Here is a 113,225-nt window from a genome sequence, read left to right on the forward strand (position 1 = left end):
CTATGTCGATCCGGAGGCGGCCGAGGTCGTGTTCAGGTCGGGCATTCCGATCGTGATGATGCCGCTCGACGTGACGCATAAGGTGATGACGCTGAAGAGCCGGGTCGCGAAGATCCGTGCCATCGGCACGGCGCCGGCGATCGCTCTGGTGGAGATGCTGGAGTTCTTCGAACGCTTCGACGTCGAGAAGTACGGCTCCGACGGCGGGCCGCTGCATGATCCGACCGTGATCGCCTATCTGCTACGACCCGAGCTGTTCGGCGGTCGGGACTGCAACGTCATGATCGAGACAAGCTCGCCGCTGACCGCCGGCATGACGGTTGTGGACTGGTGGCAGGTTACCGGGCGCGCGCACAATGCGCGGGTGATGCGCGAGGTGGATGCGGACGGCTTCTTCGAGCTTCTGACCGAGCGCGTGGCGCGGCTGTAAGGCGGTGCGCTATCGGTAACCCTTACGCCCGCAAGACGGAGCGGCACAGGGTGCTCCCTGTAAACAAAAACGGCGCCGCATGGGCGCCGTTTGCATGTTTACGGGTTGCGACCTGGCTCAGAACTCTTCCCAGTCGTCAAGGGCGAGCGCGGTGTTGCCGGCGACCTGTGGGATCGCCCGGGTCGGGGCAGGGCGTCGGACCGCCGCGGTAGGTTGCGCCTGGGCCTGGACCGCTCGCTGCGGCTGACGGGCCGCAGCCTGCTGGGCCTGCGCGGTGCGGAAGCGGGCGACGAGCGACTGCAGCGTCTTGGCTTCTTCGTTGAGCGAAACGCTGGCCGCGGTCGCTTCCTCGACCATCGCCGCGTTCTGCTGGGTCACCTGGTCCATCTGGTTGACGGCCGAGTTGATCTCCTTCAGCCCGACGGCCTGTTCGGATGCCGAGGAGGAGATCTGGCTGATCAGGCTGTTAATCTGCATGACCTGCTCGGCGATCTTCTCCAGCGCGCTGCCGGTCTTGCCGACCAGGTCGACGCCCTCGCGCACCTGCGCCTCCGAGGCGTTGATGAGATTCTTGATCTCCTTGGCGGCATTGGCGGAACGCTGCGCAAGCTCGCGCACCTCCTGGGCGACGACGGCGAAGCCCTTGCCGGCTTCGCCGGCGCGGGCGGCTTCGACGCCGGCGTTGAGCGCCAGAAGGTTGGTCTGGAAGGCGATCTCGTCGATGACGCCGATGATATTCGAGATTTCGCTCGACGACTTCTCGATGCCCTTCATGGCGGCGATCGCCTTCTGCACCACCTCGCCAGACTTGACGGCATCGTCGCTGGCGGTGCCAACGGACTGTGCGGCGATGCGGGCGTTGTCCGCGCTCGAGTTGACCTGGGAGGTCAGCTGATCGAGCGCCGCCGCCGTCTCCTCGAGGCTTGCAGCCTGCTTTTCGGTGCGCTGCGACAGGTCGGTGGCCCCGGAGGATATCTCGTTCGTGCCGTTGCCGATGTTGGCGACCGACGCGTTGACGGTCTGGATCGTCTCCTCGAGGCTTGCCATGGCGGAGTTGAAGTCGGTCTTGATCTTGGCGTACTCGCCGGGGAACTCGCCGGACAGCCGGTAGGAAAGCTCGCCGGACGACAACCGGGCAAGCCCCTCGGCCAGCCGTGCGACGATGTCGCGCTGCAGCGCACCCGAGGCCTGGCGCTCGGCCTCGGAGCGGGTGCGCTCCGTCTCCGTCATCTGGCGCTGGCTTTCAGCCTCGGCTTCCAGGCGCTTGGTATCGGCGAGCTGGTGGCGGAAGCCCTCCAGCGCCTTGGCGACGGCGCCCGTCTCGTCGGTGCGCTCCTGTCCGGAGACCGGATCGGCATAGTCGCCGGCGCTCAGTCTCTCCACATCGCCGACGAGGCCCGAGAGCGGCTTCTGCACGAAGCGGCGGACGGCGAGCCAAAGGCCGGTGAGCACGGCAGCAAGCACGATCAGCCCGCCGACCACCATCATGAAGGTCTGCTCCTTGATCGGTGCGTTGATGACGCTGTGCGGGATATCCACCAGCACCACCCATGTCGTGTTCACGTCGGGGAGCGCGACCGGATAGACGACGCGGTCGAACGACTCGCCGTCAGCCATCGTGAGATCCGGGATGATGCCGGCCGTCTGCGAAGACAGTGCGGCTTCGATGACCTCGGCGCCGGTTCCGTCGTAAGCCTTCATCGCCAGGTCAGGACGCGGCGCAACCAGCCATTTTCCGGACTGCGTCAGGATCAGGACGCGGCCCGAACCGAAGGGCTTGAGCTGGGAGACGCGTTCGGCGAGCGTGGTCAGCCTGACGTCGACGCCCCCGACGCCGATCAACTTGCCGTTCGACATGACGGGATAGGCGATCGACGCGATGGAAATGGCCTTCCCGGTTCCCGTTTCCAGGTACGGTGCGGTCATCGCGCCTTTGCCGCTCTTTGATGCGAGCGTGTAGAACTCGGCATCGTATTCGGACTCGAATGTCGAAAACGAGATGCCGTCCGCGCCCTTGGTCCAGTAGGGATTGAAGGTGCCATCCTTGGCGCCGCCGAATTCGGTGTTCGCGACGTAGTCTGCCGCCTTGCCGTCGTAGGTGTCCTTCTCGGCGGCAAACCAGCTGCCGAAGGCGAAGTCGTTCTTCTCGACGTTCACCTTCAGGAGATCGATGACGCTCTTGCGCTCGGCGAACCCGCCCTCGTGAGCCTTGCCGATGATGCCGGCGGTGGAGCGCGCAGCGCTCGCCAACTCGCCGACGGCGCCGGCGACCTCGTTGGCAATCGCCCGCGCTTCGCTGTTTGCTTCGTTGCGAATCAGCGATTGGACGCGATCTTCAGACTGCGAGATCAGGACGAAATTCGACGCCAGCAGAACGAGGGCGATGGTGCCGCCCGTCACTGCGATCAGCTTCGTCGCGAGCGACTTTGGCTGGATGTTGAACATGGAATCCTCATGGGTTGTGCCACGCGCCGGAGACCGGCTGCGACATACGCTATCGAGACTGATGGATGGACTCCGTCATGGAGATGTCGAATGCCGGACCAGCATCCGGGGCTGGCCCCTGGCCCTGCGGGGTCGCCGTCTGATACAACCGGATATCGGCAAGACATTAAAAAAATCGCTATTAAGCAGCGATTCTCGGCCCCCGAGAGATGCGGGGCACCGGCGGCTATGCACTCAGGAAGGCGATGGTCCCCTAACGGGCGCAAAAAAACGGCCCGCAGAGCGGGCCGTCGCTGTTCTGTGGCAAGGCGGGCTTAGCGCACCCAGACCACCTTGCGGCTGCTGCGCTCGACCAGGATCGGCCGCTCGTCAACGTAGATGTAGCCGTAGTTCGGGCTGTCCGGGACGGCGACGAGATCGACGCTGTCGGGAATGACCGCACCCGTCTCGACCGGCCCTTCGAGCACGACCGGACCGACCGGGTGACGCTCGATATAGGTGATCGCCGTGTCTGGAACCGTCGCGGTAACGCTGCCGGTCGTCTCGACGTCGCCCTCGACATAGAGGACCTGACGGTCACTGGCGCGCACGATCACCGGCCGGTTCTCGACATAGACGTAGGCGAGGTCGGGATGGTTGGGGATCGCCGTCAGCGGAACGCTTTCAGCGATGCGGTGCTTCGGGGTGACCGGACCTTCCAGCACGACCGGCTCGACCGGGTTTGCCACGACATAGGTGCGGGCGTCCTGCGGTACCGACGCCGCGGCGCCAAGCGTTGCTCCTGCGACACCGCCGATGGCGGCACCGATCGGACCGCCGATCAGGCCGCCGGTGATGGCACCGGTGGCACCACCCGTTGCTGCGCCAAGGGCAGGGTTGGGCTTTTTCTCCTCCGCATGGACGGCGGTGGCTGCGATTGCGATTGCGGCGCCCGCCATGAGAATCCTCAACATCGTTCTCTCCTTCGAAAGTGTTTATCGAACCCCTTCCCGATGGCAAACGTGCGTTTTGCCGGAACGGTTCCGACGTTTGAAGAAGCGTACGGTAACGAACTGTTACGCGATCACGCAGTCGCGCCGGGCGATTTCGTAGTCTTCGGTATGCACCTGCAGACCCTCCGGCGTCAGAACGACGATGCCGTAGGCGCCTGGTTCGTCGACGGATAGTGACGGGTTCGGCGTGTCGAACGGCATCGGCTGCTGATGGACCGGGCTCTTGAAAATCGAGAACGGGATACCCCGATGTGATCCGCCAATCGTCCGGTGGACATGGCCGGCGAAGATGTGGCGAACGTTGCCGTGGCGCAGCACCGTTTCGTAGAAGGCGGCCTCGTTGACGAGCCGGATCGAGTCCATGCCTGTGAAGCCGGTCGGGTGCGGCGGATGATGCATGAACAGCAGCACCGGCCGCTCTGCCTCGGCAAGCCTGCGGTCTAGCCAGGTCAGCCGCCGTTCGCAGAGCAGCCCGGCATGGCTTGCCGGATAGTCGTAGGGCGGGGCGAAGAGCGTGTCGAGGAGGAGCACCCGGCAGTCGGGAAAGTCGATCGCCTGCTGCACGAAACCGTGCTCGTCGGGCGCGACAGCGTCGAACACTTCGAGGAAGCGTCCGCGGTTGTCGTGGTTGCCGATGGTGATCGCGGCGGGTGGCAGCAGCGTCGAGAGAAGGCGCTTGAGGCGCAGGTAGGAGGCGTGGTCGGCCCGATGCGTGAGGTCGCCGGTGATGATCACCCGGTCGGCATCGGCATGATGGAGATTGACGTGCTCGATGCCCTTGCGCAGCCGCTCGAACGGATCCAGACCGATAATGGTGGTGCCCTCGGCGGTCATGTGCAGGTCGGTGAAGACGATCAGCTTGGTCATGGTGCAATCCGGAAACGAGTCAGTGGCGTCGGAGAATTCCGCGCTTGCGCGCCATCGGTCAAGCGCCGTTGCCAGCGGGCATCGCCGGGCAATTGCCCAACCAGGCGCGCCTAGCTCCAACGCACCTCGAACAGTTGGTCGCCGTAGCCGATCTCCGCACCGTCCGCATGAAGGAGCCGGACCAGGGTCGCGTCGCGTTCGGCAACGATCGGCCGCAGCAGCGGACCGATCGCGGCGTAAGCGACGATCTCGCCCTGCCGAACCTTGCGGGGCAGGGACGGCGCGGGGGCGGCGCCTGCCGGGTGCGAAAGACGGAGGGTGCCGAAGGCGGTGGCGCGCAGGACGGCGGCCGCTGCGGCGGGGACGGGGTCGGCTGGCGGCCCCTCGGCGGGCGGCGCGCGGTGGCGCAGGTGCAGCCGGAAATCGCCTTCCTCGAGGTCGAGTTCGCCGATGCCGTAGCACACCATCAGCATCTCCAGTCGAGCGGCGATGTCATCCGTCATCGCTGCTCTCCATGCGACCGGCGCTCGCCCAGCAGCCGCTCCAGATGGTGGATGTCGAAGTCGCCACTCCCGAAGCCCGGCTCGTCTAGAAGCTCGCGGTGCAGGGGCAGGTTGGTGCGAATGCCGTCGATCGTCGTCTCGTCGAGCGCCCGCCGCATCCGGGCCATCGCCTCCTGGCGCGTGGCGCCGTGGGCGATCAGCTTGGCGACGAGCGAATCGTAGTGGGGTGGCACCTCGTAGCCGCAATAGAGATGGCTGTCGACGCGGATGCCGAAGCCCCCCGGGGCGACGAACCGCTCGACGCGGCCCGGCGATGGCGTGAAGCGGAACGGGTCCTCCGCGTTGATGCGGCACTCGATCGCGTGCCCGGAAAGGCGGATGTCTTCCTGGGCGAAGCCGAGCGGCTCGCCTTGGGCGATGCGCAACTGTTCCCGTACGATGTCGATGCCGGTCACCATCTCGGTGACCGGATGCTCCACCTGCACGCGGGTATTCATCTCGATGAAGAAGAATTCGCCATCCTGGTAGAGGAACTCGAAGGTGCCGGCGCCGCGGTAGCCGATCGCCCGGCAGGCGTCCGCGCAGCGCCGCCCGATCGCATCGATCAGCGCGCGATCGATGCCCGGGGCGGGGGCCTCCTCGATCACCTTCTGGTGCCTGCGCTGGCTCGAGCAGTCGCGCTCGCCGAGGTAGACGGCGTTGCCGTGCGCATCGGCAAGCACCTGGATCTCGACGTGGCGCGGGCGTTCCAGGAAGCGTTCGACATAGATGGCCGGATTGCCGAAGGCCCGGCCAGCCTCCTCGCGGGTGACGGCGACGGCGTTCAGGAGGTCCTCCGGCCGGCGCACGACGCGCATGCCGCGCCCGCCGCCGCCGCCCGCGGCCTTGACGATGAGCGGATAGCCGGTCGCGCCGGCGATCGCCACAATCTCGGCCGGGTCGTCGGGCAGGGCACCCTCGGACCCCGGCACGCAAGGCACGCCCGCCGCGCGCATTGCCGCCTTGGCCGAAACCTTGTCGCCCATCAGCGCGATCGCCTGCGCCGGCGGGCCGATGAAGACAAGGCCGGCCTCCTCGACCATACCCGCAAAGGCAGCGTTTTCGGACAGGAAGCCGTAGCCGGGATGGATCGCGTCGGCGCCGGTGTGCCGCGCCGCCAGCAGCAGCGCCTGCGCATCGAGATAGCTCGCCGTCGACGGGGCTGGGCCGATGCAGATCGCCCGGTCCGCGAGCCCGACATGGCGGAGCGTCCGGTCGGCCTCGGAGTGAACGGCGACGGTCTTCAGGCCCAGTTCGCGGCACGCCCGGAGGATCCTAAGCGCAATCTCGCCGCGGTTGGCGATCAGCACGGTGCCGAACGGACGGGTCATCGGCGGCTCCCGCCTCGTCCGGATCGGCCAGCGGTGCGCCACCCCCACCTCATGCGCTCGTCTTTCGCACGCGGAAGAGCGGGGTGCCGGCCTGTACCGGTGCTGCGTCGCCGACCAGCACTTCGAGAACGGTGCCGTCGCAGTCCGCCTCGACCGGGTTCATCATCTTCATCGCCTCTACGATGGCGAGCTGCTGGCCGTCCCGGACGGCCGCGCCCTCGCTGACGAACGGCTCGGCGCCGGGCGCCGGCGCGCGGAAGAAGGTGCCCGGCAGGCCGGAGACGATGATGTGCAGATCGCTGTTGGCGGCAGGGCCCGGCTCGGGTTCATCATCGCCTCGCGGCAGCCGTAACGAGTTCGCATCGTTGGCGGCCGCGGTGCCGGCGGCCACTTGGGCTCCGGCAACCTTGCTCCGGACCGCGGCTCCCTTGGCAAGCCGGATGCGCAGGTTGCCCTCGGTCACCTCCAACTCCTCGACCTCCGACTCCGCCAGCATCCGCATCAGCCGCTCGATCACGTCGAGATCCATCGTCATCCCCTCACTTCAGGAAATTCCGCACCGCGATGCCGTCGGCCTCGAGCGCGTCGCGGACGGTGCGGGCGATCGTGACGGCGGCGGGCGTGTCGCTGTGCACGCAGATCGAATCGATCGGCGTCTCGATCGCTTTTCCGGTGACGGTTTCGATCGCGCCGGCCCGCACCATGCGCACCACCCGCGCCGCCGCCTCGCCGGCATCGTGGATGACCGCGCCCGGCTGGCTGCGGTGCACGAGATGGCCCTCATCCGTATAGGCGCGGTCGGCGAAGATCTCCGAGGCCGTGGTCAGCCCCATCTCGGCTGCCTGGCGCTGCTGATGGCCGAGCGCGATGACGAGGCAGACAAGGCTCGGATCGACGGCCTTGATGGCGCGGTTGACGGCCATGGCGACCTCGGCGTTCTGCTGGGTGAGATTGCCGAGCGCCCCATGCGCCTTCACATGGGTGATCGGATGGCCGGCATAGGCGGAGAGCGCCTGGGCGGCGCCGATCTGGTAGGCGACCAGCCGTTCGATCTCGCCGGCCGAGAAGGGGATGTTGCGGCGGCCGAAGCCCCAGAGGTCGGGAAAGCCGGGATGCGCGCCGACCGCAACGCCGCGCTCGCGGGCCAGCGCGAAGGTCGATGCCATGATTTCCGGGTCGCCCCCATGGAATCCGCAGGCGATGTTGGCGGAGGTGACAATGCGCAGGATCGCCTCGTCGTCGCCCATGCGATAGGCGCCGAAGCCTTCCGCCATGTCCGAATTGAGGTCGACGCTCAGGGTGCTGTCGCTCATGTTCTCCTCCACAATGCCTCGTCACCGTTCTAGGGCTATTTGCGCTCGGTGTCTCCTGCCCACAACCGACCACGCAGTGTAACACGTTGAAAGCCGGTGGATTGCCGGCATGCCTGATGCTATCCATCGTCGATCCCGTCAGGCAACTCAGGATTGGACTACGCGTGGCGCCCAGAAGCGAATATCCGGTGATCAGCATGGAGGGCGCCGGCGCCGTGCTGCTCGATGCGGCGGACGCGGTGTTTTCGCCGCAGACGCAGGAGCGGGTCTGGGCGGTGGCAAAGGCCCTGCGCCAGGTGCCGGGCGTCATGGAAACGGTGCCGGGAATGAACAACCTGATGATCGTCTTCGATCCCGTCGCGATCGCGCCGGAGAAGCTGGAGCGCAAGCTCGACGCTGCCTGGCACAACATCGTACCGGACGCGGTGGCCGGGCGCGAAGTCGAGGTGCCGGTCCGCTATGGCGGGGCCGAAGGCGAAGATCTCGCCGCGCTTGCCGAGCATTTCGGCATGGCGCCGGAAGAGGTCGTGCGGCGCCATTCGGAGGCCCACTACTCGGTGGCGGCGGTCGGCGCCATGCCGGGCTTCGTCTACCTGTCGGGGCTCGATCCCAGCCTTGCCGTGCCACGCCGGGCGGTGCCCCGGATGAAGGTGGAAGTCGGCTCTGTCATCATCGGCGGCTCCCAGGCCGGGATCATGCCGGTGACCGCACCTTCCGGCTGGCACATCATCGGCCGCACCGACATTACGCTGTTCGATGCCTCGCGCGAGCCGCCCGCTGCCTTCCTGCCGGGCGACCGGATCCGCTTCCGTGTCGAAAGGATCCTGCCGTGATCGAGATTCTTTCGACCGGCGCGGTGAACAGCGTTCAGGACCTCGGTCGTCCCGGCTACCTCGACGTCGGCGTGGGCTGGTCGGGCGCCATGGATGCGCCGGCCCTGTCGGCGGCAAACCTGATGATCGGCAACGCGCCCGGCGCGGCCGGCATCGAGGTGTCGCTGTTTCCTTTCCGCGTGCGGTTCCTGCGCGATGCGCCCTTTGCCGTCGCCTGCGCCGATTGCCCGGTGACGCTCGGCGAGCGGTCGCTGCCCTCCTGGTGGGCGGAGACCGCGCGCGCGGGCGAAACGCTGACGCTCGGCCTGCCGCGCAGAGGCGCACGCGCCTATCTGGCGCTGGCGGGTGGTGTTGACGTGCCGCCGGTGCTCGGCTCGCGGGCGACCGACCTGAAGAGCGGGTTCGGTGGACTGGAGGGGCGGGGGCTCAACCGGGGAGATCGCATCGCGTTCGCCGAGGGTGGATCGAAGCTTCCGGCCGGTGGCATCGGGGTCGATCCGGCGGCACTGCGCGACGGTGCCGCAGCCGGAGAGAGCCCGATCATATTGCGTGTCCTGCCTTCGGCTGAGCACGCAGCCTTCACCGAAGCGGCGCTGGAAACCTTCTACGCTACCGCGTGGACCGTCGGCAACGAGGCCAATCGCATGGGCTATCGGCTGAACGGGCCGGAGCTTGCGCTGTCGCAGAGGCTCGAACTCTTTTCCCATGGCATCATGCCCGGCACCGTGCAGGTGCCGCCGTCGGGCCAGCCGATCATTCAGCTTGCCGAGGCAAACACCTGCGGCGGCTACCCGAAGATCGCCAATGTGATCGAGGCCGATCTCTGGCGGCTGGCGCAGGCGCCGGTCGGGGCGCGCCTGACGTTTGCTCGGGTCGACCGCCATGAGGCCGTCGCGGCGATCGTTCGCCAGCGCAAGGCGCTCGCCGACATCGCAGCGCTGACCGCGTTGGCGCGCAAGGACGGAGTTGCTCCGAGCGTCGCAGCCAGTCCGTCGAAGGCACAGGAACCGGCCCACGTCGGCGCTGAGCAAGAGTGAGATCGAAAGCCGGTCGGACGGCTGTCCCCGCGGCTTGCGGTCGAGGATCGCCCTCGCCGTAGATCAAGCCGGATCGCGCAGCGATCGTTCCTTGCGCGGCGGGGTGGCGGCGAAATCTTGGTGCGGCCGGACGCGCCGCGGGGACAGGGACTTCGTTTCAAGGTGCCCTATTGTTCATTTATGTTGAACGAATTGTCCATATTTTGCGGGCTTATGTGGACGATGCGTTCTGGTACAGTCGCCTCGATCAAATCCGCTCAACCGCCAGGAGCCCAGTCATGTCACAGAACGTCGTAGTACTCGTCGGACGCATCCTGCTTTCCGCCATGTTCATCCTCGCCGGCTATCCGAAGCTGCTCGATCCGTCCAGCACCGCCGGCATGATCACCGGCGCCGGCCTGCCGGCAGCCACCGCGCTCGCCTATCTCGCCGGTGTGTTCGAACTGGTCGCCGGCCTCTTCATCCTGGTCGGTTTCCAGACCCGGATTGCCGCTTATCTTCTCGCCGCCTTCAGCGTATTCACCGCGCTGGTCTTCCATGGCAGCCCGATCAACATTCCGGACTTCCCGGAAGGCGCCAACACGATGCTCAGCGTGTTCAACGGCCTGATGATGATGAAGAACCTGACGATCGCCGGCGGCTTCCTCGTGCTGGCAGCCTTCGGGCCGGGCGCCCTCTCCATCGACGCCCGCCGTGGTGCCGTCCCGGCCGCCGCGTAAGCAACGCGCGTCCATCCGGTTTGCGATACGCCTCCCCGGTTCGCCGGGGAGGTTTTTTGTTTTCAGGCCCGCTGCAATCGCCGGATCGTCTGGCAAATGCTACGTCTTGCTGGTATGCGCTCGCAAACACCAGCAGGAGAGTTGCCATGTTTTCCAATTCGTTTCCGGATCGCGACACGATGGCGGAACTGCTCGCCCGCATGCTGTGGGAGATCAAGGCGGTGCACTTCCGTCCGGAGGAGCCCTACAAGCTGGCCTCCGGCATGGCGAGCCCGGTCTATATCGACTGCCGCAAGCTGATCTCCTATCCGCGCATCCGCTCGGCCGTCATGGATTTCGCCGCAGCAACCGTCCTGCGCGGCGCCGGATTCGAGCAGTTCGACGTGGTCGCCGGCGGCGAGACCGCCGGCATACCCTTCGCCGCCCTCCTTGCCGACCGCCTCGGCCTGCCGATGATCTACGTGCGCAAGAAGCCGAAGGGCCATGGCCGCAATGCCCAGATCGAGGGCAACATGCCCGAGGGTGCGCGCGTGCTGGTGATCGAGGACCTGACGACGGCCGGCGGCTCGATGTTCACCTTCATCGACGCGATCCGCGCCGCCGGCGGCGTCGTCGATCACGGCATGGCGCTGTTCTACTACGGCATATTCCCGGAGGCCGAGGCGCGCTTCGCCAATGGCGGGGTTCGGCTGCATCACATCGCCACCTGGCGCCACGTACTGGCCGTGGCTCGCTCCGAGCGGCTCTTTGACGAGGCCACGCTTGCCTCCGTTGAAGCCTTTCTGAACGCGCCGCTGCTGTGGTCGGCGGATCATGGCGGCGTCAACGCGCTGCCGACCGGCTGAGCGATACGGTCTGGCGTTTTTCGCGGCGGTCGATTAAATCGATTGAAGGAACCTGGAGGAGAGTGCCGATGATCCTGTGCTGCGGCGAGGCGCTGATCGACATGCTGCCGCGCAAGTCGACGCTGGGCGAGGATGCCTATGCGCCCTATGCGGGCGGGGCGATCTTCAACACGGCGATCGCGCTTGGCCGCCTCGGAGTGCCGACCGCCTTCTTCACGGGGCTCTCCGACGACATGCTGGGCGACGTGCTGCGCCAGACGCTTTCGGCCAGCCACGTCGACTACAGCCCCTGCGCGACCCTATCCCGGCCGACGACCGTCGCCTTCGTCAGGCTCGTCGACGGCCAGGCGACCTATGCCTTCTACGACGAGAACACCGCCGGCCGCATGATCACGACCGAGAACCTGCCGGTGCTCGGCGACGACTGCGAGGCGCTGCATTTCGGCGCGATCAGCCTGATCCCCGAACCGTGCGGATCCACCTACGAGGCGCTGCTGGCGCGTGAGCACCAGAGGCGCGTGATCTCGCTCGACCCGAACATCCGGCCCGGGTTCATCCGCGACAGGCAGGCCCACCGGGCGCGGATCGAGCGCATGGCCTCGCAGTCCGACATCATCAAGTTCTCCGACGAGGACCTCGACTGGTTCGGCATGCACGGCAGCCATGACGAGCTTGCGGCGGAATGGCTGAAGCGTGGGCCGAAAGTCGTGGTCATCACCAAGGGTGCCGATGGAGCCGACGGCTACACCAAGGACCACAAGGTCTCGGTCCCGGGCGAGAAGGTCGCGGTCGTCGACACCATCGGCGCCGGCGACACCTTCGACGCCGGCATCCTGGCCTCCTTGAAGCGTGGCGACCTGCTGACGAAGGCGAAGGTGGCATCGCTCAGCGAGTCGGCGCTGCGCGACGCGCTCTCGCTGGCTGCAAGGGCGGCGGCGATCACGGTGTCGCGCGCCGGCGCCAATCCGCCGTGGGCGCACGAGATCGGCCTGTAATTCGCCTTTCTGTGCGGTCAAGCGCGCAAGCGAGCCGCTACCTCCTCTTCTCCCCGTGGGGGAGAAGGTGGCGCGTAGCGCCGGATGAGGGGAGCCGCAAACTCGGCATTCGCGGCGATGCTCCTCATCGCCTCACTGCGCCCGGCACTTCTCCCCCGAAAGGAGAAGAGGGAGATCGGCACCGCCTTCCACAGTTCCGCAGGCAGCACCCTCCAGTTGGCAGATGCGCGCCTACCGCGCCGCTTTCAGCAGCGCCGCCACCAGTCCGGCCGTGGACGAATCGTGCCCCGCTGCACTCTCCTTGCCCTCGATCACCGGTAGCAGGCCGGTGGCCAGTTCCTTGCCGAGCTCCACGCCCCACTGGTCGAACGAGTTGATGTCGAAGAGAACGCCCTCGACGAAGACGCGGTGTTCGTAGAGCGCGATCAGGCGGCCGAGCGCGAACGGGGTCAGTTCGTCATAGACCATGGTGATCGACGGGCGGTTGCCGGCGAAGACCCGGTGCGGGGCGATCCGGTCGGCCTTCGCGGCGTCCATTCCCTTGGCCGTCAGCTGCGCCCTGGCCTCCTCGAGCGTGCGGCCCTTCATCAGCGCCTCCGACTGCGCCAAGCAGTTCGCCATCAGCAACTGGTGCTGGTGGCGCAGGTCCTTCTCGTGACCGTTCGCGGCGATCATGAACTCGGCCGGGATAATGTCGGTGCCCTGATGGATCAGCTGGTAGAAGGCGTGCTGGCCGTTGGTACCGGGCTCGCCCCAGACGACCGGCCCGGTCTTGCCTTCGACCGGCTTGCCTTCCAGCGTCACGGACTTGCCGTTCGATTCCATGTCAAGCTGCTGCAGGTAGGCGGGAAAGCGCGACAGCCGCTGGTCGTAGGGCAGGATCGCGCGGGACGGATAGCCGAGCACGTTGCGGTGGTAGAAGCCGATGAGTCCAAGCAGCATCGGGATGTTCTGCCGGATCGGAGCGGTGCGGAAATGCGTGTCGATCGCGTAGCCGCCGGCGAGGAAATCGGCAAAGTCCTCCTTGCCGATCGCGATCATCAGCGGCAGGCCGATCGCCGACCAGATCGAGTAGCGGCCGCCGACCCAGTCCCAGAAGCCGAACACCCGTTCCGCCGCGATGCCGAAGGCGGCAACCTTGTCGAGCGCCGTCGAGACCGCGCAGAAATGATGACCGACCGCTGCCTCGCCGAGCTTCTCGACAACGAACCGCCGCGCGGTTTCGGCGTTGGTCATCGTCTCGATCGTCGTGAAGGTCTTCGAAGCGATGATGAACAGCGTCGTCTCGGCGTTAAGGTCCTTCAGCGTGTCGGCGATATGGGCGCCGTCGATGTTCGAGACGAAATGCAGCCGCGGGCCGTCATTGTAGGGCGCCAGCGCCAGCGTCGTCATGGCCGGGCCGAGATCCGACCCGCCAATGCCGATGTTGACGACATCGGTTATCTTCCGGCCGGTTGCGCCGGTGAGTGCGCCGGAGCGCACGCCATCGGAGAAGGCACCCATGGCGTCGAGGACGGCGTTGATCTCCGGCATCACGTCCTTGCCGTCGACCAGCACCGGCGTGTTGGCGCGGTTGCGAAGCGCGGTGTGCAGCACCGCGCGATCCTCGGTGATGTTGATGATCTCGCCCGAAAACATCGCATCGCGCTTCTTCTCGACGCCAGCCTGTTTCGCCAGCGCCTCAAGGCCGACGAGCACGCGATCGTTCACGGCGCACTTGGAATAGTCGAACAGGAGGTCGTCGAGCGTTGCGCTGAAGCGGGAAAAGCGGTGCGGATCGGCGGCGAAGGCGGCGCGGATATCGGTGGCGGCGGTGTCCTTCACGGTGGATTTCAGCGTTTCGACAAGCGCGTTCATGGCGGGCTCCTTGCATCGCAATAGGGCTGGTGGGCGCTAGCTAGGCGCTTTGTCCGCCGTAGATCAAGGGCGGTCGGCGGGCCTTCGCCTGAAGCCGGACGATTTCTCCGAGCTTTCAAATCGACCGGTATGTTCGGGGCATCAGCTTCGCAACTCCTTGCGCAGGATCTTGCCGACGTTCGATTTGGGCAATTCGTCGCGGAACTCGACATGGCGGGGGCGCTTGTAGTTCGTCAGGTTGGCCCTGCAATGCGCCCTGACGTCCGCTTCCGTCAGGTTAGGGTCATTCCTGACCACGAACAGCTTGACCGCCTCGCCGGAATGCTCGTCCGGCACGCCGACCGCGGCGCATTCGCGAACGCCCGGCATGGTCATTGCCACTTCTTCAATCTCGTTCGGAAAGACGTTGAAGCCGGAGACGAGGATCATGTCCTTCTTGCGGTCCACGATCTTGATCAGCCCTTCCTCGTTCATGAAGCCGATATCGCCGGTGCGGAAGTAGCCGTCCGCCGTCATCACCTTCGTGGTTTCGTCTGGCCGCTGCCAGTAGCCGGCCATCACCTGCGGGCCGCGGATGCAGATCTCGCCGACCTCGCCTAGCGGCAGGGAGTTGCCGATATCGTCGCGGATATCGACGTCGGTCGAGGGGAGCGGCATGCCGATGGTGCCGGTGAATTGGGTGCTGTCCAGGCGATTGGCCGTGGCCACCGGCGAGGTCTCGGAGAGGCCGTAGCCTTCGGCGATCAGGCAGCCGGTCATCTTCCGCCAGCGCTCGGCAACCGGCCGCTGCACGGCCATGCCGCCGCCGAAGGTGAGCGCCAGCGCAGAAAAATCCAGCTTCTGGAAGTCATGATTGTTCATCAGCGCGTTGAACAACGTGTTCAGACCCGGGAAGACGTTGATCTTGTAGGTGGCCATCTCCTTGACCAGGGCGGGAATGTCGCGCGGATTGACGATAAGGATGTTGTGGGCGCCGACCAGCAGCCCGGCCAGTGAATTTACCGTCAGCGCGAAGATGTGATAGAGCGGCAGCGCACAAAGGAACACCAGCCGCTCCGGGCGCGGCCGGCCGAGGAATGCGGTCTCCAGCCACATCACCATCTGCTCCATGTTCGACAGGAGGTTGGTGTGGGTGAGCATCGCGCCCTTGGCAGTCCCCGTCGTACCACCGGTATATTGCAGGAAGGCGATATCGCTTCCCTTGACGTTGGGGTCCGTCAGCCTCCCCGCACCCGCCGCCAGCACCGCTTTGAAGGCGTGATGGCCGGGCAGCGACCAGGCCGGCACCAGCTTCTTCACCTTGCGGACGACGAGATTGACGAGGACGCCCTTCGCGCCCAGCATGTCGCCCAGCCGGCAGACCACGATCTCCTTGACCGATGTCCGAGCGACGACCTGCTGCACCACATGGGCGAAGTTTTCGAGCACGAACAGCATCCTGGCGCCGGAATCGTTCAACTGATACTCGAGCTCGCGCGGTGTGTAGAGCGGATTGATGTTCACCACCGTGAAGCCGGCGCGCAGGATGCCGTGGACGACGACGGGGTTCTGCAGGATGTTCGGCAGCATCACCGCGACGCGATCGCCCTTCTCCAAGCCGCGCGATTGCAGCCAGGCCCCGATCTTCGCCGATTGGATCTCCAGTTCCCGGAAGGTCAGCGCCCGGCCCATGCTGGTGAAGGCGGGCCGGTCGGCGTATTTCGCGCAATGATGCACGAGTGCCGCGCCGATCGATTCATGCGCCAGCGGCGGAATCTCAGCCGGCATGCCGGGCGGGTAGGAGGCGAGCCACACCCGATCCGGGACTGTGGCGGGCTGGTCCTTGTTGGTTGCCGACATGAACGCAGGTCCTCCTCGGCCCGGCGTCTGCTCGTCCGGGCTACAGCGGCCGCCGCTGCTGCAGCAGCCAGCATGATGGCTTTGATCCACGGCTTCAAGCACAATCGCTATTGTTCATGGATGCCGTGACGAGCTTCCGCGCTCGAACGGCCGGACCGCCGGTGCGCCGGCAGCGGGCTGGAAATGGCTCGTCAGTCGTGAAAGAATGCAAGGCTGGGGCAGAGGAACAGAGATGAGAAAACCGACCGCCCTGCTTGTTGGAGCCGTATTCGCCGCGATCCTTGCCGCACCGGCGCCGGCGGCCGCCATCGACGGCTTGCGCCCGCGCAACGGACCGGTCGCGGTCGGCGACCCTCCGCCCGATGTGCTGACCGGCCAGGATCCGGTGGACGCGCTGCGCGGGCCGCCTGTTTATCGCGGCCAGCGCGGCTACCGCAATTATCGGGAAGGTTATTACCAGTACAAGGGCTACTGGTATCCGCGCTGGATCTTCGGGAACGGCGAGATGCTCGGCGATACCACGGTCGGGCCCTATGCCCCCGTCTACGGCATGACACGGGAAAACTGGTGCGCCACCCGCTATCGATCCTACCGCCTTTCCGACAACACCTACCTCCCGCGGACCGGCGGGCCGCGCATCCAATGCGTGCCGCAATAGCGCTCGGCGTCGGCCGACCGCCGATGGTGGATCAGGAAATGTCCGCGGTGATGATCCGGTCCATCGGGATGTCGTGCGGCTGCGGATGGATCGTCTCGATTGCCTGCGAGCCATAGCCGACGCCGATTACCAGCGGCTTGTCCTGTAGGGCAGCGAGCGTGCGATCGAAGAAGCCGCCGCCGTAGCCGAGCCGGTATTGCTCCGGGTCGAATCCGACGAGCGGCGCGATAACGACGTCAGGGTCGGCGGCCGTCCCGTCCGCCGGGATCGGAATGTTCCAGATGCCGCGGTCGAGGCGCTCACCATGGCGCCAACTGCGGAAGACCAGCGGCTGGCCCTTCTGGACGACAATCGGCAGCAGCGCCATGCCGCCGCCCAGCCAGATTTCCTCCATCCATGGGCGCAGGTCGGGCTCGCCGCGGAACGGCCAGTAGAGACTGATGCGCTTGCCGTGAACGTCGCCCACTGCCGCCCGCAGGCGCTCGGTGATCAAGCGCCCCGCTTGCGCCCGCGCGTCTGCCGGCTGCTGCAGCCGCGCCGCGATCAGCCGCTCCCGTTCACGCTTGCGCCAGCCATAGACGTTGTCCGGCACTTCCGGCCTTGGGATTTCGCCGCCGCTACCTTCCCCGTCCTGCATTAATCCCTCCCGGTCGCCGAGGTGACAATGTGCCCGTGTCTGCGCTTCCTGTCCTGCCGAATTGAGCCGAGGTTCCGGCGAAATTCCCTTATCTCATGCAAAGCACAAAAAAATCGTCACATACGCAAGGTTTTCTTTGCCGGGCCATGCGACACTGTTATCACGGTATCGAGGCGACGGAGCCTGAACGGTCAGGGCGCGGCGTCGACAGGGAGAATTGCGGTGCACGAGCCCCAATTTAGCAAAATACGGTCGGAACCCCGGCTCCTCGGAGCCGCGCGGCCGTCAGGGGTGGCGCTGATCTCCTCGATCTCGGCCGCCCGCTGGCTTCTCCTTCTCGTCATCGTGGCCGGTATCTACTTCTTCTACGGCTTCGTCGTGCCGGTGCTGGCGGCGCTGGTGATCGCCTCGGCGAGCTGGCCGCTGTTCTGCCGGCTGCGGCAGGCGATCGGCGGCAACCGCACACTGGCCGCGTCGATCGCGATCCTTTTCATCCTCGGCTTCATCGTCGTTCCGCTGATGTTCGCCATCACCTACGCCTTCCAGGAAGTGCGCGACTGGATCGGCTGGGCGGTGCAGACCAACAAGACCGGCGCTCCGGTGCCGGAGTGGATCCGTGCCCTTCCCGTCATCGGCGAGTGGACGGCAAAGCAATGGACGGACCTGCTGTCGCATCCCGGCGCCATCGGCGAAGTGACCCAAATCGTAAGCGGCGCGAACATCGCCAACATCTATCGGGTGGCGCTGGCAGCAGGCGGCGCAGCCTTTCACTTGCTGCTGACCATGCTGTTCATGCTGATCGCGCTGTTTTTCCTCTATCGTGACGGCGAGCCGTTCATGGCGCAGGTCGACAGCATCGGCGAGCGAATCCTGCCGATGCGCTGGGGCCGCATCTCGCGTATCGTCCCGGCGACGATCAGTTCCACCGTCACCGGCATGACGCTGATCGCCATCGGCGAGGGCATCGTGCTCGGCATCGCCTACTGGATCGCCGGGGTCCCCTCCGCCGTCACCCTCGGCGTGCTGACCGGCCTGATGGCGCTCTTTCCCGGCGGAGCGCCCCTGTCGTTCACGCTGGTGTCGATCTATCTCGTCTCCAGCGGATCGCCGTTTGCCGGCCTCGCCCTGTTCATCTGGGGATCCGTCGAGCTGTTCATCGTCGACAAGACGCTGCGTCCGCGGCTGGTGGGCGGTCCGATCAAGCTTCCCTTCCTGCCGACCTTCTTCGGCCTGATCGGGGGCGTGAAGACGATGGGCTTCCTCGGGCTGTTCATCGGCCCGGTTCTGATGGCGCTTCTGGTCGCCATCTGGCGCGAATGGGTGCGCGAGGTGGAACTGACCGAGGAGACCAGTGTCATCGTCGACAAGCGGGCGGCCGAGTAGCGGGCAATGCCTTTGCCTGTCAGCGAAGCGTGACCCGCCGCTCGAGCCCGATCGCCTCGTAGGGGAAGGCCTCTAGCAGTGCGTGGCGGTCGAACACCGGCCGCGGCAGATCCGCAGCGCGCAGCGCATCGTCGATCGACAGATGGAAGGCATAGTTAAACCTGCCGACGCCCTGAAAATAATCCAGGTATTTGAAGATCGGCTCGAAGGCGCTCAGATGCGCCCGGCACGGAATGCCGTAGGCGTCGGCCAGCACCATGCCGTGCAGCGAACTTGAAATCACCAGGCTCGACTGCGCGATGATCGCCGCCATCTCCACCGGGCTGATGCGCGGGGATAGCACCGTGACGTGGCGGGACGGCGAGCCCAGCCGCTCCGGCAGAAAGCGTTCGTCGTTCAGGTTGGGAATATAGACGATGTCAGGGACGCCATATCGTTGCCGCACGGCGGGCATTGCCTGCGCGATTTCGAGATGGAAGAGGCCCGGAAAGAGCAGGCCCGGATCGCCGAAGACGTCGGGCGCCTCGAGCCCGAAGCGGCGCAGCACGCCGCGGGTCAGCGGCCCGCGCACGGCGGCGACCCGAAGGCTGCGCACCTTGGCAAGCCGCTTCGGCCAGGACTTGCCGTTTACGCCCGCACCCCAGACCACGTCGCCATCCCGCGCCTGCTGCAGGATCGAGCCGACCGCGAGCAGGCGCGGGCGGTCGGGCGCCGCAGGTTCGACCGCAACCGATCCGAAGCCGGAATTGTCCAGGATGCGCCGCACGAGCATCGGCGACAGCTCGTCTCCGAAATTGCCGCAGCCGTCGCCCTCCGGCGGCGTCCAGTGGTAGAGGTTTACGGTTTTTCCGTCGAACCGCGCCTGCTCGGCTTCGGATGGGTTCGCCACTTGTGCGGTTTCTCCTCTTTTTGCCGTCGCTCACCCGTGCGCCAGCTGAGCAGCCATGCCGTCAGGCGCTTGAGCAGCGGAAGTCTGCGCGTGCTGCGGATGTTCTTCAGGTATAATTTGCGGTGCTGCGCGGCGATGCGCGGCCAAGCCAGCACCCGCGCGCTGTAGTCGAGAATGCGTCTGCGCAACCGCGCGCGCCGTTGCGGCGAGATCGACAGCGCCTTGCGGATCGCAGCAGCCGCACTCACGCGGTCGCCTGGCGTGTAGACCATTCCGCCGAACCTCCCGCTCATTTCGCCGATCACGCCCTCGTCCGGTGCGACGACGGGCAGCCCGAAGGTGAAGGCCAGCGGCACCACACCCGAGTTCAACCGGCCGGCTCGCGGGATGAAGACGGCCCGGCAGCTCTCGAACAGCGGAGCCACGGACCGGTCCTGTATCCGCTTGTGCAGCCGTACGACGGTGTCGGCCTTCTCCAGGCCTGCGCGGACCGAGGCCGGAAAGCCGCTGCGCGACAGCGGCCCGGCAAATACGAGTTGTGACCGCGGAACGTCGGCAAGGACGAACGCTTCCCGGGCGAGCGCCTCCTCCTCCACGGTGCGAAGCTCGCCGAAGACGAGCAGCCGCTTTCGCTTCGAAGAGACAGGGATGCCTTTTTCCGGCTCCTTGAAGTCCTTGTAAAAGTCGTAGTTGCCATGCGGTATGACGACGTGCCGTGCGCGCGTGGCCCAGGGAGCCTTCGCATGCTCGCGGCAGAACCATTCCCGCGACCGCTTGCCAAGGTGAAGGAAGACGTCGGTGTGGCGGAAGACCGACGCAAACAGCCGGATTCCGACTTCCCCCAGATCTTGCTTGGCGTCGTTGTTGTGGACGGTATGGACAATCAGGGCACGGCGGGCAAGCCGGTCGAGGGCGGCATCGATCTCTTCGACGCCCACCCGTCGCTCGTCCTTCCATCCGAGCAGGGCTTCCGGCCACTGGATGTGGACGACGTCCCAGTCGCAGGTTCCATGCAGGAGGTGGATCGGGCCATGGGCGACCAGTCCCACCCCGGGATCATCGAGAAGCGCCTGCATGAGCTGGCTGAGATAGGGATTGCGGGGATAGGTCGTCGACATGTCCACGGGGAACAGGATTCTGAGCTTCACCCTTTCTCCTCCCCGGTCACCGCGGACCTTCCGCACGGCTGCCGGAACTGTACCACAGGCGCATCTGCGGGAAAGCTCACCGAAAGGCGATGGGCCGCTCGCATAAGCGCGCCCGGCCTGACGGGCGCGCTAGCGATGCGGGTTGGGGAAGGCCTCCCGCAATGCCTTGGCATCGAAGCGCATGCTCAGTTCGGGAACCTCGTCGCGCATCGAGGCCGCGATGGTTCCGTAGGGCGACAGGTCGAGGGCGTGCTGCTTCTGCATGTCGACGGACAGGAAATAATCGTGGAACTTCGTTCCGTCGCCGGCGATGGCCGCTCCATCGCTATAGGTACACCAGCGCGCCGGGATGCCGTAGGCGTGCGAAACGATCAGCCCGTGCAACGATGTCGACAGGATCGCTTCGCATTCGTGCAATTCGTCGATGAAGTGCTCGATCTCCTTGTAGCCGCAACGCAGGATCGAGATCTCCTTGACGTCTGGTCCGAAGTCCTGCGCGCGGCGGTGGACGACGTGCCTGATGATCCCGAGGCGATACTTCTTTTCGTGTCTGCGCGGTGTGTAGAGCTGCGGCAGCAGCAGGGCAGGGTCGCCGAAGATTTCCGGACACTCGCCGCCTGATTTCCGCACGAGTTCCCAGGTCAGCGGCCCCCGTACCGCAAGGTAACGGGCATCGGGGGCGAGGGTGTCGGACATGCGCGGGGTGCCGCTGCCCCAGACGGGGGTATCTCGCCTGGCGAACTTGACGACGCTGCCGATGCACAACATGCCCTTGCCATGCGGTGCGTAGCGGGGTGGCACGCCGGTCAGGCGTTCGACCACATAAGGATTGAGGACGTCGCCGAAATTGCCCGGGTAGGGGGTTTTCATCCACCAGAGCTGCATGCGCCGCGACCGCCGGACGTGCCGTTCGCGGGCCCGCCGCTCGAGATCGAAATCGAATTGCAGCGATCTGCCATGATCGCGCCATGCCTCGTCAGTGGAGCCCACCAGTTCATCGATCGCCGCCTCGGCGCGGGTGTACCGACGCGCCTTGATGGCAATGTTGATGTACATCCGCCGCACGTCGATCGAGTCCGGGTTCTGTTCGACGGCACGGTCGAGAAGGTCCAGCGCCTCGTCGGTTCGGCCCAATGATCGCAATGTTCTTGCACAGTTCGCGACGATGCGCTCGTTGGCAGGGTCCAGCGCGTGGGCTTCCTTGTAGAGCCACAGGGCGCGCTCCTGATCGCCGCTCTTGCGGATGCCGCTCGCGACCTCGCTCAGCACGATCGCCTGATGACCGGGTCGCCGGCGCTTCGGGTCGTGCTGCACGACCTGGTCGCGCCATTCCGCGACGTTGCCGCTCGACCCGATCAGGATCGAGGCCCCGGCTGTCGCTTCGTCCGGGCCCCGCGCCACGGTTTGCGGGCGCAGGATGCCGATGCTCAACTGCTCCTCGAACCGCAGCCACGCCTCGTGCAGCACGTAGTCGTCGGTGACGTTCCCGGGCCCTTCCGCCTCGATGCTGCGCATCAGATCGACAAAGCGGAGTACCCGGTCGTTGTAGTTGAGGTACAGGATGCACGGCGTCCAGAAGCGCGAATTCGCCAGCGGATCGAAATCGCGAATATAACGGAAGGAACGGACATAGCCGGCGACGTCGAAAGCGCAGAATTTTAGTTCGTCCGGCAAACCATTGACGCGGGAGTCGACGTCGACCCAGAGGATCGGGCGCTGGTGCTTGCGCAGCATCTCCTCGAAGAACGCTATCTTGCGTTTGCAGATCTGGGCCCAGTTGAAGTCCGGCGGCAACTCCAACTCGGTAATGTCGTGCTCGATGCCCGCGCTCGCGCAGTCGGCCCGCAGCCGTGCTGCGGCCTCGTGATAATAGTTGTCCCCGCAATAGAAGCTGACAAGCATCGGTGCACCGGACCGATGCCCTGCCACGCCCGGTCCGGCGCGATCCAACATCTGGCTGCCCTCCCTCTCCGGCGGGGCGATCAGGCCCCGGTCGGTGGAGGCGCATCGTATTCCGCCAAACCCGTCCGGTCGAGAAAGCCTTTCGAGGTGGGCTTGGTGTCGACCATTCGACTGGCATGACCGCCCTGGAGGTAACGGCCCGCCGCCTGATCGCCGCGGGACCAATATCGTGGAGATCCGGTGACGGTGGTAGGCGGCAGAAGGGTAGTACGATGCCATTGCTCGCAATGACGCCTGCCTCCACGACAATGAAACCGTAGAAAATCCGCCGGAACTTTCCAGGCGCGATCGTGTTTTGCAGGTTTCCAGGACGTAAGCCGAGCCAGATGCCCCAATATTATTTCGCCATCACCGATAATGAGGGATCGCAGTCGCCGGACGATGCTTTCGATCTCTCGGATGATAACGCCGCCATTCAGCAGGCGCGCAAGACCCTGGCGGAAATGGCCGTGGATGGTTTGCCCAAAGATGCTGCCCATCCGCTCGCTGTGCGGGTGTATGGCCCCGATCGTGACCTGATCGCCGAGCTGCGCCTCGATTACAGTTCTGAAATCTACTGGTCCCGTTGCAAGAACCCACCGCGAAATCCGACGCCCGGGCGTTCGCGATAAAGCGAGCGAGCTATAAGGTGCGACCTTCTCCTGCGGTCGTCTTGGGATCACGGCTAAGAAGCGGTCATCGCACGCCCGGACCCGCACACGGCCGTTGTCATAAATGGTAATTGACTCGCCGAACTGGCCCCCGCAAAGATATCCTGTCACACGGAGGGCCCATGCTCGATTACGCTGCTGCTGCGCCTGTTAGATCAGGAGAAATGGCCGCGTTAATCCGCGGTTATGACTGGGCTGGCACCAGTCTCGGACCGATGTCGGCTTGGCCTGTCCATTTGCGGTGCGCCGTTGACATTATCCTTCCCGCGCGCGCTCAGATCGTCATGTTCTGTGGGCCCGAATTCGTCGCGGTTTACAACGATGCCTACGTGCCGACCATCGGTACCAAGCACCCGGCCGCGCTTGGCAGGCCGGCGCGAGAGAATTGGGGCGAACTCTGGGACGACCTGGAGCCTCTGCTCAGGCGAGTGTTGGAGACCGGTGAAACGATCGTCGCCAAGAACCGGCCGTTCTATATCGAAAGGGGCCGGGGGCCGGAGACGGTTTACTTCGATATCTCGTACTCCCCCGTTCCCGACGAGGCCGGACATGTCATCGCCGTGCTTTGCGTGGTCGACGAAACGACCGACCGGGTCGGATACGAAGCTGATCTTCAACGCCTGGCGTCGATCATCTCCTCGTCGGAAGATGCAATCCTCGGTATCGACCTCGACATGGTTGTCACCGACTGGAACGACGGTGCCGAGCACCTCTATGGATATGCCGCCGAAGAGATCATGGGTAAGTCGGTGACGGTTCTCATTCCAGGCGACCGCCTCGATGAAGAGAAGTGCATCATCGACCGCATCAAGGCCGGCCATCGGGTGGAACCACATGAGACCGTCCGGCGGCACAAGAGCGGACGCCTCGTCGAGGTGTCGCTGTCGGTATCTCCCATCGTCGCGCCCGATGGCCGCATCGTCGGCGCATCGAAGATCGCCCGCGATATAACGGCGCGCAAGGACGCCGAGCGGGTTCAGGGGGTCCTTGTCGCCGAATTGAACCACCGGGTAAAAAACGTGCTGGCAACCGTTCTGGCGATCGCACGCCAGACGTTTGGCTCCGCGACGGACATCGAACCGGCAAAGGCAACCTTCGATGCGCGGCTGCAGAATTTCGCCAAGGCCCATGACCTTCTCACCCATGGCAACTGGGAGAGCGCCAGCCTGGCCAAGGTTGTCGAAGAGGCCCTGTCTCCGTATTCGGGCAGTCATTTCGACATCGATGGCCCCGATCTGAACTTGCCCCCGAAGGGGGTCGTGGCGATCGCGCTCATTCTGCATGAGCTTGCGACCAATGCGGCAAAGTATGGCGCCCTGTCCGTCCAATCCGGGCGCGTAAGCCTCAACTGGATGACCGATCCCACTGACAGCACGCGGTTCCGCCTCTGCTGGAGAGAATCGGGAGGCCCGGAAGTCGCTTCTCCGCTTCGAAGGGGCTTCGGATCGCGCCTGATCGAGGGCCTTGCATCCGGCCAACTCCAGGGAAGCGTCGAGATTCGATACGACCCCGCCGGAGTTCGCTGCGACATCCATGCGCCGTTGGCATCGAATTGGCTGGACGATGATCATCACCTCTAGCGGCGGCTCATCACCCTGACACCGCAGCACGTGTCGGCGGTACTTTGGAACGCCTTGAAATGGCGCTCGGCTTCGCGACGGGATCACCGAGTCTGCAGGATGCGGAATTTGTCGGCGCGCCATGGATGAACACTTCTTCGAACGCGATTCGGTGATCGTGGCTGTTGAACTCCTCGGAGCCCGCCTTCTGGTCGCAGGTGTTGGCGGGTTCATCGTGGAAACCGAAGCCTATCGGCAGGACGACGAAGCATCTCATAGCTATCGCGGAAAAACGCTTGCGAATGCGGCCATGTTTGGCGCGCCGGCGGGGATTTACGTATATCGGATCTATGGTCTGCATTGGTGTCTGAATGTCGTCTGCGAGACGGGCAGTGCGGTGTTGATCCGTGGGCTGGAACCGACGTGCGGCATCGAGACGATGGTGGAGCGGCGCAGAACAATGGAGCGCCAAAGGCTGTGTGCTGGCCCGGGAAATGTATGCCAGGCACTCGCAGTCGACGGACGCATGAACGGCCTTTCAATCCTGATGCCGCCGTTCTCCGTGGAACTGCCAGCCGAACCTCCCCCGGTGGCGAAGAGCACGCGGGTCGGAATCAGCAAGGCCACCGAGCGCCTTTGGCGCTTCTCCGTGCAGGGCTCGAGCTATTTGAGCAAGAAGCGCTGAAAAGGCCTCGGGGAGGTCGGGCTTTTCCAGACGAAATTAACGAGAGAAAAATGGTGCCGCTTACGTGACTCGAACACGTGACCCCATCATTACGAATGATGTGCTCTACCGACTGAGCTAAAGCGGCCCGCTTCGGCCCTGCGAAAGGATCGCCGGGCGGAATGTGTGGGGCTGATAGCCGCATTGAGCGGAGATTTCAAGTCGTCAGTGCGACCTTTGTCGTTTTTCCGGGCGGCTTTCGAAATGGCGCCCGCCTTCAAGGGGCGGCGATGCGGGCGCGGGCCGCCCGGTACTCCTCCGCCAGGCGATCGACGAGCGTCTCTGTGGCCGTGATCTCGCGGATGGCGCCGATGCCCTGGCCCGCCCCCCAGATGTCGCGCCAGGCGCGGGCGCCGGTTGCGGTGCTCTCGAAATCCATCTTGGTCGGTTCCGCCGGCGGGAGATTGTCGGGGTCCAGCCCGGCGGCGCGGATCGACGATCTCAGGTAATTGCCGTGGATGCCGGTGAAATAGCTCGAATAGATGATGTCCGAGGCGCTGCCGTCGACAAGGGCCTGCTTGTAGGCATCGCCGGCGCGGGCTTCGACCGTGGCGATGAAGGGCGAGCCGATATAGGCCATGTCGGCGCCCATCGCCTGCGCTGCCAGAATCGCTCCCCCGGTCGCGATCGCTCCCGACAGCAGCAGCGGACCGTCGAACCATTGCCGGATCTCCTGCACGAGCGCAAAGGGCGAGAGCGTACCGGCATGTCCGCCGGCGCCGGCGGCAACCGCGATCAGCCCGTCCGCCCCCTTGCGGATCGCCGAGCTGGCATGGCGGTTGTTGATGACATCATGCAGCACGATGCCGCCATAGGAGTGGATCGCCTCGTTTACCTCGGGTACCGCGCCCAGCGATGAAATCACGATCGGCACCCTGTATTTGACGCACAGCGCCAGGTCGTGCTCGAGCCGCCGGTTTGACTTGTGAACGATCTGGTTGACGGCAAACGGGGCGGCCGGGCGGTCCGGATGCTTGCGGTCGTGGGCTTGAAGGGCCTCGGTGATCTCCGCCAGCCATTCGTCGAGCTGCGACTCCGGCCGCGCATTGAGCGCCGGGAAGGAGCCGATCACACCCGCCTTGCATTGCGCCAGCGTCAGGGCCGGATGCGAGATGATGAAAAGCGGCGCGGCGACGACCGGGAGCCGCAGGTTGTCGCGCAGGATGGCGGGCAGGGGCATGGTTCGATCCGATTTGCTTTGACGCTTACGCAAACATCAAAGCCGCTAGCAACATTGCACCGTCCTGGAAAGAGGGGCGGCCGGGCGCAATACTGTCATGCCGGTCGGACTGCCCGCAAGGTCGCCTGCACCGAAGGCCGGGCAACCGGCGTACCCGGCCGGCAGACTATCTGGCCCCTGCACCGGGCCGAGCCGCCGAAAGACCATGCGGCAACCGCAAAGGCCGCGGATCGCCTCCGAAAAGGCGAGCGCTGCTGCATGGCCGAGACTTGCAGAACGCGACGCCAACGTTTACCGAATTCTTAACGAATGACAACTGGACGCCCTGTGCGCGTCCGGGGCTGCGCGGTGCGATCTGCGCGATGCCGCCCGAGGAGGCAATGTGAGCGGACTGGAACAGGCTATCAGGAACGCTTTGGCGCGTGCCGAAAGCGACAACCCGGAGACGCGCGCGCGGATCTACCAATCGGCGCGCAACGCGCTCGAGGCGGGGCTGCGCAAGCAGGAGGTCAACGATCCCGAGGCGATCGCCGCCCAGCGCCACCGCCTGGAGATGCTGATCCGCCGCATCGAGGGTGAACAGCGAACCGCCCTGCAAGCATCAACGGCGCCGGCCGGGCAGGGCGACGAGCTGCCACAGGTATCGCCGGACGCGCAGGCTCGGCAGGTGCGTGGCGAACAGAGAACCGGGCAGGAGCCAGCGAACGGGGTCGAGGCCGGGTCGCTGCTGGGCGAAATCCGCCCCGAGCGCGCCGATGGGTTCGTAGCAAACGGAAAGGCATCCAACAACGAGGCCCGGCCACGCCGCGGCGAGAACGACGCGACCGTGGAGGCATCGCCGCGCATCGCCAAGCCGCCGCGGCGGCGCGGCCGGCTGTTTTCCTTCCTGCTCGTCGTTGCGACGCTTGTGGCAGCGATTGGCACGATCGGCTGGTGGGTGCAGAGCAGCGGCCTGCTGCTGCCGCCGGCCGCACGCGACGGCAGCGTCGCCAACCCGCCGGCCAAGGTGAATGCCGAGGATTTCTCCGGAACCGACCCGGTCAAGGAAGCGCTGGATACGCAGAACAGCTTTTCGGCAGAATGGCATGAGGTTTTCAGGCCGGACAGGACCGACGCGCTGACGGCTGGGGCAAATGGCCGATTTGAGACCGTCAGCACGGACGAGGGGCCGGCTGTGCGCCTGGTCTCGCAAGGCACCGGCCGTGACGGCGCGATTGCCGTAGCAGTCGAGCCGGAGGTGCTTCGGGCCATGGCGGGCAAGACGTCGATGATCGCCATCACCGTCGAGCCGGACGATGGAAAGCCGGTACAGGTGGCGGTCGAATGCGACTTCGCCGCACTCGGCAACTGCGATCGCCACCGCTTCGCGGTCTCCCATCGCACCGACCTGTTGTTCCATCTGACGTTCGACCGCACCCTGGCGCCCAACGAGACGGGGCGGCTGTTCATTACCAGCGATGTCTCCGGCGGTGGGGCAGGGGTCAACCTGTTCGCGGTCCGTGTCCTGCCCGGCGAGTGAGATCGCGGCCGCGTCGCAATCCGGCCGTTTCGGGGTTACAGGAATTTCGGCCCGGAGCCGATGATCTTTCCGTCGATCTCCCCGATGGCCTTCTTGGCCTTGCCGTCATAGTCGAGCCGATCGAGGATGTGGCGGATCGCATTCAGCCGCGCCCGGCGCTTGTCGTTGGCGCGCACCACCGTCCACGGCGCCCATGCCCTGTGCGTCTCTTCCAGCATGCGGTCGCGCTTTTCGGTGTAGTCGTCCCATTTGCTGAGGGCGGCGATGTCCATGGGGGAGAGTTTCCATGTCTTCAGCGGATCGTGGCGACGGTCGTGAAAGCGCTTGATCTGCATTTCGCGCCCGATGTCGAGCCAGAACTTGAAGAAGATGATGCGGTCCGAGATGACCATCTTCTCGAAGCTCGGCGTCTCCTCCAGAAACTTTTCGTACTGCTCCGGCGTGCAAAATCCCATCACCGGTTCGACACAGGCGCGATTGTACCAGGACCGATCGAAGAGCACGAATTCGCCGGCCGTCGGAAACTGCGCGACATATCGCTGGTAATACCACTGCCCCTGCTCGGTCTCCGAGGGCTTTGCCAGCGCCACGACGCGGGCAGAACGCGGATTGAGATAGGCGCGGGTGACGAAGATCGTGCCCCCCTTGCCCGCCGCATCGCGCCCCTCATAGAGCGCGATCACGCGTTTTCCGGTCGCCTGCAGCCAATACTGCACCTTGACGAGTTCGATCTGCAGCGCCTTCAGCGCGTCCTCGTACTCGTCCTTGTCGAGCTTGTCGTCGTAGGGATACCCGCCCGAGGACAGCGCCGCGTCGCTGATCCACGCCGGCAGCGTCTTGTCGTCGATGTCGACGTGGCGCGTCTTGCCGCCGACCTCGATTTCGACGGGCTTAATGTCGGGAAAGATCGCCATGCCGGGGGCCCTCCGCTCGCGCTCCTCCGAGCAGGACATATCCGGATTGCGAATTCAAGCGCGGCGTGAAAAACATGTCATGGAATCGCGCTATCACTGCCTGTTGCAGCAGCAATGGCAGGGGCGATGAAGATGAGGAAGGGGACGTTCGTGGAGGAGCGCGGGTCGGTTTTGCGGTGGCTCTTGGCGCAACTGTGGGACGACCGCGTGTTGCTGGCCGCGGTCACCTTCACCGCCTTCCTGATGTGGCTCGGGGGGCTTCCGGCCGGCTGGGTCGCCTTCGCGGCGGCGCTGCTGGTTCTTGCCGGCTTTGCCCGCGCCGAGCGGCTGGAAGGTCGGCCGTCGGCCTTGCCGGCTGCGACGCAGCGCGCCGATACCGAGCCGTCCGTCGCGCTGGCATCGATCGCGGCGCTGATCGATGCGCTCGACATGCCGGTCCTGATCGTCACCTCCGACGAAACCGTGAGGCTGCAAAATCGCGCTGCTGCCGATCTGTTCGGGCCGATCCCGCGCAACGCCGATCTTTCCGCCAGGATCCGTGCGCCGGGTATCCTCGACATGGCGCGCGAGGTGATTGCCACGGGCAGGCCGAAGGAAATCGAGCATTTCGGGCCGATGCCATCGGAAACCGTCTATATCGTGCGAGCGGCGCCCATGCCGGCGCTCGGCCAGCGCCTCGGCGGACGAGCCTTCCTGATTTCGTTCCGCGATGTGTCGCAGGCCCACAAGATCGAGCAGATCCGCTCCGACTTCGTCGCCAATGCCAGCCACGAATTGCGAACGCCGCTGGCCTCCCTGCGCGGCTTCATCGAGACCCTCCAGGGGCCGGCCAGGCAAGATCCGGACGCGCAGGAACGCTTTCTCGGCATCATGCATGAACAGGCCACGCGGATGAGCCGGCTCGTCGATGATCTGCTTTCCCTGTCGAGGCTGGAGTTGAAGTCGCACGTGCCTCCCGAACAGAGGCTGGAACTCGGGCCGCTGATCGGCCATGTGCGCGATAGTCTGCAGCCGTTTGCAAGCGAACTCGGTGTAGAGATCGTCCTTGATATCCCCACGCAGCCGATCGAAGTCGCCGGCGAACGCGACGAGTTGGTCGAAGTCTTCGAAAACCTGGTCGAGAACGCCTGCAAATATGGTCAGGAAGGCGGGCGCGTCGACGTGCGGTTGACGGCTGGTGACGACGGGCATGCCGAAGTCTCCGTGACCGATTACGGCCCGGGCATACCGCCCGAGCATGTTCCACGCCTGACCGAGCGCTTCTATCGGGTCAACGTGGAGGCGAGCCGCTCCAAGAAGGGCACCGGGCTCGGGCTCGCCATCGTTAAGCACATTCTCACCCGCCACCGCGCCCGCCTCGTCATCAAGTCCGAATTGGGCAAGGGCACGGTGTTCACCGTCAAATTCTGACACAAATCAGCGGGAAGTAGCGCTTTCACTTGAGAATAGCTTTCAGAATCAACCTCTTGGGCTGTCATAAATGTTTCGTGAAAGTGACATAAAAGCGATTGCGACGGGGCGCTAGATAGGGCCGCTGATCGGCGGCAGGCGAAGGCCGAGCGCCGGCATACCCACACAAGCCCTATCATGGGAGACAAGCAGATGAATTCTCTTAAGCTTACCGTAGCCGCTTTGGCCGCTTCGGTCGTATTTGCCGGCGCCGCCGTCGCTCGCGACCAGATCCAGGTCGCTGGCTCCTCGACCGTCCTGCCCTACGCCAAGATCGTCGCCGAGACCTTCGGCGAGACCTTCAGCAACTTCAAGACGCCGGTCGTCGAATCCGGCGGCAGCGGCGCCGGCCTGAAGGAATTCTGCAAGGGCGTTGGCGAGGCCACGATCGACATCGCCAATTCCTCGCGCAAGATCAAGGATTCGGAGCTGGACGCCTGCAAGGCGGCCGGCGTCACCGACGTCCAGGAAGTCAAGATCGGCTATGACGGCATCGTCTTTGCCACCGACGCCAGCAATCCGGACATCGCCTTCGCGCCGGTCGACCTCTACAAGGCGCTCGCCGCCGAAGTTGTTGTCGATGGCAAGCTCGTCGCCAACCCCTACAAGAAGTGGTCGGAAGTGAACCCGGCTCTGCCGGACGCCGAGATCGCCGCCTACATCCCGGGCGAAAAGCACGGCACGCGTGAAGTCTTCGAAGAGAAGGTTCTCGCCGTCGGTTGCAAGGACGCCGGTGCTGTCGACGTCATCAAGGCTGCGGTCGCCGATGAGAAGGAAGCCGCCAAGAAGTGCATCGCCGTCCGCAAGGATGGTCTTGCAGTCGACATCGACGGCGACTACTCCGAAACGCTCGCCCGCATCGCTGCCAACAAGACCGGCGTCGGCGTCTTCGGCCTGTCCTTCTACGAGAACAACGCCGACAAGCTGAAGGTCGCTACGGTCAGCGGCGTGAAGCCGTCGGTCGAGACGATCGCCTCGGGCGAATATCCGGTCTCCCGTCCGCTGTTCTTCTACGTCAAGAAGGCCCATGTCGGCGTCGTCCCGGGCCTGAAGGAATATGTCGAGTTCTTCGTATCCGACCAGATGATCGGCCCCGATGGCCCGCTGGCCGAGTATGGCCTGGTGGCCGCACCGGACGCCGAGCGCGAGGAAATCCGCACCGCCGTCGAAGCCGGCAAGACCATGTAATACGACGGGAACCGGCGCTATTCTGCGCCGGTTCCTTCCCTTTCTGAAACGCCCGCATGAGGCGGCTGGACAATCCGCATGAGCACGAAGCTACTACTTGCCATCCTTTTGGCCATCACAGCAGTCGCCTTCGCTCTCGGCCGCATGCGGGCGCTCTCGCTGTCGGGCGGAAAGCTCTCCACGCTCCATTCCCGGCCGAACTACTATGGCGCCTACGTGGCGCTTGTAAGCTTTCTGCCGCCATTGCTGCTGGTTGCCGTGTGGCTAACGGTGAGCCCGTTCAACGTCAATTCCGCCGTTCGCGATTCCTTCCCCGATAGCGTAAAGGCCCAGTCGTCGGCACAGCAGAGCCTCGCCTTCGGCATGGTGTCGACCCTCGCCCAGGGACTTCCGATGCTGTCCGAGGACGAGCTTGCTTCGATCAAGCAGGATCCCGCCAGGCTGCAGCCGGTCTTCGCCGGCAAGGGGTTGGCGATCGCCGCGGAGGCGCAGCCCTACATGCTTGATTCGGCTGCGACGCTCAACGCGATGCGGCAGCGGAGCCAACTGGCGCTTGTCACGGTCGCAATCGCGCTTGCAATCGCCGGCGCCTTCGTCGGGCTTCGGACCGTTGCTCCCCAGTTGCGTGCCCGCAACAAGGTCGAGCGCGTCATCCTCGGTTCCCTGGTCGTCGCCTCGTCGATCGCCATCCTGACGACGGTCGGCATCGTCGCCTCTATGCTCAGCGAGTCGCTTCGCTTCTTCAGCGTGGTGCCGGCCTCCGAGTTTTTCTTCGGCACGGTCTGGGATCCGCGCTTTGCCGGCGCCGGCGCCAGCTCCGCCGGCCAGTTCGGCCTGATCCCGCTTCTTGCCGGCACGCTGTATATCGGCCTGGTCGCCATGCTAGTGGCGGTGCCTGTCGGCCTGTTCGCCGCGATCCACATGGCCGAGTATGCTACGCCGCGCATGCGCGCCATCGCCAAGCCGCTGCTTGAAGTGCTGGCAGGCATTCCGACCATCGTCTACGGCTTCTTCGCGCTTGTCACCGTCGGACCGTTCCTGCGCGACATATCGGCGAGCCTCAACGGACTTGCGACCGGCAACTATACGAGCTTCATCCAGGCGCAGAGCGTGCTGACCGCCGGCATCGTCATGGGCATCATGCTGATCCCCTACGTGTCCTCGCTGTCCGACGACATCATCACGGCGGTCCCCCGTGCGCTGCGCGACGGCTCGCTCGGCCTCGGCGCCACCCGGTCCGAGACGATCAAGCGGGTGATCCTGCCGGCCGCGCTGCCCGGCATTGTCGGCGCGCTTCTCATGACCGCCTCGCGCGCCATCGGCGAAACGATGATCGTTGTGCTGGCGGCAGGCGTCGCCGCCCGCATGCAGCTCAACCCCTTCGAGCCGATGACAACGGTGACCGTCAAGATCGTCAACCAGCTGACCGGCGACCTGGAGTTCACCTCGCCGCAGACGCTGGTCGCCTTCGCGCTTGGCATCACGCTCTTCTGCATTACGCTGGCACTGAACATCTACGCGCTCTACATCGTGCGCAAATATCGGGAGCAGTACGAATGAACGAGATGATCAAACCGGCTTCCGGCGGTCTCGTTCCGACCGCCCCGACACGCCGCGACATCGGTATTCGGCGCCGTTACGCCGCCGAGCGACGCTTCCGCTTCTATGGGCTTGCAGCAATCGCCTTCGGCCTGGCGTTCCTGTTCATCCTGCTCTGGTCGGTCGTCAGCAAGGGCTACACCGCCTTCCAGCAGACCGAGATCACGCTGCCGATCGAGTTCTCCGAGAAGGTGATCGATCCCGGCAACAAGCGGGCGACCGATCCGAACGTGCTGGTCACCGCGAACTATCCGCTGCTCATGCGCAATGCGCTTGCCGAGAAGCTCGGCGTGTCTGCAACGGACCGTCCGGCCCTGAAGCAGATCTCCGCAATGGTCTCGGACAGCGCACGCGTGACGTTGCGCGACATGGTCGCGGCCGACCCTTCGATCATCGGCAAGACCGTTCCGGTGACGGTGCTCGCCAGCGCCAACGTCGACTCCGCCTTCAAGGGGCAGATCGACCTTTCCGTCGCCGAAACCAACCGCAAGGTCTCCGATCAACAGATCGGCTGGATGAACCAGCTCGCCGAACAGGGCGTGCTCGCCAAGGGCTTCAACACCGGACTGTTCGTCAATGGCAATTCCAGCCGCCCGGAGGCCGCCGGCCTCGGCGTCGCGCTGGTCGGTTCGCTCTACCTGATGGGGATCGTGCTGGTGCTGTCGCTGCCGATCGGCGTGGCGGCCTCGATCTACCTTGAGGAGTTCGCGCCGAAGAACCGGCTGACCGACCTGATCGAGGTGAACATCAACAATCTCGCCGCAGTGCCGTCGATCGTCTACGGATTGCTGGGACTTGCGGTCTTCATCAACTTCGCCGCGCTGCCGCGCTCCGCGCCGCTGGTCGGCGGTCTGGTGCTGACGCTGATGACGCTGCCGACCATCATCATTGCGACGCGCGCCGCCCTTCGCGCCGTGCCGCCGTCGATCCGCGCCGCCGCACTGGGCCTCGGCGCCTCGCAGATGCAGACGATCTTCCATCACGTGCTGCCGCTCGCCATGCCCGGCATCCTGACCGGCACCATCATCGGGCTTGCCCACGCGCTCGGCGAGACGGCACCACTGCTGCTCATCGGCATGGTGGCCTTCGTCGCCAACGTTCCGGCCACCCCGCTCGAACCGTCGACGGCGCTGCCGGTGCAGATCTACATGTGGGCGAACGAGGCCGAGCGCGCGTTCTCCGAGCGGACCTCGGGCGCGATCATGGTGCTGCTCGCGTTCCTGATCATCATGAACCTCGGCGCCATCATGCTGCGGCGCCGTTTCGAACGCCGCTGGTAGTGGACACAAGAGAGATGAACATCATGACCGAAGCCGCGGCTGAAGCAGCGCTGGAAAAGAAGATGAACACCGTACCCCTGAAAATGGTCGGCAAGGACGTGTCCGTCTATTACGGCGAGAAGCGCGCCCTGTTCGACGTCAACCTCGACGTACGCGAGAACACCGTCACGGCGCTGATCGGCCCGTCCGGCTGCGGCAAGTCGACATTCCTGCGCACGCTCAACCGCATGAACGACACGATCGGCGGCTGCCGCATCACCGGCACCATCACGCTGGACGGCGAAGACATCTACGATCCCTCGATCGACGTGGTGGAGCTTCGCGCCCGGGTCGGCATGGTGTTCCAGAAGCCGAACCCGTTTCCGAAGTCGATCTATGAGAACGTCGCCTATGGGCCGCGCATCCACGGCCTGGCCAGGAACAAGGCGGATCTCGACGTGCTCGTCGAGCAGAGCCTGCAGAGGGCCGGGCTCTGGAACGAAGTGAAGGACCGCCTGCATGAATCGGGCACGGGCCTTTCCGGCGGCCAGCAGCAGCGCCTCTGCATCGCCCGCGCCGTGGCGGTCAGCCCCGAAGTGATCCTGATGGACGAGCCCTGCTCGGCGCTCGACCCGATCGCCACGGCCAAGGTCGAGGAGCTGATCTACGAGCTGCGGTCGAACTTCACGATCGTCATCGTCACCCACTCGATGCAGCAGGCCGCCCGCGTTTCGCAGCGCACCGCCATGTTCCACCTCGGCAATCTCGTCGAGGAGAACGATACGGACAAGATGTTCACCAATCCGGACGACCAGCGCACCCAGGACTACATCATGGGGCGCTTCGGCTGAGGCGCCTGCGCTTCTGCGACTGCCCCCCCGGCGCCAGCGGCGCCATGTGAGGAAAGAACATGACACCGACCCATATCGTTTCGATCTACGACGAAGAGCTGAAGTATCTCACCCGCCGCATTTCCGAAATGGGCGGCACCGCCGAGCAGATGGTGGGCGACAGCGTGCGTGCGCTGGTCAATACCGACACCGCCCTTGCCCAGAAGGTGATCTCCGAGGACGTCATCCTCGACAACGCCGAGCGGCAGATCAACGAGAAGGCGATCATCACCATCGCCAAGCGTCAGCCGATGGCAGCCGACCTGCGCGAGATCATGGGTGCGATCCGCATCGCGGCCGAACTGGAGCGGGTGGGCGACCTCGGCAAGAACAATGCCAAGCGCGTCATCGCCATCCAGAGCCTGGGCATGCCGCGCGCCCTGGCGCGCGGCCTGGAGCATCTCGCCGAACTGGCGCTGACGCAGCTTAAGGAAGTGCTCGACGTCTACGCGACGCGCGACACCGACAAGGCCAAGGAAATCCGCGAGCGCGACGACGAGATCGACGCGATCTTTACGTCGCTGTTCCGTGAACTGCTCACCTACATGATGGAAGATCCGCGCAACATCACGCCCTGCACGCACCTTCTGTTCTGCGCCAAGAACATCGAACGCATCGGCGACCACGCTACGAACATCGCCGAGACGATCTACTACATGGCGACCGGTACGCCGCCCGAAGGCGAGCGCCCCAAGGACGATCACACCACCTCGGTCGGTGCGGAATGATCCGCCGAAAGGTGCATGGATCGTAAGACGCCAGGAGTTCGAAAAAGCATGGTTCCCAAGATTACCGTGGTCGAAGACGAGGAGGCGCTCAGCGTTCTCCTTCGCTACAACCTCGAGGCGGAAGGCTACGAGGTCGATACCATCCTGCGCGGCGACGAGGCGGAGATCCGCCTGCAGGAGCGCCAGCCCGACCTTCTCATCCTCGACTGGATGCTTCCCGGCGTGTCCGGCATCGAGCTTTGCCGCCGCCTGCGCCAGCGCTCCGAAACGGAGCGCCTGCCGATCATCATGCTGACGGCGCGCGGCGAGGAGAGCGAAAGGGTTCGCGGGCTCGCCACAGGCGCCGATGATTACGTCGTTAAGCCGTTCTCCACGCCGGAGCTGATGGCGCGGGTCAAGGCGATGTTGCGCCGGGCCCGGCCCGAGGTGGTCTCGACGCTGCTGAAATGCGGCGATATCGAACTCGACCGCGAGACCCACCGCGTCCATCGCCGGGCCCGCGAGGTTCGTCTCGGTCCCACCGAGTTCCGGCTGCTGGAGTTTCTGATGACCTCGCCGGGGCGCGTCTTCTCGCGCTCGCAACTGCTCGACGGGGTTTGGGGACACGACATTTACGTCGATGAGCGGACCGTCGACGTCCATGTCGGCCGCCTGCGCAAGGCTTTGAACTTTTCCAACATGCACGACGTTATCCGTACCGTGCGCGGCGCGGGCTATTCCCTCGAAGCCTGATCGCCGTCAGAACCGCATGCCACAGAAACGAAAAACGGGCCTGAAAGGGCCCGTTTTCATGTGTATCCGGCAGGTCGCCGATCACCGCATCCGGCGGCGCTCGGCCGACGGCTGGTAGGCCAGCCGCTGATGGTAGGTGCAGTAGGGCGAGTTGTCCGGCGACTCGTTGCCGCAGAAGTGGAAGTCGTCCGTCAGCGGGTCGCCATTCGGCCACTTGCAGGTGCGTTCGGTGAGTTCCGTCAGCTCCAGTCGGCGCGACATTGGCAGCACGACATTGGTGGCGATCAGGGAGACCGGCTCGTCATCATACTCGAAGGCGGTCTCTTCCTTGATGGCCGTTGCACCGGCGGGCCGGGCGATCGTGCGGGTGGCAACCCGAGGCGCGAAGTTTGCCGGGCGGGCGGGCGCTGCCGGCCGTTTCGGGCGGCTCGCCGCCGGCGTGCCGCCGGCTTTCGCGCGGCCGGGGAGGGCGAGACGGTGAACCTTGCCGATAACCGCGTTGCGGCTGACGCCGCCAAGCTGTGCTGCGATCTGGCTGGCGCTCAGTCCCTCGGCCCAAAGCTTCTTGAGCTTCTCGACCCTCTCGTCCGTCCAGTTCATCTCATCGCCTCCGTTCCGGCGTTCCTGGCGAGAATCCGTCGCCAATGCCCCGGATGGCTCCGGAGCGCGGAATGCCTTGATACTGTTGGTGACTAGTTCCGCCGCATGCAGTCTAGTAATTGGCCCTCAACCTACTGACAGGGGGACTCAGTGACAAGAGTCGCGGGAATCCGGCCGAATCGATTTCTCAGTTTTCCCCAACTTGATCGTAGCGTGTGACTCGGCTGCGACACTTCCAGTGAGTGTAATGAATCCTCACGTAGCGGTCGTTCAAGCCAATTTGACGCGGGCCCGGTTTTATTGACATCGGCCAGTGAAATGCTGATAGTGCCGGCGCCGCCGCCAGGCGGCATTTCATTTTTCCGCGACCGGAAAAGTCAAGGATGGCCCCGGGCTTCCGAATACGCTGTGAAGGAGATACGCGCCATGGCTGATGCCACGCCGCTCTACGAGACCTATCTGCGTGCGCCGCTGCGCTTCGAGCGCGGCGAGGGCGTATGGCTGATCGCAGAGGACGGGTCGCGCTATCTCGATTTCGCGGCCGGCGTCGCCGTCAATTCGCTTGGCCACGCCCACCCGCATCTGGTCGAGAGCCTGAAGGCCCAGGCCGACCGGGTCTGGCACCTGTCGAACCTGTACGAGGTTCCCGGCCAGGAAGCGCTTGGCAGGCGGCTGACCGAAGCGACCTTCGCCGACAAGGTGTTCTTCACCAACTCCGGCGCCGAGGCGCTGGAATGCGCGATCAAGACCGCGCGCCGCTACCATTTCGCCAAGGGTCATCCCGGCAAGTTCCATGTCATCACCTTCGAAGGCGCCTTCCACGGCCGCACGCTGGCGACGATCGCCGCCGGCGGCCAGGAGAAATACCTGGAAGGCTTCGGGCCGAAGGCCCCGGGCTTTTATCAGGTTCCCTTCGGCGACATCGCCGCTGTAAGGAACGCGATCACCGAGGAAACGGCAGCGATCCTGATCGAGCCGGTTCAGGGCGAGGGCGGCATCCGGGTAGTGTCGAACGAATTCCTGCGGGAACTGCGCGCGCTCTGCGACGAGTACGGGCTTCTGCTGATCCTCGACGAGGTCCAGAGCGGCGTTGGCCGCACCGGCAAGCTCTTCGCCCATGAATGGGCCGGGATCACGCCTGACATCATGGCGGTCGCCAAGGGCATTGGCGGCGGTTTCCCGCTCGGCGCCTGCCTGGCGACGGCCGACGCCGCCTCGGGCATGGTTGCGGGCACGCACGGCTCCACATACGGCGGCAATCCGCTCGCGATGGCCGTCGGCAATGCGGTGCTGGACGTCGTGCTGCAAGAGGGCTTCCTCGAGCACGTTCGCGACGTGGCGCTCGTGCTGCGCCAGGGGCTGGCCTCGTTGAAGGACCGCTTCCCCGAGATCATCGAGGAAATCCGCGGCGAGGGCCTCATGCTCGGCATCAAGGCGAAGGTGCCGTCGGTCGACCTGCTGAAGGCGGTCCGCGCCGAGCACCTGCTGCTCGTGCCGGCCGGCGAGAACGTGCTGCGGCTGCTGCCGCCGCTGATCACCACGGCCGAGGAGGCGCGCGAGGGCCTGGCACGGATCGAGCGTGCCGCCGAAAAGCTGCGTGCCGAAAAGAAGCAGGACTAAGGCATTTCACCGGGGGCCGGGAACGGCTTCGGGACCAGGACAGGTTAAAACAAAGCCCCTTCAGGCGCGAAAGCTATTTAGGCAAGAGCCCAGGCGAAACAGCAGGACTGAAAGCATGGCCGATACGAGACACTTCCTCGATCTTTCCGCGATGACGGCCGAGGACCTTCGCACGATCATTGACGATGCGAAGGTGCGGAAGGTAGCGACCAAGGCAGGTACGGCCGAGAAGCCGCTTTCCGGCAAGATGCTGGCGATGATCTTCGAGAAGCCGTCGACCCGCACGCGCGTCTCCTTCGACGTCGGCATGCGCCAGCTCGGCGGCGAGACGCTGTTTTTGTCCGGCACCGAGATGCAGCTCGGCCGCGCTGAGACGATCGGCGATACGGCAAAGGTGCTGTCGCGTTATGTCGACGCGATCATGATCCGCACCACCGATCATTCCCGCCTGATGGAGATGGCCGAGCACGCCACAGTGCCGGTGATCAACGCCCTGACGGACCTGACGCATCCCTGCCAGATCATGGCCGACATCATGACCTACGAGGAGCACCGTGGCCCCATCAAGGGCCGGACGATCGCCTGGACGGGCGACGGCAACAACGTGCTGCATTCGTTCGTAGAGGGTGCGGCCCGTTTCGGCTACCGCATGAACATGGCTGTGCCGCTCGGCTCCGAGCCCGAGGACAAGATCCTCAACTGGGCGCGCAACAACGGCGGCGACATCATGCTCTGCCATGACGCCGACCGGGCGGTCGCCGGCGCCGATGCGGTCGTGACCGATTGTTGGGTGTCGATGAACCAGGAGCACCGCGCCCGCGGCCACAATATCTTCCAGCCCTTCCAGGTGAACGGCGCACTGATGAAGCAGGCCGACAAGGATGCGCTGTTCATGCACTGCCTGCCCGCCCATCGCGGCGAGGAAGTGACGGACGAGGTCATCGACGGTCCGCAGTCCGTCGTCTTCGACGAGGCCGAGAACCGCCTGCATGCGCAGAAGTCGATCATCGCCTGGTGCATGGGCCTGATCTGAGGCAAGCCGGCGACTATTGAAAACGGGCGTTCGTGCCACGATCTAAGGCGGAACCGTAGCGTCGCCGCGGCGCCTTTTTGGGGCGCCGACCCGTCTGGAGCATCCGGGCGCGACGGCTCAGAATCACGAAAAAGCCGTTGTCGCGGGCCGATGGACCAGCAATCTGCCCGATGGTGCATGGCGTTGAAGGAGTGAATGATGGCCCAGCCAGCCCCGAAACTCGGCCAACTCGATTTTGCCGGCGATGATCATGTCGTGCCGTTCCATGTGGAAGGTCTCGACGTGCGCGGCCGTGCCGTGCAGCTCGGGCCGATGCTGGACGCGATCCTCGAACGGCACGATTACCCGCAACCGGTGGCGCGCCTGCTGGCCGAGGCGATCGTTCTGACGGTCCTGCTCGGCACGTCGCTGAAGTTCGAGGGCAAGCTGATCCTGCAGACCAAGAGCGACGGCCCCGTCGATCTGCTCGTTGCCGACTTTTCCACCCCTGAGAACGTGCGCGCCTATGCCCGCTTCGATGCCGAAGCGCTGGAGGCCGCGGTCGAGGCAGGCAAGGCAGCTCCGCATGAGTTGCTCGGCAAGGGCGTCCTGGCGTTCACCATCGACCAGGGTGTTCATATGCAACGCTATCAGGGTATCGTTGCGCTCGACGGCCACACGCTCGAGGAGATCGCCGGCGTCTATTTCCGGCAGTCCGAGCAGATCCCGACCAAGGTGCGCCTGGGCGCTGCCGAACTTTACGACCGGGACGAGGCCGGCAAGCCTCGTCACCGGTGGCGTGCCGGCGGCGTGGTCGCGCAGTTCCTGCCCGAGGCGCCCGAGCGGATGCGCCAGCCGGACCTGCCGGGCGGCGACGGCGAGCAGATCGGCCACAGCCTCGAGGAGGACGACAAGTGGGCCGAGGCCCGCAGCCTCGTCGAGACGATCGACGCCGACGAACTGACGGATCCGAACGTCGGTACCGAACGTCTGCTCTTCCGGCTCTTCCATGAGCGCGGCGTTCGGGTCTACCCGCCGCAGCAGGTGGCGGACCGCTGCTCCTGCTCGCGGACCAAGCTGAAGGCCGTGCTCTCCGGTCTGTCGGCGGAGGAGATCGAGCACGCAGCCACCGACGGCCACATCGTCACGACGTGCGAGTTCTGCTCGACGACATACCGTTTCGAGGTTGGTGAAGTCGCCGCCGCCTGAACGCACTCAGCCCGAATTTTCGGAAAACGGACGCCGGCCCCCGGCGTCCGTTTTTGTGTTAGAGTTGCGCCTGCTGGACAGTGCAATCGCGGTGGTTCTTGCGGCCGCTGCGCTCGTCGAGGAGGAGGTGGCCATGATGCACGCTTTTGCCTTTCTCGTGCCGCTGACAATTGGCGTCGTGATGGCGGCGGATATGCCGGTCGCGAATTCGGATGATGGCAAGCAGCAGATCATGAACAATGACGAGGCCTGGTTGAACGCCGTGGCGGCGAACGATCCGAAGGCGATCGCCGCCTTCTATGCCGAAGACGGGGCGATCCTTGCGCCTGGCATGCCGATCGCCAAGGGGCGAGACGCCGTCGAGGCGGCCTGGAAGGGCTTCGTCGGGATGAAGGATTTCTCACTCACCTTCTCCCCCTCGCTCGTCGACGTCGCCCAGTCGGGCGATCTCGCCTATGAGATCGGAACCTACGAGCTGGGATATTCGACCGACAAGCCCGTTCACGACAGAGGCAAATACGTCGTCGTCTGGAAGAAGAGCGACGAGGACTGGAAGGTGATGGCTGACATATTCAACAGTGATGGCGCGATGTAGGCGCCGCCGCCTTTCAGTTCAGAGTGCGGCTCTGGCCCGGTGCATCGAGCGAGAAGGCGGGAATGATCACGTTGAACTGGTCGCCCGCCATCGTCTGCATCTGGTAATGGCCGAACATCACGCCCGAGGGCGTATCGAGTGGGCAGCCCGATGAATATTCATAGGTGTCCCCCGGGTTGAGCACTGGTTGCTCGCCGACCACGCCCGGGCCGCTGACCTCGTCCACCAAGCCGTTCTGGTCGGTGATGTGCCAGTACCGCGCCATCAGCTTAACGGTCATATCCGAACGGTTGGCGATGACGATGCGGTATCCCCACACATAGCGGCTGTCGTCCGGATCGGATTGCTCCTCCAGAAAATATGGCTCGACGGTCACTTCGATGTCGCGGGTCAGCGCTCTGTACATTCTCGGTCTTGGCTCGCTTCAGCATCACGGTCGTTGTCTGCGGCCGTTCGGCTCGCGCAGACGCGCGAAGGCCGCGCCGGCTCGAAGCAATGCGCGGCCTTCCGCTTTTCGTCAAGCTCATAGCGGCCGCGCCGATCAAGGCAGTCGCAGCCCGATGTCAGGCCTGAACTTTCTCGAGCGCCCGAACGAAGTCGTCGACGAGGTCCTGGCCGTCCTCGATGCCGGCAGAGAAGCGCACGGTGCCTGGCGAAATGCCGAGCTCGGCGCGCGCCTCGTCGGTCAGGTTCTTGTGGGTCGTCGTGCCGGGATGGGTGATCAGGCTCTTGGCGTCGCCGAGATTGTTGGAGATCTCGACGACCTCCAGCGCGTTCTGCAGGGCAAAGGCGGCGTCCTTGCCGCCCTTCATCTCGATGCAAACGAGGGTCGAACCACCTGTCATCTGTTTGGAGATGATGTCCGCCTGCGGGTGGTCCTTGCGTCCGGGATAGATGACGCGCGCGACCTTCGGATGGTCGGCGAGGAGATCGGCGATGCGCGCGGCGTTCTCCGTCTGCTGCTTGACGCGCAGCGGCAACGTCTCGATGCCCTTCAGCAGTGTCCAGGCGTTGAATGGCGACATGGCCGGGCCGGTGTGGCGGAAATAGTCCTGCAGGCTCTCTTCGATCCACTGTTTGTCGGACAGCACGATGCCGCCGAGGCAGCGGCCCTGGCCGTCGATATGCTTGGTCGCCGAGTAGACGACCACATGGGCACCGAGCTCGAGCGGCTTCTGGAACAGCGGCGTGGCAAACACGTTGTCGACCACGACCTTGGCGCCGATCTGGTTTGCGAGCTTCGCCACGCCGGCGATGTCGACCACTTCGAGCGTCGGGTTCGTCGGGCTTTCGAGGAAAAAGACCTTGGTGTTCTTCCGGACCGCCTTTTCCCAGTTGGCAAGATCCCGTCCGTCCACGAGCGTGCATTCGATGCCGTAGCGCGGCGCGAGCGTCTCGACCACCCAGCGGCAGGAGCCGAACAGCGCGCGGGCGGCGACGATGTGGTCGCCGGCCCGGACCTGGCAGAGAATGGCAGCCGCCACGGCCGCCATGCCGGATGCCATCGCGCGTCCCTCTTCGGCGCCTTCGAGCAGGCACATGCGCCGCTCGAACATGTCGTTCGTCGGGCTGCCGTAACGGGCGTAGATGAAGCCCTCCGTCTCGCCCTTGAAGCGGGCCTCGGCGGCTTCCGCCGTGTCATAGACGAAGCCCTGCGTCAGAAAGATTGCTTCGGAGGTTTCGGCGTGCTGCGAACGGCTGGTGCCGCCGTGTACGAGTTGGGTTGCCGGGCGCCAGGACTTGCTCATTGCTCATCGCCTTCCAGAACAAAAAAACCGGCCGCAAATGCAGGCCGGTTCGACACCCGGCCTTTTTAGCTACTTGTTTAACGTGGCTGCAAGCCGACCGGCCAAATCACCACGGGATAGGCGGTCCATACTGCCTGCCGGCGCTTGCGTCAACCGGCCGTATTTGGTTTTGTCGGCCAGCTTCGAGGATGGATCATGGTACGAAAAACGGGAATTCTGGCCGATCGCGCTATTCGCGCGCTGTTCGATGCCGGCGGGCTGGCGAGCGAGGCTCCGCTGGATCCAGACCAGGTCCAGCCGGCGAGCCTGGACCTGCGGCTCGGCGCCAAGGCTTTCCGCGTCCGCGCGAGCTTTCTTCCCGGCCCTTCGCACCTGGTCTTCGACAAGCTCGACCGGCTAAAGCTGCACGAGATCGACCTCTCGGAAGGTGCTGTGCTCGAGACCGGCTGCGTCTATATCGTGCCGCTGATGGAACGGCTCGACCTGCCGGTGGATCTCGCTGCCTCCACCAATCCGAAGAGCTCCACCGGTCGCCTCGACATCTTCACCCGCGTCATCACCGACCGCGCCCAGGAGTTCGACAAGATTCCGGCCGGCTACACCGGGCCGCTCTACCTGGAAATCTCGCCGCGCACCTTTCCGATCGTCGTGCGCCGCGGCTCGCGCCTGTCGCAGATCCGCTTCCGAAACGGCAACGCCATCCTTTCTGATGCCGAACTGCTGGCGTTGCACGCCTCCGACACGCTGGTGGCGAGCGACACGCCGAACGTCTCCGGCGGCGGCATCGCGCTGTCCATCGATCTGAAGGGCACCGGCCCCGACGGGCTGATCGGTTATCGCGGCAAGCGCCACACGGCCGTCGTCGATGTGGACAAGAAGAACCAGCACGACGTCTTCGATTTCTGGGAGCCGCTGTTCAGCCGCGGCCGCAACGAGCTCATCCTCGATCCGGACGAGTTCTACATCCTCGTCTCCCGCGAGGCGGTGCACGTTCCGCCGCGCTACGCCGCCGAGATGACGCCCTTCGATCCGCTCGTCGGCGAGTTCCGCGTCCATTACGCCGGCTTCTTCGATCCGGGCTTCGGCCATGCCGCCGCCGGCGGCTCCGGCAGCCGCGCCGTGCTCGAGGTCCGCAGCCACGAGGTGCCGTTCATCCTCGAGCATGGCCAGATCGTCGGCCGCCTCGTCTACGAGCACATGCTGGAGCTGCCTCAAGGCCTGTACGGCGCGGGGCTCGGATCGAACTACCAGGCCCAGGGGCTGAAGCTGTCCAAGCATTTCCGGTCAGGCTGACGGCGCTTGACGCTCGGCCGCCGTCCGCCCGAGCGTCCAATGAACTTCAACATCGATGAAGCTTTGCCACCCAGCATGGCCACAAAGCCGCTGGCACGCTGCGACCGAGTTGCGGCACTTGGGTCTTGCCAACGCGTCTATCGGATTGTGCCTGCATGCATCGCTGCCTGCGCGGCGAGAGGCGGGTCGGTCTTTACCCTTTTGTATCGATTGTCGATTAACAGACCAGCATTCGAGCGATGCGGCGGTCGGCGTCTTGACGGGCTTCGCTGGATGGCCTGATGGATTCTCATCCCACCAGCTACGAACTCCATTGTGCCTTGGTTTGAAGTCCAGTTTCAGGCGGCCGCCCAGCCGATACCAGGCAGGACGGTTTAGAGCAAAGGCCATCCATGAGCAAAGCAGCTGCCGCAGCCCGCGATGCGGAACGATTTTTCGATTGCAATCGCCTTGGCCTCCCGGTCGTCGCTTTTCGCCATGACGGGGGCGTCCAATATGCCAACGAACCGGCAATGCAGCTGGCAGGAGCCGATCCGGCCGCGCAACGGTTGTTCTTCGACCGGCTCTATCGTGCACGACGGCTTCCAGAGGAGGCATCGGGCATACGACGCACAGGCACCATCGAGTTGGGCGATGGAAGCACCCAGGCAATATGGGAAACACCTGGCGACGAGCATGTCGTTGTAACCCTGACCCCATGGGACGAGCCGGGTCCGGAGCAGGGTTTGTTCCCCGTGGACGAACTCACGGGGCTGTGTGGTCGCTCCGAACTTTTGTTCACGCTCGAGGGCGCGGCAGCGGAGCAACGCGACGACATTGCCGTGTATGCCCTGGATCTCGACCGCTTCAAGTTTGTCAACGACACGCTGGGGCATCCCATCGGCGATGCCCTTCTCAAGGCCGTTGCCAAGCGCTTGCGCGGCGCTTGCCGGCAGGACGACCTCATTGCGCGGGTGGGCGGCGATGAATTCATCATCGTCCAGACGAATGTCAGCGACGTTAACGAAGCGATCAGACTAGCCGAAAGGCTGGTCGATCTTATCGGTCGCACGTATTTGCTCAGCGGTCATTCGGTGAATGTCGGCGTGAGCGTCGGCATCGCCTTTTCGGGAAACGACGCGCGAGATCCCGAGAGGCTGCTTCAGAACGCGGACCTCGCGCTTTATCGTGCAAAGAACGACGGGCGCGGCCGTTACGCCTTGTTCGACCCGGAACTGCACGAGAAGATGCAGCGGCGGCGGGCTCTGGAAATTGATCTGCGCAGGGCGCTTGCCTTCAGGCAGTTCGTGCTTGTTTATCAGCCTCAGGTCGATCTCGTCAGGAACCGTGTAACCGGATTTGAGGCGCTCATCCGGTGGCACCATCCCGAGCGGGGCGTGGTGTCGCCGTTGGAATTCATTCCGCTGGCCGAAGAGATCGGGTTGATCACGCAGATCGGCGAATGGGTTCTGCGAACCGCATGTAAGGACGCGGCCGGATGGCCGGACGACCTGTCGGTCTCGGTGAATGTGTCCCCTGTGCAATTCAGAGGCGGCAACCTGGGCGACATCGTCGTGTCCGCCTTGGGAGGTGCTGGCTTGCCGGCGCATCGTCTTGAGCTGGAAATCACCGAAAGCGCACTTCTGAATTACACCGACGAAGTTCTTGCCACCCTGAAGTCCGTCAAGGCGCTCGGGGTCCAGGTGTCTATGGATGACTTCGGGACCGGCTATTCCTCGCTCAGCTACCTGCAGAAATTTCCCTTCGACAAGATCAAGATCGACCAGTCGTTTATTCGCGGCGCGGACAGCCGGCTGGAATGTCAGGCTGTACTCCGAGCCGTTGCCGGTCTCGGCATGAGCCTCGGCATGAAGACGATCGCCGAGGGCGTGGAGACAGAAGAACAGTTGGAACGGGTGCGAGCCGAAGGATGCACTTCCGTGCAGGGCTATTTTACCGGCAGGCCCATCGCCGAGATCGACATCGACGCATTCTTGAGCTCGTGGAACCGCCAAAAGGAGGCTGGCAATGAGTAGGCAACTCTATCGGCTCGTCTATTACAGCCGAAACCGGATTTCCAAGGATGGCGACGATTTCAGGCAGGCGATCGAGGAGATCCTCGCGACCAGTCGCGACAACAATTCACGCTGCGATGTGACCGGTGCATTGATCTTCAATGCGGGTTGTTTCGGCCAGGTGCTCGAAGGGCATATTGAGGACGTCGAAGCAACCTTTGAACGGATCCAGCAGGACGAGCGTCACGGCGACGTGTCGCTTCTGGCCATCGAGCCGATCGAGCACCGCCATTTTGCCCAATGGTCGATGGCATTGGTTACCGCTCTCCCCAGCTTTGACAGCGTCTTGACCTCGATAGGACTGCAAAGCGGGTTCGACCCCAGCAAGCTGAACGGTGACGAACTCCATTCCGTATTGCACCGGCTGCTCTTGGAAGAGGAAGCCTTCCTGGCACAATAGCTGGAGTTGTCGTACGGCGCGCGGTTGGGATCGAACTGCCCGGCCCAGGAGCTGAAGCTGTCCCAGCATATTCGCCCCGCGTGATGGCGCGTTGCCCTCGGCCGCTGTCCGTCCGGGCCTGCGATGATTGAAAAATCGAGAAGCTGCGCCGTCCAGCATGGCAAAAAAGCCGCTGTCTGGCGCGCTGGGACCGGGCTGAGGCAGGCAGGCAGCGCCGTCTCCGTGCACCGGCACCTTGACACGTCTGCCAAACTCGTTGATGACTCCAGCGGCTCCATCAGCGGGTATGATGTAATGGTAGCCTGTCAGCTTCCCAAGCTGAACGCGCGGGTTCGATTCCCGCTACCCGCTCCAATTCTTACTCCTATAACCGTTTTCGATCGAGCGAGGCTCTGCAACGCGGCGTCAGTGGCCGTGAGATCGACGATCGGCTCCGGCGAAGATAAATCCCCAAATAAGCTTCGAGCACCTGGTCGAAGAACTTCAGCACTGCCGAACGAGGTGCCGGCTCTTTGTTGCTGACCGCCAGGCATGCCGTCCCGCCGGTTTGACCGGCTTCCCATTGAACCGATCGCCAGCCTCCAACGTAACAGGAGGATGGCAAGGACGTTGCGGGGAACGAACATGCACGAAAACAGGAACATGGATAAGCGCGCGCGGGCCGGTGCTGCACCCGAAGGGGTCGCGTGGGTCACCGGCGCCGGTTCTGGCATCGGCCGCGCCCTGGCGATCCGGCTCGCCCGCGAGGGTTGGAATGTCGCGGCGAGCGCGCGCACTGCCGGTGACCTCGTCACGCTTGCCGCCGAATCCCCCGGCCGCATCCGTGCCTTCCCGCTCGACGTGACGGATGCGGAGGCGGTGCGAAAGACCGTCTCCGGTATTGAGCAGGATCTCGGGCCGCTCGATCTTGCCGTCTTGAATGCGGGCACTTACGCGCGCGACTCCGCAGCTGATTTCGACGCGGCCGCCTTCCGCGCCACCATCGAGGTCAACCTGATGGGGGCCGTCCACTGCCTGGCCGCGCTGATGCCGGGCATGATGGCGCGCGGTTCGGGACACATTGCCGTCGTCTCCTCGGTTGCCGGTTATGTCGGCCTGCCCGGCGCCGCCGCCTATGGTGCGTCCAAGGCGGCGCTCATCAACATGTGCGAGGCGCTTCATCCCGAACTCACCGCCCGCGACGTCCGCCTCAGCCTCATCAATCCGGGCTTCGTCGATACGCCGCTGACGCGGAAGAACGACTTTCCGATGCCGTTTCTGATTTCAGCCGAGGCTGCCGTCGATTACATTATGGCCGGCCTGAAGAGGCAGCGCTTCGAGATCGCCTTTCCCTGGAAGATGGTCCTGTCGATGAAGTTCCTGGCGGCACTGCCTGCAAGGCTGCGCCTTGCCGCGACGCGCCGCCTTGTTCGCGGCCGACCGCAGCCCTAGCCCTCAGGCGCCAGCTGAAACTGGCAGACATCGATCGTTCCATGGCGAAAGCCTGTCGCGCAGTAGTGCAGGTAATAGCGCCACATCCGCTTGAAGCGTGCGTCGAAGCCAAGTGCCTCGATGCGATGCCAGGCGGCGACGAAGGCCCGGTCCCAGGCAAGCAGCGTCCTTTCGTAATCGGCCCCGAAGAATTTCCGCTCCAGCACCTTCAGCCCGCGCTCGGTCGCCGCGGCGGCGAAGGCTGTCGGCGAGGGCAGCATGCCACCGGGGAAGATGTAGGTCTGGATGAAGTCGGCGTTGCGACGGTAGTTGTCGAAACGCTCTTCGGCGATGGTGATGGACTGGACCATGGCGCGGCCGCCCGGCTTCAGCAGGGCCCGAAGTGCATCGAAATAGGTCGGCCAGTTTTCCTCGCCGACAGCCTCGAACATCTCGATCGAGACGATCTTGTCGAACCGGCCCACGCAGTCGCGGTAGTCCTGCAGCCTGATTTCCACCCTATCCGAAAGACCGGCGGCGGCGAGGCGCTCCCGCGCGAACCCGGCCTGCTCACGCGACAGGGTCAGGGCGGTTATCCGGCACCCCGCCTCGGTCGCCGCGTATTCGGCAAAGCCGCCCCAGCCGCAGCCGATTTCCAGCACGTGATCCTTCGGGCCGAGCTCCAGCGCCTCGACGATCCGCGCATATTTGGCCCGCTGCGCCTCGGCCAGGGTCAGGTCGTCGCGGTGGAACATCGCGGACGAATAGGTCATCGTCTCGTCGAGCCAGAGCCGATAGAAATCGTTGCCGAGATCGTAGTGGAAGGCGATGTTGCGACGGCTGCCGGCGCGCGTGTTGGCACGGAGCCGATGCTTCAGGAACGCGACAAGCCTGGCGAGGCCCGGGGCGTTAAGGACGGCGGCAAGCGCCGCCTCGTTAGCAAGGCCCAGTTGCAGCACCGCACCGAGATCGGGGCTGTCCCAGTCGCCATCGATATAGGCGCGGGCAAAGCCCAGGCTGCCGCCGGTTGCCAACTTCCATACCAGCCTGCCCGACCGCACGTGGATGATTGCGGACGGACCGGGCAGCGCTCCCTGCGCATGATGCGCGCTGCCGTCCGGGAAACGGATGGCGAGTTGGCCCGCGACGATCCGGTCGGCCCAGGCGCAAAGCGAACGCGCCCACAGTGGTCGGCGGAGCCTCCTCGTGGCGACCGACTTTCCTTCAACGTTGCTCATAGATGGTATGGTCCTGAAATTTCCCCGCCACGATGGTCGTGGCGACCCTGCTGGCTGCGGCGCGATGGCGGTGGACGGGAATGCCCTTGCGCCAGATCCGCAGCGCCTCCCAGTGAATGCCCGCCGTCACCTTGAGCGTCATCAGCGGGTATCGGATCAGCGCCCGCAGAAGCGCGCGGTCCGACAACGCTTCCCGCCGGCCGGAGAAAGAGGCGACGAGAACCCGACCGTCCGCGTCCGATTCATCGATGCGCAGCAGCACCCTGTCGTCCGGCGGCTCGATGTGAAAACGGTAGAAGCATGCCATCGGCATGAAGGGCGAGACGTAGAGTTCCTTGGCGCAGCCCTGTCGCACCGGCCCCTTCGCGCCGTGCTCGACCGGGATGACATAGGTGTGGCGCTCGCCGAAAGTATTGCAGACCTCGTAGAGCATCGCCCGCAGCTCGCCGTCCGGGGCGTAGCAAAAGTAGACCGTCAGCGGATTGAAGACGTAGCCAAGGATGCGTGGATAGCAGAGCACGCGGATGCTCATGCCCGGCTCCAGCCTGCCGGCTTGCCGCAGGCGCGCCTCGACCCAGGCCCGCAACCCGCCTGGGCTGCCGTCGCCGTGGTCGGCGTCCCAGAAGCTCAGCATGGCCCGGCGGTTATACCCGAACAGCCGCGAGGTCGCGCTCAGCACGTCCAATTCGTCAAGATCGAGCAGCATCGAAAAGACGCGGTAGCGGAGCCTGTGACGGCGCGGCCGAACGCGCATGTGCATGACCTCGCCGAGAAACAGCGCCGACTGTCCGGTCATTCCGCCGCCTCCAATCGGGGCGGGAGCGCGATCCGGCCGGATTCGTCGCGCAACCGCCATGGCCGCCGCACGTCGGCGACGCTCTCGGCGGCGGCAAGCCCGGATTGCAAGCCGTCCTCATGGAAGCCGAACCCGAAGTAAGCGCCACAGAACCATGTGTTGCGCCGGCCCTGCAACCGCCATAGCTGCTGCTGCGCATCGAGTGCTCGCTGGTCGAATAGCGGATGGGTGTAGCGATAGCTTCCGACGACCTTTTTATCCGCGATCGCGCGGGTGGGATTAAGCGTGACGAACAGCGGATGGCGCCTGTCGAGGTTCTGCAAACGGTTCATCCAGTAGGTCACGCACAGGGGCTGGACGCCTTCGTCGCCGCTTTCGCCGATATAGTTCCAGCTCGACCAGACACGCCGACGCCTCGGCATCAGGTTCTCGTCGGAATGCAGCACGGCCAGGTTGTCCGTGTAGCGGAAGGCGCCGAGCAGGTCGCGCTCCTCATGATCGGCATCGGTCAGCAGGCCGAGCGCCTGGTCGGCGTGCGTGGCAATGACGACATCGGTAAACGTATCGTCATTTCCTCTCATGTCCGTCACGACGACGCGGCCGTTCTTCCGCGAGATGCTGCGGACCCCGACACCGGCACGGACACCTTCGATGAAGCTCGCGCTCAGGCGGTGGACATATTCCTGGCTGCCGCCAAGAACGGTTCGCCATTTCGGTCGGCCGGCGAGGCTGAGCAGGCCGTGGCTGGCAAAGAACCGGACAAAGGCAAGCAGCGGATAGGCGCGCATCTCGCGCGCCGTGGTCGACCAGATCGCCGCCCCCATCGGCATGAGGTGATCCTCGATGAAGGCCGGCGCATAATCGTTGCGGTCGAGATATTCGCCCAAGGTGACCCCGTGGAGGTCCGGGCGAGCCAGCAGGGAGGGCGCCTCGCGGTAGAAGCGCAAAATGTCCCGCATCATCCGCCAGAAGCGGGGCCGGATGACATTGCCCCGCTGGCCGATCAGACCGTTCAGTCCCGAGCCGGAATATTCGAGCTTGCCGCCCTCGAGCGAGGCGGCGAAGGACATGTCGGAAGCGGCCGTCGGCACCCCTGTTTCCTTGAACAGGGCTACCAGGTTTGGATAGTTGCGCTCGTTATAGACGATAAAGCCGGTATCGACGGGGATCACTCCGTCGTCCGTCGGCACCATGACGGTATTCGAGTGGCCACCGAGGCGCCCGTCAATTTCGTAAAGCGTGACACTGAGCTTGCGGCTTAGCAGCCAGGCCGCCGAAAGACCCGAGATCCCCGATCCGACCACCGCCACACGGCGCGCATGGTCAGGCAACTCCCTGCTGGAATGAATTTGCACTATGCCTCTCCGATCCTGTAACGGCGTTGATCGTTGATACGCAGCCCAGGGTGTAGCGGATCGGTGGAGGTCGAAATTTGGTGTACCGGTGATCCGGTATCTGACTCGTGGCGTATCTCCGGCATGAACACAATCGTTCCCCTGAGCGCGCCGGCGTGGAAGAATCGTCATATAGTGGGGCATTGGCGCTGCGCGCCGTTGCGTAGCGAAGTGGGAACAATGGGTATGGGCCGCGAGACTGATGCCGGCACAGGTGCTGACATGCGCGAACTTCTCTGCGCGGTGGGCTCACGGCGCGACATCGACGCCTACGAGGTTCTCTTCCGCCACTTTGCACCCCGCGTGAAGGCGTACATGGCGCGGATGGGCGGCGACAGTCAGCTGGCCGAAGAACTGATGCAGGAGACAATGATCGCCGTCTGGAACAAGGCAGACCGGTTCGATCCGTCGAAAGGCGCGGCCTCGACCTGGATCTTCACCATTGCCCGAAACCTCCGCATTGATGCGTTTCGACGTGAAAAGCGCCCCGAATTCGATCCCAGCGATCCTGCCTTCGTGCCCGACGACATGGCCCCGGCCGATGCCGAGCTCGATGCCCGCGAGGCCTCCGAGCAACTGCACGAAGCCATCGCTGCCCTGCCGGAGGAGCAGGCGGCGCTGCTGAAATTGTCCTTTTTCGAAGACCAGTCGCACAGTGCGATCGCGGCGCGCCTCAACCTTCCGCTCGGGACGGTCAAGTCGCGCATGCGGCTCGCCTTCGACAAGTTGCGGGCCGCGCTCGCCCGTTCGGGAGACCTATTGTGACCATCCGTCACCATGTCAGCGACGACCTGCTCTTGAGCTATGCGGCCGGCAGCCTTGCCGAAGGCTGGAGCATAGCGGTTGCCACGCACCTTGCCCTCTGCCCCGCCTGCCGCCGCCGCCTGGCCCTGGCCGAAAGCATCGGCGGCGAGCTGCTCGAGACCGAAACCCTTGCCGACCATGGTTCCGTCGATGACGCCTGGGCCAGCGTGCGGAGACGCCTTCAGCAGCCCATGAAGCCCTCGGCACCCGCGCGCGAAACGCCGCCCGCACGCCAACCCGGCGGCTTGCCGGAGCCGCTCCGCTCCTACGTCGGCGGCGACATCGAGACGCTCGCATGGCGGTCGCTCGGCCGCGGCGCCTACCACATACCGATCAGGACCGCGGATCGCGAGACCAAGGTGCGCTTGCTGCGGATCCCGGCGGGCAAGCCGGTGCCGGAGCACAGCCATGGCGGCCGCGAGCTGACCCTGGTGCTCAGCGGCAGCTTTGTGGACGGTGACGAAATCTTCGCGCGCGGCGACCTTGAGGACGCGGACGCAAGCCTGACGCACCAGCCTGTCGCCACGCCCGAGACCGACTGCATCTGTCTTGCGGTGACGGACGCGCCGCTGAGATTCCGCAGTTGGGCTGTGCGGGCGATCCAGCCATTCCTGGGGATTTGAGCGGGCGCCCTCGCCCTTTAGAGCGCCGAGAGCATCGATGATCGCAAGCTACGTCACCGCCTATGCCGCAACAGCCGTTGTCTTCTTCGGTATCGACTTCGTGTGGCTGTCGACGATATCCACCAGCTTCTACCGCAGCCGGATCGGCAGCCTGCTCCTGGAACAGCCCAATTTCAGCGTCGCCGGTCTCTTCTATCTCGTCTATGTCGCCGGGGTCGTGCACTTCGCGGTGATGCCGGCAGTCAATGGCGCGAGCTGGACGACGGCGCTGGTCAATGGCGCACTGCTGGGGCTTGTTGCCTATGGCACCTACGACATGACCAACCTGGCGATACTCAAGAACTGGTCTGCCACGGTCAGCGTTGTCGACACGATCTGGGGTGTGGCGCTGACGGCTACTGCGGCAACCGTCGGATACCTCGTTACGACCTGGATGGCAGGCAAGCCTGTGTGACCTGTTTTGCCGCCCAGGCAGCAGCTAGACCTGGCAGTGACGCAAAATCTTTCACAACGCCTTTAGGCGCCCGTCAGTTCATAACCACCACGCCGGCTGTAAGAGCCGTGGCGAACGCAGTCCATGCCGCATAAGGCAGAAACAGAATGGCTGCGACCCGATCCCTTTTCCAGGCAGTCGCGATAAAGGCCAGCACGGCCGCCAATGCAGCAATCACCACGACCAGCGCCAGGCCCGGCTGGTGTGCCCCGAAGAAGACGGGCGACCATAGAAAATTCAGGGCCATCTGAACGAACCACAGCTTCATCGCTATGCTGTTTCGGTCGCGAACCCAGCAACGCCAGCCGGCAATTGCGATGACGATGTAGAGCACGGTCCAGACCGGCGCAAAGACCCAGTTTGGCGGCGTGAACGACGGCTTGTTCAGGCTGGCATACCATTCGCCCGGCAGGGTGACGTAGCCGATGAGCATGCCTGTCAGGACCACCGCCAGCACGAAGACCAACAGGGAGAAAGCTTTAGGCATCAGGTTTCCTTTCAATCTGAGCTTGACGACGACGACGAGCGACGGCCGCGGGCGGAGCGGATTCCTTATCAACGGCCTTGCCGCGTCCGGCGGTGGCGTCGATCTGCGCTCGTAGCGATCGTTGCGCGTCTTCGCCGAGCGGAAAATTCCACATGACCGCTATGGCAGCTGCCTTGGGCAGAATGGGAAGCCAGGCATAAAGCGCTGAGAGCGTGACGAGGGCCATCTCCGGCATCCGCTGACCGCCTGAAGTGTCGAAACCCGACCAGGCAAGGACGGGAAACACCAGCCCGACGCTGAGCGCGAGCGACAGCTTGGTCGCAAGGCCCCATGCAGCGAAATAGAGGCCTGAGCGCTGTTCCCCGGAATTTGCCGTGTCGTAGTCGATGACATCGGCCTGGATCGCCGGCGGCAAGGCGAGGTCGAAACCCAGCAGCAGGCCGGTTGCCGCGCAGATGATGGTGAAGGCGACGATGTCGCCCGCGCCGAGGAAACCTGCAAAGACGAAAACCGCGCAGGCGATGAGCATCGCCCAGCACCATGTGCGGTGCTTGCCCGCCTTCGACGAAAGCCAGACGGCCAGCGGCACGCCGAGGATCCCGAAAAGGAAATACAGGAACAGCAGAGGACCTCGCAGTTCGGCAGCATCGAGCCGTTCGGAGACGAAGTAGAGAAACAGCGTCGCCGGTATCGCATTGCCAAAGCCATTGAGCAGAAAGGCGACGACGAGCCGGGCGAATGGCCGGTTGCGCGCGACAAAGCGCAGGCTGTCCGCCAGGCTCAGCCGTGTCGTCGAGCGATTGGCCGGCTCCGGCACGGTCTTCACGGCGAGCACGCCGGCAGCAGGCAACAGCACTGCCGTCAGGACAGCGACGGCGGCGAGGCCATGGAAGCCGTCAATCCGGTCGAGCCCGACCGCGAAGGGCAGCACCACCGCAATCAATGTTCCGATCAGGGTCGCCCCTTCACGAAAGGCGGAAACGACCGAGCGTCCGCGATAGTCCGTCGAAAGTTCCGCGCCCCAGGCGGTGTAGGGCAGGAGCGTTGCAGTATAGCCGACCGAAAGCAATGCGCCCCAGAAGCCGAGATAGCCGACACCAGCGCCTGAAGAGGGCCAGAACACCATGAACGCGGCCAGTGCCGTCAGGGGCAGGGAAAGCAGGAAAAATGTCCGCCGCCGCCCGGACCCGATGAACAGGCGATCGCAGAGCCAGCCGATAATAGGGTCGCTCGCCGCGTCGAGGAGCCGGATCAGCAACAGGGCTGTTCCGACGGCAGCGATGGGGAGGCCGACATTCTGAGCGTAGAAGGTGGGCACGACGACGTAGAGCGGCAGTGCCACCGCTGCCAGCGGTATCGCCGGCAACGCATAGCACGAAAGCATCACCACCTGCGCCCACCGGCGCTTGTCGGGCTTGCCCATCTAGTCGCCGACGAGCGCTGTGCCGCTTGCGCCATCATCACGCAGCCATGAGATCTTTCGCTCGCCCAGCCGCCGGATCTTGAAGCAGAACCGGCGGCCGTTGTACCAACTCGGCCATTTCTGGCAAAGCGAGTTATCCTCGACCCACCAGCGGCCCTCTTCCTTCGGTGCAAACATGCTGGCCGCCGAAATGCCCGAGATATCGCCAACGACAACGCCGTCCGTGCGATACCGCAACGGCAGGGCAATACCGAAAGGCGTGTTCAGCCGAACCGTCTCTCCGGCAATCAGCTTCCTGATCTTCGGGCCGTCCAGTTCCTCGCTAGAAGCTGCCCCGGCGGTCAGGCACAGCGTGGACAGCGCGAGCAGCGACAGTCTTGTTGGCGCAGGATTTGACATGATCAAGGCCTTCCTCATGTTGCAGGTTCCGGCTTTGCTGGTCTGGTCGGTCTTTGCTGGTCTGGCCGGTCCGGCCCGGCTTCAGCGGCGTTGGAATTCCACACGGGTCAGGGCCACCGGGAACCCGAACTTGGTCACGAGCGCCGTGTTGAGCACCGTGCCGTCGTCTCGCAGCTTCATCGCGTCGTAAAAGCGCACGCGGTTGCCCTTTCCTTGCGGGTCGAGGTCGACAAGGTAGTTGAAGCGGGCCGTGTCGCCGCTGATCGTGACCAGGGTTTCCCCGATGACGTCCTCGCGTCTGCCGCGATACCGGTCGTTGCCGATCTTTTCGAAGCGCCAGGTTTTCCGATCGCGCTCGCCATCGTCATAGATGAAATCCTCGACCAGGGTCAGCGTCTTGCCGTTCCACTTGCCACGAAGATCGGCGGTGAACTTGCGCTTGACGCCATTGATGGCACTGAAGCTGCCGGCAGCAAATGTTCTGCCGGCAAAGTAACCTTCCAGCGAAAAGCCGCCTGCCGCCGCGGGTGCCAAGCCAAGCGACAGTGTCATCGCCAGGCCCGCCAGGCCGATTTTACCGCTGCGCATCGCATGCCTCCGCCCCTGAATGATCTGAGTTCAGCGGATGTTACGGTGCGAGAAGCCGGCTGGATCACCTGCGGTAGCGGACCAGCCTTGAGAATCGTTCGGCTTCGCCTGGTACCCGGCGAGCCGGTTTCCGTGCTCGGACCGTCCCAACCCGGCCCTACGCGGCGAGCTGCAGATACATCAGCCGGAGGTTACTGCGAGGGACGTGGGTATGACCCGCTGAGCACACGGGCGCTATGCCTCCATGCCTTACCGGGGCCTTCTGGCCTGCAACGACCGTCAGGTCTTCGGTTGTGCCTTGCCGGTTTGCGGACTTGTCAGTTGGTTCGACCCGTAGACGCGCGCCCCCCAGCTGCGCGGATCGGCGCCGGCCAAAGTCTCGACAGCCACCGGGAAGCCAACCTGCCGGCGCCTTGCGGCCGGGTTTCGCCCGGAGCAGGCGCCGTCGGTCGGTGAGCGGTCTTGTTCCAGAAGAACGGCTTTCGGCAAAGTTCGGCCACAGCCAGCCAGGCCGCAACCGACATCATCAGCCAGTACGCCCCGACCAGCAGCCAGCGCCAGCCGACGGACGCGCGCTCCTGCCGGCTCATCGGCATCAGGCCAAGAGCGATGAAGACGGCATAGCTGCCGAAGATATTGACGAAGTCCACGGCGAACAGGCCGATCGCCAGGCCGCTGGCGACGAAAGGCCCGTCGCCGGCCATCAGCCAGCCGAGATAGCCGACATAAAGCATGAGCAGCGGGTGGGCGAGCGACGACAGAAGCAATCCGCCGATCAAAACCTGCAACACGGCGAACGGCAGCAGGCCCATGTCGCCGGCCAGCTGACCCGGCCGGCGCATCAGCACGAGCCAGGTCTGTAGCCAGCCCTTGAACCAGCGGGTGCGCTGACCGGTCCAGGTGCGCAGGTCCTCCGGCGCATCCTCGAGCGTCGGCAGACGCAGGGTGGCAGAGCGATAGCCCATCCGATGAAGGCGCATGCCGAGGTCGGCATCCTCGGTAACGTTGAACGGGTCCCAGCCGCCGCTGCGTTTCAGCGCCGCCGTCCGGAAATGGTTCGATGTTCCGCCGAGCGGCATCGGCAGTCGCCCTGCGGCCAGGAACGGCAGCAGGCGGCGGAACAGTCCCGCGTATTCGAGCGAGAACAGCGCGCTCACCCAGGATGCGCTTCCGTTCGAGATGACGAGGGGCGCCTGCAGGCAGGCCAGTTGATCCGGCGCTGACCGGAAGGTCGCCCAGGCCTCGTTGAGCTGCCCCGGATGCGGGCGGTCCTCGGCGTCGTAGATAACGAGAAACTCGCCGCGGGCCGCCGGCAGCGCATAGGAAAGCGCTTTTGGCTTGGTGCGCGGCAGGCCGGGAGGCACCTCCACGATCTCGTAATGCGGCCCGAGCGGCAGCGAACGCAGCGCTTCGAGGGTTTCGAGGTCGTCCGCCTCGCAGATCAGCTTGATGTCGAGGCTGGCGCGTGGCCAGTCGAGCCTGTCCAGAACCGCCACCAGTTGGCGGGCGACCGCGGCCTCGCGGTAGAGGGCGACGAAGACCGAGTAGACGGGACGCGGTGATGTGGGGACCGGCGCCGTCGGCGTGGCCCCATTGCGTAAGGGGCGGACAAGCGCCCAAAACCGGATGCCCAAGGTGGCCAAGAAAAAAGGGGTCAGGACCAGGTGCAGGGCGAGGATGGTATTGGCGGGCGCCAGCGCGGCGGTGAACAGCAGTGCGGTGAGGCCGGCGCCGACATGGAAGCCCTGACGCCCCCAAAAGGTGAGACGGGCGCTGTGTTGCGGGGCCTCGTCGAACAGCCGGTTGACCGTTTCGCGTGAGCGTCGCGGCGCCCCGGCGCGCCAGACGGCGCTGCGGACCGCCTGCGGCGTCGCGACGACCAGGTGAGCGCGCAGCTTCGGCTCCCTTGCGAGCGCCGCCCGGAACTGTCCGATCCGCGCGGTGCTTGGCACGACTGCGGTGACCGGCGGCCGCGAGCGAAAGGTCATGCGAAGCATCTCCGGGCGGACCAACTGGCCGTCTATTTCATTGATGTCGAGAACCTCCCGCTCGTCGATGCTGCGCAGAAAGGGCAGGCCAAGAAGCTCGGCAAGCGCTTCGTAGTAGGTATCGCTCTGGACCATGCCGGAGGCGAGCAGTTCCGCCTCGAGGCTGGTCCCGTTCCGCGTCGCCCGCACGGTATGCTCCAGGATCAGCGGCTTGCCGAAGCCGAGCCCGCGCAACAGCCGCGCCTCTTCGAGAAGATCCGGACGGAGCGAGGCCGTCGCCGTCGCACCGGTTGCGGATGCGCCGTCGGGCGGTCGTTCCACGGCCGCCGGGATTGCGGTGGAAATGGACGACTGATCGGGATAGTCTGCCAATCGCATGCGGCTAGCACCGCATCCTCATGACGCGGCGTCCCCTCTAAACCCCAAGTTGATAATAATGCGGCAAACGCAATTTTCTTCAACAAAAATTTACGCTGTCATCGCGCTCTGCGTGTTGCAGGGGGTATGGACCGGCACGATCGCGGCAGCCGCGGAGCGGGGCTTGCCTGATTTCCCCACGAGTTTTGACAGCCGCGAGCGGCTTGCCAAGCCCGATCTCTCCACGCTGCAGCGACTGCGGTTTCTGACGACCGTCGACTTCCCGCCGTTCAACTTCATCGATCAGACGGGAAAGCTGGCCGGCTTTCATATCGATCTGGTGCGCGCCATTTGCCACGACCTCGAAATCGAGTCCAAATGCCAGATCCAGGCGCTGCCGTTTGCCGAATTGCGCGACGACCTTGAAAAGGACGCCGGAGAAGCGGTGATCGCCGGGATGGCGGTCACGTCTGGCCTGCGGCGCGACTTCACCTTCTCGCGGCCGTATCTGCGGCTGCCGGCGCGCTTTGTCGTACGCACCGCCGCTGCGCCTGCCGGCGACGGTGCGCGGGCACTTTCGGGCCGCCCGGTCGGCGTCGTGCGGTCAAGCGTGCACGAGGCGATGCTGAAGGCGTATTTTCCGGCGCTCCGACCCGTCCCCTTCGACCGGCAGGGCGACCTATTCTCGGCTTTGAAAAGCGGGGGCATCGATGCGGCATTCGGGGACGGCCTGCAGATGGCCTTCTGGATCGCCGGCTCGCAGGCCGAACAATGCTGCCGGCTGTTCGACGGCCCGTACTTCTCAGAGCCGTTCCTCGGCGAAGGGCTGACGGTCATGACCCGCAAGGACCAGCCCGCGGTCAGCGCTGCGATCGATCACGCCCTGCTGTCACTCACCCGCAGCGGACGACTGGGCGAGATCTATCTGCGATACTTCCCCGTCAGCATCTACTGACACGGGTTTTCCGGAAGGGTGGGAAGCGGTTGAAGGGCCGGGAGGTGCCGTGTCAGACGGGGACCTCTTCTACCCGAGCCGGCGAAAGCGGGCGATCGCGGCGCGCTCGATCGCCGCGCAGGTGAGCTTGTCGAGCCCTAGTCGGTCGCGCAGCATCTGCAGCAGGCGGATTTCCTCGTTGCGGATGCGGTGGTCGGCGGCGGCGATCTCCACGGCGAGCGCATAGGCGGTGTCGGCGAGCCGCGGCGGAATGCGCTCGCGGATCACTTCGAGCGTGACGTCGAGGCCCTCGGGAGCGGACAGCAGTGACGCGCATTCGCGTGCAATGTGAATGATGCTTTCGTCATCGAACCCGTCGAAAACCGGCAGCACGCGAGCGAGCCGGCCGATCCGGGCGAGTTCGGTGTCGGTCATGGCGTTGTCCACCGCCGACATCATCACCATCACCTTGATCAGGGCTTCCTGCTGTTCATGGCGTCCGGTCATTGGTTTTGATCCTCCGGCTGCTGCCGTGTTTCGCCGCCGCTTGTACCGGTGTTGCCGGACGCGGCGGCCTTGCGGCGGCGGGGGTCGGGACTGTAGAGCCCGCGCCCGGCAGCGCGCGCGGCTGCGGCATGCGTTTGGAGCGGAGCGCCCGGCGCCACCTCGGCCCAGCCGTTTTCAGCAAGCCATTGCGACAGGTCCTTGCCCGCCAGCGTGCAGTGCGCGATTGCGGTGCCCGACCATTGCGCGGCCGGCACGTCGCAGTCGATCGTGCGGCCACGAACGAGATTGGCGAAAGCGGTGCGCGCCATGCGGCCGCAGGGCCATCCTTCGCCGGAACTGTCCGTGCACTGCCGGGACACATCAACCGGCAGGATCCCGTCGAGCTGCAGCTCCTTGCCGCCGATGTTGAAGCGGCCGGCAGCGAGAACGATCGGCCGGGTCAGCGTGATCGGGGCGGGCGCAGGGGCGGAGGTGTGGGCGTTGAAGGATGGGACCGGCGCCACGCTCTTGTCCGGCGCCGGCGGGGCGATCAGAGCCTTTTCCGCCGCGGCATCGGCCTCTGCCTCCGGCGCGGGGCTTGTGCCGTCCGCGGTTCCGCTGGCGTCGGGGGGCAGGAGCATGGGAATATCCTCCTTGTCCCCATCGTTGGCGACAAGGCTGGCATCGGGAACTTCAAGGGCGAAGTCGCTGCCGCCCGCCGTCTCCCGGTTGCCGATCCGGACGGCGCCGAGGCCGATAATCACCGCTGTCAGGCCGACGCAGGCGAGGCCTCCGACAACGGCACGGACCGGCGACACGGGGGCAGGCGAGGTCGCGGCAATCCTCATTGGCTGGCCCAGATGATCCGGGCCATCCAGTCGATCTCCTGGATATCGAAGGACCGGTTCGGATGCTCGGGATTGAGCGACAGCAGTTCGATGGCGCGCGGGCTCTGCCGATGCAGCACCTTGGCCATCACCTCTCCCTCGCGTGTCCTGACGACGACCCGGTCGCCGCGGCGCACCTGCGCGCCCGGCTCGACGATCAGCACGTCGCCGTCGCGGTACAGCGGCATCATGCTTTCGCCCTGGACCTCAAGTGCATAGACGCCCTGTTTACGGTCCGGAGACGCCGGAAACTCGACCACGTCCCAGCCCTGTCCGGCGGGAAAGCCGCCATCATCGAAGAAGCCGCCGGCGCCGGCCTGGGCGAATCCGAGCAGCGGGATCGTGCCGGGCTGGGGCGGGAAGATCCCCTGCGGAAGGTTCGCCCCGCGGCCGCCCGCGGTCGCAAGGCCGATGAACTCGTCGATCGTGGCACCGGTTGCATCCAGCACCTTGGCGATTGATTCCGTCGACGGCCAGCGCAGCCGTCCGTCCGACCCCAGGCGCTTGGACTTGTTGAACGATGTCGGATCCAGCCCCGCGCGCCGGGCCAGCCCGGAAGGCGAAAGCCGATGGCGCTCCGCAAGGGCGTCGATCGCCGCCCAGATCCTTTCGTGGGAAAACATCGTCTCTTGTCCTGGTCCACGGCCGGTGACGCCGGTCCGATTGGGTTGCGAGCATAGCCGAACCGGCGGTCGCCGTAAAGAAAAAAGGAATATAATCCTGAATGCCGGCGCGCCGTTCAACCGGCGTCCACCCATGTTGCTCTGGCACGCCCCGGCAAGACCCCGCCACGGACAGAGAGAGCGAAGCGGCCGAGCGGCTGCAGGCGGCGCATCGGCGATTTCTAGCCTCTTTCGCAACGCGCCGGCCGGCGCTATCTAGAGGAAGGGCGCATCGGTCCGGCGCCCGGAGTCCCGCCCGTGCACAATCGCATCCTTTCCGGCATTTTGCTGACGAGCTTTTCGTATTTTCTGTTTTCCGTTCAGGACGCGTCGGTCAAGTGGCTCGTTGCGGCGCTGCCGGTCTGGCAGGTGCTGTTCGTTCGCAGCGTCACGATCCTGGCGCTTTGCACGGCTATCGGGAGAGGACCGCTCCTGCGCCGCGCCGCCGGCTCGCCGATCGTCAAGCCGATGTTTGTGCGCAACCTGCTCTTGCTGGCCGCCTGGCTCTCCTTCTACACGGCCTCGCGTGACCTCGGGCTCGCCGAGCTGACGACGCTCTATTATGCCTCGCCGATCGTCGTGACGATCCTGGCAATCCCGATCCTAGGCGAGACCGTGCCGTTGAACCGGTGGGTCGCGGTCCTGACCGGCTTTGTCGGCGTCCCGATCGCCTGCGACGTGTTCGGCAAGGGACTGAGCATATCGCTGCCGGTCTATCTCGCCCTGCAGGCTGCCGTCTTTTGGGGAATTGGCACCATCCTGCTGCGCAAGACGGCACTGGCGGAAAGCACGATGGTGCAGATGACCATTTCCAGTGGCCTGCTCGTGCTGTTCACCGGCGTCGTCGCCCCCTTCGTCTGGTCGCCGCTCGGCCTTGCGCAGACCGCGTTGATGGCCGGCACCGGCGTTCTCGCCGGCATTGCGCAGTTCGCGCTGTTCGAAGGCATGCGCCGGGCGGAGGTGTCGCTGCTGGCGCCCTTCGAGTATTCGTCTCTGGTCTGGGGCTTCGTGCTCGGATTCCTCGTCTGGAATGAGGTGCCGACCGGCAATGTCTTTTTCGGCGCGGCGCTGATCTTTGCTGCCGGCATGGTGATCATCGCGGCCGAACGTTTCTCGGGCCGCGCGGCGGCGGCCCGAGACGGGGCCTGAAGCGAAGTCGGCCGGGCGGCCTGCGCCCAAGCGGCTTTTGTTCCAGGCTATTGCAGGTTGCCGTCGCCGCTGCGGTCCGCGGCCGCGAAGTCGGCCATGACCCGGTTCATGAACTCGGCCTTGCTGAGAACACCGTCGGAATTGGCATCCGTGGCGGCGAACTGCGCCTTGGTGAGAACCGCCTCGACTTCTGACGGCTCGAGCCGGCCGTTCCGGTTCCTGTCAAGGTTGGTAAAGGCCGCCTGCATGAAGGCCTGGTATTCCGAGCGCTGCACCACTCCGTCCTTGTTGGAGTCGAGTTGGTCCTTCTGCCCCTGCTGCATCTGCGCCGTTTGCGCCGTTTGCGCCTGGGCAACCGAGAATAAAGTTTGGCACGCCACAAGGACCGCCAACAAAACCGCCGGCTTCATGCGTTCACCTATATCTGCAAGTCAGGAGATTGCCGACGACCCCGCCCAAACCGATACCGCCGCCGATGGCGGCAATCTGCCCGGTTCCGGCACCGATGGTGGCGCCGGCCATGCCGCCGACGATGGCGCCGCCGACTGTTCCGGCAACGCAGGCAAACTCGGTATTGAAATCGATGACGCTCTGGGAGACCGGCTGCGACTGGCAAGCCGACAGGGCAAACGCGGCACTGACGAGAATGGTGGCCGTATGTATTTTCATCTTACCCTCCAAGTATTCTTTCGCTTGTCACGGAATCGCCGGCCGGGTCGCAATCGGATTTCGAGAATATAGCGGAGCTTGGATGACCCTGCGGCAGCGGCTGATCGTCGATTGCATGCATTCAAGTGAAGTGCCGTAGGCACAATGCAATGCAGGAGCGCGGGCCAAATGGCATTCGCAACTCGGGGGTTCGCTCCACGCCATAAGTGTGGGCGCCGACATCCTATAGTCGACCTGATATGATGGCAACTTGAGGACGATCAGGTTCTATTACAGGCGTTCACATCGCAAGGCTGCCGTGTCTGGCATTCCCGGCAGATCTGCCGTTGGAGGCAAGAAAAAATGCTGTGGGCCCCTCTCCATCACCCAGATAGGGGCCCGCCGGTGGTCAGAAAACGTTGGCGACCGAGTGGCCGAGCGCCAGAGCCCCGGCATATTCGGATTGCGGCCCTGCCTGCAGCGGATGGAAGCGGGCGCCCTGGATGTCTCGAAACCGCCGTTCGAGGCCGTTGATGCGGTAGAAACCGGCCCCGCCGGCCAGTTCCATCGCGAGCTCGACGGTGGCGATCGCATGTTTTGCGACGAGCGACCGACCGATCATCACCTCGTTGACGCTCTCGGCGGACGGTGCGTTGCGCTCGACCGTCTCGATCATCCAGCGGTGCGCCAGCTGGGCGGCGCGGAGCGCGGTATCCATCCGTCCGGCCAGGCTGAGCAGCGCGGCACCGGGATGCTTCTTGCGCGCGATGCCGATTGCTATGTCGCGGGCGCTTTCGGCAACGCCGAGATAGGCTGCATAGATGAGCGGGAAGGCGGTGGTGGCGATGATCTGGAACATCGGATGCCATTCGCCGGCCCGGCGGGTGAAGGCGACGCCGGCGTCGGTAATGAACAGGTTGTCGATGACCACGTCGTTCGAGCCGGTGCCGCGCATGCCGAGCGCCCGCCAGGTTTCGACGATGCTCACTTCGGGGGCCTTCATCGGAGCGGCGAAGTGGATCACGGCGTCCGGTCCGTCGGCGGTCTCGACGACGGCGCCGGTCAGGAGCAGGTCGCCGGCCTCGGCTCCCGATGTGAATACCTTGCGCGCCGAGACCCGGTATCCGCCCTCGACCCGGATCGCCTTGCCCGAGCCGCCGATCCAGTCCGACCCGCCGCTCGACAGCAGGATCAGCCGCTCGGTGGCGACACGTTTCAGCAACGGCTCCACGGCTGCAACATGTTGGTGGCGCCACCGCCAGGCGGGAATTGCCACCTGATGGGTGTGCATCGAGAAGGCCAGCGCGGTGGACGAGCAGGCGTGCGCCATGACGCGCAACATATCGGCCAGCGCGCGGACCTCGGCGCCGCCGCCGCCCAGTTCGCGCGGCACGCCGGCCTCGACCAGGCCCGATTGCTTGAGCAGTTCGTAGTTCTCCGCGACGAACTGGTCGTCCTCGTCGAAGCGAGCGGCGCGCTCGGCAAGGACCGGCGCCAGCACTTGGGCGATCGCGACCGGATCTCCGGATGCCTCCGAGCGCGTATTGGCATCCTGCGGCGAAGTGTATGCCATCGTGTGCATGAGCTCTTCCTCCTGCGGTTCTGCAGCAATGTTTGGTTGGCGCATGATGTTTTCCGGCAACCGTTCTCCAACTGCCGGGAGCGGAAACTGCCGGACCATGGAAGGCTCCTCCGATCCCGCGCGTTCGTCCAGTTCAGGAACTGTACCGGCAGAATGGCGGCCGTCAGCGTTTTCCTTTATGATCCGCCCACCACGTGTTGCCGGGTGATGGGCATGGTCGATCATGCAAGCTACGGGCAGTTCTGCCCGGTTTCGATGGCCGCCGAAATTCTGTGCACGCGCTGGACCGTGCTGGTCCTGCGCGAATTGCTGTGCGGGACGACCCGCTTCAACGATCTGCGGCGCGGCGTGCCGCGCATGTCGCCGGCACTGCTGTCGAAGCGTCTCAAGGAACTGGAGCGCGCCGGCGTGGTCGTCACCGTGCCGGGCGAGAAGGGGGGCATGGAATACCGGCTGTCCCCGGCCGGCGAGGACCTGCAGCCGATCATCATGGGAATGGGGTTCTGGGGCCAGCGCTGGGTGGATTCGCAGATTTCCCTGAAGAATCTGGACCCCTCGCTGCTGATGTGGGACATGCGGCGCAACCTCAATCCGCAGCCACTGCCGCGCCGACGCTGCACGATTCAGTTCCTGTATCCCGAACTGCCGCCGAGCCGGCAGAACTGGTGGCTGGTCGTCGACGGCGGCTCGGTTGACCTGTGCGGCTTCGATCCCGGTTTCGAGATCGACCTGTTTGTGACGAGTTCGTTGCGAAGCATGACGGCGATCTGGATGGGCATATCGCGCGTCCGCCGCGAACTCGAGGCAGGGCACCTTGAATTCGAAGGCGATCCGCAGATCGCCGCCGCCATGCAGCAATGGCTGGGTCTCAGCAGGTTCGCGGCGGAGCCGGGCCGCTCGTCCTGACATTTACGTGATCGCCGCGCACGATAAAAAGGCTTTCGCCACCTTAAACTTGAAAGGGCCCGGACTTATATGGCGCCCATGTGCGCCTTTGCGTGCGCGAGAATGGATAGTGGGAAGAGTTGGCATGCAGCGTTTTGGAAAGATTTTCGCGATGATCGGCGTTGCCGTGATGGTGATGGTAACGGCCGTCGACGTGGCGGAGGCCCGCCGGGCCGGCGGCGGCGGTTTCGGCAGCCGGGGCACGCGCACCTTCTCGCCGCCGCCCGCGACCCGTACTGCCCCGACGCAAACCGCTCCGATCGACCGGACCATGACGCAGAAGCCGGCCGGCCAGCAGGCTCCCGGCGCCAACCAGCAGACGGCGGGCGCCAACCGTCCGGCGGCGCAGCGGCCGGGCCTGTTCGGCGGCCTCGCCGGCGGGCTGCTCGGCGGCCTGATGCTAGGCGGCTTGGTCGGCATGCTGATGGGCAACGGTCTCGGCGGTGCTGCGGGCTTCCTCGGCCTGCTCCTGCAGGCGGCACTGCTGTTCGCCGTTGTGTCGCTTGCGATGCGCTTCTTCCGCAGCCGCCAGCCGGCTTTTAACGGCGGCACTGCCGCCGGAACCGCCGCGGGCGGCCCGTTGGGCGGCCTGACGGGCACGGCGCGCACGGCGGAGGGCGGCACGGGGCCGTCGTTCTCGATCCCGCGGATCGGCGGCGGCCTTTCGCCGCGTGCCGCAGCGCCGCAGCAGGCCGACGAGATGGGCGTTGGGCAGCAGGATCTCGACCAGTTCGAGAAGATGCTGAAGGAGGTTCAGGCCGCCTATGGTGCCGAGGACTATGCCGCCCTTCGCAAGCTGACGACGCCCGAGGCGATGTCGTGGCTCGCCGAGGAGCTGAGCGACAACGCCACCGGCGGGGTTAAAAACGAAGTGCGGGACGTCCACCTCCTTCAGGGAGACGTGGCGGAAGCCTGGCGCGAGGATGACGGCACGCAGTATGCCACCGTCGCCATGCGCTACGAGAGCATCGACGTGCTGCGCGACCGCGCCACCGGCAAGGTGGTGAGCGGCGATCCGGACAACCTGACGGAGTCGGTCGAGGTCTGGACGTTCCAGCGCAAGCCGGGCGCCGACTGGCAGGTTTCCGCCATCCAGGGCACCGAGGCGGCCTGACGGGACCGTCACCCTCTCTCACTTTCTCCAGGAGCCGGCGCCATGCGCCGGCTCTTGCGTATCCGAAGTTCCGTGCCGATGGTTGAAACAGGATTTCTGTTTCGATTTCCGGTTTCGTGCGCTACACGTCTGTCATGGACAGCATTCAGTTCCGCAAGGCCGAGGTCCGGGATCTCGCCGCCATCATCGCCTTGCTTGCCGACGATCCGCTGGGGGCGCAACGGGAGCAGGTGAGCGGATCGCCGGCCGCCGCCTATGAGGCGGCGTTTGCCGCGATCGATGCCGATCCGAACCAGTTGCTCGCCGTCGCGGTCGACGGTGAAGAGATCGTCGGCACGTTGCAGCTCACCTTCATTCCCGGCCTTTCGCGCCGCGGGGCCTGGCGCGGCCAGATCGAGGCGGTGCGGGTCGCACGCGCCCGACGCGGGGAGGGGCTGGGGCACCGCTTGTTCGAGTGGGCGATCGCGGATTGCCGCGCCCGCGGCTGTGGGCTGGTGCAGCTGACGACGGACAAGGCTCGCCCCGACGCGCACCGCTTCTATGAAGACCTCGGCTTCGTCGCCAGTCATGTGGGCTACAAGCTTTCGCTTTGATCCTTGCGCGCCTGCACAAGCCGGCGGATGCATGTGCATCCCGATTAAAGGTTGTGCCGCGTGTCCCCGTCCGCCTCGCGGGCGAAGGCTGATCCATGCGAGTTTCCGCCGCATGCCGTAGATTAACGGCCTTGTTGTCCCGCACCGTTTTGTCAGGTTGCGGCGCGTGACCTGTTACGCGCCGAGCAGCAGGCGTTCGGGGATATTACTCCCTGCACATTGATCGCAGCACACTTCCGTAGGAGGCGCCGATGGTTCGTGCCACGCACATGCTGACTGTATTCCTGTTCACCCTCATTCCGGCGGCGGCGCTTGGTCAGAGCACACAGCCTGCGCCAACCCATGTTCCGTTGCAGAAAACGATCGGCCAGGCGAAGCCCGACATTGTGCCGTCGCTGATCGTGCTCAATTCCAACGGCGCGACCCTGGCGGGCGACACGCTGACGCTGACCGGTGTGTCGACAAACGCCGTCATATTTTCCGATCGTCCGGTGCGGTCGGCCGGCCACGCGCTGACGGATCACCTGCTGGAGGAATGGTCGCAAGGCAGCGACAGTTTCGCCAAGGACCCGCCGAACGCGACAGTTTCGGCCTTCAGCAAGGACGGCAAGACGATCCGCGATGCCGTCGTCGTGCTCAAGTCGCCCAAGCGCGAGGGTGACCGGCTGGACTTCGCCGTGGAGGTCCTCGAAGGCAGCCTCGATGGCCCGACGGCCCGGCATCGGTCGTCATCGACATCATTGGGCTGCCGAGAACGCCTGCGTCCTTCGCCGGCGTCGCCCGCCGGACCGCCTACCGCGGTGCGTGGTACGCGGGGGCAGCGGAGGCCGGGGCCTACGGGGCGGCGCAGTATTATCGCCCCTACGCCCCGCCGCCGCCGTGCGGCTACTACCCCTATCCGCCCTGCTATTGAGCCGGGACGTGCAACGGGAGCCAGGTGAGGGCGGGTGCCGCAGTGCCCCGTCCTTGCGCGTAGCTTGTAACGGGCAGTGACGGCGGCAGGCTATGCCGCCGCCTTCTTTCCATATGGATCAAAGCGGCCGTAGAACGTCTCGCCCTTGGCCGCCATGTCGCGCAGCAGCGGCGTCGGCTTGAAGCGATCACCGTAGCTGCCGGCAAGCTTATCGCACAGCGCGACGAAGGTTTTGACGCCCATGCCGTCGATGTAGGAGAGCGTGCCGCCTGTATAGGGGGCAAAGCCGAAGCCGAGGATCGAGCCGACATCGGCCTCGCGCGGGTCGGTGACGATGCCTTCCTCGACGGTGCGGGCTGCCTCCAGGGCGATCGTCACGAGCAGCCGCTCCTTCAGCACCTTGACGTCGAGGTCCTCCGGCTTCTGCTGCGGATAAAGATCCTTCAGTCCCGGCCAGAGGCGCTTCTTTGCCGGCTTCGGCGGGTAGTCGTAGAACCCCTTGGCGCTCTTGCGCCCCAGGCGGCCGTCTTCGACAAGCCTCGTCACCAGGTCCATGTGGCGGGGATCGACGGCCTCCGGCCCGAGGTCGGCGAGCGCCGCCTTGAAGATCTTGTAGGAGAGGTCGACGGCCACCTCGTCGTTGAGCGACAGCGGCCCGACCGGCATGCCGGCCATCTTCGCCGCGTTCTCGATCATCGCCGCCGGAACGCCTTCGATCAGCATGTCGTAGGCCTCGCCGATATAGCGGAAGACGCAGCGGTTGACATAGAAGCCGCGCGTATCGTTGACGACGATCGGCGTTTTTTTGATCGCCGCCACGTAGTCGAGGGCCGTGGCGAGCGCCCTGTCGCCCGTCTCCTCGCCAAGGATCACCTCGGTCAGCATCATCTTTTCCACTGGCGAGAAGAAATGGATCCCGACGAACTGGTCGGGGCACTTCGAGTTCTTAGCGAGCCCCGTGATTGGCAGCGTCGAGGTGTTCGAAGCCAGGATCGCGCCTTCCGGAAGCACCGCCTGGATCTTCTCGGTCACGGCCTTCTTCACCTCGCGATCCTCGAACACCGCCTCGATCACCAGGTCGGCGTCGGAAAGTGCGGCATAGTCGGCGGTCGGCGTGATCAGCGACAGCAGCTTTTCGCCGTCCTCCTTGCTGATCCGGCCCTTGGTGACGCTGCCGGCGACGAGGTTCTCGCAGACGGCCTTGCCCTTGTCGGCCGCTTCCTGGTCGCGGTCGATCAGCACGACGGGAATGCCGGCCGCCGCCGTCACATAGCCGATCGAGGCGCCCATGAAGCCGGCGCCGACGATGCCGACCTTCCTGAACTCGGCCCTCGGTACGGCGGCGGGCCGGCGCGCGCCCTTGCCCAGTTCCTGCATGGAGATGAATAGCGAGCGGATCATCGAGAAGGCCTCGGTGGTCTGCAGGATATGAGTGAAATAGCGCTGCTCGACCTTCAACGCGGTGCCGAAGGGCAACTGCAGGCCCTCGTAGACGCATTTGAGGATCGCAAGCGCCGCCGGGTAGTTGCCGGCGCTCTCGCGCCGCAGGATGGCGGGTGCAGCCGGCCATAGCTGGGCGGCAGCCGGCGTCCAGATGCCGCCCCCCGGCGCCTTGAAGCCCTTCTCGTCCCATGGGGCCATGGGCTTGAGCCCGTCGAGGATCATCTTCCTGGCAGCCGGGATCAGTTCCTCGGGCGCAACGACCTGATGGACGAGGTTCATCGCCTTGGCGCGTGCGGCCGACAGCGACGAGCCCGTGGTCATCATCTGCAGCGCATCCTGCGTATTGGCCAGCCGCGGCACGCGCTGCGTGCCGCCAGCGCCCGGGAAGATGCCGACCTTGACCTCGGGCAGGGCGAACTTGACCGACTTCGCGTTCGAGGCGACGCGGCCGTGGCATGCCAGAGACAATTCAAACGCGCCGCCCATGCAGGTCCCGTTGATCGCCGAGACCCAGGGCTTGCCACAGGTCTCGAGCTTCCGGAACAGCCCGCTCATGCGGCCGGTCAGCGCGAACAGCTTTTCGACGGCGTGGGCCGGATCCTTCGCCTTCTCCTCCACCTGCAGGGTGAACAGCGCCTTGATCATCGAAAGGTCGGCGCCGCCGGAGAACGAGGACTTGCCGGAGGTGATGACGACGCCCTTGACCGCACCGTCTGCGACCGTCCGGTCGATGATTGCGTCGAGTTCGTCCATCACCTCGACGGTGATGACGTTCATCGACTTGCCCGGCATGTCCCAGGTGACAAGCGCGATCCCGTCGGCGTCGGTTTCGACGTTGAAGTTCTTGTAATCGGTCATTGCGGGATTTCCTCTTCCCTGAAATCTCTGGCGTTTAGAACAGCTCAATCACCCGACCTCCGCTTCGCTCGGCCACCCTCTGCCCGAGGGGAGAGGAGGATCCGAGACATCGCGGCAAATTCCTCTTCTCCCCTCGGGAAGAAGGTGCCCGAAGGGCGGATGAGGGGGATTACCCTCAAACCCGCTCGATCACCGTTGCCGTCCCCATGCCGGCGCCGATGCAGAGCGTCACCAGCGCCGTGTTGAGGTTGCGCCGCTCCAACTCGTCCAGCACCGTGCCGAGGATCATTGCGCCGGTGGCGCCGAGCGGATGGCCCATGGCGATCGCCCCGCCGTTGACGTTGATCCGGTCGTGCGGGATCTCGAACGCCTGGCAGTAGCGCAGCACGACGGCCGCAAAGGCCTCGTTCAGCTCGAACAGGTCGATGTCGGAAAGCTCCATGCCGGCGCGCTTTAAGAGCTTCTCGGTAACGTCGACCGGACCGGTGAGCATCAGCGCCGGGTCGGAGCCGATATTGGCGAAGGCCTTGATGCGGGCGCGCGGCTTCCTGCCGAGGATCGCGCCACCCTCCTTCGAGCCGATGAGCACGGCAGCCGAGCCGTCGACGATGCCCGACGAGTTGCCGGCATGATGGACGTAGTTGATCGCCTCGATCTCCGGGTGCGCCTGGATGGCGACGGCCTCGAAGCCGCCCATCTCGCCGGGCATCTGGAACGAGGGGTTGAGCTGGGCGAGTGCCTGCATGTCGGTGCCGGGGCGCATGTGCTCGTCGCGGTCGAGGATCGTCAGGCCGTTGAGATCCTTCACGGCGATCACCGAATTGGCGAAGTAGCCCTTGTCCCAGGCGTTGGCAGCGCGCTTCTGGCTCTCGACCGCGTAGGCGTCGACGTCGTCGCGGGAGAAGCCATATTTGGTGGCGATCAGGTCGGCCGAGACGCCCTGCGGCATGAAATAGGCGGGGAAGTTGACGGATGGGTCCATGTACCAGGCGCCGCCGGACATGCCCATGCCGACCCGCGACATGCTCTCGACGCCGCCGGCGATGACGATGTCGTCGGCGCCCTGGGCGATCTTTCCGGCGCCGAAGTTGACCGCGTCGAGGCCGGAGGCGCAGAACCGCGAGATCTGCATGCCCGGCGCCCGCGTCGAGTAGCCGGCTTCGAAGGCAGAAGCCTTGGGAATCACCGCGCCGGCGTCCATAACCGGATCGACGCAACCCATGATGATGTCGTCGACCTTCGAGGTGTCGAACTCGTTGCGATCGCGGATCGCCTCAAGGACCTTGGCGGCGAGACGGACGGAGGGCACCTCGTGCAGCGCCCCGTCCTTCTTGCCGCGCCCGCGCGGGGTGCGCACGTGGTCGTAGATGAAGACTTCGGTCATGGATCTCTTCTCCCTGCGGCGCCGCTGCGCCTGAGATGCTTTTGGTTCCGCCGCTCTGCGGCCTCCCACTTTATAAGTGCCGAGCAGGTGAGAAGCGACGAGGGCCGTTCGGCAGCGCGCCGCTGGCCCCTTTATCCGGCCTTGCGGCCACCTTCGCCCCGACGGGGAGAAGAGGCAACCTCAAAACGCCTCGGCCGCCATCGCCATCATCGTCTCCGCGCCGCTTTCGATTCGGGCCTTGCGCAGCGCTGTCTCCGGCATGATCCGCTCCATGAAGAAGCGGGCGGTGATCAGCTTGTTGCGCAGGAACGCCTCGCGTTCGCCGGCAGCCGCCGCCAGTCCCGCCTGCGCGGCCTTCGCCATCCTCGCCCACATGTAACCAACGACGACGAGGCCGAAGAGATGCATGTAGTCGGTGGAACCGGCGCCGGCATTGTCGGGCTTGGCCATGGCGTGCTGCATGAACCACATGGTGGCGGCCTGCAGGTCGTTCAGGCCCTTCTTCAGGTGCTTGGTGAAGAAGGAGAGGCTCTCGTCGGCGCGGTTCTCCTCGCAGAAGTCGCCGATCTCCTTGAACAGCGCCATGACGGCGCGCCCGCCATTCATGCCGAGCTTGCGGCCGACGAGGTCGAGCGCCTGGATGCCGTTGGCGCCCTCGTAGATCATGGCGATGCGGGCGTCGCGCACGTACTGGCTCATGCCGTGCTCTTCGATATAGCCGTGGCCGCCGAAGATCTGCTGCGCCATCACGGTGTGGTCGAAGCCCTTGTCGGTCAGCACACCCTTCAGGATCGGCGTCATCAAACCGAGAAGATCGTCGGCAGCCTGCCGCTCGCTCTCCTCGGATGAGCGGTGGGCGATGTCCGACTTAAGTGCCGTCCAGAGCAGGAAGGCGCGGCCGCCCTCGTTCCAGGCCTTGATGGTCAGCAGGGCACGGCGGATGTCGGGGTGCACGATGATCGGGTCGGCCGGCCTGTCGGGCGCCTTCGGGCCGGAGAGCGAGCGGCCCTGGATGCGCTCGCGCGCATAGCTGGCGGCGTTCTGGTAGGCGGCCTCGGCGACGGCGAGCCCCTGCAGGCCGACGCCGAGTCGCGCCTCGTTCATCATCACGAACATGGCGTTGAGGCCCTTGTTCTCCGCGCCGATCAGATAACCGGTCGCCTCGTCGTAGTTCATCACGCAGGTGGCGTTGCCATGGATGCCCATCTTGTGCTCGATCGCGCCGCAGGACACGCCATTGCGCCTGCCCGGTTCGCCGTTCTCATCCGGCAGGAACTTCGGCACGATGAACAGCGAGATGCCCTTGGTGCCGGCCGGCGCGCCCTCGATGCGGGCCAGCACCAGGTGGACGATGTTTTCCGCCATGTCGTGCTCGCCGGCGGAGATGAAGATCTTCTGGCCGGAAATGCGGTATGAACCGTCGCCGACCGGCACCGCCCTGGTGCGCAGCATGCCGAGGTCGGTGCCGCAATGGGGCTCGGTGAGGTTCATCGTGCCGGACCAGGTGCCGGCGACCATTTTCGGCAGGTAGGTCTGCTTCTGCTCTTGCGAGCCGTGCACGAGGATCGCCGCGATCGCCCCTTGCGTCAGGCCGGGATACATCATCAGCGACATGTTGGCCGATGACATGTACTCTGCCACAACGGTATGCAGCACATAGGGAAGGCCTTGGCCACCAAATTCCTCCGGAACCGCGAGCCCGAGCCAGCCGCCCGCGCGATAGAGCTCGAACGCGCCCCTGAAACCTTTGGGTACGACGACCGAGCCGTCCTCGTTGCGCCGGCAGCCTTCGCGGTCGCCGGCGAGGTTGAGCGGAAACAGCACTTCCTCGGACAGCTTTGCAGCCTCCGTGGCAATCGCCTCGATGATGTCCGGCGTCGCTTCGGCAAAGCCTGAAAAATTCCTGTAGCGCTCGAGCCCGAGCACATCATTGAGGACGAACATCGTCTCGTTCACGGGGGCCTTGTAGGTGGGCATGCTCTGACATTCCTCCCTCGTTGCCGGACGATCGTCCTGACTACCGGCAGGATACTAGAAAATTTTGACGTTTGCGTAAACGTTAGTTTGCCTACGCACCGGCAATTCCTTCGCGAGGATGTTAGGCGCGGAGCGGCCGGCGCGCCTTGCTGGTGCGACCCGATCAGCAAAATTGCTGAAAGCTTGGCCGGCGTTAACGGCTTGTTTACCACGTTTAATGAATTGTGGCGGCCGAAGGCAGCGCACGAAATAGTTTCATTGTTCCCGTTCTTGGCTGCCCGCGGACGTCAGGTCCGGGAAAGCTGCCTCACCTAAGGTGGGCCCCCCTGGTTTGCACGTGCGTACCGATCGGCCGACGCGTTTAGCTTGGCCAGAAATACAGGAAGGCGACGCGTGCCGTTGGCGGCGCGACGCGGTTCTCCCGGCGGGCCGACGGGCTCCCAAGCGAGGCGAAGAACATGAACGGATCGCGAGCCAATCCTCCCCGCTACGGCGACAGGTCGTCGTTCGATGCGCTGAATCGGACCATCGAGGGCCTGGAGGCGCGAATCGAAGGGCTGATGGGCGCCCGGGAACGCGGTCGCGGCGCGGCTTACGGCCGAGCGGAACCGACTCGCCAGGAACCGGTATCGTCGGCGGCACTCCGGAACGATCCGGTGAGCGAGATCAGGCAACGCCAGCGCGTGCTGGAGGCGAGTCGCGAGCGGCTGGCGACCAGCGCCGAGCACCGGCCGGCCGCACCTGACGCTCATGCCCCCCAGCGCACACAGCCGCCGGGCGCGCCGGACTTCGCCGCCAGGGAAATCGCCCAGGCGCTCCTCGGTCTCCGCCAGGACCTGAAGCGAGACATTGCCGAGGGCGTCGCCCGCGAGATGGACATGCTGCGCGCCGAAATGCGCGCGATCCGTCAGTCCGCCGAGATGCGCGATCATGGCGATGATCTCCGCGAGGACCTGCAGCGGCTGTCGCAGAGCATCGGCCAGCTCGGCCGCCAGTCGGAGCATTCCGAGGCCGACAGCCTGCGCATCGAGTTCGACGAGCTCCGCTCGGTGCTCGACGGGCTTGCCCGCGAGGATACGGTGCGCCGGATGGAAGATCGCTGGAACGGCGTCGAGCAGAAGCTCACGGCATTCGACCAGAGCCGCGACGACGAACTGCTGGCGCTCGCCTACCGGCTCGACGAACTGAAGGCGCAGATCCACTCCGCCAGCCCAACCCCGGCGCTGCGCGACCTAGAGCGCCAGTTGCAGGCAATGGGGCAGGCGGTAGAGGCGTTGGGTCGCAGCGTCCAGCAACCGGACGACCGTCGCTTCGTCTCGCATTTCCAGGGGCTGGACCTGCGGCTGGACGAGATCAGCCGTGCCATCGCGGCCAGCAGCCGCGCGAACGCCTCCTCCGGCGACGCGGCGCTGTTCCAGCGCATCGAGGGCCGCATTTCGGTTCTTTCCGACCAGATCGACGCGATCGCGCATCGGCCCGCGCCGGAGCAGGGCCTCGGTCAGAGGCTGGAAGCGCTCGCCTATCGCATCGAGGAACTGACGAACGAAAAGGCTGCGATTCGCCTCGAGGAGCGGCTGGAGCAGCTTTCGGCGATGATCGAGCAGGGGCAGCGCGCACCGGCCGCAGGTGCGGACCTCGCCCATCATCTGAATGACATTTCCCGCAAGATCGACGCGCTCGACCAGGGTGCCGTCAACGAGGTGCTGGCGGAACGGCTCGAGCAGATCGCCCGCCGCATCGATGAACTCGACGTGCCGGCCGCTCCGATGCTCTCCAGCGGGCATTTCGCGTCGATCGAAGACCGGCTGCAGGCGATCGCCGAACGACTCGACCGAGCCAGCACGGCCCCGCTGGAAGATGGCAGCGCCCTGCGCGGCCTCGAGGCACAGATTGCCCATCTCTCGACGCTCATCAGCGCTCCCCAGCCGGCAACCGCCACCGCGCTGCCCTCCGATTTCGACAGCCGCATGGCGACGATCGAAGACTATATGGCGACCAACGACGAATACATCGTCGAGGCCGCCCGGCAGGCAGCCGAGGCGGTGATGCAGGCCTACCGGCACAATGGCAACACCGGCGAGGCGCCATCCGACATCGCTGCGATCGCTGCGCTGGCGGAAGACCTGCGCACGCTCGAGGACATGATGCGCTCTGGAGAGGAGCGGACGGCCCGGACCTTCGACGCGCTGCACGATACGCTGGTGCAGATCGCCGCGCGGCTGGAACAGCTCGATGCAACGCGGGATAACCACGATCGGGAAGAGGCACGCGAAGCCGCACCGGCGGCGGCGCATCATGCCGCGCCGGTCTTCCACACAGACGAATACCCGTTTGTCGACGATGGTTTCGACGCGTTGCGCCATGGAGTTTCCGCGCGTGGGGCGGATGAAGATGTTTCGGTCCGCGAGCAGGGTGCGGCAGTCGCCGTTGCCGAGTCTGACGTCATGGAAGCCGAGGTCGAAAACGCCGCGACGAAGACCGGCAAGCCCAGCCTGATCGCTGGTCTTGCCCGTCGCTTCGCTCCGGCCTGGAAGGAGCCGTCCGCTCCCGTCGAGCGCCAGCAGATCGATCCCGCGCCGTCGCTGGACCCGGGCGATGAAATGGCGCCCGAGATCGCCAACCAGCTCCTGGAGCCGGGCTCTGGCGCACCGGATGTGCGCAAGATCCTCGAACGTGTTCGCGCCAGCCAGTCCGGCGAAGGGCGGGCGTCTCGCGACGACGCCGGCAAGGCCGACTACATCGCCGCGGCTCGCCGCGCAGCGCGCCTGGCCGCCGAGGAAACCGATGCGATCGCCAGCATCGCGCCGGAACGCAACGCATCCGACGCGGGTGCAGCCATCTCAAAATTCGGCCGCCATCGCCGGCCGATCATGATGGCTGTCGGCGCTATCCTTTTGGCAATCATGTCCTATCCGCTCGTCAACACGCTGGTACGTGGCGACGAGGCACCGAAGCTGGCGGAACGCGAGCAGGCCAGCGTTGCAGCCGCGTCGGCCACGGCCGAACCTGTCGAAAGCAACGCTGAAACAGCAATGGTTCCGTCGTCCGCCGCGCCCCTGGAACCGGTCGCGGTTCCTGCGGACGATGTACACGTGAACAAAGGTGCCACGGCGGAACGCGCCGGGCCGGACACTGCTGCGCCGGCGGTTGCGGCGACAGGTGCCCAGCAGATGACCAGGCCGCTCGGCACCGCGGCCGTCCCGACGGGCGGTTTCGAGCCGATCGCCGCTGCCGCGGATGCTGGTGAGAATGCTACGGCGCCCACTGAGAACGAACACGCGGTCGCCAGCGTCGAGCCGGCAGGAAGCAAGGCCGGTGTCATCATCGTACCGCCGGCAATCGAGCCGGCATCGCTCGCGAAGTCGGCGGGTGAGGGGGACAGACTGGCCCTGTTCGAAATCGGCGCGCGCTATACCGATGGTCGCGGCGTTGCGATCGACCTCGTCGAAGCGGCACGCTGGTACGCGCTTTCGGCCGAGCGCGGCTTCGCCCCGGCCCAATACCGCCTGGGCAGCTTCTACGAAAAGGGACAGGGCGTCGAGCGCGACCTCGACAAGGCTCGCGATTTCTACGAGCAGGCGGCCAAGCAGGGCAATGCCAGCGCCATGCACAATCTGGCCGTGCTGCTTGCCACGGGCGGCGGCAAGGAACCGGATCTTGCCGCTGCTGCCGAGTGGTTCAAGAAGGCGGCCGATCTTGGTGTTCGCGACAGTCAGTTCAATCTCGCGGTCCTGTATGCCCGCGGCAACGGCGTGACGATGGATTTCGAGGAGGCCTACAAGTGGTTTGCGATCGCAGCGCGCGATGGGGACCGTGACGCCGCCGAGAAGCGCGACGAGGTGGAAAACGCCATGAAGCCGGAGCAGCTTGCAAGCGCGAAGGCGAAGCTGGAAGCCTGGAAGGAGCAGCCGCTCGACGACAAGGCCAACGCGGTGGATTTGCCGGACGAGTGGGTCGGCAAGGGCACCAAGACTGCCTCCGTCGACATGAAGAGGGCGATCCGCAACATCCAGGCCATCCTCAACAACAACGGCTTCCAGGCCGGAACGCCGGACGGCGAACTGGGGCCGAAAACGGTGCAGGCGATCAGGGCTTTCCAGAAGTCGGTCGGCCAGCCGGAGACCGGCAGGATCGACGACCGGCTCGTCAACGAGTTGCTCAAACGCAACAAGCAGCCGGGTTGAGCCCCGAACGGCTGTCGTGCCGCATAAACCCCTCGCTTGAACCGTTACTCCGAGTTGACGCCGCCTTCAGGCGCGGGCATGACGGAACATGAAAAAACCACAAGCCGCTTCAGAATTATAAGTAGGCGGCCGGTCGACGGCCCGGTCACGGTCAAGCCCGTGCCCTGGCGGCGCTCGGTAGCGTATGCAAACCTTCTGGGGGCTGACGGTACAACGTTTCGGACCGGCGGACAGGCGGCCTGCGAACTGTCTGGCGGTTCCGTTCATGCGAATTCGGTTCGGCCGAATTCGATCGATACTGGGCAATTTCCAGCAGATGAGCGCAGCGGCTTTGCGTCCGGAAGTTGCCCGTGACGCAGGAAGATGAGCGTCTTCGAGAATTGCGAATGCGCTCCAGGTGAAGACGGCGTTCGGGGGCGCCGAGGTTTGGGCCGCGTGCCCATCGGGGTAATGCTGTGACGGTCTATCTGCCCATCGCCGAGCTCTCGGTGAACATCTTCATCATTCTCGGTATGGGCGCTGCGGTGGGGTTTCTCTCCGGCATGTTCGGCGTCGGCGGCGGCTTCCTCATCACCCCGTTATTGATCTTCTACAACATCCCTCCGGTCGTGGCGGTGGCGACTGGCGCCAATCAGGTCGTTGCCTCGTCGATTTCCGGCGCGATCACCCATTTCCGCCGCGGCACGCTCGACATCAAGCTCGGGACAGTGCTTCTGATCGCCGGCCTTTGTGGCGCGACGGCCGGCGTCTGGCTGTTTGCGCTGCTGCGTCGCGTCGGCCAGCTCGACCTCGTCATCTCGTTGCTTTACGTGGCGCTGCTTGGCACCGTCGGTGCGCTGATGCTGTTTGAAAGCGTCAACGCGCTGCGCCGTGCGGCCAAGAACCAGCCCGCCAGCTTGCGCAAGCCCGGCCACCACAACTGGGTGCACGGCCTGCCCCTGAAGATGAAATTCAAGAAGTCGAAGATCTATCTGAGCGTCATTCCGCTCGGCGTGCTCGGCTTCTCGATCGGTGTGCTGACGTCGATCATGGGTGTCGGCGGTGGGTTCATCATGGTGCCGGCGATGATCTATCTGCTGCGGATCCCGACCAACGTGGTCGTCGGAACCTCGCTGTTCCAGATCATCTTCGTCACCGCCTACACGACGATCATGCAGGCGACGACGAACAATTCGGTCGATATCGTGCTGGCCTTCATCCTGATGGTGGCCGGCGTGGTCGGCGCGCAATACGGTGTACGCGTCGGCCAGCGGCTGCGCGGTGAGCAATTGCGCGCGTTGCTGGCGCTCCTGGTGCTCGCGGTCGGCCTGCGTCTCGCGGTCGACCTGGTGCTGACGCCCGAGGAAATCTATTCCGTCGTCAGCGAATGGGGGTATTGATGAAGTCCCTTCCTGCTGCACTCGCCGCTGCCCTGGTGTGGGCGCTTGTTCTGCCTGCCGCCGCTCAGGACAAGCCGCCGAGCACCGCGACCGAGAAGATGGAAATCGGCATCTCCACCGACGAGATCGCCATCACCTCCGACTTCCGCGGCGCGGACCTGACGATCTTCGGGGCGATCGAAGGCTACGATCCGAACCTACTCGCGCAGGGCAAGTACGACATCGTCGTGGCCCTGGAAGGCCCCAAGGACAACCTGACGGTGCGCCGCAAGGAGCGGGTGCTCGGCGTCTGGGTGAACCGGCGCTCGATGACCTTCGAGCTGGTGCCGGAATCCTATTCGCTGTCGAGCACGCGCGACGTCGAGAAAATCGCTTCGGACGAGGTCCTCAACAGCATAGGCGTCGGGCTGCACCATATCCGGCTCGATCCGATCGGCTATATCGGCGACGGCAGCAATCTTTCCGAATTTCGCGAGTCGTTGCGGCGCCTGAAGGAAACCGGCGGCTTTTACCAGCGTGACCCGGGCGGCGTGCAGTTCATCAGCGCCAGCCTTTTCAAGGCCACGGTGAAGCTGCCCGCCAACGTGCCGAACGGCACCCATGTGGTGCGCGCGCATCTGTTCCGCGACGGTGTCTTCATCAGCGAGAAGGCGCTGCCGCTGCGCGTGGTCAAGACCGGGCTGGAGCAGATGATCTCCAACGCTGCCTACAGCCATCCGCTCTCCTACGGCGTGCTTGCCGTCGTTCTCGCACTGTTGACCGGCTGGATCGCGAGCATCGTCTTCCGCAAGGATTAGGCTTGCGGCGACGCTGCCTCAGGCTGGGGCGCCGCAGCGGTTCGCGCTACGACCTGCTCGTAGGCGCGCTGCAATTCTGCGAGGACGGAGCGCGCCGGCCGCTCCATGCCGAGGTGGATGAAGCGCAACTCTGCCATCATGGCCTCCCACATCGCCGGTCCGCCGTTTTCAAGAAGCTCGGCGCGAATGCTCAGTTCCTCGCTGACCGGCAGGTGCCGGCGGCCCCAGGCACCCATCTGCGCAAAGAGCGGCACGAGACAGATCGCCATTTCGGTGAGGCTGTAGAGCGCCTTCTGCTTGTGGCTCGGGTCGTCGGCCCTGGTGATCAGACCCTTCTCCGTCAGCCGCTTCAGGCGATCGGACAGGATGTTGGAGGCGATGCCTTCCTCGGATCGGGTCAGAAGCTCACGGAAGTGGCGGCGGTTGCCGAACATCATGTCGCGGATCACGATCAGGCTCCAGCGGTCGCCGAGAATCTCGAGCGTCAGGTTGATCGGGCAGCCAGAGCGATGTTCGTCCTTCATTGCGGTCTCCAGAGAATCTGATTGCATTTTGCCACTGGTCTGCATAGTCTTCAACCGATTGCATTCTGCAACCTGAATGGGAGAAGCAAAATGAGCCGGCTCATCGTATGGAACCTGATCACGCTCGACGGCTGCTTCGAAGGCGAGGAAAAATGGGATCTGGCCTTTCATGGCCACGCCTGGGGTGACGAGCTTGCGGCGATGAGCAACGCGTTCGGCGCGCGCGCAAGGCTGCTGGTCTTTGGCCGGACGACCTACGAGGGCATGAAGACGTACTGGACGACCACGGAAGAAGAGGGCGAGACCAAGGCCTTCATGAACGCCCTTCCGAAGCTCGTCGCCTCGCACACGCTGAAAAGTTCGGACTGGAACAACACCCGCACGACCGACGACATCGTCGGCGAGCTCACGCGGTTGAAGGCGGAGCCCGGCAAGGACATCTTCGTCTTCGGCAGCGCCGATCTGACCGACACGCTGCTGAAGGCTGGCCTTGTCGACGAACTGATGATCGGCCTCGTGCCGACGGTGCTCGGCAAGGGAAACCGCTTCTTCAAGGACGGCGAGGCACAGCAGCGCTTCGACCTCATCGAGGCGCGCCCGTTGAAGAACGGGACAGTGATCCTGCGCTATGCGCCGAAGCCGGACTAAGGAGTATTCCGTCAAGCCAGCAGGTTGGCGAACCGCACCGAGTAGACGCGGTCGCGCCCGAGCAGATGCGCGACGAGGTTGTCGCGCTCGAACAGCCCGCTCATTGCGCGATGCCGCAGGTCCAGCCCGCCGGTGGTGACCCCGAATGCGGGCATCAATAGGCGCCGGCCATCGGTCGCAAAGCACGGCCGGCGGACCGATTTGTCGCGCCGACGCACCGTCGCCGACGGATGCAGGTGCCCGGCGATTTCGCCGTCCCCGGCCGCAAGCGACGGCTCGTGGCGGAAGGCGAGGCCCGCATAGTGCAGCTCGTCGGCGGACTGACCGGGCAGGCCGGTGGTGCCGTCCGGGTCGTGGTTGCCGTTGATCCAGATCCAGTCGCGGCCGCGCGCCATGGCCTCGATCCGCTGGCGGAATTCCTGCGGCAGGTGAGCGGAGCCGACGCGATCGTGGAAATTGTCGCCGAGGCTGACGACGATCGCCGGATCGTGGCGGGCGATGACCGCCTCGAGAATCCTCAGCGTGGCGAGCGTGTCGTAGGGCGGAAGCAGCATGCCGCGGCGTGCGAATGCGGCTCCTTTTTCCAGATGCAGGTCGGATATCACGAGTAGGCGCGTCTGCGGCAGGTAGAGCGCCCCGAAGGGGTCGCAGATCGCCTCGACGCCGGCGATAAGCGTTCGCGCCGAAACCGCGCCGAAGTCCTGCATTTCCGCGGCCGCCAGGGCCAATCTGTGCATCACCGCTTCACTCTCGTTCCGTCCAGCGGTCGTTGTCGTCCGCCCGCCTCATTACGTCCTGCATCGCCGCTTCGCCGAGCGCTTCGGCGATCAGGTCCTCGGCCGCTTCCGCCAGCACGACGTCATGCGCCTCCCCGGCCACCGTCTCCCTGCCGATCTCCAGCATGACGGGAATCGCCAGCGGCGAGATGCGGTCGAGCGGCCGATGGGTGATGTGGCCCCTGATTCTCGCAAGCATAGTCCCGAGCCGCTCGATGTCCAAAAGGCCCGATGCCGCATCATGGCGCGTCGCCTCGAGCAGGATGTGGTCCGGCTCGTGGCTGCGAAGCACGTCATAGATGAGGTCGGCCGACACGGTGACCTGCCGGCCGGTCTTTTCCCGTCCCGGATGGCGCTGCTCGATAAGTCCGGCAATCACGGCGCAATTGCGGAAGGTGCGCTTCAGCATCCAGCTTTCGTCGAGCCAGGCCTCAAGGTCGTCGCCGAGCATGTCCTCATCAAAAAGATCGGCGAGCGACGGGCGGCGGGCTCCGAAGGCGGCGCCGAGGTCGTCGAGCGCCCAGACGGCCAGCGAGTAGTCGGTGGCGACAAAGCCGAGCGGCTTCAGCCCGGCGCGCTCGAGGCGGCGCGTCAAAAGCATGCCGAGCGTCTGGTGGGCGAGCCGGCCCTCGAAGGCATAGGCGACCATGTAGTGGCGGCTGCCGCGCGGAAACGTCTCGATCAGCAGCTCGTCGCGCTTCGGCACCATCGAGACATCGCGCTGGATCGACAGCCATTCGCGCACCTGGCCGGGCAGCTCGCGCCAGCGGTCCGGGTCGGCCAGCATGACGCGGACCTGCTCGGCGAGGTAGGTCGAGAGCGGGAACTTGCCGCCCGCATAGACCGGCACCTTCGGATCTTGCGAGAAGGCCTGGCTGACGAGGCATTCGTTCTCCCGGATGCCTTCGAAGCGCAGCACCTTGCCGGCAAAGAGGAACGTGTCGCCGGGCGACATGGTCTCCAGGAAATACTCCTCTACCTTGCCGAGCGCCGCACCGCCGCGACCGAGCGAACCGCGCGCGTTGCGCTTGACGAGCCGCAGGTTCAGCATCGGCATCTCGACGATGGTGCCGAGGTTCAGCCGGTACTGCTGCGCGACCTGCAGGTTGGAGACACGCCAGAGCCCGTCCTTCGTCTTCCGGATCTTGGCATAGCGTTCATAGGTCTGCAGCGCATAGCCTCCGGTGGCGACGAACTGCACGACGCGGGCAAAGGTCTCCCGCGGCAGCGCCGCGTAGGGTGCGGCCGAGATGACCTCGGCAAGGAGCGCGTTCTCGTCGAACGGGCCCGCACAGGCCATGCCGAGCACGTGCTGGGCGAGCACGTCGAGGGCGCCTGCGGTCATCGGCGGCGTATCCTGGGCGCCGACATAGTTCGCATCGAGGGCGGCCTGGCACTCCATCACCTCGAAGCGGTTGGCCGGCACCAGGATCGCCCGGCTCGGCTCGTCCATGCGGTGGTTGGCGCGGCCGATGCGCTGGGCGAGCCGCGAGGCGCCCTTCGGCGCGCCGACATGGATGACGAGGTCGACGTCGCCCCAGTCGATGCCGAGGTCGAGCGTCGAGGTGGCGACGACGGCGCGCAGCCGGTTCTCCGCCATCGCCGACTCGACCTTGCGGCGCTGCGCCACGTCGAGCGAGCCGTGGTGCAGGGCGATCGGCAGCGTCTCCTCATTGATGCGCCAGAGCTCCTGGAACAGCATCTCCGCCTGGCTGCGGGTGTTGACGAAGAGCAGCGTGGTGCGGTGCTCGCGGATCGCCTGGTAGACCTCGGGCATGGCATAGCGCGCCGAATGGCCCGACCAGGGGATATGCTCCTCGCTCTTCAGGATGGTGATGATCGGCTTTGCGCCGCTCGGGCCGAGGACGAGGCCGGCATGGTTGTCAGCTTCCGGCGCCTGCCCGACCAGCCAGCGGCGCAGGTCCATCGGTTCGGCGACAGTGGCGGAAAGGCCGATGGTGCGCAGGCCGGGAGCGAGCTTTCGCAGTCGCGCCAGCCCGAGCGAGAGCAGGTGGCCCCGCTTGGAGGTGACGAGCGAGTGCAGTTCGTCGAAGACGACGAATTTGAGGTCCTTGAAGAAGCGCGGGGCCTCGGCGTTGGCGATCAGCAGCGCCAGCTGCTCCGGTGTCGTCAGCAGGATGTCGGGCGGGGTCAGCCGCTGGCGCTGGCGCTTGGCCTGCGGCGTGTCGCCGGTGCGCGTCTCGATCGTCACCGGCAGCCCCATCTCCTCGACCGGCTTGGTCAGGTTCCGCTCGATGTCGACGGCGAGCGCCTTCAGCGGCGAGATGTAGAGCGTGTGGATGCCGGTGAAGGCCGAGCCGGGCGGCATTTTCCCGCGCGCGAAGAGATCTGTAAGCGAGGGCAGGAAGCCGGCGAGCGTCTTGCCGGCACCGGTTGGCGCGATCAGCAGCAGGCTCTCGCCGGCGCGGGCGCGGGTGAGCAGCTCCAGCTGATGCGCGCGCGGCGCCCAGCCCCTTGCCGCAAACCAGTCGGCAAAAGGTTTTGGAAGCGGGGAGGCGCCCCGGCTGGCAGAATCGCTCGCGGTCACGGGAGTGAAACTAGCCGAACGGGTCTGAAAGGGAAGGTGCTGTGCGGGCGGTAGAGCGCCTCTCAGTCGGTTTCCGTCTTGCAGCATCTGGACGACAAGCAACTGAAGACCGCCTGAGCGAGCCCGACATCACGAAATACCTGCCGGCGAGGCCTCCAATGTCTAAAGCAGGATCAGCACCACCGGGCCACAAATGGTGCAGGGCAACATTGCAGCAGTTCGATCACGACGCCCGTCGCTTCGCCAGATACAGCCGTCCCTGCACCGGTTCGCCGGCGTCCTTGCGGATGACCGTCTGCCAAGCCTGCAGGATGGCGAAGCCGGCAGCGTCGGCGCGCCGGCGCACATGCGCCTCGCCATGCGCATAGCGCAGCGACGGCCGGAGCACGTAGTCCTCGCCGTCGGCGGCGTCCTCTACAGAAAAGCCGAAGTAGCCGCCCGAAGCGACCAGGTCCGCGGCTGTCGTAAACACGTGTGCAAGCTCGCCCAGATACATCAATACATCGGCGGCCGTTGCAAGAGTAGTGCGGCCCCGCGGCAACCCCGCCTCGAACACGCCGCTCTCGGCGGGGGAAAGCGTAAGGTCTGCCTGCGCCAGCCGGTCGTAGAGCCGTTTCTCCCGCGCTTTCGCCAGCATCCTGGCTGACAGGTCGAAGCCTTCGAGAAAGCTGGCCCGGTCGCGGATCCGCTCGCCGAACAGCCCGGTGCCGCAGCCGAGGTCGGTGACGAAGGAGAATGTCGTGGAGGGGCAATGTTCGCAGATCAGGGCGGCCAGCTTTTCCGGCACGCTGTAGTCGAGACGCCCGACAAGGGCGGTATCGAAGCGCTGGGCATAGTCGTCGAACAGCTGTTCGACGTAGCGGCTCGGAGGTGCGCTGGGAACGCCGCTCGCGCCGAGCACCGCGAGCTTCAGCCCCGCGCCGAACGGATCGGCGGGGGCCAGGGAGAGCACTTTGGCAAGACCGGCCGCAGCCGCCTCCTTCTGGCCGGATTTTTCCGCATATTCCGCAAACCGGAACCAACCCGCCGCCCAATCTGGGGTGATCGCCAGCGCCTGCTCCATAAGCTCCGCCGCGCCCGAATAGTCGCCGTTTTCGGCGAGCAGACGGGCATAGTCGGCGCGGCGATCGGCGAGGATATCGCCGGAGGAGTGCTGCGTGGCGGCTGTCATGATTTGCGTTGGACTGCGAGGTGAACACGGTAATTGTCGAGGCTTCGGCAAAATGCAAGTGGATTCGCCGCGATTCCGTGGCAGAACATGAAAAAACCGCGTCTTGCAGCCCACGCAGCGGCGGCTTAAGAGGCGGAGCGGCAACAACAGGAGCGAACGCATGTCGGATGGCGTCAACAGATTCCTCGGCGATACGCCGTTGCGAATAATCGTAAAGCTGCTGATCCTGTCGGTCGCTCTCGGCTTCCTCATGTCGGTCTTCGGCCTCTACCCGGAAGACATCCTGCGGGGCGTGCGCGACTTCGTGATCAATCTTTGGGAAACCGGCTTTGAAGCGCTCGGCCGGGTCGGTGACTATCTCATGCTCGGCGCGGTGATCGTCGTGCCGGTCTTCTTCCTCATTCGAATCCTGAGCTACAGACGCTGAGATGACATCCAGAACGACGAAACCGATCGGTCGCAGGACCCTTCTGGCGATCTCCGTCGGCGCAGCTGCGGCCGCGATTGCCGGCTGTACGACGACGGAAAAGATAGATAACGCCTCGCACGGCAGCGACCGTACCGACACGACGCTCGCGATGATCAACAAGCTGCGCGGCGAGCGCGGGTTGCAGCCGCTGTCCCGCCATCCCGCCGCAGCGAGTGCCGCCCTCGATCAGGCCAGACGCATGGCCTCGGCCGGCAAGATGGCGCACAACATCGGGCTCGGCGCCAACTTCGCCAAGCGCATGAAGGGCATGGCAGTGCCGTTGCCGGCGGCCGAGAACATCGCTGTCGGTCAGGCCGATGCCGCGCGGGCGTTTCAGGCCTGGGTCAATTCCCCCAAGCACCTCGCAAACATGCTCGGTCCCGGCTACCGCGGCCTCGGCGTCGCCGAGGCGAGGCACCCGGCTTCCGGAAACCGGCCCTATTGGGCAATGGTGCTGTCGAGCTAGCACCTGAGTCGGGCATGCCCGGCTCAGCGTGAATAGGGGGCGAGCGCCGAGCGGGTGCCGGGACCATCGGGGGCGAGGCGCTGGAGGGCGGGAAGGAAACATGGACGCATCGGCCAGAGCAAGCGAGGGGGCCGGTCCCTTCGAGGTCACGCACCGGCTGGTGCTGTCGATCGCCATTCCGATGACGCTCGGCTTCCTGACGACGCCGTTGCTCGGCATCACGGACACGGCCGTCGCCGGTCGCCTCGGTTCGGCCGAGGCGCTGGCAGGCCTTGCCGTCGGCGCCGTGCTCTTCGACCTGATCCTCGGCAGCTTCAATTTCCTGCGCGCCTCGACGACGGGTCTCGTGGCGCAGGCATTCGGGCGTGGCGACCGGCGCGAGGAACAGGCGATCTTCTGGCGGGCGCTTGCGATCGCCATCGGCTGCGGGCTGTTGATCGCGCTCGCCTCGCCGCTGCTGCTGAAGGCCGGGCTGGTGCTGATGGCGCCGCCGCCCGGCGTCGCGGAAGCGACGATCACCTATTTCTCGATCCGGATCCTGGCCGGGCCGATGGCGCTTGCCAACTACGCCATCCTCGGCTTCGTGCTCGGGCGCGGCCGGGGCATGACGGGCCTGTTGCTGCAGGCGATCATCAACGGCGTCAACATCGTACTCTCGATCGTGCTCGGCCTTCACTACGGCTGGGGCGTGTCGGGGATCGCCGGCGGGGCGCTGATCGGCGAGACGGCCGGCATGCTGACCGGCCTCGTGCTGGTTCTGCGCCGCTTCGACCGCGCCGATCGTCCTGCGAGGGGAGCGATCTTCACGGCCGCGCGGATGCGGGCGCTGTTCGCGCTCAACCGCGACATCATGATCCGCACCTTCGTGCTGCTGGCCGCCTTCACGCTCATGACCCGCATCGGCTCGTCCTTCGGGCCGCTATCGCTGGCCGCCAATGCGGTGCTGATGAACATCTTCCTGGTTGCCGGCTACTATCTCGACGGATTGGCGAACGCGGCCGAACAGATCGTTGGCCGCTCGATCGGCGCGAACCACCGCCCCGCCTTCGACCGCGCGGTGCGGCTCACCATGCTCTGGTCTTTCGGGCTCGGCGCCGCGACGGCGCTGTTGTTCTTCCTGTTCGGCACCGACGTCATCGCCCTGCTGACGACCACCGAAACCGTCCGCGCGGAAGCCGCCACCTACCTGCCCTGGGCGGCGCTGACGGCGATCACCGGCGCGCTCGCCTTCCAGATGGACGGCGTCTACATCGGCGCGGCCTGGTCGGCGACGATGCGCAACATGATGATCCTGTCCTTTCTCGGCTACCTGGCGGCGCTCGCGATCTTCGTGCCGCTCTTCGGCAATCACGGGCTCTGGCTGTCGCTGAACCTGTTTCTTGCCTTTCGCGGGCTGTTTCTCGCATCCCGCGTTCCGCGGCTCGCCGGTCAGATCTTCCGCTCGGCCCAGTAGGCGGTGCGGCTGCAACGGATGTCGCGGATCGAGGCCAGGCCCTCGCGGTCGCAGAGAGCCGACAGTCCCTTGACGATCCCGGCGGGCAGGCCCGGGCCGGCATAGACCATGCAGGAGTAGAGCTGGACGAGATCGGCGCCGGCGCGGATCTTCTCCGCGGCGGTCTCCGCCGAGTTGACGCCACCGACGCCGATGATCGGCAAGGCTTGGCCGACGCGCTGGCGCATCTTGGCCAGAACGGTCGTCGATTTTTCGAACAACGGCCGGCCGGAAAGGCCGCCGGCCTCGCCCGCCTGCGCCCGGTCAGTCAGGCCGTCGCGCGACAGCGTCGTGTTGGAGACGATCAGGCCGTCGAGGTCGACGGCGAGCGCCACCTCGGCGATATCGTCGAGACCTTCCTCGGTCAGGTCCGGCGCGATCTTCAGGAAGACCGGCACGCGGCGCCCGCTGCGAGCCTCCTGTTCGTCGCGGGCGGACAAAACGGCGGAGAGGAGGGCGGCAAGGCTCTCGCGCGCCTGCAGGTCGCGAAGGCCCGGCGTGTTCGGCGAAGAGATGTTGGCGGTGAAGTAGCGCGCCACGTCGTAGAAGGTGCGGATCCCGGTGACATAGTCGCCGATCCGGTCCTCGCTGTCCTTGTTGGCGCCAATGTTGACGCCGATCAGCGACTGGCGCGAGCAGGCCTGAAGACGCCGCAGCGCCGCTGCATGGCCTTCGTTGTTGAAGCCGAGCCGGTTGATGACGGCCTCGTCGGCGGTCAGCCGGAAGATGCGCGGCTTGGGGTTGCCCGACTGCGGCTTCGGCGTGACCGTCCCGATCTCGGCGAAGCCGAAACCGAGACGGATCAGCGCCTCCGGAACCTCGGCATTCTTGTCGTAGCCGGCGGCCATGCCGATCGGGTTCGCAAATTCGAGGCCGGCGATCGTCTGGCGCAGGCGCGGGTCGGCTCGAAGCCGGCAGGCCGGAATCACGCCGCCCTTCAGCGCGGCGATCGAAAGTCCGTGCGCAGTCTCGGGATCAAACAGGAACAGGCCCTTCCGGGCGAGATCGGCCAGTGTCATCTCAATTCATCTCCGGAAAGACGTGACGACCGTCGGCGCCAAGCGGCAGCGGCTTTTCCCAGCGCACCGCGTCGAGCGGCAGCGCACCGTAGAGATGGGGAAACAGCTGTCCGCCGCGCGACGGTTCGTAGACGAGCGCCGCGCCGAGCGCCGCCCCGTCGATGGCAACCAGCAGCAGATCGGTTTGGCCGGAAAAATGCTTTGCCGCCGTCTCCGGCGCTTGTGCCGCGGTCGAAAAATGAATGAACCCGTCGGCGAGATCGACTGGCGCACCCTCGAAGCGGCCCTGCTGTCGGGCGGCCTGCCACAGACTTGCCGGGACGATTTTGTATATAGTGTCGGACATGGCGTGCTTCCTGCTCGATTGCGGACGGCGCTGGTTGCAGCGCTTGCCGCATCGTGGCCGGAAAGTCCACGGACAAATTCTATTCCGGGGTTGGTTTCAGGAGGAAGTCGAATGCACAGGTCGCTTGCAGGTCTCGCCTTTGTCCTTCCACTGTTGGTCGCCGGTGCGGCGACGGCGGCAGAGAACGGACGCTACCAGATGGAACGCACCGCCGAGGGCTTCGTTCGGCTTGATACGCGCACCGGCGAGGTGTCGTTGTGCAAGGAGGCCTCCGGCCAGATCGCCTGCCGCATGGCCGCCGACGAGCGTGCCGCCTTCGAGACGGAGCTCGACCTGCTGACGAAGCGGGTAGAAGCGCTGGAAAAGGCACAGGGATCCGGGCTGTATTCCGATAAACCGCACCTCCCGACCGACGAGGAGATTGACCGGACCATGGGCGTCATGGAAAGAATAATGCGGCGCTTCATGGACATCGTGAAGACACTGGAAGGGGGCGACCACAAGGCGGGCTCGCAGTCGGACCAGTTGCCGGAAAAGACCTGAGCGCGCCTTCGCGACGCCCCGCCGGCAAGGCCGATCATGACCGTGCTCTTGGGGAGGGGCCAGCATGACGACAGGAATGACGATCATCATAGCCGACGATCATCCGCTGTTCAGGGGAGCGCTGAGGCAGGCGTTGCTGGCGATGCACGACGAGCCGGCGGTGGTGGAGGCCGGTGACTTCGAAGCGGCCCGGTCGGCAGCCGCACGACACCAGAACGCCGACCTGATGCTGCTCGATCTCACCATGCCGGGGGGCAGCGGCCTTTCCGGCCTGATCATGCTGCGCGCCGAGTATCCGAGCCTGCCGGTCGTGATCGTCTCGGCCAGCGACGATGCGGCGACCGTCCGCCGGGCACTCGACCTCGGCGCCTCCGGCTTCATCTCCAAATCCGCCTCGATCGATGAAATCCGCAAGGGCATCGCCGCCGTTTTGGACGGCAATATCTACACGCCGGTCGGCTACGAGCGCGGCACCGAGCAGGACGCCGAGATTGGCGACCTGATCAACCGCCTGCGCACCCTGACGCCGCAGCAGTCACGCGTCCTCTCAATGGTGGGCGAGGGGCTCTTGAACAAGCAGATCGCCTACGAACTCGGGGTCTCCGAGGCGACGGTCAAGGCACATGTCTCCGCGATCCTGCTCAAGCTGAACGTTGACAGCCGCACCCAGGCGGTCATCCAGCTCGGCAAGATCGGCGCCACGTCGGCAGTGGTCTGACGGCCGGTCGGCCCGGCTATTCCGCCGCCGCCTTCTCCAGGTTTGCCAGCCGCGTCAGCCATGCCCGCATCGAGGCGGGGCGGACCGGCTTGTTCTGCACGACGATGTCGTTGCCCTCCGCAAGCGCCCGCACCTCGGCCGAGCGGTCGGCGGTGATCAGCAGGCCCGGAATGTCTGCGCCGCAGCCCTCGCGGACACGGACGATCGCCTCGACGCCGGTCCCGTCGTCGAGATGATAATCGGCGAGGATCGCGTGCGGGGCGAGGACGCCACGGGCCAGCATGTGGTTGACGGCCACAAGGGATTCGGCGGTGACGACCTCGCATCCCCAGCCTGACAAGAGCAGCCGCATGCCGTCGAGAATCGTCGGCTCGTTGTCGATGCAAAGCACCCGCAAGCCCTGCAGAGGCTCGCCTGCCGGTGCCTTTTCGATGGTCGCCTTCGCCTTGCGCCGGCTTGCCTCTATGTCGATCGGGACGCGCACCTTGAAAGTCGTTCCCTTGCCCGGGCTCGATTGCAGATCGACCGGGTGATTGAGCACGCGCGAGATGCGGTCGACGATCGAAAGGCCGAGCCCCAGCCCCGGTGCCGTTCGCGCACCTTCATCGAGACGGGCGAATTCCTTGAACACGATGCGGAACTTCGAGGCGGGAATGCCGATGCCGGAATCGAGCACCTGGATGCTGGCGCTGCCGCCCTTGCGCCGCACGCCGACCAGTACTTTTCCCTCTGGCGTGTATTTGACGGCGTTGGAGACGAGGTTCTGCACGAGGCGCCGCAGCAGGTTCGGATCGCTCTTCACGGCAAGCGAGCTCGGCACGACCCTCAGCGCCAGGTTTTTCTCCCTGGCCATCGGGGCAAAGTCCGTCTCGATCCGCTTCAGCAGGTCACCGAGATGCACGACCTGCAGCCGCGGCTTCATCGCCCCCGTATCCAGGCGGGACATGTCGAGTACGGCGCCGAGAATGGCTTCGACCGATTCCAGTGAGGAGTCGATGTTATGGATCAGGGCCCGGTTTTCCGAATCGCCGAGGCGTTCCACCAGCGAGGAAGAATAGAGCCGTGCCGCATTCAGCGGCTGGAGGATGTCATGGCCGGCGGCGGCAAAGAAGCGGGTCTTGCCGAGATTGGCCTCTTCCGCCGCCGCGCGGGCTTCCGCAAGCGCGGTGTTGACCCGGGTCAGTTCGGCGGTGCGTTCGGCGACGCGCAGTTCCAGCGTCTCGTTGGCGAGCTTCAAGGCGCGGTCGGCTTCAACGCGCTCGGTAATGTCGGTGAAGGTCGCGACGAAGCCTCGTTCCGGCATGGTGTTGGAGAGGACTTCGACGATGCGGCGGCCGCCGGACAGCACCAGCTGGAACGGCTGGTCGGGGGTCATGATGGCGGCGAGGATCGCAGATCGCTCGGCGGCGGCGATATGGCCTTCGCCGACGAGGAGGTCGACCATGTCCTGCAAGGCGAAGCCGACCTGCCCCACCTGCTCGGGCAGGTCGAGCAGTTCGCGGAACCGGCGGTTCCAGACCGTCAGGTTCCCGGAACTGTCGAAGACGGCGATGCCCTGGTTCATTTGCCCGAGCGCCGTCTGCAGCATGCCTTGGTTGTACTGCAGCGCCTCGCTTGCCTGGTCGAGCAGCCAGTTGGTATCGGCGGCGGTCTCGTCGATCCGCTGGATCGTCAGGGACAGGACGAGGCGCGCCGAGGAGGAGCCGATCGCGCTGCCGAGCACCTGCTCTGAAAAGTGCACGAGCGCTATGTCGGCGGGCGCGGTGTCGGCCAGCCAGCGGCCGGCCTGCCGCTCGTAGGTCTGGAACGAGCGCTCGGTGCGCTCCTCGCCGAGGTAGGTGGCGACGGTATTCTTCAGGTCGCGCACCGTCACCTTGGTCTTGCTGCCGCGGAAGGCCCGTTCGAGCGGTGGCCGCGTGCTGATGAAGATGTTGGCCTGCAGCCGCTCGCTGTTGGTGGTGTTGCGTGACAGCGAGCCGATGACGAAGGCGCCGACATTGACCATCAGGGCGAGCACGGAGGCGGCGACGAGCGGGTCGCCATGCTCGGCGGAGAACACGGAGACGCCGGGGAAGACGAAGGCGAGGATCGTCGCGGCGACACCGGCATTGTCGCTGAGGCCGAGGCTTGGCAGGAAGAGCAGGTAAGCCCAGACCGCCAGCCCCGACACCATGCCGGCGATCGCGCCGCGGGCGTTCGCCTGCCGCCAGACGAGGCCGCCGAGCAGGGCAGGGGCGACCTGGGCGATGGCGGCGAATGCGAGCAGCCCGATCGAGGCCAGACCGGCGCTCGACGTCGAAAAGCGATAATAGGCATAGCCGAGCAGCAGCACGAAGAAGATCGCCAATCTGCGGATGCGCAGCAGCGTCCGGGTCAGGTCCTCCTGCGGCTCGCCCCTGCCGATCAGGCTGCGGCGCAGGACGATCGGTATGACGATGTCGTTCGAAACCATGATCGACAGCGCCACGCACTCAACGATCACCATCGCGGTGGCGGCGGAGAAGCCGCCGATGAAGGAGATCAGCGTCAGGATCGGCTGCCCCTGGGCGAGCGGCAGCGCCAGGACATAGAGGTCCGCATCGCCCAGCCCCTGGAAGGCGATCACGCCGCCGATCGCGACCGGCAGCACGAACAAGTTTATCGCCAGCAGGTAGAGCGGAAACAGTACGCGCGCGGTGCGCAGTTCGCCCGCGGTGCGGTTCTCGACAACCGTGACGTGGAATTGCCGCGGCAGCATGATGATGGCAAAGCCGGACAGCACGATCAGCAGCAGCCAGCGGACGATCGGCGTCTCGTGTGCCAGTGCGCCCATGACCCGTGCGTTCTCGGCGGCGCGCAGCCACAGATCGCCGAGCCCGTCGAACATGAAGTAGACGACGTAGATGCCGACGGTGGCGAAGGCGAAAAGCTTGACGACCGATTCCATCGAGATCGCCAGGATCAGCCCGTCCTGGTGCTCGGTCGCGTCGGTGTGGCGCGTGCCGAAGATGGCGGCGAAACAGGCGAGGAACAGCGAGACGATCAGCGGCAGGTCGATGAACGCGTGGGAACTGGAGAAGCCGTATTCGTAGTGATCGACTACCACCTTGACCGAGCTGGACACGGCCTTGAGCTGCAGGGCGATATAGGGGATCGCGCCGATCAGCGCGATCAGCGCCACGATCGCCGCAACGACGGGGTCCTTTCCATAGCGGGCGCCGACGAAGTCGGCGATCGAGGTGAGGCGCTCGGACTTGGCGAGCGCGACGATCCGGCGGATCAACGGCAGGCCGAGCGTGAACATCAGGATCGGGCCGATGTAGATGCCGAAGAACTCGAGCCCCTTGGTGCTGGCAAGACCGACGCCGCCGAAATAGGTCCACGAGGTGCAATAGATGGCGAGGCTGAGCGCATAGACCAGCGGTCGCCCGCGGGTCGCTGCATCCGGCTCGCGCGTTTTCCGGTCGCCATAGGTCGCCACCGCAAACAGCAGCAGCAGATAAGCGAAGGCCGCGGCGAATATGGTCCAGCCCGGCAGCATGCGTCCTCCGTGGTGGGGCAGGGTGCCCCGTTCACCTTAGGCGATCCGGACAGCGAAGAAAATCGCGCGCGCCTTAGCCTTAAGTCCGAGAACAGGAGCGCGGTTGCACGAGCGGAAAATGACCCGCACGGGTGGTTCACTTGATCGGAAAACTGCATTAGCCTCAGGTGACAGGCAGCAACAGGAGGTGCACATGCTCAATGAATTCAAGGAATTCATCGCCCGCGGCAACGTGATGGATCTCGCGGTCGGCGTGATCATCGGCGCCGCCTTCAGCAAGATCGTTGATTCCGTCGTGAACGACCTCGTCATGCCGATCGTCGGTGCGCTGACCGGGGGTGGATTCGATTTCTCCAACTACTTCATCCCGCTTTCAGCGAACGTCACAGCGGGTTCGCTTGCCGCCGCACGCCAGCAGGGCGCCGTCTTCGCCTACGGCAACTTCATCACCGTGTTGATCAACTTCCTGATCCTGGCGTGGATCATCTTCCTGATGATTAAGGCAGTGAACCGCATCCGCGCTTCCGTCGAGAAGCAGACGATCGAGGAAGACGCCGCTCCGCCGCCGGCCGACGTGCAACTGCTGACGGAAATCCGCGACTTGCTCAAGGCGCGTCCGGTGGTTTGAGCCTCCGGCTCGGGTCCTGCCGGTCGTGGCGCTCCGGCTTGCATCACCGAAATCGATCGGAATGTCAGATAAACTTGCGTGAACCGGCGGCAAAATCCCGCTAGACATTCTCCGCATCGGACGCCGGCCATGCGCGCTCCGGCCGATCCGCAACGGAGGCATGATGGACATTCTGAGCACCCTGAGCCCGCGGGCGCTGCATGCGCCCGAAAGCGGCATCGTCGAACTGGTGAACTACGCCCGCGGCCGGGCCGGTCTCATCCCGCTCTGGGTGGGCGAGGGCGACCTTCCGACACCGTCCTTCATCTCCGACGCGGCGGCTGAGGCGCTCAGGGCCGGCGAGACGTTCTACACGTGGCAGCGCGGCATACCGGAGCTGCGCCAGGCGCTGTCGCGCTACTACCAGCGCCATTTCGGCCAGTCGCTCTCGCCCGAGCATTTCTACGTGGTCGGTTCGGGCATGCAGGCGATCCAGCTCGTGCTCCAGGCGATCGCATCGCCCGGCGACGACATGGTCTATCTCAGCCCTGCCTGGCCGAACTTCGCCGCGGCCGCCGGGATCGCCGGCATCCGGCCGCTCGCCGTTCCGCTGGAATTCACCGCCGGCCGCTGGCAGCTCGACCTGACGCGGCTCGAAGCCGCCATCACGCCGAACACGAAGGCTTTGTTCATCAACACCCCCTCGAATCCGACCGGCTGGACGGCGACGAAGGAAGAGCTTGCGGCGATCCTCGCCATCGCCCGCCGCCGCGGCCTCTGGATCATGGCCGACGAGATCTACGCGCGCTACTACTATGCCGGAGGACGCGCGCCGTCCTTCCTGGACGTGATGGAAGCGGACGATCGGGTCGTCTTTGTCAATTCGTTTTCGAAGAACTGGTCGATGACCGGCTGGCGGGTCGGCTGGATCGTGGCCCCGCCGGCGATGGGGCAAGTGATCGAGAACCTGGTTCAATACTCGACCTCCGGCGTTGCCCAGTTCCTGCAGAAAGGCGCGGTCACAGCCCTCGACGAGGGGGACCGGTTCGTCCGCTCCAACATCGAGAAGGCAACGCTGTCGCGCGACCTGTTCTGCGACGCGCTGATCGCCACCAACCGCGTCGAGACGCTCAAGCCCGACGGCGCCATCTACGCCTTCCTGAAGATCGACGGTGTCGAGGACGTCCGGAAGACGGCGCTCGACATTGTCGACAAGACCGGCGTCGGCCTGGCGCCGGGGACTGCTTTCGGCGAAGGCGGCTCGCTGTTCATGCGCGCCTGCTTCCTGCGCGATCCCGCCCAGGTTGCCGAGGCGGCGGAACGCCTGTCGCGCTACATTGCCGCACTTTGAAACGTTGCGGATTGCTTCTTCGCCGCAGTCGCGTTTTTATCGGACGTTGAACAGCAGGCGGAGAGCACCGGATGGCGGTACTGGTAACGGGCGGAGCGGGCTATATCGGCTCGCACATGGTGTGGGCGCTCTGCGACGCGGGCGAGGAGGTGGTGGTCATCGACCGGCTCTCCACCGGCTTCCGCTGGGCGGTCGCGCCCGAGGCCCGCTTCTATGAAGGCGACATCGCCGACCGCGACCTGCTGACGCGGATATTCACCGAGAACGCCATCGACGCGATCATCCACTTTGCCGGCTCGATCATCGTGCCGGAATCGGTTGCCGATCCGCTCGCCTATTACGAGAACAACACCGTAAAATCGCGGGCGCTGATCGCAGCTGCCGTCGAGGCGAAGGTGCCGCACTTCGTGTTCTCGTCGACCGCCGCCGTCTACGGCACGCCGGAGACTGCCGATCCGGTGGAGGAGACCGCGGCGCTGCGGCCGGAATCGCCCTATGGCTCCTCGAAGCTGATGACCGAGATCATGCTGCGCGACACGGCGCTGGCGCACGATTTCACCTACACCGCACTTCGCTACTTCAACGTCGCCGGCGCCGATCCGCGCGGGCGCACGGGGCAATCGACCAAGGGGGCGACGCATCTGATCAAGGTCGCCGCGGAGGCCGCGCTCGGCAAGCGCCAGGGCATGGATGTATTCGGCACCGACTACCCCACCCCGGATGGCACCTGCGTACGCGACTACATCCATGTCAGCGATCTCGCCAACGCCCATCTGAAGGCGCTGGAGCGCATGCGGGCTGGCGGCGGCTCGATCGTCGCCAACTGCGGTTACGGGCGGGGCTTCTCGGTTTTCGAGGTGCTGAACCGGGTCAAGGAGGTCTCCGGGGTTGATTTTCCGGTTCGGATCGCCGGGCGGCGGCCGGGTGATGCGGTCTCGATCGTCGCCAACCCGTCAATCGCGATGAAGGAACTCAATTGGCGCCCCCAGCACGACGATCTGGCCTTCATCGTGCGCACCGCGCTCGACTGGGAAGAGCATCTGCGTCGCCGCAACCAGGTCTGACCCGCGATTGCCGGTATCGACCTGTTGCGCCGCGGCCGTTTCGCTCCTGGCGCGGCGCAGGTTGGCTTTACTCGGTCGGCTCGTGGGTGTTCCCTTCGCCGAGCAATTCGGCCTCGTAGGCGATGGAGTGGCGGATCAGGCGCGTCCAGACTTCGTCGTAAAACGTCGGATCGAGGCCGTGCTTCTCAGCGTTGGCGCGCGCATTGGCCCGAACCTCGTCTACCCGCGTGGGGATGTCCGCCTTGAGCCCGAGGCCGGCCTTGATCTCGGCAGCCCGGCCGATGAAGCTCCAGCGTTCGGCGAACAGCGCCATCAGCGCCTCATCGATCCGATCGATGTTGGCGCGGATCTCCGCCATGGTCCGGCATTCGGCTGCAGTGTCTGGCATTCCCGTCTCCGCATGTCTGCTGCGTTCGCCCGTGCTGACGGGCGCTGCGGATGCCTCTAACAAAGTGGATGGGGTGGGGAAAGACCAAAGCGCCTTCGGGCGGCGCTGTGCCACATAGGGGCCGCTCGGAAGAAGGGAGGGTGCGGTCCTGTTCCTTCTTCCGGCGGCCCCATATGCTGGCCAAGGACAAGCTAGACCGCCAAACTTGAGCGAGCCTTAATTTATCCGGCACTAAATAGTTGCGGTGCGGCGCCGCCTTACGTAGCGTTAGTTGCGCGATGCCTTGCCAGGACGAAATCCTCAGGACCGCGGTGTTCGCTTGACGACTGCCGTGCCGCGGGGCTCATGGCACGCCCGATCTGCTTTCGGGGCAATGGCGCAACCGCAGCGCCGGAGCGAACCTATCGGGGGCCGGGCGAAAACGCTGGCATCGGGCCAATTGTCGAGCTGGACGAAACGGGGAAGGCCGAAGTCTTCGGGAAAGGCATGCGCTGAGGATGCGGCCAGCACCAACATTAAAGCGGAAAAGGCCAGGTGCTTCATATCGCGACCCTCTAAAAGATCGGCCAAGTGCGCATCCCCTCCTGCCGATCCGTCAGGCTGCGCCGCGATTACGGTATTTTAATAAATGCTGAAATACACTGCTGGGCATTGCGGTACGGCACGCAAACGATCGCCGGAAAGGGCGAGCACCAAATGCCGGAGCGCCAAAAGTCCCTCATGCCGGGACCAACTGTATATTGGGATTGAGCGGTGGCCACCCGACCGTCCGCCGCGACGGTGCTATGGGGGCGCACATGCTGATTGAGCCGGACTAGTCCTTGCGGGCGCCCTGGCTTGCGGGTTTCATCGAAGGATCGACGCAACGACGGACCGTCTTCACGCCGAACTTGCAGGTTGGTTCGACGGAGCCGGTGAGGGTTCGGTCGATCATGCTTTCATTGGAGGCTACGATCGGGTCACCGAACCGTGCACGGTCGAAGTTTGCGGCAGCAGCAAATGCACCAGTGGCGTAAACCGCCAGGACAGCAATCGATACAACGAATGTCTTCATGGTGGGGTCCTTCAGTTGCGGGAAGCATCGGACATCCTCGTGCATGCAGACGAATCATATGCGGCGCGAATAGTTCCTGTTAAGTAGGTGTCAAACGGTAAATCATCACGAATTGTTGATTGCCGACAAAATGCGCGCCATGCGTCTCAGATCCGGCCGGACTGCGCTGCAATCTACTCCGAAAGTAGGTGGCGAGCGCCGCGGCGGGTAGCGAAAAGGAGTAGGGCACTTGGCCGGAGAACTGGGGTCGATGTGGTGCCGCCCCAGAAGGAATAGTGCGCCTGGGTCGGCTCAGGCCGGTCTGAGGTAGCTTTCCGCCAGTTCCGTCCAGAAGGCCGCGCCGACCGGCAGCAGGTCGTCGTTGAAGTTGTAGCCGGGATGGTGCAGCGGACGGTCTTTCTCGGAGGCCTTGGCGCCGAGGAAGAAATAGCTGCCCGGCCGTTCCTTCAGCATATAGGCGAAGTCCTCGCTGCCCATGAAGGGCCGGGGCAGGTCGAGCACCTTGTCGGCGCCGGCGAAACGGATCGCGAGGTCGCGCAGCAGGTCGGTCTCGGCCTTGTGGTTGATGGTGGCATCGTAGCTGCGCTGGTAGTCGACCGTTGCCGTCATCGCGTAGCTTTCCGCCTGTCGCTCGGCGATCAACCGGATGCGGCGCTCCAGTTCGTCGCGGACCGCCGGGTCGAATGAGCGGATGCCGACGACGATTTCCGCCCGCTCCGGGATGATGTTGCTCGCCGAGCCGCCGTGGAAGGAGCCGACCGTGACGACGGTCGGGTCGAGCGGATGGATGTTGCGGGCGACGATCGTCTGCAGCGCCATGATGATGGAGGCGCCGGCAACGATCGGGTCGGCGGTCTCCTGCGGCTCGGCGCCATGCCCGCCAAGACCGTTGACGGTGATGCGCGCCTCGTCGACGGCCGCCATGATCGGCCCCTCGCGGAAGGCGAACTGGCCGAAGGGAAGCTCCGGAGCGTTGTGAAGCGCGAACACCGCGTCACACGGGAAGCGGTCGAACAGCCCTTCCTCGACCATGATCTTCGCGCCGCCAAAATTCTCCTCCGCCGGCTGGAAGATCAGGTGCACGGTGCCGTCGAAATTCTTTCGTTCGGCGATCGCGCGTGCGGCACCCAGCAGCATCGCGGTGTGGCCGTCGTGGCCGCAGGCATGCATCAGGCCCGGGGTCTTGCTGGAATAGGGCAGGCCGGTCTCCTCGTGGATCGGAAGCGCGTCGATGTCGGCGCGGATGCCGATCGACTTGCGGCTCGTGCCGTTGGAGAGCGTCGCAACGAGCCCGGTCTTCGCGAGCCCGCGCGTCACCTTGTAGCCGTAGCTCTCCAGGTGACCGGCGATCACCTCGGAGGTGCGCACCTCTTCCAGCCCCAGTTCCGGGTGGGCATGCAGGTCATGGCGGATGGCGACGAGTTCCGGCATGGCATTGGTCAGGGAAGCGCGAAGGGTCATGTCAGGCACCACGGGTCGGGATCTTGTTTTCGAGATAGCGGAACGCCACGACCAGGATGGCGGTGAGGCAGAGATAGATCAGCGCCAGGAGCAGCAGCGGCTCGTAGGTCAGGAAGGTCATCTGCCGGACCTTGGAGATGACGGCATAGACGTCGATCACGGTGATCGTGGCGACGAGCGGCGTCGACTTCAGCTGCAGCACCGTCTCGCCGTTGAGCGTCGGCAGTGCCCGGTGGACGGCGCGCGGCAGCCAGATGCGGCGGAACACCTTCCACCGGCTCATCCCGTAGGCGCGCGCAGCCTCCAGCTCGCCCCGCGGCACGCCGGCAAACGCGCCGCGCATCACCTCGCCCTCATAGGCGGCAAACGAGATGGTCAGCGCGGCGACGCCGTAGGGCCAGGCCTCACGCAGATAGGGCCAGAGGAAGGACTGCCGTATCGCCGGGAACTGCGGAAACAGCGAGCCGATACCGTAATAGAGAAGCCACAGCTGCAAGAGCAGCGGCGTGCCTCGGATCACGGTGCAGAAGCCCTTGGCGAGCATCTTCAGCGGCCAGGGGCCGGTCACCTGCACCAGCCCGATCGGCAGGGCGAACAGGAAGCCGAGGATGCAGGTGCCGAACAGCATCAGCAGCGTGACGCCGACGCCATGGGCGAGCCGCCCGCCATATTCCGGGATCCAGTCCCAGCGCATGAACCAGACGACGCAGAACACCAGCGCCGCCGCGACAGCCATCAATGCGATGCGATGCGGCTTGAAGAAGCCCTGCCGGTCCGGCAGGTCGGTAAGCGCCATGGCGCCGATCGTGCTCTCCTCGCTGATCATGCCGGCGCCGCCATGCCGCGCCGTGCGCGGCTTTCGACGATGCGGATGACGAGGTTCGAGATCAGCGTGATGCCGAGATAGAGCGCGCCCGCGGCGCAGAAGAACAACAGGTATGCCTTGGTGGTGCCGGCCGCCTGCCGGGTCACCAGCGTCAGCTCGCTGAAGCCGACGACGGCGAGCAGCGCGGTGTCCTTCGTGGCGATCAGCCAGAGGTTAGACAGGCCGGGAATGGCATGCGGGAGCATCGCCGGAAGCGTCACGCGCCGCATGATCTGGGTGGGCGACATGCCGAAGGCACGGGCAGCCTCGATCTGCCCGGCCGGCACGGCCTTGATCGCGCCGCGCAGCACCTCGGTCGAATAGGCGCCCTGCACGACGCCAATGACGAAGATGCCCGCCGCCAACCCGCTGATGTCGACAGGGCCGTGGCCCAGCGCCGTCATCAGCTGGTTGAGGAGATCCGTTCCCGCATAATAGAGCAGCAGGATCAGGACCAGTTCCGGAATAGCGCGCACGAGCGTCGTATAGACCTCGAGCAGATCCTTCAGCACGGGTCCGCCATAGAGCTTGCCGAAGGCGCCGCCGGTTCCGAGCGCGAGCCCGAGCGCATAGCCGCCGACCGCGATCTTGATCGAGTTGACGAGGCCTGCCAGCAGCACGCCGCCCCAGCCGGGCGGGTCGAGTGCCAGAAGGCTCCAGTTGATCAGTGTCGGGTCTGCTGCCATGAGATGCTCGGTTCCGTGAAGGAGATGAGCCGGCGGGTGCCGCCGGCTCCGTTCACAGGCGGTCAGCCGCCGTAGACGTCGAAGTCGAAGTACTTCTTGGTGATGGCCTCATAGGTGCCGTTGGCGCGGATCGCCTTGATGGCGGCGTTGAGCTTGTCCTTCAGCTCGGTCTCGCCCTTGCGCAGGCCGACGCCGACGCCGGCGCCGAGGATGTCCGGATCGTCCTTGACGATGCCCTTCAGCTCGCAGCATTCCTTGCCCTGTTCGGTCTTCAGGAAGTCGCCGAGCGCGATCGAGTCGGCCTGCACGGCATCCAGGCGCCCGGCGGCCAGGTCGTTGTTGGCCTCGTCCTGGGTCTGATATTCCTTGATCGTCGACGCCGGGCCGAAATACTTGTTGGCGTAGGCCTGGTGGATGGTGGCCACCTGCACGCCCAGCGTCTTGCCGGCGAGGCTTTCGGGGGTGGCGTCGAACGCGACGCCCTTCGGCCCGATCACGCCGGTCGGGGTGTTGTAGTACTTGTCCGAGAAGTCGATCGTCTTCTGGCGTTCGGCGGTGATCGACATGGAGCTCATGATCATGTCGATCTTGCCGGTGGTCAGCGCCGGGATGATGCCATCCCAGGCGACCGGGGTGAGCACGCATTCGAGCTTGGCCTCGGCGCAGACGGCATTCATGAAGTCCACTTCCCAGCCTTCCCACTTGCCCGAGGCGTCCGGCGCGGTGAACGGCGGGTAGGGTTCGGCGGCAACGCCCACCTTGAGCGGGTCCGCCATCGCGCCGGTGATGCCGGCAAGGCCGATGGCGGCAGCGAGAGCAATCGTCTTCAGTGCAGTCTTCATGATTTTCCCTCTGTTGGTTATTTTTGATTTCAGTGGATGGAGCTGATGAATTTCTTCAGCCGCTCCGATTTCGGAGCGCCGAAGATCTCCTCGGGCGGGCCCTGCTCCTCGATGACCCCGTTGGCGAGGAAGACGATGTGGTTGGCGACGTTGCGGGCGAACTTCATCTCGTGGGTGACGAGGATCATCGTCCGCCGCTCCTTCGCCAGGTCGCCGATCACCGAAAGCACCTCGCCGACCAGTTCGGGATCGAGTGCCGAGGTCGGCTCGTCGAAGAGCATGACGTGCGGCTGGATGGCGAGCGCCCGGGCGATCGCCGCACGCTGCTGCTGGCCGCCGGAGAGGAAGGCGGGATAGGCATCGCGCTTGTCGTGGAGGCCAACGCGGCGAAGGATCGCTTCGGCGCGTTCGACCGCCTCGGCCTTTGGAACGCCGAGCACCTGAACCGGCGCCTCGATGACATTTTCCAGGATCGTCATGTGCTGCCAGAGATTGAAGCTCTGGAACACCATCCCCAGTCGGGAGCGCAGGCGCTGCACCTGCTTGCGGTCGGCCGGCAGCAGGCCGCCGTGGCCATCCTTCTTCATGGCGATCGTCTCGCCATGGATCGTCACTGACCCGGCGCTGGGCAGTTCCAGCATGTTGATGCAGCGAAGGAACGTTGACTTGCCCGAGCCGGAACCGCCGATGATGGCGATGACGTCGCCCTCATGGGCGGTGAGGGATACTCCCTTTAGGACCTCCAGCGGCCCGAAGCGCTTGTGCAGGTTTTCTACTGCGATTGCCTCGGCGCGCTCCGTCATCGGACAGAATTCTCCGACGCACGGCAGAATACAGCATCAGTCATGCCCAATTTCGTTCCCCAATTGGCTTTGGCGACCATGCCGTTGCAGCCGGTCGCTTCTTTATTCGTGCAGGCCTCTTCGTGCCCGTCACGTCCTTCCATTGACACCATCGTGGCACTTGTGGCGTAATTGTTCAAGCGTATAATAACCGCGCTGAAGACTTTTCGCCCGCCCCCGTCCAAACCCGTCTTCCATCAAAGGAATAGCTGATGCCCGCATTCGGTTCGCAGGAAATGTCCGCCCCGCTGCTCCGCGTGATGATGCGCCGGCCGGGGCCGAGCCTTGTGGCGGCCGATCCGGCGAAATGGCATTATGGCCCGACCTTCGACGGGCAGAAGGCGGTCCGGCAATATGCGGATTTCACCCGCCTGGTGGAAAAGTCGGGGACGGAGATCATTTGGCTGGAGGATGGCGGCGACGGGCTTGCAGACGCCATGTTCACCCATGATCCGTCTCTGATGACCGACCACGGTGCGATCATCCTGCGGATGGGCAAGCCGCTGCGCGCCAACGAGACCGAACTGCACGAGAAGGCCTATGCCGAGCGCCAGATTCCCATTCTCGGCCGCATCGAGGCACCTGGCACCGTCGAGGGCGGCGATTGCATCTGGCTGGACGCCAGGACTCTCGTGGTCGGCCGCGGGGTGCGCACCAACCAGCAGGGCATCGACCAGCTGGACCGCATGCTTGCGCCGCACGGAATCTCGGTGCTCGCCTATGATCTGCCGCTCTGGCAGGGCGAGGCGGCCTGCCTGCACCTGATGAGCGTGATGAGCCCGCTTGCCGGCGATCTGGCGCTCGTCTTCGCGCCGCTGCTGCCGGCCGCGTTCTACCAGCTTCTGAAGCAGCGCGGCATCCGCCTGATCGAGGCGCCGGCCGACGAGTTCCACGCCAGCAACGGCCTGTCGCTCAACGTCCTGCCGACGCGGCCGAACGAGGTGATCATGGTAGCCGGCTTCCCGAAGACGAAGGCGGCAATGGAGGCAGCCGGCTGCGCCGTCGAGACCTTCGAGGCGGACGCCCTCTGCATCGCCTGCGAGGGCGGGCCGACCTGCCTGACCCGGCCGGTCCTCAGGCGCGCGGCATGAGCAGGCGAAGCTTCCACCGGGCGCCCGAAAGCGAGCGCCGCCACGACCTGATCGAGGCGACGCTGGACTGCATCGCCGAGGGCGGGCTGGAGGGAGCGACGGTGCGACAGATCGCAATCAAGGCCGGGGTCACCGCGGGGCTGATCCGGCACTATTTCACCTCCAAGGAGCACATCCTGCAGGAGGCCTACCGGGTCGTGATCGCGCGACTGACGGAGAAGGCCGGGCGCGTGACCGGCGACCCGCAGGAGCGGCTGCGCGCCTTCATCATCATCAACCTGACAGAGCCGGTCGCCAACAGCCGCAGCCTGTCGCTGTGGGCCTCGTTCATCAGCCGCGTCAGCGTCGATGCGGAACTGGCGGCCATCCACCGCGAGGGATACCTGAACTTCCGCGACGCTCTGGAGGAACTGCTTTCGGAGTTCCTTGCGGCGAAGGGCCAGGACGCCAGTCCTGGCCGCTGCCGGGCCCTTGCCATCGCGATCAACGGGCTGCTCGACGGCCTGTGGCTCGAAGGCTGCCTGGCGGGAGAACTTTTCGAGGAGAGCGAGCTCGTCTCGATCGCGCTTGCCTCGATCGAGGCGCTGATCGGCGTGCCGATCGGATCGCCGGATACAGATCAATAGAACCGGAGGAATTCGATGCGTTACGCATCCATAACGGACCGGCTGGCCAGCCTGGGCTCGGAGAAGTGGGCGATCCATGCCGAGGCGCGCAAGCGCAAGCAGAAGGGCGAGCCGATCATCGAACTGACGATCGGCGAGCCCGACATGCCGCCGCACGACAGCCTGCTCACGGAGGCGACCCGCGCCATGCATGCCGGCCGCTATCGCTATTCCAATGGCCGCGGCGAACCGTCGGTCGTCGAGGCGCTGGTCCGGAAATACCGCCGTCGCCGCTCCGATGTGACGAGCGCCAACGTGCTTTGCTTTCCGGGCACGCAGACGGCTCTCTTCGTCGTCATGCTCGGCCTTGTCGAAAAGGGCGACGCCGTGCTCGTCGGCGATCCGCTCTATGCGACCTATGAAGGCGTGATCCGCGCCACCGGCGCCGATCAGGTGACTGTGCCGCTCCGCCCGGAGAATGGCTTTCACATGCAGGCCGCCGACCTGGAGCGGGCGATCACCCCGAATTGCCGCGTGCTACTCCTCAACACGCCGCACAATCCCACCGGAGCGGTGCTGACGGCGCAGGAGATCGCCGCCATCGGCGAGGTGTGCCGCAGGCACGATCTCTGGATCGTCTGCGACGAGGTCTACGAGGAGTTGGTGTTCTCCGGCGAGTTCGCCTCACCGTTCGACAATGCCGATCTCGCCGAGCGCACGATCGTCTGTTCGTCGATCTCCAAGTCGCATGCCGCCCCCGGTTTCCGCAGCGGCTGGGCGGTCGGACCGGAGGAGTTTGCAAACCGGCTTCTCTCCGTCTCCGAGACGATGCTCTTCGGCGTTCAGCCCTTCATCGCCGACATGACGGCCTTCGCGCTCGACAACCCGATCGACACCTCGTCGCGCATGCGCGCTGCCTACAAGAACCGTGCCGACCGTATCGTCGCCGGCCTCGCCGGCGCGCCGGGATTGATGCCGCTGCCGCCCGAGGCCGGCATGTTCATCGTCGTCGACGTGTCCGGCACCGGCATGAGTGGCGAGGAGTTCGCCTGGAGGCTGCTGGACGAGGAGCAGGTCGCCGTGATGCCCGGTTCCTCCTTCGGCGAGGGGGCGTCGAGCTTCATCCGCATCAGCCTGACGGTTCCGGAAGAAAAGATTGACGAGGCCTGCAGGCGGATGTCCGCGCTTGCCGCGCGCTCGGGCTTCAGAAAGGAAAGACGCGCATGACCAGCATGAAAACTGTCGGGGAGGCGATGGTCGACCTTCTCGAGGCAAACGGCGTCGAGGTCGTCTTCGGCATCCCGGGGGTGCACACAGTCGAACTTTACCGGGGCCTGGCCGGGTCGAAGATCCGCCACATCACGCCGCGGCACGAACAGGGCGCCGGCTTCATGGCCGATGGATACGCCCGTGTCACCGGCAAACCGGGGGTGGCGCTGGTCATCACCGGACCGGGGCTGACCAATACGATCACGGCGATGGCACAGGCCCGGCAGGATTCGGTGCCGATGCTGGTGATCTCCGGCGTCAATCGGCGCAATTCGCTGGGCCACGGTCGCGGCCTGCTGCATGAATTGCCGGACCAAGCGGCGCTGATGAAGAGCTTCGCGCTGCACTCGCACACACTGGTCGATCCGGCCGACCTTCCATCGGTGATTGCCCGGGCCTTTTCCATCATGGGATCGGCGCGGCCAGGGCCGGTGCATATCGAGATCCCGACCGATGTGATGCCGCTGCCGGCGGGAGATATCGTGACAGGGCCGACCCGCGTTGCCCGGCCCAGCGCGGACGCGGCCACGCTCGGCGAATTGGCCCGACTGTGCAATCAGGCGCAGCGGATCGTCGTGATGTGCGGCGGCGGCGCGATCTCCGCCGACAAGGCGGTGACGGCGCTGGCCGAGAGGCTGGATTCGCCGGTGGTGCTGACGACGAACGCCCGAGGCATGCTGTCCGGCCATCCGCTGCGGGTGCCGGCAAGCCCGAGCCTCAAGGCGACGCGCGCGCTGATCGCGGCGGCCGACCTCGTCATCGGCCTCGGCACGGAAATGGGCCAGACGGACTATGACATGTATGCAGACGGCGCTTTCCCGACGCCGAAGCGCTTTGTCCGCATCGACATCGACGCCCAGCAACTGGCCCGCGAGCCGCGCGCCGACCTGCCGGTCCTTTCGACGGTACTCGCGGCCGTGGAGGGTCTGCTGCCGCTGGTCGATGCCCACGATGCGGAGGGCGCCGAGCGCGCCCGCACGACACGGCAAGCCGCATGGGAAGAGCTTTCGCCCAAGTTGCGCACCGAGATCGGCGTGATCGGCATGATCTACGAAGCGCTGCCGGAGGCGATCGTCGTCGGCGACTCGACCCAGGCCGTCTATGCCGGCAATCTCTACCTCGACGTCGCCCGGCCCTTGTCCTGGTTCAACGCCGCCACCGGTTTCGGCGCGCTCGGCTATGGCCCGCCGGCTGCGGTCGGGGCGGCGATCGGAGCTCCCGAGCGTCCGGTCGTCTGTCTCACCGGCGACGGCGGCTTCCAGTTCTCGCTGGCGGAAATCGGCTCGGCGGCCGATGCGGGTGCGAAGGTGATCTTCCTGGTCTGGAACAATGACGGTTACGAGGAAATCGAGAACTACATGGTCGATAACGGCATCGAGCCGGAGGGCGTAAAGCCTTCGGCCCCCGACTTCCTCGACATCGCCAAGGCCTATGGCGTGCCCGCGGTGCGGCTCTCGGATGTCGACGAACTCGCCCCTGCGCTCCGGGCGGCTGCGGGCCGCGCCGGGCCGAGCCTGATCGAGATCCACCAGACCCGGACGAGGGGGGCGACCGCCTGAGCGGTATCTCAAGTGCTCTGCCCTTCAAAGCCGTGAAAGCCGGTCCGGCCCATCCGCCGGGTCGGCTTCGCCTCGGCCGACTGCAGCAGGCGCTGCTTCAGTGCTTGTATGCAGCAGGTGGAGACGATGAATAAAATCCTCAACCATCGCCTTGGCGCCGATCAGCTTGACGGTGGTTAGTAAAAAAAGCCGGCGGGCGAACCCGCCGGAATATGCTCGGTCTCCAATCCGAGCAGGTGCAGTGACAAGCACCTGAAAAAGAGACGCATGGCGAGCCGGATTTGTTCCCGGGAATACCCAAGACAGATCACTTTTTGTCTCACCGCCTGTGATTGCGAGATTTTTCAAGTCGCCTCCCTCAGGCTAGACTGTTTCCAAACTTGGTCATCGGCAATAACCGTTCATGTATCAGATCAGAGGCATCAGACGATTGAATCCCTGTTGCCGGTAGTGGGAGTTTGCCTGACCTTGGAGGAGCTCCTGAGGCGACCCTCGTTCGTGCCGGATGTCGGCGGGAGACGAGAGCCTGCGTGACGGGGCTGCAAGGGAGCGGATGGCCAACCGATGACCGTCAACGCGCAATCAGGTCTGTTTCTTCTGAAATTGCTGGCGTGGCTCGGTTCCGCGGCCGCACTGTTGCTGCTGTTTTACATGCAGTTCGCCCCCGCCCTCGTGCACCTTACGCCTGTTGACGGAAGCCGGGACGTCCACCCCGGCCGCGCCTTCAAGGTGCGCATCGGCAATGCCGCGGCAGTGCGTCACATCAATGTCTCCCTGCGCAACGATGCAGGCGACATCCTCCCGGTTACGTTCGACATCGACCAGACCGCGAAGTTGATCACGATCGAGCCCGTGTCGATGCTGGAGCCGTCCCGCGCCTACACGCTCTGTCTTTCCCACCTGTCGGAGACCGCCTGGCTCCGCAGGATGCTCGGCGACGGACCGACAAGCGTCAGCTGCGCATCTTTCACGACGCGAGCCGCGCCAGCACCCCGGCCCCCGAAGGCCGGCGCAGTGGTGCTCGTCGTGGCAGGCCAGCACAGCGCCCTTGCCTCCTACTACGACGAAATCCTCAAGGCCGAAGGTTTGAATCTGTTCGATTCCGTACCGGAGGAACATTTCGATCCGGAAAGCATCGGTCGCTACGGAACGATTATCCTGGCAGGTGCAGTTCTGCCGCCTGCGCAAGTGCAACGTCTCCAGGACTGGACGACGAACGGAGGGAGCCTGGTGGCCATCCAACCGAGCGACGACCTGCTTGCGATGTTGTGTCTGTCAAGAACGGGCAAATCGGTTTCGAAAGCCTATTTGCGCGCCAACGCGCAGGTGGAGGCAGTTCGCAGCTTTACGCACCCACTCCAGATCCATGGCCGGATCGATCTGGTCGGGCCGCGCGCGGACTGCGGGACTGGAACTTCGGGGGGCGGCAGTTCCCCACTCGGCGGGGACACAGTGGCCGTTGCCGGGCTTTACGAGACCCCCTTCAAGCCTTTCCCGGCGCCTGCGATCGCGACGCGCAGCTGGGGCAGGGGGACCATAACCGGCTACTTCTTCGACCTTGCCGCCTCGGTTGCGCATACGCGGCAGGGAAATCCTGATTGGGCAGACCAGGATCGGGACGGTTTGGCGCCGCGGCGTCCGAACGATCTTTTTTATCCCGACTACCTGGATCTCGATCTGATCGGTGTGCCCCAGGCCGACGAGCAGCAGCGCCTGTTCGCCAACATCATCCTCTCGAAGTCGCACATCCCGCTTCCCCGCCTCTGGTATCTGCCCGGAAACCGCCGGGTGGTCTTGATCATGGTGAGCGACGACCACGCCACCAGCAACGGCACTGCTTCGTTCTTTGCAAAACTGTCGCGCCGGAGCGATCCGAACTGCAGGCTGGAGCGCTGGGAATGCCTGCGCGCCACCTCGCTGATGACACCGGCCACCCATGTGGCGCCGGATCTTGTCAGAACCTATCACGATCAGGGCTTTGAGTTTGGCGTGCACGTGGACACCAACTGCAAGAACCAGGACCCAGCGAAGCTCGCAAATACGATCCGTCGGCAGATGGATGAGTTTCGGGACAAGTATCCCTTTCTGGAACCGCAGCGGACGCAGCGGCTGCATTGCATCGTCTGGAACGGCTGGACGGAAGCTGCAAGGGTGCAGCAGGACGAGGGCATCCGCTTCGACATGAACTACTACAGCTGGCCTCCGGGCTGGCTCCACGGCCGCCCGGGTTTCATGACCGGCTCCGGCCTGCCGATGCCGTTCGTGACCGAAGATGGGAGCGTTCTCGGAATCTATCAGGCGGCTACGCAACTGGTGAACGAGAACAAGGTGCCGCAACGGGAGGGGGTGCGGACCATGATCGAGGCGGCAACCGGCCCGGACCAGTTCGTCAGCGCCCTTGTTACCCATTACGATTTTTCGGACGATTACGGAGACATCCTGATCGACGAGGCTGAACGGCACGGCGTAGCACTGATCTCCGCGGCGCAGATGTTGACCTGGCTCGATGGTCGCAACGCGTCCGGGTTCACCGAGATCAACTGGCACGAGGGTGTCCTGAGCTTTACCCAAAATGTGGCCCCGGGGGCGGAAGAGGCGCACATATCGCTGCCCCTCCATTCGGCCGCTGGCCGTCTTGTCAGCCTCAATTGCGCCGGGCAGGCTTTGAGATTCGACGAGGTGGACATCAAGGGTCTTCCGGTCGCTTCTTTTCCGGCGCGAGCGGGCCGCTGCGAGGCTACCTATGGGAACGCGGCCCAGTTGGGATGGATCCCGAATTGACGTTGGCAAGGGCATAGCCGCCTGCCTGGAAGCCACACGTCCACTTCGGCGCCTGGTTTTGCCAGCAGGGCGATACGAACGATTGCTTTCCTGTCGCTTGGGCGTAATTGCACTTCTTCTTAAGTGTTATCGACAGTTTCACTGCCTCAACCTACCCTAGCGGACTGATTGTCTCGGCAACGGGTGCCTGAAGATGGACGTTGAACTGATTTCACGGGCGTCAGTGTTCTTCTCATTGAAAGACGCCTGGAACGAACTTGCCGGCAATTTCAAATCTCCTCTCCTGCGCCATGAATGGTGTTCGTCGAACATCGCTGTGTTTTGCTCCCCACCCGATCGGCTGGCGACGTTTGTCGTGCGGTCTAACGGAAAGATGCGGGCGGCGGCTCCGCTGAAGATCGTCTATCACTCGCGTGTGCCTCGTCTGGAACCGCTGTCGGCATATGAACTCGGTGAGCCGAGCGGGTTTCTCTATGACAGCGATGAGGCACTGACGGTCCTTGTGAAGGCCATTTTCAGATCCGGCTACTCCCTTGCCATGCACCGGTTCAGCGTCGACGGGCCAGAGATGGAGTTGATGAAAGATCTTGTGCCGCGGCGGGCGCTCTACAGCCAAGGCCGGGGAAACAGCAGCTACACCGTCCCGCTCCAGCCGACCTGGCAGAGCTTCGAAGCAACCATATCGGCAGGACGCCGCAGTGACCTGCGCCGTTACAAGCGGCGGGCCGAGCGTTTCGGCAACCTCCAGTTCGAGGCCGTCAGTCCGAATCGTCCGGCCCTCGACCGCTATCTCGAGGAGTTTTTCCAGGTCGAGGCTTCCGGCTGGAAGGGAAGGAGTGGCTCGGCCATTCTGATGTCGCCGTTGCGGATGCGTTTTTTCACCGAGTACGCACGCACCATCGCCGACCAGGGAATGCTGCGGATGTACTTCCTGAGGATCG

General features: G+C 65.0%; 103 protein-coding genes, 2 tRNA genes, 1 pseudogene and 1 riboswitch (2 of these 107 cut by a window edge). Of the genes and pseudogenes, 55 read left to right on the top strand and 51 right to left on the bottom strand.

Annotation, left to right across the window (positions count from 1 at the left end; all coding sequences use genetic code 11):
- Nucleotides 1-430 carry the final stretch of a nucleoside hydrolase gene (locus C7449_RS05745; RefSeq protein ID WP_108001818.1) on the top strand. Its footprint begins 515 nt before the window's first position, so only the last 430 of its 945 coding nucleotides appear in the window; its start codon lies off the left edge, out of view; its stop codon occupies nt 428-430.
- A 117-nt stretch (nt 431-547) separates the two neighbouring features.
- On the opposite strand, the gene C7449_RS05750 is transcribed toward C7449_RS05745, so the two are convergent.
- The 7 genes from C7449_RS05750 to C7449_RS05780 form a co-directional block, all read right to left on the bottom strand.
- Nucleotides 548-2,875, bottom strand: coding sequence for a methyl-accepting chemotaxis protein (locus C7449_RS05750; protein WP_108001819.1), 2,328 nt, complete (start codon nt 2,873-2,875; stop codon nt 548-550).
- A gap of 314 nt (nt 2,876-3,189) precedes the next feature.
- Complete coding sequence (locus tag C7449_RS05755) at nt 3,190-3,828, bottom strand: DUF1236 domain-containing protein (protein WP_146165050.1); 639 nt, start codon at nt 3,826-3,828, stop codon at nt 3,190-3,192.
- A 102-nt stretch (nt 3,829-3,930) separates the two neighbouring features.
- Nucleotides 3,931-4,734 carry a 2', 3'cyclic nucleotide phosphodiesterase SpdA gene (spdA, locus tag C7449_RS05760; RefSeq protein ID WP_108001821.1) on the bottom strand — a complete coding sequence of 268 codons (804 nt, stop codon included), beginning with the start codon at nt 4,732-4,734 and terminating at the stop codon, nt 3,931-3,933.
- 110 nt (nt 4,735-4,844) lie between these two features.
- Nucleotides 4,845-5,237, bottom strand: coding sequence for a hypothetical protein (locus C7449_RS05765; protein ID WP_108001822.1), 393 nt, complete (start codon nt 5,235-5,237; stop codon nt 4,845-4,847).
- Nucleotides 5,234-6,607 (bottom strand): acetyl-CoA carboxylase biotin carboxylase subunit, encoded by a 1,374-nt coding sequence (gene accC / locus C7449_RS05770; protein ID WP_108001823.1) that lies wholly within the window; start codon nt 6,605-6,607, stop codon nt 5,234-5,236. The genes C7449_RS05765 and accC overlap by 4 nt, the downstream gene beginning before the upstream one ends.
- Before the next feature lie 49 nt (nt 6,608-6,656).
- A complete protein-coding gene (gene accB, locus C7449_RS05775; RefSeq protein WP_108001824.1) occupies nt 6,657-7,142 on the bottom strand; it encodes an acetyl-CoA carboxylase biotin carboxyl carrier protein in 486 nt (161 codons plus the stop codon).
- Nucleotides 7,143-7,146: 4 nt separating this feature from the next.
- The gene (locus tag C7449_RS05780; RefSeq protein ID WP_108001825.1) at nt 7,147-7,920 is read right to left on the bottom strand and encodes a LamB/YcsF family protein; all 774 of its coding nucleotides are present in this window, start codon (nt 7,918-7,920) and stop codon (nt 7,147-7,149) included.
- A gap of 164 nt (nt 7,921-8,084) precedes the next feature.
- Between C7449_RS05780 and pxpB the strand changes: the two genes are divergently transcribed.
- From pxpB to C7449_RS05805, 5 genes are all read left to right on the top strand, one after another.
- Nucleotides 8,085-8,753 carry a 5-oxoprolinase subunit PxpB gene (pxpB, locus tag C7449_RS05785; protein ID WP_245414290.1) on the top strand — a complete coding sequence of 223 codons (669 nt, stop codon included), beginning with the start codon at nt 8,085-8,087 and terminating at the stop codon, nt 8,751-8,753.
- Nucleotides 8,750-9,790, top strand: a complete 1,041-nt coding sequence (locus C7449_RS05790; RefSeq protein WP_108001826.1) for a 5-oxoprolinase subunit C family protein — start codon at nt 8,750-8,752, stop codon at nt 9,788-9,790. The genes pxpB and C7449_RS05790 overlap by 4 nt, the downstream gene beginning before the upstream one ends.
- A 278-nt stretch (nt 9,791-10,068) precedes the next feature.
- The gene (locus C7449_RS05795; protein ID WP_108001827.1) at nt 10,069-10,509 is read left to right on the top strand and encodes a DoxX family protein; all 441 of its coding nucleotides are present in this window, start codon (nt 10,069-10,071) and stop codon (nt 10,507-10,509) included.
- Between the two features lie 146 nt (nt 10,510-10,655).
- Complete coding sequence (locus C7449_RS05800) at nt 10,656-11,354, top strand: orotate phosphoribosyltransferase (RefSeq protein WP_108001828.1); 699 nt, start codon at nt 10,656-10,658, stop codon at nt 11,352-11,354.
- A gap of 68 nt (nt 11,355-11,422) precedes the next feature.
- On the top strand, nt 11,423-12,349 hold the full coding sequence (locus C7449_RS05805; protein ID WP_108001829.1) for a carbohydrate kinase family protein: 927 nt from the start codon (nt 11,423-11,425) through the stop codon (nt 12,347-12,349).
- 231 nt (nt 12,350-12,580) lie between these two features.
- Here the strand turns inward: C7449_RS05805 and pgi are convergent, their stop codons facing one another.
- Both pgi and C7449_RS05815 read right to left on the bottom strand, forming a co-directional pair.
- On the bottom strand, nt 12,581-14,206 hold the full coding sequence (gene pgi, locus C7449_RS05810; RefSeq protein WP_108001830.1) for a glucose-6-phosphate isomerase: 1,626 nt from the start codon (nt 14,204-14,206) through the stop codon (nt 12,581-12,583).
- A 141-nt stretch (nt 14,207-14,347) separates the two neighbouring features.
- The gene (locus C7449_RS05815; protein ID WP_108001831.1) at nt 14,348-16,045 is read right to left on the bottom strand and encodes a long-chain-fatty-acid--CoA ligase; all 1,698 of its coding nucleotides are present in this window, start codon (nt 16,043-16,045) and stop codon (nt 14,348-14,350) included.
- A 232-nt stretch (nt 16,046-16,277) separates the two neighbouring features.
- Here C7449_RS05815 and C7449_RS05820 point away from each other — a divergent pair, with 232 nt between their 5' ends.
- Nucleotides 16,278-16,703 (top strand): BA14K family protein, encoded by a 426-nt coding sequence (locus C7449_RS05820; protein ID WP_170115806.1) that lies wholly within the window; start codon nt 16,278-16,280, stop codon nt 16,701-16,703.
- A 31-nt stretch (nt 16,704-16,734) separates the two neighbouring features.
- Here the strand turns inward: C7449_RS05820 and C7449_RS05825 are convergent, their stop codons facing one another.
- On the bottom strand, nt 16,735-17,340 hold the full coding sequence (locus C7449_RS05825; protein ID WP_108001833.1) for a 5-formyltetrahydrofolate cyclo-ligase: 606 nt from the start codon (nt 17,338-17,340) through the stop codon (nt 16,735-16,737).
- A 222-nt stretch (nt 17,341-17,562) separates the two neighbouring features.
- On the opposite strand from C7449_RS05825, the gene C7449_RS05830 reads away from it, so the two are divergent.
- Nucleotides 17,563-18,723, top strand: coding sequence for an AI-2E family transporter (locus tag C7449_RS05830; RefSeq protein WP_374828155.1), 1,161 nt, complete (start codon nt 17,563-17,565; stop codon nt 18,721-18,723).
- A 19-nt stretch (nt 18,724-18,742) separates the two neighbouring features.
- On the opposite strand, the gene C7449_RS05835 is transcribed toward C7449_RS05830, so the two are convergent.
- The 3 genes from C7449_RS05835 to C7449_RS05845 all read right to left on the bottom strand — a co-directional run bounded on the left by C7449_RS05835 (nt 18,743) and on the right by C7449_RS05845 (nt 22,713).
- Nucleotides 18,743-19,612, bottom strand: coding sequence for a polysaccharide pyruvyl transferase family protein (locus C7449_RS05835; protein WP_108001835.1), 870 nt, complete (start codon nt 19,610-19,612; stop codon nt 18,743-18,745).
- A complete protein-coding gene (locus C7449_RS05840) occupies nt 19,561-20,760 on the bottom strand; it encodes a glycosyltransferase family protein (protein WP_108001836.1) in 1,200 nt (399 codons plus the stop codon). Before C7449_RS05840 ends, C7449_RS05835 begins: the two co-directional genes overlap by 52 nt.
- A 129-nt stretch (nt 20,761-20,889) precedes the next feature.
- Complete coding sequence (locus C7449_RS05845; RefSeq protein WP_170115807.1) at nt 20,890-22,713, bottom strand: tetratricopeptide repeat protein; 1,824 nt, start codon at nt 22,711-22,713, stop codon at nt 20,890-20,892.
- 335 nt (nt 22,714-23,048) lie between these two features.
- Between C7449_RS05845 and C7449_RS05850 the strand changes: the two genes are divergently transcribed.
- The 3 genes from C7449_RS05850 (at nt 23,049) to C7449_RS05860 (ending at nt 25,616) form a co-directional block, all read left to right on the top strand.
- Complete coding sequence (locus tag C7449_RS05850; RefSeq protein WP_108001838.1) at nt 23,049-23,333, top strand: DUF6894 family protein; 285 nt, start codon at nt 23,049-23,051, stop codon at nt 23,331-23,333.
- 161 nt (nt 23,334-23,494) lie between these two features.
- On the top strand, nt 23,495-24,952 hold the full coding sequence (locus C7449_RS05855; protein WP_108001839.1) for a sensor histidine kinase: 1,458 nt from the start codon (nt 23,495-23,497) through the stop codon (nt 24,950-24,952).
- A gap of 121 nt (nt 24,953-25,073) precedes the next feature.
- Entirely contained in the window at nt 25,074-25,616 is a 543-nt protein-coding gene (locus C7449_RS05860; RefSeq protein ID WP_108001840.1) for a DNA-3-methyladenine glycosylase, read from the top strand.
- Between the two features lie 51 nt (nt 25,617-25,667).
- Here the strand turns inward: C7449_RS05860 and C7449_RS05865 are convergent.
- Together C7449_RS05865 and C7449_RS05870 are read right to left on the bottom strand one after the other, a co-directional pair.
- A tRNA-Thr gene (locus C7449_RS05865) sits at nt 25,668-25,743 on the bottom strand.
- Nucleotides 25,744-25,872: 129 nt separating this feature from the next.
- The gene (locus C7449_RS05870) at nt 25,873-26,835 is read right to left on the bottom strand and encodes an NAD(P)H-dependent flavin oxidoreductase (protein WP_108001841.1); all 963 of its coding nucleotides are present in this window, start codon (nt 26,833-26,835) and stop codon (nt 25,873-25,875) included.
- Between the two features lie 382 nt (nt 26,836-27,217).
- Here C7449_RS05870 and C7449_RS05875 point away from each other — a divergent pair, with 382 nt between their 5' ends.
- Nucleotides 27,218-28,354: a biotin transporter BioY gene (locus tag C7449_RS05875; RefSeq protein ID WP_108001842.1), complete on the top strand. Its 1,137-nt coding sequence runs from the start codon at nt 27,218-27,220 to the stop codon at nt 28,352-28,354.
- A gap of 35 nt (nt 28,355-28,389) precedes the next feature.
- On the opposite strand, the gene ppk2 is transcribed toward C7449_RS05875, so the two are convergent.
- Nucleotides 28,390-29,268 (bottom strand): polyphosphate kinase 2, encoded by an 879-nt coding sequence (gene ppk2 / locus C7449_RS05880; protein WP_108001843.1) that lies wholly within the window; start codon nt 29,266-29,268, stop codon nt 28,390-28,392.
- A gap of 132 nt (nt 29,269-29,400) precedes the next feature.
- Between ppk2 and phoR the strand changes: the two genes are divergently transcribed.
- The 7 genes from phoR to phoB all read left to right on the top strand — a co-directional run bounded on the left by phoR (nt 29,401) and on the right by phoB (nt 37,113).
- Nucleotides 29,401-30,678 carry a phosphate regulon sensor histidine kinase PhoR gene (gene phoR, locus C7449_RS05885; RefSeq protein ID WP_170115808.1) on the top strand — a complete coding sequence of 426 codons (1,278 nt, stop codon included), beginning with the start codon at nt 29,401-29,403 and terminating at the stop codon, nt 30,676-30,678.
- Nucleotides 30,679-30,870: 192 nt separating this feature from the next.
- Nucleotides 30,871-31,905 carry a substrate-binding domain-containing protein gene (locus C7449_RS05890; protein ID WP_108001844.1) on the top strand — a complete coding sequence of 345 codons (1,035 nt, stop codon included), beginning with the start codon at nt 30,871-30,873 and terminating at the stop codon, nt 31,903-31,905.
- A gap of 78 nt (nt 31,906-31,983) precedes the next feature.
- A complete protein-coding gene (gene pstC, locus C7449_RS05895; protein ID WP_108001845.1) occupies nt 31,984-33,465 on the top strand; it encodes a phosphate ABC transporter permease subunit PstC in 1,482 nt (493 codons plus the stop codon).
- Nucleotides 33,462-34,784 carry a phosphate ABC transporter permease PstA gene (pstA, locus tag C7449_RS05900; protein WP_108001846.1) on the top strand — a complete coding sequence of 441 codons (1,323 nt, stop codon included), beginning with the start codon at nt 33,462-33,464 and terminating at the stop codon, nt 34,782-34,784. Before pstC ends, pstA begins: the two co-directional genes overlap by 4 nt.
- Nucleotides 34,785-34,798: 14 nt before the next feature.
- A complete protein-coding gene (gene pstB, locus C7449_RS05905) occupies nt 34,799-35,614 on the top strand; it encodes a phosphate ABC transporter ATP-binding protein PstB (protein WP_108001847.1) in 816 nt (271 codons plus the stop codon).
- A gap of 59 nt (nt 35,615-35,673) precedes the next feature.
- Nucleotides 35,674-36,381: a phosphate signaling complex protein PhoU gene (phoU, locus tag C7449_RS05910; RefSeq protein ID WP_108001848.1), complete on the top strand. Its 708-nt coding sequence runs from the start codon at nt 35,674-35,676 to the stop codon at nt 36,379-36,381.
- Nucleotides 36,382-36,429: 48 nt separating this feature from the next.
- A complete protein-coding gene (gene phoB, locus C7449_RS05915; protein ID WP_108001849.1) occupies nt 36,430-37,113 on the top strand; it encodes a phosphate regulon transcriptional regulator PhoB in 684 nt (227 codons plus the stop codon).
- A gap of 81 nt (nt 37,114-37,194) precedes the next feature.
- Here phoB and C7449_RS05920 read toward each other — a convergent pair whose 3' ends face one another.
- A complete protein-coding gene (locus tag C7449_RS05920) occupies nt 37,195-37,713 on the bottom strand; it encodes a GcrA family cell cycle regulator (protein ID WP_108001850.1) in 519 nt (172 codons plus the stop codon).
- A gap of 426 nt (nt 37,714-38,139) precedes the next feature.
- Here C7449_RS05920 and C7449_RS05925 point away from each other — a divergent pair, with 426 nt between their 5' ends.
- The 4 genes from C7449_RS05925 (at nt 38,140) to C7449_RS05940 (ending at nt 42,149) form a co-directional block, all read left to right on the top strand.
- Nucleotides 38,140-39,333 (top strand): aspartate aminotransferase family protein, encoded by a 1,194-nt coding sequence (locus tag C7449_RS05925; protein ID WP_108001851.1) that lies wholly within the window; start codon nt 38,140-38,142, stop codon nt 39,331-39,333.
- A 115-nt stretch (nt 39,334-39,448) separates the two neighbouring features.
- Nucleotides 39,449-40,366, top strand: coding sequence for an ornithine carbamoyltransferase (argF, locus tag C7449_RS05930; RefSeq protein ID WP_108001852.1), 918 nt, complete (start codon nt 39,449-39,451; stop codon nt 40,364-40,366).
- 198 nt (nt 40,367-40,564) lie between these two features.
- Entirely contained in the window at nt 40,565-41,554 is a 990-nt protein-coding gene (locus tag C7449_RS05935; protein ID WP_108002077.1) for an Hsp33 family molecular chaperone, read from the top strand.
- Nucleotides 41,535-42,149, top strand: coding sequence for a YybH family protein (locus C7449_RS05940; protein ID WP_146165051.1), 615 nt, complete (start codon nt 41,535-41,537; stop codon nt 42,147-42,149). The genes C7449_RS05935 and C7449_RS05940 overlap by 20 nt, the downstream gene beginning before the upstream one ends.
- Before the next feature lie 13 nt (nt 42,150-42,162).
- On the opposite strand, the gene apaG is transcribed toward C7449_RS05940, so the two are convergent.
- On the bottom strand, nt 42,163-42,555 hold the full coding sequence (apaG, locus tag C7449_RS05945; protein WP_108001854.1) for a Co2+/Mg2+ efflux protein ApaG: 393 nt from the start codon (nt 42,553-42,555) through the stop codon (nt 42,163-42,165).
- A gap of 157 nt (nt 42,556-42,712) precedes the next feature.
- Nucleotides 42,713-43,897 carry an O-succinylhomoserine sulfhydrylase gene (locus C7449_RS05950; RefSeq protein ID WP_108001855.1) on the bottom strand — a complete coding sequence of 395 codons (1,185 nt, stop codon included), beginning with the start codon at nt 43,895-43,897 and terminating at the stop codon, nt 42,713-42,715.
- Between the two features lie 44 nt (nt 43,898-43,941).
- Nucleotides 43,942-44,020: riboswitch (SAM riboswitch) on the bottom strand.
- Between the two features lie 72 nt (nt 44,021-44,092).
- On the opposite strand from C7449_RS05950, the gene C7449_RS05955 reads away from it, so the two are divergent.
- The 5 genes from C7449_RS05955 to C7449_RS05975 all read left to right on the top strand — a co-directional run bounded on the left by C7449_RS05955 (nt 44,093) and on the right by C7449_RS05975 (nt 49,075).
- Nucleotides 44,093-45,190, top strand: a complete 1,098-nt coding sequence (locus C7449_RS05955) for a 2'-deoxycytidine 5'-triphosphate deaminase (RefSeq protein WP_108001856.1) — start codon at nt 44,093-44,095, stop codon at nt 45,188-45,190.
- A 392-nt stretch (nt 45,191-45,582) separates the two neighbouring features.
- Nucleotides 45,583-47,205, top strand: a complete 1,623-nt coding sequence (locus C7449_RS05960; RefSeq protein WP_108001857.1) for a putative bifunctional diguanylate cyclase/phosphodiesterase — start codon at nt 45,583-45,585, stop codon at nt 47,203-47,205.
- The gene (locus tag C7449_RS05965; RefSeq protein WP_108001858.1) at nt 47,198-47,644 is read left to right on the top strand and encodes a BLUF domain-containing protein; all 447 of its coding nucleotides are present in this window, start codon (nt 47,198-47,200) and stop codon (nt 47,642-47,644) included. The genes C7449_RS05960 and C7449_RS05965 overlap by 8 nt, the downstream gene beginning before the upstream one ends.
- A gap of 280 nt (nt 47,645-47,924) precedes the next feature.
- Nucleotides 47,925-47,998: transfer RNA gene (locus C7449_RS05970), tRNA-Gly, on the top strand.
- Between the two features lie 288 nt (nt 47,999-48,286).
- A complete protein-coding gene (locus tag C7449_RS05975) occupies nt 48,287-49,075 on the top strand; it encodes an SDR family NAD(P)-dependent oxidoreductase (RefSeq protein ID WP_245414291.1) in 789 nt (262 codons plus the stop codon).
- Here the strand turns inward: C7449_RS05975 and C7449_RS05980 are convergent.
- From C7449_RS05980 to C7449_RS05990, 3 genes are read right to left on the bottom strand one after another with little or no spacing between them, the layout of a single operon-like run.
- On the bottom strand, nt 49,072-50,292 hold the full coding sequence (locus C7449_RS05980; RefSeq protein ID WP_108001860.1) for an SAM-dependent methyltransferase: 1,221 nt from the start codon (nt 50,290-50,292) through the stop codon (nt 49,072-49,074). The two genes, C7449_RS05975 and C7449_RS05980, sit on opposite strands and share 4 nt — an antisense overlap.
- A complete protein-coding gene (locus C7449_RS05985) occupies nt 50,279-51,088 on the bottom strand; it encodes a DUF1365 domain-containing protein (protein WP_108001861.1) in 810 nt (269 codons plus the stop codon). Before C7449_RS05985 ends, C7449_RS05980 begins: the two co-directional genes overlap by 14 nt.
- Nucleotides 51,085-52,443, bottom strand: a complete 1,359-nt coding sequence (locus C7449_RS05990; protein ID WP_245414292.1) for an NAD(P)/FAD-dependent oxidoreductase — start codon at nt 52,441-52,443, stop codon at nt 51,085-51,087. Before C7449_RS05990 ends, C7449_RS05985 begins: the two co-directional genes overlap by 4 nt.
- Nucleotides 52,444-52,668: 225 nt before the next feature.
- On the opposite strand from C7449_RS05990, the gene C7449_RS05995 reads away from it, so the two are divergent.
- Genes C7449_RS05995 through C7449_RS06005 form a run of 3 tightly spaced genes read left to right on the top strand, consistent with a single transcriptional unit; the run spans nt 52,669 to nt 54,363 of the window.
- On the top strand, nt 52,669-53,247 hold the full coding sequence (locus C7449_RS05995) for a sigma-70 family RNA polymerase sigma factor (RefSeq protein WP_210204703.1): 579 nt from the start codon (nt 52,669-52,671) through the stop codon (nt 53,245-53,247).
- A complete protein-coding gene (locus C7449_RS06000; RefSeq protein WP_108001863.1) occupies nt 53,244-53,909 on the top strand; it encodes a ChrR family anti-sigma-E factor in 666 nt (221 codons plus the stop codon). Before C7449_RS05995 ends, C7449_RS06000 begins: the two co-directional genes overlap by 4 nt.
- A gap of 37 nt (nt 53,910-53,946) precedes the next feature.
- Nucleotides 53,947-54,363: a DUF2177 family protein gene (locus C7449_RS06005; protein ID WP_108001864.1), complete on the top strand. Its 417-nt coding sequence runs from the start codon at nt 53,947-53,949 to the stop codon at nt 54,361-54,363.
- 73 nt (nt 54,364-54,436) lie between these two features.
- Here the strand turns inward: C7449_RS06005 and C7449_RS06010 are convergent, their stop codons facing one another.
- The 5 genes from C7449_RS06010 to C7449_RS06030 form a co-directional block, all read right to left on the bottom strand.
- On the bottom strand, nt 54,437-54,889 hold the full coding sequence (locus tag C7449_RS06010) for a TspO/MBR family protein (protein ID WP_108001865.1): 453 nt from the start codon (nt 54,887-54,889) through the stop codon (nt 54,437-54,439).
- Nucleotides 54,882-56,312, bottom strand: a complete 1,431-nt coding sequence (locus C7449_RS06015) for an MFS transporter (protein WP_210204700.1) — start codon at nt 56,310-56,312, stop codon at nt 54,882-54,884. Before C7449_RS06015 ends, C7449_RS06010 begins: the two co-directional genes overlap by 8 nt.
- Nucleotides 56,313-56,729, bottom strand: coding sequence for a hypothetical protein (locus tag C7449_RS06020; protein ID WP_245414293.1), 417 nt, complete (start codon nt 56,727-56,729; stop codon nt 56,313-56,315).
- Between the two features lie 63 nt (nt 56,730-56,792).
- A complete protein-coding gene (locus C7449_RS06025; RefSeq protein WP_374828156.1) occupies nt 56,793-57,299 on the bottom strand; it encodes a DUF3833 family protein in 507 nt (168 codons plus the stop codon).
- Between the two features lie 317 nt (nt 57,300-57,616).
- Nucleotides 57,617-59,665, bottom strand: coding sequence for a glycosyltransferase (locus C7449_RS06030; RefSeq protein ID WP_108001866.1), 2,049 nt, complete (start codon nt 59,663-59,665; stop codon nt 57,617-57,619).
- Between the two features lie 58 nt (nt 59,666-59,723).
- On the opposite strand from C7449_RS06030, the gene C7449_RS06035 reads away from it, so the two are divergent.
- A complete protein-coding gene (locus C7449_RS06035) occupies nt 59,724-60,599 on the top strand; it encodes a transporter substrate-binding domain-containing protein (protein ID WP_374828167.1) in 876 nt (291 codons plus the stop codon).
- Nucleotides 60,600-60,668: 69 nt separating this feature from the next.
- On the opposite strand, the gene C7449_RS06040 is transcribed toward C7449_RS06035, so the two are convergent.
- The 3 genes from C7449_RS06040 to C7449_RS06050 are packed head-to-tail and all read right to left on the bottom strand — an operon-like array spanning nt 60,669 to nt 62,574.
- Entirely contained in the window at nt 60,669-61,085 is a 417-nt protein-coding gene (locus tag C7449_RS06040) for a tellurite resistance TerB family protein (protein WP_108001868.1), read from the bottom strand.
- Nucleotides 61,082-61,912, bottom strand: a complete 831-nt coding sequence (locus C7449_RS06045; protein ID WP_108001869.1) for a thermonuclease family protein — start codon at nt 61,910-61,912, stop codon at nt 61,082-61,084. The genes C7449_RS06040 and C7449_RS06045 overlap by 4 nt, the downstream gene beginning before the upstream one ends.
- Nucleotides 61,909-62,574 (bottom strand): S24 family peptidase, encoded by a 666-nt coding sequence (locus C7449_RS06050; RefSeq protein ID WP_108001870.1) that lies wholly within the window; start codon nt 62,572-62,574, stop codon nt 61,909-61,911. Before C7449_RS06050 ends, C7449_RS06045 begins: the two co-directional genes overlap by 4 nt.
- A 297-nt stretch (nt 62,575-62,871) precedes the next feature.
- Between C7449_RS06050 and C7449_RS06055 the strand changes: the two genes are divergently transcribed.
- Nucleotides 62,872-63,762, top strand: coding sequence for a DMT family transporter (locus tag C7449_RS06055; RefSeq protein ID WP_108001871.1), 891 nt, complete (start codon nt 62,872-62,874; stop codon nt 63,760-63,762).
- Between the two features lie 47 nt (nt 63,763-63,809).
- On the opposite strand, the gene C7449_RS06060 is transcribed toward C7449_RS06055, so the two are convergent.
- The 3 genes from C7449_RS06060 to C7449_RS06070 form a co-directional block, all read right to left on the bottom strand.
- The gene (locus C7449_RS06060) at nt 63,810-64,172 is read right to left on the bottom strand and encodes an EF-hand domain-containing protein (protein WP_108001872.1); all 363 of its coding nucleotides are present in this window, start codon (nt 64,170-64,172) and stop codon (nt 63,810-63,812) included.
- A gap of 4 nt (nt 64,173-64,176) precedes the next feature.
- Nucleotides 64,177-64,431 carry a hypothetical protein gene (locus C7449_RS06065; RefSeq protein WP_108001873.1) on the bottom strand — a complete coding sequence of 85 codons (255 nt, stop codon included), beginning with the start codon at nt 64,429-64,431 and terminating at the stop codon, nt 64,177-64,179.
- A gap of 388 nt (nt 64,432-64,819) precedes the next feature.
- Nucleotides 64,820-65,983, bottom strand: coding sequence for an acyl-CoA dehydrogenase family protein (locus tag C7449_RS06070; protein ID WP_108002082.1), 1,164 nt, complete (start codon nt 65,981-65,983; stop codon nt 64,820-64,822).
- A gap of 222 nt (nt 65,984-66,205) precedes the next feature.
- Here C7449_RS06070 and C7449_RS06075 point away from each other — a divergent pair, with 222 nt between their 5' ends.
- From C7449_RS06075 to C7449_RS06090, 4 genes and pseudogenes are all read left to right on the top strand, one after another.
- Complete coding sequence (locus tag C7449_RS06075) at nt 66,206-66,898, top strand: winged helix-turn-helix transcriptional regulator (protein ID WP_170115809.1); 693 nt, start codon at nt 66,206-66,208, stop codon at nt 66,896-66,898.
- A gap of 124 nt (nt 66,899-67,022) precedes the next feature.
- Entirely contained in the window at nt 67,023-68,051 is a 1,029-nt protein-coding gene (locus tag C7449_RS06080; protein ID WP_108001874.1) for a Tim44 domain-containing protein, read from the top strand.
- A 134-nt stretch (nt 68,052-68,185) separates the two neighbouring features.
- Nucleotides 68,186-68,644, top strand: coding sequence for a GNAT family N-acetyltransferase (locus C7449_RS06085; protein ID WP_108001875.1), 459 nt, complete (start codon nt 68,186-68,188; stop codon nt 68,642-68,644).
- Nucleotides 68,645-68,913: 269 nt separating this feature from the next.
- Nucleotides 68,914-69,557: pseudogene (locus C7449_RS06090) on the top strand (hypothetical protein).
- Between the two features lie 90 nt (nt 69,558-69,647).
- Here C7449_RS06090 and C7449_RS06095 read toward each other — a convergent pair.
- The 3 genes from C7449_RS06095 to C7449_RS06105 all read right to left on the bottom strand — a co-directional run bounded on the left by C7449_RS06095 (nt 69,648) and on the right by C7449_RS06105 (nt 75,219).
- Nucleotides 69,648-71,858: a 3-hydroxyacyl-CoA dehydrogenase NAD-binding domain-containing protein gene (locus tag C7449_RS06095; RefSeq protein ID WP_108001876.1), complete on the bottom strand. Its 2,211-nt coding sequence runs from the start codon at nt 71,856-71,858 to the stop codon at nt 69,648-69,650.
- Between the two features lie 175 nt (nt 71,859-72,033).
- A complete protein-coding gene (locus C7449_RS06100) occupies nt 72,034-73,242 on the bottom strand; it encodes an acetyl-CoA C-acetyltransferase (protein WP_108001877.1) in 1,209 nt (402 codons plus the stop codon).
- Between the two features lie 180 nt (nt 73,243-73,422).
- Nucleotides 73,423-75,219, bottom strand: a complete 1,797-nt coding sequence (locus C7449_RS06105; RefSeq protein WP_108001878.1) for an acyl-CoA dehydrogenase C-terminal domain-containing protein — start codon at nt 75,217-75,219, stop codon at nt 73,423-73,425.
- 458 nt (nt 75,220-75,677) lie between these two features.
- Between C7449_RS06105 and C7449_RS06110 the strand changes: the two genes are divergently transcribed.
- The 3 genes from C7449_RS06110 (at nt 75,678) to C7449_RS06120 (ending at nt 81,579) form a co-directional block, all read left to right on the top strand.
- Entirely contained in the window at nt 75,678-79,403 is a 3,726-nt protein-coding gene (locus C7449_RS06110; protein ID WP_108001879.1) for a peptidoglycan-binding protein, read from the top strand.
- 455 nt (nt 79,404-79,858) lie between these two features.
- Entirely contained in the window at nt 79,859-80,782 is a 924-nt protein-coding gene (locus tag C7449_RS06115; RefSeq protein WP_108001880.1) for a sulfite exporter TauE/SafE family protein, read from the top strand.
- Nucleotides 80,782-81,579: a TIGR02186 family protein gene (locus tag C7449_RS06120; protein ID WP_108001881.1), complete on the top strand. Its 798-nt coding sequence runs from the start codon at nt 80,782-80,784 to the stop codon at nt 81,577-81,579. Before C7449_RS06115 ends, C7449_RS06120 begins: the two co-directional genes overlap by 1 nt.
- On the opposite strand, the gene C7449_RS06125 is transcribed toward C7449_RS06120, so the two are convergent.
- Complete coding sequence (locus C7449_RS06125) at nt 81,576-82,103, bottom strand: winged helix-turn-helix transcriptional regulator (RefSeq protein ID WP_108001882.1); 528 nt, start codon at nt 82,101-82,103, stop codon at nt 81,576-81,578. The two genes, C7449_RS06120 and C7449_RS06125, sit on opposite strands and share 4 nt — an antisense overlap.
- Before the next feature lie 90 nt (nt 82,104-82,193).
- On the opposite strand from C7449_RS06125, the gene C7449_RS06130 reads away from it, so the two are divergent.
- Entirely contained in the window at nt 82,194-82,751 is a 558-nt protein-coding gene (locus C7449_RS06130; RefSeq protein WP_108001883.1) for a dihydrofolate reductase family protein, read from the top strand.
- Between the two features lie 11 nt (nt 82,752-82,762).
- On the opposite strand, the gene pdeM is transcribed toward C7449_RS06130, so the two are convergent.
- The 3 genes from pdeM to C7449_RS06145 form a co-directional block, all read right to left on the bottom strand.
- The gene (gene pdeM, locus C7449_RS06135) at nt 82,763-83,488 is read right to left on the bottom strand and encodes a ligase-associated DNA damage response endonuclease PdeM (RefSeq protein WP_108001884.1); all 726 of its coding nucleotides are present in this window, start codon (nt 83,486-83,488) and stop codon (nt 82,763-82,765) included.
- Nucleotides 83,489-83,495: 7 nt separating this feature from the next.
- Nucleotides 83,496-86,075: a ligase-associated DNA damage response DEXH box helicase gene (locus tag C7449_RS06140; RefSeq protein ID WP_245414295.1), complete on the bottom strand. Its 2,580-nt coding sequence runs from the start codon at nt 86,073-86,075 to the stop codon at nt 83,496-83,498.
- Nucleotides 86,076-86,298: 223 nt separating this feature from the next.
- Nucleotides 86,299-87,246 (bottom strand): methyltransferase, encoded by a 948-nt coding sequence (locus C7449_RS06145; RefSeq protein WP_108001885.1) that lies wholly within the window; start codon nt 87,244-87,246, stop codon nt 86,299-86,301.
- A gap of 160 nt (nt 87,247-87,406) precedes the next feature.
- On the opposite strand from C7449_RS06145, the gene C7449_RS06150 reads away from it, so the two are divergent.
- The 3 genes from C7449_RS06150 (at nt 87,407) to C7449_RS06160 (ending at nt 89,634) form a co-directional block, all read left to right on the top strand.
- The gene (locus C7449_RS06150) at nt 87,407-87,673 is read left to right on the top strand and encodes a DUF6460 domain-containing protein (protein WP_108001886.1); all 267 of its coding nucleotides are present in this window, start codon (nt 87,407-87,409) and stop codon (nt 87,671-87,673) included.
- A gap of 1 nt (nt 87,674) precedes the next feature.
- Nucleotides 87,675-88,181 carry a CAP domain-containing protein gene (locus C7449_RS06155; RefSeq protein WP_108001887.1) on the top strand — a complete coding sequence of 169 codons (507 nt, stop codon included), beginning with the start codon at nt 87,675-87,677 and terminating at the stop codon, nt 88,179-88,181.
- Between the two features lie 100 nt (nt 88,182-88,281).
- Nucleotides 88,282-89,634, top strand: a complete 1,353-nt coding sequence (locus tag C7449_RS06160; RefSeq protein ID WP_108001888.1) for an MATE family efflux transporter — start codon at nt 88,282-88,284, stop codon at nt 89,632-89,634.
- Here C7449_RS06160 and C7449_RS06165 read toward each other — a convergent pair.
- Together C7449_RS06165 and C7449_RS06170 are read right to left on the bottom strand one after the other, a co-directional pair.
- Nucleotides 89,610-90,692 (bottom strand): quinone-dependent dihydroorotate dehydrogenase, encoded by a 1,083-nt coding sequence (locus C7449_RS06165; protein ID WP_108001889.1) that lies wholly within the window; start codon nt 90,690-90,692, stop codon nt 89,610-89,612. The genes C7449_RS06160 and C7449_RS06165 overlap by 25 nt on opposite strands.
- 1 nt (nt 90,693) lies before the next feature.
- Entirely contained in the window at nt 90,694-91,038 is a 345-nt protein-coding gene (locus tag C7449_RS06170; protein ID WP_108001890.1) for a DUF952 domain-containing protein, read from the bottom strand.
- A gap of 111 nt (nt 91,039-91,149) precedes the next feature.
- On the opposite strand from C7449_RS06170, the gene C7449_RS06175 reads away from it, so the two are divergent.
- On the top strand, nt 91,150-91,581 hold the full coding sequence (locus tag C7449_RS06175; RefSeq protein WP_108001891.1) for a hypothetical protein: 432 nt from the start codon (nt 91,150-91,152) through the stop codon (nt 91,579-91,581).
- A 64-nt stretch (nt 91,582-91,645) separates the two neighbouring features.
- The gene (locus C7449_RS06180; protein ID WP_108001892.1) at nt 91,646-92,299 is read left to right on the top strand and encodes a response regulator; all 654 of its coding nucleotides are present in this window, start codon (nt 91,646-91,648) and stop codon (nt 92,297-92,299) included.
- A 16-nt stretch (nt 92,300-92,315) separates the two neighbouring features.
- On the opposite strand, the gene C7449_RS06185 is transcribed toward C7449_RS06180, so the two are convergent.
- Nucleotides 92,316-95,819 (bottom strand): NahK/ErcS family hybrid sensor histidine kinase/response regulator, encoded by a 3,504-nt coding sequence (locus C7449_RS06185; protein WP_108001893.1) that lies wholly within the window; start codon nt 95,817-95,819, stop codon nt 92,316-92,318.
- A 193-nt stretch (nt 95,820-96,012) separates the two neighbouring features.
- Here C7449_RS06185 and mscL point away from each other — a divergent pair, with 193 nt between their 5' ends.
- The 3 genes from mscL to galE all read left to right on the top strand — a co-directional run bounded on the left by mscL (nt 96,013) and on the right by galE (nt 98,841).
- A complete protein-coding gene (gene mscL, locus C7449_RS06190) occupies nt 96,013-96,447 on the top strand; it encodes a large conductance mechanosensitive channel protein MscL (RefSeq protein WP_108001894.1) in 435 nt (144 codons plus the stop codon).
- A gap of 163 nt (nt 96,448-96,610) precedes the next feature.
- Nucleotides 96,611-97,777 (top strand): pyridoxal phosphate-dependent aminotransferase, encoded by a 1,167-nt coding sequence (locus C7449_RS06195; protein WP_108001895.1) that lies wholly within the window; start codon nt 96,611-96,613, stop codon nt 97,775-97,777.
- Between the two features lie 71 nt (nt 97,778-97,848).
- Nucleotides 97,849-98,841 carry a UDP-glucose 4-epimerase GalE gene (galE, locus tag C7449_RS06200; protein WP_108001896.1) on the top strand — a complete coding sequence of 331 codons (993 nt, stop codon included), beginning with the start codon at nt 97,849-97,851 and terminating at the stop codon, nt 98,839-98,841.
- A 67-nt stretch (nt 98,842-98,908) separates the two neighbouring features.
- On the opposite strand, the gene C7449_RS06205 is transcribed toward galE, so the two are convergent.
- From C7449_RS06205 to C7449_RS06235, 7 genes are all read right to left on the bottom strand, one after another.
- Nucleotides 98,909-99,229: a chorismate mutase family protein gene (locus tag C7449_RS06205; protein ID WP_108001897.1), complete on the bottom strand. Its 321-nt coding sequence runs from the start codon at nt 99,227-99,229 to the stop codon at nt 98,909-98,911.
- Between the two features lie 814 nt (nt 99,230-100,043).
- Nucleotides 100,044-100,283 (bottom strand): hypothetical protein, encoded by a 240-nt coding sequence (locus tag C7449_RS06210; protein WP_146165052.1) that lies wholly within the window; start codon nt 100,281-100,283, stop codon nt 100,044-100,046.
- Between the two features lie 291 nt (nt 100,284-100,574).
- A complete protein-coding gene (locus C7449_RS06215) occupies nt 100,575-101,744 on the bottom strand; it encodes a M20 aminoacylase family protein (protein ID WP_108001899.1) in 1,170 nt (389 codons plus the stop codon).
- Between the two features lies 1 nt (nt 101,745).
- A complete protein-coding gene (locus C7449_RS06220) occupies nt 101,746-102,570 on the bottom strand; it encodes an ABC transporter permease (protein ID WP_108001900.1) in 825 nt (274 codons plus the stop codon).
- Nucleotides 102,567-103,295, bottom strand: coding sequence for an ABC transporter permease (locus C7449_RS06225; protein ID WP_108001901.1), 729 nt, complete (start codon nt 103,293-103,295; stop codon nt 102,567-102,569). The genes C7449_RS06220 and C7449_RS06225 overlap by 4 nt, the downstream gene beginning before the upstream one ends.
- A gap of 62 nt (nt 103,296-103,357) precedes the next feature.
- On the bottom strand, nt 103,358-104,137 hold the full coding sequence (locus tag C7449_RS06230) for a transporter substrate-binding domain-containing protein (protein ID WP_170115810.1): 780 nt from the start codon (nt 104,135-104,137) through the stop codon (nt 103,358-103,360).
- 29 nt (nt 104,138-104,166) lie between these two features.
- The gene (locus tag C7449_RS06235; RefSeq protein ID WP_108001902.1) at nt 104,167-104,940 is read right to left on the bottom strand and encodes an ABC transporter ATP-binding protein; all 774 of its coding nucleotides are present in this window, start codon (nt 104,938-104,940) and stop codon (nt 104,167-104,169) included.
- Nucleotides 104,941-105,191: 251 nt separating this feature from the next.
- Here C7449_RS06235 and C7449_RS06240 point away from each other — a divergent pair, with 251 nt between their 5' ends.
- From C7449_RS06240 to C7449_RS06255, 4 genes are read left to right on the top strand one after another with little or no spacing between them, the layout of a single operon-like run.
- On the top strand, nt 105,192-106,070 hold the full coding sequence (locus tag C7449_RS06240; protein ID WP_108001903.1) for a dimethylarginine dimethylaminohydrolase family protein: 879 nt from the start codon (nt 105,192-105,194) through the stop codon (nt 106,068-106,070).
- Nucleotides 106,067-106,696, top strand: coding sequence for a TetR family transcriptional regulator C-terminal domain-containing protein (locus tag C7449_RS06245; RefSeq protein ID WP_108001904.1), 630 nt, complete (start codon nt 106,067-106,069; stop codon nt 106,694-106,696). The genes C7449_RS06240 and C7449_RS06245 overlap by 4 nt, the downstream gene beginning before the upstream one ends.
- Nucleotides 106,697-106,711: 15 nt before the next feature.
- Nucleotides 106,712-107,902, top strand: a complete 1,191-nt coding sequence (locus tag C7449_RS06250) for a pyridoxal phosphate-dependent aminotransferase (RefSeq protein ID WP_108001905.1) — start codon at nt 106,712-106,714, stop codon at nt 107,900-107,902.
- Nucleotides 107,899-109,503: a 5-guanidino-2-oxopentanoate decarboxylase gene (locus C7449_RS06255; protein ID WP_108001906.1), complete on the top strand. Its 1,605-nt coding sequence runs from the start codon at nt 107,899-107,901 to the stop codon at nt 109,501-109,503. Before C7449_RS06250 ends, C7449_RS06255 begins: the two co-directional genes overlap by 4 nt.
- Before the next feature lie 24 nt (nt 109,504-109,527).
- Here C7449_RS06255 and C7449_RS21535 read toward each other — a convergent pair whose 3' ends face one another.
- On the bottom strand, nt 109,528-109,851 hold the full coding sequence (locus C7449_RS21535; RefSeq protein WP_146165053.1) for a hypothetical protein: 324 nt from the start codon (nt 109,849-109,851) through the stop codon (nt 109,528-109,530).
- Between the two features lie 216 nt (nt 109,852-110,067).
- Here C7449_RS21535 and C7449_RS06260 point away from each other — a divergent pair, with 216 nt between their 5' ends.
- On the top strand, nt 110,068-112,284 hold the full coding sequence (locus tag C7449_RS06260) for an Ig-like domain-containing protein (protein WP_108001907.1): 2,217 nt from the start codon (nt 110,068-110,070) through the stop codon (nt 112,282-112,284).
- A 193-nt stretch (nt 112,285-112,477) separates the two neighbouring features.
- On the top strand, nt 112,478-113,225 hold the 5' portion of the coding sequence (locus C7449_RS06265; RefSeq protein WP_108001908.1) for a GNAT family N-acetyltransferase. Its footprint extends 329 nt past the window's final position; the window shows 748 of its 1,077 coding nt (coding positions 1-748); the start codon lies at nt 112,478-112,480; its stop codon lies beyond the right edge, outside the window.

Origin of the sequence: Mycoplana dimorpha, from assembly GCF_003046475.1 — a bacterium.
Lineage (GTDB): Bacteria > Pseudomonadota > Alphaproteobacteria > Rhizobiales > Rhizobiaceae > Mycoplana > Mycoplana dimorpha.

Bases quoted from the DNA above. Each gene is read 5' to 3' on its own strand.
- C7449_RS05750 (WP_108001819.1), bottom strand. From the start codon at position 2,875: ATGTTCAACATCCAGCCAAAGTCGCTCGCGACGAAGCTGATCGCAGTG.
- C7449_RS05755 (WP_146165050.1), bottom strand. From the start codon at position 3,828: ATGTTGAGGATTCTCATGGCGGGCGCCGCAATCGCAATCGCAGCCACC.
- spdA (WP_108001821.1), bottom strand. From the start codon at position 4,734: ATGACCAAGCTGATCGTCTTCACCGACCTGCACATGACCGCCGAGGGC.
- C7449_RS05765 (WP_108001822.1), bottom strand. From the start codon at position 5,237: ATGACGGATGACATCGCCGCTCGACTGGAGATGCTGATGGTGTGCTAC.
- accC (WP_108001823.1), bottom strand. From the start codon at position 6,607: ATGACCCGTCCGTTCGGCACCGTGCTGATCGCCAACCGCGGCGAGATT.
- accB (WP_108001824.1), bottom strand. From the start codon at position 7,142: ATGACGATGGATCTCGACGTGATCGAGCGGCTGATGCGGATGCTGGCG.
- C7449_RS05780 (WP_108001825.1), bottom strand. From the start codon at position 7,920: ATGAGCGACAGCACCCTGAGCGTCGACCTCAATTCGGACATGGCGGAA.
- C7449_RS05795 (WP_108001827.1), top strand. From the start codon at position 10,069: ATGTCACAGAACGTCGTAGTACTCGTCGGACGCATCCTGCTTTCCGCC.
- C7449_RS05800 (WP_108001828.1), top strand. From the start codon at position 10,656: ATGTTTTCCAATTCGTTTCCGGATCGCGACACGATGGCGGAACTGCTC.
- C7449_RS05805 (WP_108001829.1), top strand. From the start codon at position 11,423: ATGATCCTGTGCTGCGGCGAGGCGCTGATCGACATGCTGCCGCGCAAG.
- pgi (WP_108001830.1), bottom strand. From the start codon at position 14,206: ATGAACGCGCTTGTCGAAACGCTGAAATCCACCGTGAAGGACACCGCC.
- C7449_RS05815 (WP_108001831.1), bottom strand. From the start codon at position 16,045: ATGTCGGCAACCAACAAGGACCAGCCCGCCACAGTCCCGGATCGGGTG.
- C7449_RS05820 (WP_170115806.1), top strand. From the start codon at position 16,278: ATGAGAAAACCGACCGCCCTGCTTGTTGGAGCCGTATTCGCCGCGATC.
- C7449_RS05825 (WP_108001833.1), bottom strand. From the start codon at position 17,340: ATGCAGGACGGGGAAGGTAGCGGCGGCGAAATCCCAAGGCCGGAAGTG.
- C7449_RS05845 (WP_170115807.1), bottom strand. From the start codon at position 22,713: ATGTTGGATCGCGCCGGACCGGGCGTGGCAGGGCATCGGTCCGGTGCA.
- C7449_RS05850 (WP_108001838.1), top strand. From the start codon at position 23,049: ATGCCCCAATATTATTTCGCCATCACCGATAATGAGGGATCGCAGTCG.
- C7449_RS05855 (WP_108001839.1), top strand. From the start codon at position 23,495: ATGCTCGATTACGCTGCTGCTGCGCCTGTTAGATCAGGAGAAATGGCC.
- C7449_RS05860 (WP_108001840.1), top strand. From the start codon at position 25,074: ATGGATGAACACTTCTTCGAACGCGATTCGGTGATCGTGGCTGTTGAA.
- C7449_RS05870 (WP_108001841.1), bottom strand. From the start codon at position 26,835: ATGCCCCTGCCCGCCATCCTGCGCGACAACCTGCGGCTCCCGGTCGTC.
- ppk2 (WP_108001843.1), bottom strand. From the start codon at position 29,268: ATGGCGATCTTTCCCGACATTAAGCCCGTCGAAATCGAGGTCGGCGGC.
- phoR (WP_170115808.1), top strand. From the start codon at position 29,401: ATGAGGAAGGGGACGTTCGTGGAGGAGCGCGGGTCGGTTTTGCGGTGG.
- C7449_RS05890 (WP_108001844.1), top strand. From the start codon at position 30,871: ATGAATTCTCTTAAGCTTACCGTAGCCGCTTTGGCCGCTTCGGTCGTA.
- pstC (WP_108001845.1), top strand. From the start codon at position 31,984: ATGAGCACGAAGCTACTACTTGCCATCCTTTTGGCCATCACAGCAGTC.
- pstA (WP_108001846.1), top strand. From the start codon at position 33,462: ATGAACGAGATGATCAAACCGGCTTCCGGCGGTCTCGTTCCGACCGCC.
- pstB (WP_108001847.1), top strand. From the start codon at position 34,799: ATGAACATCATGACCGAAGCCGCGGCTGAAGCAGCGCTGGAAAAGAAG.
- phoU (WP_108001848.1), top strand. From the start codon at position 35,674: ATGACACCGACCCATATCGTTTCGATCTACGACGAAGAGCTGAAGTAT.
- phoB (WP_108001849.1), top strand. From the start codon at position 36,430: ATGGTTCCCAAGATTACCGTGGTCGAAGACGAGGAGGCGCTCAGCGTT.
- C7449_RS05920 (WP_108001850.1), bottom strand. From the start codon at position 37,713: ATGAACTGGACGGACGAGAGGGTCGAGAAGCTCAAGAAGCTTTGGGCC.
- C7449_RS05925 (WP_108001851.1), top strand. From the start codon at position 38,140: ATGGCTGATGCCACGCCGCTCTACGAGACCTATCTGCGTGCGCCGCTG.
- argF (WP_108001852.1), top strand. From the start codon at position 39,449: ATGGCCGATACGAGACACTTCCTCGATCTTTCCGCGATGACGGCCGAG.
- C7449_RS05935 (WP_108002077.1), top strand. From the start codon at position 40,565: ATGGCCCAGCCAGCCCCGAAACTCGGCCAACTCGATTTTGCCGGCGAT.
- apaG (WP_108001854.1), bottom strand. From the start codon at position 42,555: ATGTACAGAGCGCTGACCCGCGACATCGAAGTGACCGTCGAGCCATAT.
- C7449_RS05950 (WP_108001855.1), bottom strand. From the start codon at position 43,897: ATGAGCAAGTCCTGGCGCCCGGCAACCCAACTCGTACACGGCGGCACC.
- C7449_RS05955 (WP_108001856.1), top strand. From the start codon at position 44,093: ATGGTACGAAAAACGGGAATTCTGGCCGATCGCGCTATTCGCGCGCTG.
- C7449_RS05960 (WP_108001857.1), top strand. From the start codon at position 45,583: ATGAGCAAAGCAGCTGCCGCAGCCCGCGATGCGGAACGATTTTTCGAT.
- C7449_RS05965 (WP_108001858.1), top strand. From the start codon at position 47,198: ATGAGTAGGCAACTCTATCGGCTCGTCTATTACAGCCGAAACCGGATT.
- C7449_RS05975 (WP_245414291.1), top strand. From the start codon at position 48,287: ATGGATAAGCGCGCGCGGGCCGGTGCTGCACCCGAAGGGGTCGCGTGG.
- C7449_RS05980 (WP_108001860.1), bottom strand. From the start codon at position 50,292: ATGAGCAACGTTGAAGGAAAGTCGGTCGCCACGAGGAGGCTCCGCCGA.
- C7449_RS05985 (WP_108001861.1), bottom strand. From the start codon at position 51,088: ATGACCGGACAGTCGGCGCTGTTTCTCGGCGAGGTCATGCACATGCGC.
- C7449_RS05995 (WP_210204703.1), top strand. From the start codon at position 52,669: ATGGGCCGCGAGACTGATGCCGGCACAGGTGCTGACATGCGCGAACTT.
- C7449_RS06005 (WP_108001864.1), top strand. From the start codon at position 53,947: ATGATCGCAAGCTACGTCACCGCCTATGCCGCAACAGCCGTTGTCTTC.
- C7449_RS06010 (WP_108001865.1), bottom strand. From the start codon at position 54,889: ATGCCTAAAGCTTTCTCCCTGTTGGTCTTCGTGCTGGCGGTGGTCCTG.
- C7449_RS06015 (WP_210204700.1), bottom strand. From the start codon at position 56,312: ATGGGCAAGCCCGACAAGCGCCGGTGGGCGCAGGTGGTGATGCTTTCG.
- C7449_RS06020 (WP_245414293.1), bottom strand. From the start codon at position 56,729: ATGAGGAAGGCCTTGATCATGTCAAATCCTGCGCCAACAAGACTGTCG.
- C7449_RS06025 (WP_374828156.1), bottom strand. From the start codon at position 57,299: ATGCGCAGCGGTAAAATCGGCCTGGCGGGCCTGGCGATGACACTGTCG.
- C7449_RS06030 (WP_108001866.1), bottom strand. From the start codon at position 59,665: ATGCGATTGGCAGACTATCCCGATCAGTCGTCCATTTCCACCGCAATC.
- C7449_RS06035 (WP_374828167.1), top strand. From the start codon at position 59,724: ATGCGGCAAACGCAATTTTCTTCAACAAAAATTTACGCTGTCATCGCG.
- C7449_RS06040 (WP_108001868.1), bottom strand. From the start codon at position 61,085: ATGACCGGACGCCATGAACAGCAGGAAGCCCTGATCAAGGTGATGGTG.
- C7449_RS06045 (WP_108001869.1), bottom strand. From the start codon at position 61,912: ATGAGGATTGCCGCGACCTCGCCTGCCCCCGTGTCGCCGGTCCGTGCC.
- C7449_RS06050 (WP_108001870.1), bottom strand. From the start codon at position 62,574: ATGTTTTCCCACGAAAGGATCTGGGCGGCGATCGACGCCCTTGCGGAG.
- C7449_RS06060 (WP_108001872.1), bottom strand. From the start codon at position 64,172: ATGAAGCCGGCGGTTTTGTTGGCGGTCCTTGTGGCGTGCCAAACTTTA.
- C7449_RS06065 (WP_108001873.1), bottom strand. From the start codon at position 64,431: ATGAAAATACATACGGCCACCATTCTCGTCAGTGCCGCGTTTGCCCTG.
- C7449_RS06070 (WP_108002082.1), bottom strand. From the start codon at position 65,983: ATGGCATACACTTCGCCGCAGGATGCCAATACGCGCTCGGAGGCATCC.
- C7449_RS06075 (WP_170115809.1), top strand. From the start codon at position 66,206: ATGGTCGATCATGCAAGCTACGGGCAGTTCTGCCCGGTTTCGATGGCC.
- C7449_RS06080 (WP_108001874.1), top strand. From the start codon at position 67,023: ATGCAGCGTTTTGGAAAGATTTTCGCGATGATCGGCGTTGCCGTGATG.
- C7449_RS06085 (WP_108001875.1), top strand. From the start codon at position 68,186: ATGGACAGCATTCAGTTCCGCAAGGCCGAGGTCCGGGATCTCGCCGCC.
- C7449_RS06095 (WP_108001876.1), bottom strand. From the start codon at position 71,858: ATGACCGATTACAAGAACTTCAACGTCGAAACCGACGCCGACGGGATC.
- C7449_RS06100 (WP_108001877.1), bottom strand. From the start codon at position 73,242: ATGACCGAAGTCTTCATCTACGACCACGTGCGCACCCCGCGCGGGCGC.
- C7449_RS06105 (WP_108001878.1), bottom strand. From the start codon at position 75,219: ATGCCCACCTACAAGGCCCCCGTGAACGAGACGATGTTCGTCCTCAAT.
- C7449_RS06110 (WP_108001879.1), top strand. From the start codon at position 75,678: ATGAACGGATCGCGAGCCAATCCTCCCCGCTACGGCGACAGGTCGTCG.
- C7449_RS06120 (WP_108001881.1), top strand. From the start codon at position 80,782: ATGAAGTCCCTTCCTGCTGCACTCGCCGCTGCCCTGGTGTGGGCGCTT.
- C7449_RS06125 (WP_108001882.1), bottom strand. From the start codon at position 82,103: ATGAAGGACGAACATCGCTCTGGCTGCCCGATCAACCTGACGCTCGAG.
- C7449_RS06130 (WP_108001883.1), top strand. From the start codon at position 82,194: ATGAGCCGGCTCATCGTATGGAACCTGATCACGCTCGACGGCTGCTTC.
- pdeM (WP_108001884.1), bottom strand. From the start codon at position 83,488: ATGCACAGATTGGCCCTGGCGGCCGCGGAAATGCAGGACTTCGGCGCG.
- C7449_RS06145 (WP_108001885.1), bottom strand. From the start codon at position 87,246: ATGACAGCCGCCACGCAGCACTCCTCCGGCGATATCCTCGCCGATCGC.
- C7449_RS06150 (WP_108001886.1), top strand. From the start codon at position 87,407: ATGTCGGATGGCGTCAACAGATTCCTCGGCGATACGCCGTTGCGAATA.
- C7449_RS06155 (WP_108001887.1), top strand. From the start codon at position 87,675: ATGACATCCAGAACGACGAAACCGATCGGTCGCAGGACCCTTCTGGCG.
- C7449_RS06160 (WP_108001888.1), top strand. From the start codon at position 88,282: ATGGACGCATCGGCCAGAGCAAGCGAGGGGGCCGGTCCCTTCGAGGTC.
- C7449_RS06165 (WP_108001889.1), bottom strand. From the start codon at position 90,692: ATGACACTGGCCGATCTCGCCCGGAAGGGCCTGTTCCTGTTTGATCCC.
- C7449_RS06170 (WP_108001890.1), bottom strand. From the start codon at position 91,038: ATGTCCGACACTATATACAAAATCGTCCCGGCAAGTCTGTGGCAGGCC.
- C7449_RS06175 (WP_108001891.1), top strand. From the start codon at position 91,150: ATGCACAGGTCGCTTGCAGGTCTCGCCTTTGTCCTTCCACTGTTGGTC.
- C7449_RS06180 (WP_108001892.1), top strand. From the start codon at position 91,646: ATGACGACAGGAATGACGATCATCATAGCCGACGATCATCCGCTGTTC.
- C7449_RS06185 (WP_108001893.1), bottom strand. From the start codon at position 95,819: ATGCTGCCGGGCTGGACCATATTCGCCGCGGCCTTCGCTTATCTGCTG.
- mscL (WP_108001894.1), top strand. From the start codon at position 96,013: ATGCTCAATGAATTCAAGGAATTCATCGCCCGCGGCAACGTGATGGAT.
- C7449_RS06195 (WP_108001895.1), top strand. From the start codon at position 96,611: ATGGACATTCTGAGCACCCTGAGCCCGCGGGCGCTGCATGCGCCCGAA.
- galE (WP_108001896.1), top strand. From the start codon at position 97,849: ATGGCGGTACTGGTAACGGGCGGAGCGGGCTATATCGGCTCGCACATG.
- C7449_RS06205 (WP_108001897.1), bottom strand. From the start codon at position 99,229: ATGCCAGACACTGCAGCCGAATGCCGGACCATGGCGGAGATCCGCGCC.
- C7449_RS06210 (WP_146165052.1), bottom strand. From the start codon at position 100,283: ATGAAGACATTCGTTGTATCGATTGCTGTCCTGGCGGTTTACGCCACT.
- C7449_RS06215 (WP_108001899.1), bottom strand. From the start codon at position 101,744: ATGACCCTTCGCGCTTCCCTGACCAATGCCATGCCGGAACTCGTCGCC.
- C7449_RS06220 (WP_108001900.1), bottom strand. From the start codon at position 102,570: ATGATCAGCGAGGAGAGCACGATCGGCGCCATGGCGCTTACCGACCTG.
- C7449_RS06225 (WP_108001901.1), bottom strand. From the start codon at position 103,295: ATGGCAGCAGACCCGACACTGATCAACTGGAGCCTTCTGGCACTCGAC.
- C7449_RS06230 (WP_170115810.1), bottom strand. From the start codon at position 104,137: ATGAAGACTGCACTGAAGACGATTGCTCTCGCTGCCGCCATCGGCCTT.
- C7449_RS06235 (WP_108001902.1), bottom strand. From the start codon at position 104,940: ATGACGGAGCGCGCCGAGGCAATCGCAGTAGAAAACCTGCACAAGCGC.
- C7449_RS06240 (WP_108001903.1), top strand. From the start codon at position 105,192: ATGCCCGCATTCGGTTCGCAGGAAATGTCCGCCCCGCTGCTCCGCGTG.
- C7449_RS06245 (WP_108001904.1), top strand. From the start codon at position 106,067: ATGAGCAGGCGAAGCTTCCACCGGGCGCCCGAAAGCGAGCGCCGCCAC.
- C7449_RS06250 (WP_108001905.1), top strand. From the start codon at position 106,712: ATGCGTTACGCATCCATAACGGACCGGCTGGCCAGCCTGGGCTCGGAG.
- C7449_RS06255 (WP_108001906.1), top strand. From the start codon at position 107,899: ATGACCAGCATGAAAACTGTCGGGGAGGCGATGGTCGACCTTCTCGAG.
- C7449_RS06260 (WP_108001907.1), top strand. From the start codon at position 110,068: ATGACCGTCAACGCGCAATCAGGTCTGTTTCTTCTGAAATTGCTGGCG.